Origin of the sequence: Haloferax sp. Atlit-4N, assembly GCF_003383025.1 — an archaeon.
GTDB lineage: Archaea > Halobacteriota > Halobacteria > Halobacteriales > Haloferacaceae > Haloferax > Haloferax gibbonsii.
The window spans coordinates 170,351-276,349 of record NZ_PSYY01000001.1 but is presented as its reverse complement, the minus strand read 5'-3'; the positions used below and the strand labels follow the sequence as shown (position 1 = coordinate 276,349).

The 105,999-nt window shown below is 68.0% G+C and carries 126 protein-coding genes and 1 tRNA gene (2 of these 127 only partly in view); 54 read left to right on the top strand and 73 right to left on the bottom strand.

The window, feature by feature from the left end:
- Window positions 1–1,638, top strand: the 3' portion of a protein-coding gene (locus C5C07_RS01420) for a (Fe-S)-binding protein (RefSeq protein ID WP_115804414.1). 480 nt of this gene lie to the left of the window's left edge; the window shows 1,638 of its 2,118 coding nt (coding positions 481–2,118); its start codon lies beyond the left edge, outside the window; its stop codon occupies window positions 1,636–1,638.
- A gap of 58 nt (window positions 1,639–1,696) precedes the next feature.
- On the opposite strand, the gene C5C07_RS01415 is transcribed toward C5C07_RS01420, so the two are convergent.
- The 10 genes from C5C07_RS01415 to alaS all read right to left on the bottom strand — a co-directional run bounded on the left by C5C07_RS01415 (window position 1,697) and on the right by alaS (window position 11,408).
- On the bottom strand, window positions 1,697–2,659 hold the full coding sequence (locus tag C5C07_RS01415) for an L-lactate dehydrogenase (RefSeq protein WP_004973803.1): 963 nt from the start codon (window positions 2,657–2,659) through the stop codon (window positions 1,697–1,699).
- Window positions 2,660–2,855: 196 nt separating this feature from the next.
- Window positions 2,856–3,308, bottom strand: a complete 453-nt coding sequence (locus C5C07_RS01410; protein ID WP_004973804.1) for a ferritin-like domain-containing protein — start codon at window positions 3,306–3,308, stop codon at window positions 2,856–2,858.
- A 122-nt stretch (window positions 3,309–3,430) separates the two neighbouring features.
- Entirely contained in the window at window positions 3,431–3,805 is a 375-nt protein-coding gene (locus tag C5C07_RS01405) for a VOC family protein (RefSeq protein ID WP_115804413.1), read from the bottom strand.
- 44 nt (window positions 3,806–3,849) lie between these two features.
- Window positions 3,850–4,173, bottom strand: coding sequence for a ferredoxin family protein (locus C5C07_RS01400; protein ID WP_004973806.1), 324 nt, complete (start codon window positions 4,171–4,173; stop codon window positions 3,850–3,852).
- A 117-nt stretch (window positions 4,174–4,290) separates the two neighbouring features.
- On the bottom strand, window positions 4,291–4,986 hold the full coding sequence (locus C5C07_RS01395) for a PGF-CTERM sorting domain-containing protein (protein ID WP_115804412.1): 696 nt from the start codon (window positions 4,984–4,986) through the stop codon (window positions 4,291–4,293).
- 169 nt (window positions 4,987–5,155) lie between these two features.
- On the bottom strand, window positions 5,156–5,446 hold the full coding sequence (locus tag C5C07_RS01390) for a hypothetical protein (RefSeq protein ID WP_004973808.1): 291 nt from the start codon (window positions 5,444–5,446) through the stop codon (window positions 5,156–5,158).
- A gap of 108 nt (window positions 5,447–5,554) precedes the next feature.
- Window positions 5,555–6,718, bottom strand: a complete 1,164-nt coding sequence (locus tag C5C07_RS01385; protein WP_115804411.1) for an acyl-CoA dehydrogenase family protein — start codon at window positions 6,716–6,718, stop codon at window positions 5,555–5,557.
- Window positions 6,719–6,932: 214 nt separating this feature from the next.
- The gene (locus C5C07_RS01380; RefSeq protein ID WP_115804410.1) at window positions 6,933–7,646 is read right to left on the bottom strand and encodes a type 1 glutamine amidotransferase; all 714 of its coding nucleotides are present in this window, start codon (window positions 7,644–7,646) and stop codon (window positions 6,933–6,935) included.
- 114 nt (window positions 7,647–7,760) lie between these two features.
- Entirely contained in the window at window positions 7,761–8,537 is a 777-nt protein-coding gene (locus C5C07_RS01375) for an alpha/beta fold hydrolase (protein WP_004973817.1), read from the bottom strand.
- Window positions 8,538–8,639: 102 nt separating this feature from the next.
- The gene (gene alaS, locus C5C07_RS01370) at window positions 8,640–11,408 is read right to left on the bottom strand and encodes an alanine--tRNA ligase (RefSeq protein WP_115804409.1); all 2,769 of its coding nucleotides are present in this window, start codon (window positions 11,406–11,408) and stop codon (window positions 8,640–8,642) included.
- Between the two features lie 122 nt (window positions 11,409–11,530).
- On the opposite strand from alaS, the gene C5C07_RS01365 reads away from it, so the two are divergent.
- Entirely contained in the window at window positions 11,531–12,016 is a 486-nt protein-coding gene (locus C5C07_RS01365; RefSeq protein WP_004973820.1) for a TspO/MBR family protein, read from the top strand.
- 147 nt (window positions 12,017–12,163) lie between these two features.
- The gene (locus C5C07_RS01360; RefSeq protein ID WP_193363452.1) at window positions 12,164–14,413 is read left to right on the top strand and encodes a GAF domain-containing protein; all 2,250 of its coding nucleotides are present in this window, start codon (window positions 12,164–12,166) and stop codon (window positions 14,411–14,413) included.
- Window positions 14,414–14,476: 63 nt separating this feature from the next.
- Here the strand turns inward: C5C07_RS01360 and C5C07_RS01355 are convergent, their stop codons facing one another.
- A complete protein-coding gene (locus tag C5C07_RS01355; RefSeq protein WP_004973825.1) occupies window positions 14,477–15,460 on the bottom strand; it encodes a replication factor C small subunit in 984 nt (327 codons plus the stop codon).
- A gap of 105 nt (window positions 15,461–15,565) precedes the next feature.
- On the opposite strand from C5C07_RS01355, the gene samp2 reads away from it, so the two are divergent.
- The 3 genes from samp2 to C5C07_RS01340 all read left to right on the top strand — a co-directional run bounded on the left by samp2 (window position 15,566) and on the right by C5C07_RS01340 (window position 16,720).
- The gene (gene samp2 / locus C5C07_RS01350; RefSeq protein WP_004973827.1) at window positions 15,566–15,766 is read left to right on the top strand and encodes a ubiquitin-like modifier protein SAMP2; all 201 of its coding nucleotides are present in this window, start codon (window positions 15,566–15,568) and stop codon (window positions 15,764–15,766) included.
- Window positions 15,767–15,774: 8 nt separating this feature from the next.
- Window positions 15,775–16,263: a GNAT family N-acetyltransferase gene (locus tag C5C07_RS01345; protein WP_115804408.1), complete on the top strand. Its 489-nt coding sequence runs from the start codon at window positions 15,775–15,777 to the stop codon at window positions 16,261–16,263.
- A 76-nt stretch (window positions 16,264–16,339) separates the two neighbouring features.
- A complete protein-coding gene (locus C5C07_RS01340; RefSeq protein ID WP_004973832.1) occupies window positions 16,340–16,720 on the top strand; it encodes a helix-turn-helix transcriptional regulator in 381 nt (126 codons plus the stop codon).
- Window positions 16,721–16,730: 10 nt separating this feature from the next.
- Here C5C07_RS01340 and C5C07_RS01335 read toward each other — a convergent pair whose 3' ends face one another.
- From C5C07_RS01335 to larB, 3 genes are all read right to left on the bottom strand, one after another.
- Window positions 16,731–18,104, bottom strand: coding sequence for a phosphoglucomutase/phosphomannomutase family protein (locus tag C5C07_RS01335; RefSeq protein WP_004973834.1), 1,374 nt, complete (start codon window positions 18,102–18,104; stop codon window positions 16,731–16,733).
- Between the two features lie 113 nt (window positions 18,105–18,217).
- Window positions 18,218–18,457, bottom strand: coding sequence for a GIY-YIG nuclease family protein (locus tag C5C07_RS01330; protein ID WP_004973837.1), 240 nt, complete (start codon window positions 18,455–18,457; stop codon window positions 18,218–18,220).
- A 368-nt stretch (window positions 18,458–18,825) separates the two neighbouring features.
- A complete protein-coding gene (larB, locus tag C5C07_RS01320) occupies window positions 18,826–19,587 on the bottom strand; it encodes a nickel pincer cofactor biosynthesis protein LarB (protein ID WP_004973839.1) in 762 nt (253 codons plus the stop codon).
- 186 nt (window positions 19,588–19,773) lie between these two features.
- On the opposite strand from larB, the gene C5C07_RS01315 reads away from it, so the two are divergent.
- Window positions 19,774–19,941: a DUF1931 family protein gene (locus C5C07_RS01315; RefSeq protein ID WP_004045310.1), complete on the top strand. Its 168-nt coding sequence runs from the start codon at window positions 19,774–19,776 to the stop codon at window positions 19,939–19,941.
- Between the two features lie 166 nt (window positions 19,942–20,107).
- Here C5C07_RS01315 and rpiA read toward each other — a convergent pair whose 3' ends face one another.
- The 4 genes from rpiA to C5C07_RS01295 form a co-directional block, all read right to left on the bottom strand.
- Window positions 20,108–20,800 (bottom strand): ribose-5-phosphate isomerase RpiA, encoded by a 693-nt coding sequence (rpiA, locus tag C5C07_RS01310; RefSeq protein WP_004973840.1) that lies wholly within the window; start codon window positions 20,798–20,800, stop codon window positions 20,108–20,110.
- Window positions 20,801–20,850: 50 nt separating this feature from the next.
- Window positions 20,851–21,975: an ORC1-type DNA replication protein gene (locus tag C5C07_RS01305; protein ID WP_004973842.1), complete on the bottom strand. Its 1,125-nt coding sequence runs from the start codon at window positions 21,973–21,975 to the stop codon at window positions 20,851–20,853.
- 113 nt (window positions 21,976–22,088) lie between these two features.
- Window positions 22,089–22,358 carry a hypothetical protein gene (locus C5C07_RS01300; RefSeq protein ID WP_115804406.1) on the bottom strand — a complete coding sequence of 90 codons (270 nt, stop codon included), beginning with the start codon at window positions 22,356–22,358 and terminating at the stop codon, window positions 22,089–22,091.
- Between the two features lie 54 nt (window positions 22,359–22,412).
- A complete protein-coding gene (locus C5C07_RS01295) occupies window positions 22,413–24,407 on the bottom strand; it encodes an endonuclease MutS2 (protein ID WP_115804405.1) in 1,995 nt (664 codons plus the stop codon).
- A 177-nt stretch (window positions 24,408–24,584) separates the two neighbouring features.
- Between C5C07_RS01295 and larE the strand changes: the two genes are divergently transcribed.
- The gene (gene larE / locus C5C07_RS01290) at window positions 24,585–25,472 is read left to right on the top strand and encodes an ATP-dependent sacrificial sulfur transferase LarE (RefSeq protein ID WP_004973846.1); all 888 of its coding nucleotides are present in this window, start codon (window positions 24,585–24,587) and stop codon (window positions 25,470–25,472) included.
- A 45-nt stretch (window positions 25,473–25,517) separates the two neighbouring features.
- On the opposite strand, the gene C5C07_RS01285 is transcribed toward larE, so the two are convergent.
- A complete protein-coding gene (locus C5C07_RS01285; protein WP_004973847.1) occupies window positions 25,518–26,156 on the bottom strand; it encodes a histidine phosphatase family protein in 639 nt (212 codons plus the stop codon).
- 74 nt (window positions 26,157–26,230) lie between these two features.
- On the opposite strand from C5C07_RS01285, the gene C5C07_RS01280 reads away from it, so the two are divergent.
- A complete protein-coding gene (locus C5C07_RS01280; protein WP_050458471.1) occupies window positions 26,231–26,713 on the top strand; it encodes an SRPBCC domain-containing protein in 483 nt (160 codons plus the stop codon).
- A 30-nt stretch (window positions 26,714–26,743) separates the two neighbouring features.
- Here C5C07_RS01280 and C5C07_RS01275 read toward each other — a convergent pair whose 3' ends face one another.
- Both C5C07_RS01275 and C5C07_RS01270 read right to left on the bottom strand, forming a co-directional pair.
- Window positions 26,744–27,067 carry a hypothetical protein gene (locus C5C07_RS01275; protein ID WP_115804404.1) on the bottom strand — a complete coding sequence of 108 codons (324 nt, stop codon included), beginning with the start codon at window positions 27,065–27,067 and terminating at the stop codon, window positions 26,744–26,746.
- A 104-nt stretch (window positions 27,068–27,171) separates the two neighbouring features.
- Complete coding sequence (locus tag C5C07_RS01270) at window positions 27,172–28,587, bottom strand: twin-arginine translocase subunit TatC (RefSeq protein WP_115804403.1); 1,416 nt, start codon at window positions 28,585–28,587, stop codon at window positions 27,172–27,174.
- A gap of 130 nt (window positions 28,588–28,717) precedes the next feature.
- Between C5C07_RS01270 and tatCt the strand changes: the two genes are divergently transcribed.
- From tatCt to C5C07_RS21525, 4 genes are all read left to right on the top strand, one after another.
- Window positions 28,718–30,874 (top strand): Sec-independent protein translocase protein TatCt, encoded by a 2,157-nt coding sequence (tatCt, locus tag C5C07_RS01265; protein ID WP_004973855.1) that lies wholly within the window; start codon window positions 28,718–28,720, stop codon window positions 30,872–30,874.
- 112 nt (window positions 30,875–30,986) lie between these two features.
- Entirely contained in the window at window positions 30,987–31,163 is a 177-nt protein-coding gene (locus C5C07_RS01260) for a ribbon-helix-helix domain-containing protein (RefSeq protein ID WP_004045298.1), read from the top strand.
- Window positions 31,156–31,875, top strand: coding sequence for a queuosine precursor transporter (locus C5C07_RS01255; RefSeq protein ID WP_004973857.1), 720 nt, complete (start codon window positions 31,156–31,158; stop codon window positions 31,873–31,875). Before C5C07_RS01260 ends, C5C07_RS01255 begins: the two co-directional genes overlap by 8 nt.
- Window positions 31,876–31,930: 55 nt before the next feature.
- The gene (locus C5C07_RS21525; protein WP_004968931.1) at window positions 31,931–32,107 is read left to right on the top strand and encodes a hypothetical protein; all 177 of its coding nucleotides are present in this window, start codon (window positions 31,931–31,933) and stop codon (window positions 32,105–32,107) included.
- A 60-nt stretch (window positions 32,108–32,167) separates the two neighbouring features.
- Here the strand turns inward: C5C07_RS21525 and C5C07_RS01250 are convergent, their stop codons facing one another.
- The 3 genes from C5C07_RS01250 to C5C07_RS01240 form a co-directional block, all read right to left on the bottom strand.
- Complete coding sequence (locus C5C07_RS01250) at window positions 32,168–32,569, bottom strand: hypothetical protein (protein WP_004973859.1); 402 nt, start codon at window positions 32,567–32,569, stop codon at window positions 32,168–32,170.
- Window positions 32,570–32,696: 127 nt separating this feature from the next.
- Window positions 32,697–33,470, bottom strand: coding sequence for a 23S rRNA (uridine(2552)-2'-O)-methyltransferase (locus tag C5C07_RS01245; RefSeq protein WP_004973864.1), 774 nt, complete (start codon window positions 33,468–33,470; stop codon window positions 32,697–32,699).
- Window positions 33,471–33,577: 107 nt separating this feature from the next.
- Window positions 33,578–34,027 carry a low molecular weight phosphatase family protein gene (locus C5C07_RS01240; RefSeq protein ID WP_004973866.1) on the bottom strand — a complete coding sequence of 150 codons (450 nt, stop codon included), beginning with the start codon at window positions 34,025–34,027 and terminating at the stop codon, window positions 33,578–33,580.
- Window positions 34,028–34,300: 273 nt separating this feature from the next.
- Here C5C07_RS01240 and C5C07_RS01235 point away from each other — a divergent pair, with 273 nt between their 5' ends.
- Window positions 34,301–35,044 (top strand): DNA polymerase sliding clamp, encoded by a 744-nt coding sequence (locus C5C07_RS01235; RefSeq protein ID WP_004065599.1) that lies wholly within the window; start codon window positions 34,301–34,303, stop codon window positions 35,042–35,044.
- 64 nt (window positions 35,045–35,108) lie between these two features.
- Here C5C07_RS01235 and C5C07_RS01230 read toward each other — a convergent pair whose 3' ends face one another.
- From C5C07_RS01230 to C5C07_RS01220, 3 genes are all read right to left on the bottom strand, one after another.
- Window positions 35,109–36,875 (bottom strand): histidine kinase N-terminal 7TM domain-containing protein, encoded by a 1,767-nt coding sequence (locus C5C07_RS01230; protein WP_115804402.1) that lies wholly within the window; start codon window positions 36,873–36,875, stop codon window positions 35,109–35,111.
- Between the two features lie 114 nt (window positions 36,876–36,989).
- A complete protein-coding gene (locus C5C07_RS01225; protein ID WP_050458467.1) occupies window positions 36,990–38,348 on the bottom strand; it encodes an MFS transporter in 1,359 nt (452 codons plus the stop codon).
- Between the two features lie 95 nt (window positions 38,349–38,443).
- The gene (locus tag C5C07_RS01220; protein WP_004973869.1) at window positions 38,444–39,037 is read right to left on the bottom strand and encodes a hypothetical protein; all 594 of its coding nucleotides are present in this window, start codon (window positions 39,035–39,037) and stop codon (window positions 38,444–38,446) included.
- A 150-nt stretch (window positions 39,038–39,187) separates the two neighbouring features.
- Between C5C07_RS01220 and C5C07_RS01215 the strand changes: the two genes are divergently transcribed.
- Complete coding sequence (locus tag C5C07_RS01215; RefSeq protein WP_115804924.1) at window positions 39,188–40,288, top strand: DNA primase; 1,101 nt, start codon at window positions 39,188–39,190, stop codon at window positions 40,286–40,288.
- A 99-nt stretch (window positions 40,289–40,387) separates the two neighbouring features.
- Here the strand turns inward: C5C07_RS01215 and C5C07_RS01210 are convergent, their stop codons facing one another.
- Window positions 40,388–40,591, bottom strand: a complete 204-nt coding sequence (locus C5C07_RS01210) for a hypothetical protein (protein ID WP_004973872.1) — start codon at window positions 40,589–40,591, stop codon at window positions 40,388–40,390.
- 219 nt (window positions 40,592–40,810) lie between these two features.
- On the opposite strand from C5C07_RS01210, the gene C5C07_RS01205 reads away from it, so the two are divergent.
- Window positions 40,811–41,458, top strand: a complete 648-nt coding sequence (locus C5C07_RS01205) for an SWIM zinc finger family protein (RefSeq protein WP_115804923.1) — start codon at window positions 40,811–40,813, stop codon at window positions 41,456–41,458.
- 34 nt (window positions 41,459–41,492) lie between these two features.
- Here the strand turns inward: C5C07_RS01205 and hjc are convergent, their stop codons facing one another.
- Both hjc and C5C07_RS01195 read right to left on the bottom strand, forming a co-directional pair.
- Complete coding sequence (hjc, locus tag C5C07_RS01200; RefSeq protein WP_004973874.1) at window positions 41,493–41,915, bottom strand: Holliday junction resolvase Hjc; 423 nt, start codon at window positions 41,913–41,915, stop codon at window positions 41,493–41,495.
- 71 nt (window positions 41,916–41,986) lie between these two features.
- Entirely contained in the window at window positions 41,987–42,775 is a 789-nt protein-coding gene (locus C5C07_RS01195; protein ID WP_004973875.1) for a TrmB family transcriptional regulator, read from the bottom strand.
- Between the two features lie 121 nt (window positions 42,776–42,896).
- Here C5C07_RS01195 and C5C07_RS01190 point away from each other — a divergent pair, with 121 nt between their 5' ends.
- Window positions 42,897–43,229, top strand: a complete 333-nt coding sequence (locus C5C07_RS01190) for a multidrug efflux SMR transporter (RefSeq protein WP_004973876.1) — start codon at window positions 42,897–42,899, stop codon at window positions 43,227–43,229.
- A 61-nt stretch (window positions 43,230–43,290) separates the two neighbouring features.
- Window positions 43,291–43,980: a hypothetical protein gene (locus C5C07_RS01185; protein ID WP_115804401.1), complete on the top strand. Its 690-nt coding sequence runs from the start codon at window positions 43,291–43,293 to the stop codon at window positions 43,978–43,980.
- A 40-nt stretch (window positions 43,981–44,020) separates the two neighbouring features.
- Here C5C07_RS01185 and C5C07_RS01180 read toward each other — a convergent pair whose 3' ends face one another.
- Window positions 44,021–45,307 carry an adenosylhomocysteinase gene (locus C5C07_RS01180; protein WP_004973881.1) on the bottom strand — a complete coding sequence of 429 codons (1,287 nt, stop codon included), beginning with the start codon at window positions 45,305–45,307 and terminating at the stop codon, window positions 44,021–44,023.
- Window positions 45,308–45,405: 98 nt separating this feature from the next.
- Between C5C07_RS01180 and C5C07_RS01175 the strand changes: the two genes are divergently transcribed.
- A complete protein-coding gene (locus C5C07_RS01175) occupies window positions 45,406–45,717 on the top strand; it encodes a helix-turn-helix transcriptional regulator (RefSeq protein ID WP_004973886.1) in 312 nt (103 codons plus the stop codon).
- Window positions 45,718–45,769: 52 nt separating this feature from the next.
- Here the strand turns inward: C5C07_RS01175 and C5C07_RS01170 are convergent, their stop codons facing one another.
- Window positions 45,770–47,062, bottom strand: a complete 1,293-nt coding sequence (locus C5C07_RS01170; protein ID WP_004973887.1) for an amidohydrolase — start codon at window positions 47,060–47,062, stop codon at window positions 45,770–45,772.
- A 163-nt stretch (window positions 47,063–47,225) separates the two neighbouring features.
- Between C5C07_RS01170 and C5C07_RS01165 the strand changes: the two genes are divergently transcribed.
- The 3 genes from C5C07_RS01165 to hisG all read left to right on the top strand — a co-directional run bounded on the left by C5C07_RS01165 (window position 47,226) and on the right by hisG (window position 49,105).
- A complete protein-coding gene (locus C5C07_RS01165) occupies window positions 47,226–47,570 on the top strand; it encodes a hypothetical protein (RefSeq protein WP_004973888.1) in 345 nt (114 codons plus the stop codon).
- Window positions 47,567–48,079 (top strand): winged helix-turn-helix transcriptional regulator, encoded by a 513-nt coding sequence (locus tag C5C07_RS01160; protein WP_004045277.1) that lies wholly within the window; start codon window positions 47,567–47,569, stop codon window positions 48,077–48,079. Before C5C07_RS01165 ends, C5C07_RS01160 begins: the two co-directional genes overlap by 4 nt.
- A 180-nt stretch (window positions 48,080–48,259) precedes the next feature.
- The gene (gene hisG, locus C5C07_RS01155; protein WP_058826871.1) at window positions 48,260–49,105 is read left to right on the top strand and encodes an ATP phosphoribosyltransferase; all 846 of its coding nucleotides are present in this window, start codon (window positions 48,260–48,262) and stop codon (window positions 49,103–49,105) included.
- A 29-nt stretch (window positions 49,106–49,134) separates the two neighbouring features.
- Here the strand turns inward: hisG and C5C07_RS01150 are convergent, their stop codons facing one another.
- From C5C07_RS01150 to C5C07_RS01135, 4 genes are all read right to left on the bottom strand, one after another.
- Complete coding sequence (locus C5C07_RS01150) at window positions 49,135–50,103, bottom strand: CPBP family intramembrane glutamic endopeptidase (RefSeq protein WP_115804400.1); 969 nt, start codon at window positions 50,101–50,103, stop codon at window positions 49,135–49,137.
- 33 nt (window positions 50,104–50,136) lie between these two features.
- A complete protein-coding gene (locus C5C07_RS01145; protein ID WP_004973890.1) occupies window positions 50,137–50,514 on the bottom strand; it encodes a hypothetical protein in 378 nt (125 codons plus the stop codon).
- An 81-nt stretch (window positions 50,515–50,595) separates the two neighbouring features.
- On the bottom strand, window positions 50,596–51,165 hold the full coding sequence (locus tag C5C07_RS01140; protein WP_004973891.1) for a TATA-box-binding protein: 570 nt from the start codon (window positions 51,163–51,165) through the stop codon (window positions 50,596–50,598).
- A gap of 58 nt (window positions 51,166–51,223) precedes the next feature.
- Window positions 51,224–51,535 carry a DUF5658 family protein gene (locus C5C07_RS01135; RefSeq protein ID WP_004973892.1) on the bottom strand — a complete coding sequence of 104 codons (312 nt, stop codon included), beginning with the start codon at window positions 51,533–51,535 and terminating at the stop codon, window positions 51,224–51,226.
- Window positions 51,536–51,693: 158 nt separating this feature from the next.
- Between C5C07_RS01135 and C5C07_RS01130 the strand changes: the two genes are divergently transcribed.
- Complete coding sequence (locus C5C07_RS01130; protein WP_115804399.1) at window positions 51,694–52,650, top strand: methyltransferase domain-containing protein; 957 nt, start codon at window positions 51,694–51,696, stop codon at window positions 52,648–52,650.
- A gap of 94 nt (window positions 52,651–52,744) precedes the next feature.
- Entirely contained in the window at window positions 52,745–52,954 is a 210-nt protein-coding gene (locus tag C5C07_RS01125; protein ID WP_115804398.1) for a hypothetical protein, read from the top strand.
- An 18-nt stretch (window positions 52,955–52,972) separates the two neighbouring features.
- Here the strand turns inward: C5C07_RS01125 and C5C07_RS01120 are convergent, their stop codons facing one another.
- From C5C07_RS01120 to C5C07_RS01110, 4 genes are all read right to left on the bottom strand, one after another.
- Window positions 52,973–53,425 carry a hypothetical protein gene (locus C5C07_RS01120; RefSeq protein ID WP_115804397.1) on the bottom strand — a complete coding sequence of 151 codons (453 nt, stop codon included), beginning with the start codon at window positions 53,423–53,425 and terminating at the stop codon, window positions 52,973–52,975.
- Window positions 53,426–53,686: 261 nt separating this feature from the next.
- Complete coding sequence (locus C5C07_RS20970) at window positions 53,687–54,208, bottom strand: hypothetical protein (protein ID WP_147299482.1); 522 nt, start codon at window positions 54,206–54,208, stop codon at window positions 53,687–53,689.
- A 123-nt stretch (window positions 54,209–54,331) separates the two neighbouring features.
- Window positions 54,332–54,934, bottom strand: a complete 603-nt coding sequence (locus C5C07_RS01115) for a protein sorting system archaetidylserine decarboxylase (protein WP_115804396.1) — start codon at window positions 54,932–54,934, stop codon at window positions 54,332–54,334.
- Window positions 54,934–55,959, bottom strand: a complete 1,026-nt coding sequence (locus C5C07_RS01110; protein ID WP_004973898.1) for an AAA family ATPase — start codon at window positions 55,957–55,959, stop codon at window positions 54,934–54,936. Before C5C07_RS01110 ends, C5C07_RS01115 begins: the two co-directional genes overlap by 1 nt.
- 141 nt (window positions 55,960–56,100) lie before the next feature.
- On the opposite strand from C5C07_RS01110, the gene rnz reads away from it, so the two are divergent.
- The gene (gene rnz, locus C5C07_RS01105) at window positions 56,101–57,048 is read left to right on the top strand and encodes a ribonuclease Z (RefSeq protein ID WP_193363454.1); all 948 of its coding nucleotides are present in this window, start codon (window positions 56,101–56,103) and stop codon (window positions 57,046–57,048) included.
- Window positions 57,049–57,096: 48 nt separating this feature from the next.
- The gene (locus tag C5C07_RS01100) at window positions 57,097–57,975 is read left to right on the top strand and encodes a PhzF family phenazine biosynthesis protein (RefSeq protein WP_004973900.1); all 879 of its coding nucleotides are present in this window, start codon (window positions 57,097–57,099) and stop codon (window positions 57,973–57,975) included.
- Between the two features lie 41 nt (window positions 57,976–58,016).
- Here the strand turns inward: C5C07_RS01100 and C5C07_RS01095 are convergent, their stop codons facing one another.
- Both C5C07_RS01095 and C5C07_RS01090 read right to left on the bottom strand, forming a co-directional pair.
- Window positions 58,017–58,361 (bottom strand): hypothetical protein, encoded by a 345-nt coding sequence (locus C5C07_RS01095; protein WP_004973901.1) that lies wholly within the window; start codon window positions 58,359–58,361, stop codon window positions 58,017–58,019.
- 8 nt (window positions 58,362–58,369) lie between these two features.
- Window positions 58,370–59,359, bottom strand: a complete 990-nt coding sequence (locus tag C5C07_RS01090; protein ID WP_004973902.1) for a prohibitin family protein — start codon at window positions 59,357–59,359, stop codon at window positions 58,370–58,372.
- A gap of 193 nt (window positions 59,360–59,552) precedes the next feature.
- Between C5C07_RS01090 and C5C07_RS01085 the strand changes: the two genes are divergently transcribed.
- Window positions 59,553–61,553 carry a DUF460 domain-containing protein gene (locus C5C07_RS01085; protein ID WP_115804922.1) on the top strand — a complete coding sequence of 667 codons (2,001 nt, stop codon included), beginning with the start codon at window positions 59,553–59,555 and terminating at the stop codon, window positions 61,551–61,553.
- Window positions 61,554–61,612: 59 nt separating this feature from the next.
- Here the strand turns inward: C5C07_RS01085 and C5C07_RS01080 are convergent, their stop codons facing one another.
- Window positions 61,613–61,801 carry a hypothetical protein gene (locus C5C07_RS01080; protein ID WP_115804395.1) on the bottom strand — a complete coding sequence of 63 codons (189 nt, stop codon included), beginning with the start codon at window positions 61,799–61,801 and terminating at the stop codon, window positions 61,613–61,615.
- Between the two features lie 81 nt (window positions 61,802–61,882).
- Window positions 61,883–62,194 carry a hypothetical protein gene (locus C5C07_RS01075; RefSeq protein ID WP_004973905.1) on the bottom strand — a complete coding sequence of 104 codons (312 nt, stop codon included), beginning with the start codon at window positions 62,192–62,194 and terminating at the stop codon, window positions 61,883–61,885.
- A gap of 162 nt (window positions 62,195–62,356) precedes the next feature.
- On the opposite strand from C5C07_RS01075, the gene C5C07_RS01070 reads away from it, so the two are divergent.
- Window positions 62,357–63,343, top strand: coding sequence for a tyrosine--tRNA ligase (locus C5C07_RS01070; RefSeq protein ID WP_115804394.1), 987 nt, complete (start codon window positions 62,357–62,359; stop codon window positions 63,341–63,343).
- A gap of 91 nt (window positions 63,344–63,434) precedes the next feature.
- Complete coding sequence (locus C5C07_RS01065) at window positions 63,435–64,262, top strand: alpha/beta hydrolase (protein ID WP_115804393.1); 828 nt, start codon at window positions 63,435–63,437, stop codon at window positions 64,260–64,262.
- 22 nt (window positions 64,263–64,284) lie between these two features.
- On the opposite strand, the gene C5C07_RS01060 is transcribed toward C5C07_RS01065, so the two are convergent.
- Entirely contained in the window at window positions 64,285–64,464 is a 180-nt protein-coding gene (locus C5C07_RS01060) for a hypothetical protein (RefSeq protein WP_004973908.1), read from the bottom strand.
- Between the two features lie 105 nt (window positions 64,465–64,569).
- On the opposite strand from C5C07_RS01060, the gene eif1A reads away from it, so the two are divergent.
- From eif1A to C5C07_RS01035, 5 genes are all read left to right on the top strand, one after another.
- Window positions 64,570–64,860 carry a translation initiation factor eIF-1A gene (gene eif1A, locus C5C07_RS01055; protein ID WP_115804392.1) on the top strand — a complete coding sequence of 97 codons (291 nt, stop codon included), beginning with the start codon at window positions 64,570–64,572 and terminating at the stop codon, window positions 64,858–64,860.
- A gap of 89 nt (window positions 64,861–64,949) precedes the next feature.
- Window positions 64,950–65,810: a serine/threonine-protein kinase Rio1 gene (gene rio1 / locus C5C07_RS01050; protein WP_004973909.1), complete on the top strand. Its 861-nt coding sequence runs from the start codon at window positions 64,950–64,952 to the stop codon at window positions 65,808–65,810.
- A 93-nt stretch (window positions 65,811–65,903) separates the two neighbouring features.
- Entirely contained in the window at window positions 65,904–66,446 is a 543-nt protein-coding gene (locus tag C5C07_RS01045; protein WP_004973911.1) for a KH domain-containing protein, read from the top strand.
- 263 nt (window positions 66,447–66,709) lie between these two features.
- On the top strand, window positions 66,710–68,362 hold the full coding sequence (gene thsA / locus C5C07_RS01040) for a thermosome subunit alpha (protein WP_004973912.1): 1,653 nt from the start codon (window positions 66,710–66,712) through the stop codon (window positions 68,360–68,362).
- A 306-nt stretch (window positions 68,363–68,668) separates the two neighbouring features.
- Window positions 68,669–69,082, top strand: a complete 414-nt coding sequence (locus tag C5C07_RS01035; RefSeq protein ID WP_004973914.1) for an ABC transporter ATP-binding protein/permease — start codon at window positions 68,669–68,671, stop codon at window positions 69,080–69,082.
- 192 nt (window positions 69,083–69,274) lie between these two features.
- Here the strand turns inward: C5C07_RS01035 and C5C07_RS01030 are convergent, their stop codons facing one another.
- From C5C07_RS01030 to C5C07_RS01015, 4 genes are all read right to left on the bottom strand, one after another.
- Window positions 69,275–69,478 (bottom strand): hypothetical protein, encoded by a 204-nt coding sequence (locus tag C5C07_RS01030; RefSeq protein WP_004973915.1) that lies wholly within the window; start codon window positions 69,476–69,478, stop codon window positions 69,275–69,277.
- Between the two features lie 51 nt (window positions 69,479–69,529).
- Window positions 69,530–69,805, bottom strand: coding sequence for a hypothetical protein (locus C5C07_RS01025; RefSeq protein WP_004973916.1), 276 nt, complete (start codon window positions 69,803–69,805; stop codon window positions 69,530–69,532).
- 286 nt (window positions 69,806–70,091) lie between these two features.
- Window positions 70,092–70,165: transfer RNA gene (locus tag C5C07_RS01020), tRNA-Arg, on the bottom strand.
- A gap of 57 nt (window positions 70,166–70,222) precedes the next feature.
- On the bottom strand, window positions 70,223–70,600 hold the full coding sequence (locus C5C07_RS01015; RefSeq protein WP_004973917.1) for a YccF domain-containing protein: 378 nt from the start codon (window positions 70,598–70,600) through the stop codon (window positions 70,223–70,225).
- Window positions 70,601–70,737: 137 nt separating this feature from the next.
- Here C5C07_RS01015 and C5C07_RS01010 point away from each other — a divergent pair, with 137 nt between their 5' ends.
- Both C5C07_RS01010 and C5C07_RS01005 read left to right on the top strand, forming a co-directional pair.
- Window positions 70,738–71,307, top strand: coding sequence for an AAA family ATPase (locus C5C07_RS01010; protein ID WP_115804391.1), 570 nt, complete (start codon window positions 70,738–70,740; stop codon window positions 71,305–71,307).
- Between the two features lie 2 nt (window positions 71,308–71,309).
- Complete coding sequence (locus C5C07_RS01005; RefSeq protein WP_004973919.1) at window positions 71,310–71,726, top strand: RNA-binding domain-containing protein; 417 nt, start codon at window positions 71,310–71,312, stop codon at window positions 71,724–71,726.
- A 26-nt stretch (window positions 71,727–71,752) separates the two neighbouring features.
- On the opposite strand, the gene C5C07_RS01000 is transcribed toward C5C07_RS01005, so the two are convergent.
- The 4 genes from C5C07_RS01000 to C5C07_RS00985 all read right to left on the bottom strand — a co-directional run bounded on the left by C5C07_RS01000 (window position 71,753) and on the right by C5C07_RS00985 (window position 75,524).
- On the bottom strand, window positions 71,753–72,799 hold the full coding sequence (locus C5C07_RS01000; protein ID WP_115804390.1) for a nucleoside recognition protein: 1,047 nt from the start codon (window positions 72,797–72,799) through the stop codon (window positions 71,753–71,755).
- Window positions 72,800–72,865: 66 nt separating this feature from the next.
- Window positions 72,866–73,426 (bottom strand): magnesium transporter, encoded by a 561-nt coding sequence (locus C5C07_RS00995; protein WP_004973921.1) that lies wholly within the window; start codon window positions 73,424–73,426, stop codon window positions 72,866–72,868.
- Window positions 73,427–74,008: a magnesium transporter gene (locus tag C5C07_RS00990; RefSeq protein ID WP_004973922.1), complete on the bottom strand. Its 582-nt coding sequence runs from the start codon at window positions 74,006–74,008 to the stop codon at window positions 73,427–73,429.
- Between the two features lie 124 nt (window positions 74,009–74,132).
- On the bottom strand, window positions 74,133–75,524 hold the full coding sequence (locus C5C07_RS00985) for a signal recognition particle protein Srp54 (RefSeq protein WP_004973923.1): 1,392 nt from the start codon (window positions 75,522–75,524) through the stop codon (window positions 74,133–74,135).
- Window positions 75,525–75,623: 99 nt separating this feature from the next.
- On the opposite strand from C5C07_RS00985, the gene C5C07_RS00980 reads away from it, so the two are divergent.
- Window positions 75,624–76,640 (top strand): D-2-hydroxyacid dehydrogenase, encoded by a 1,017-nt coding sequence (locus tag C5C07_RS00980; RefSeq protein ID WP_115804389.1) that lies wholly within the window; start codon window positions 75,624–75,626, stop codon window positions 76,638–76,640.
- Between the two features lie 33 nt (window positions 76,641–76,673).
- Window positions 76,674–77,291: a LysE family translocator gene (locus tag C5C07_RS00975; RefSeq protein WP_115804388.1), complete on the top strand. Its 618-nt coding sequence runs from the start codon at window positions 76,674–76,676 to the stop codon at window positions 77,289–77,291.
- Between the two features lie 21 nt (window positions 77,292–77,312).
- Here the strand turns inward: C5C07_RS00975 and ftsY are convergent, their stop codons facing one another.
- The 6 genes from ftsY to C5C07_RS00945 form a co-directional block, all read right to left on the bottom strand.
- Entirely contained in the window at window positions 77,313–78,668 is a 1,356-nt protein-coding gene (ftsY, locus tag C5C07_RS00970; protein WP_004973926.1) for a signal recognition particle-docking protein FtsY, read from the bottom strand.
- 26 nt (window positions 78,669–78,694) lie between these two features.
- The gene (gene pfdA / locus C5C07_RS00965; protein WP_008091152.1) at window positions 78,695–79,165 is read right to left on the bottom strand and encodes a prefoldin subunit alpha; all 471 of its coding nucleotides are present in this window, start codon (window positions 79,163–79,165) and stop codon (window positions 78,695–78,697) included.
- Window positions 79,165–79,341 (bottom strand): 50S ribosomal protein L18Ae, encoded by a 177-nt coding sequence (gene rpl18a, locus C5C07_RS00960; RefSeq protein ID WP_004973929.1) that lies wholly within the window; start codon window positions 79,339–79,341, stop codon window positions 79,165–79,167. The genes pfdA and rpl18a overlap by 1 nt, the downstream gene beginning before the upstream one ends.
- Before the next feature lie 81 nt (window positions 79,342–79,422).
- On the bottom strand, window positions 79,423–80,088 hold the full coding sequence (locus C5C07_RS00955; protein ID WP_004973930.1) for a translation initiation factor IF-6: 666 nt from the start codon (window positions 80,086–80,088) through the stop codon (window positions 79,423–79,425).
- 3 nt (window positions 80,089–80,091) lie between these two features.
- Window positions 80,092–80,370 carry a 50S ribosomal protein L31e gene (locus tag C5C07_RS00950; protein ID WP_004973931.1) on the bottom strand — a complete coding sequence of 93 codons (279 nt, stop codon included), beginning with the start codon at window positions 80,368–80,370 and terminating at the stop codon, window positions 80,092–80,094.
- A 3-nt stretch (window positions 80,371–80,373) separates the two neighbouring features.
- Window positions 80,374–80,526, bottom strand: a complete 153-nt coding sequence (locus tag C5C07_RS00945; RefSeq protein WP_004045214.1) for a 50S ribosomal protein L39e — start codon at window positions 80,524–80,526, stop codon at window positions 80,374–80,376.
- A 172-nt stretch (window positions 80,527–80,698) separates the two neighbouring features.
- On the opposite strand from C5C07_RS00945, the gene C5C07_RS00940 reads away from it, so the two are divergent.
- Entirely contained in the window at window positions 80,699–81,640 is a 942-nt protein-coding gene (locus C5C07_RS00940; protein WP_004973932.1) for a DMT family transporter, read from the top strand.
- Window positions 81,641–81,646: 6 nt separating this feature from the next.
- On the opposite strand, the gene thpR is transcribed toward C5C07_RS00940, so the two are convergent.
- Window positions 81,647–82,201 (bottom strand): RNA 2',3'-cyclic phosphodiesterase, encoded by a 555-nt coding sequence (thpR, locus tag C5C07_RS00935; RefSeq protein ID WP_115804387.1) that lies wholly within the window; start codon window positions 82,199–82,201, stop codon window positions 81,647–81,649.
- Window positions 82,202–82,227: 26 nt separating this feature from the next.
- Window positions 82,228–82,845, bottom strand: coding sequence for a histidine phosphatase family protein (locus C5C07_RS00930; RefSeq protein WP_004973934.1), 618 nt, complete (start codon window positions 82,843–82,845; stop codon window positions 82,228–82,230).
- Between the two features lie 91 nt (window positions 82,846–82,936).
- On the opposite strand from C5C07_RS00930, the gene C5C07_RS00925 reads away from it, so the two are divergent.
- Window positions 82,937–83,677, top strand: a complete 741-nt coding sequence (locus C5C07_RS00925; protein WP_004973935.1) for a tetratricopeptide repeat protein — start codon at window positions 82,937–82,939, stop codon at window positions 83,675–83,677.
- Window position 83,678: 1 nt separating this feature from the next.
- Window positions 83,679–83,981, top strand: coding sequence for a DUF424 domain-containing protein (locus tag C5C07_RS00920; protein ID WP_004968868.1), 303 nt, complete (start codon window positions 83,679–83,681; stop codon window positions 83,979–83,981).
- 44 nt (window positions 83,982–84,025) lie between these two features.
- Here the strand turns inward: C5C07_RS00920 and C5C07_RS00915 are convergent, their stop codons facing one another.
- Entirely contained in the window at window positions 84,026–85,075 is a 1,050-nt protein-coding gene (locus tag C5C07_RS00915) for a PAS domain-containing sensor histidine kinase (protein WP_004973936.1), read from the bottom strand.
- A gap of 185 nt (window positions 85,076–85,260) precedes the next feature.
- On the opposite strand from C5C07_RS00915, the gene sufS reads away from it, so the two are divergent.
- The 3 genes from sufS to sufU all read left to right on the top strand — a co-directional run bounded on the left by sufS (window position 85,261) and on the right by sufU (window position 87,900).
- Window positions 85,261–86,535 carry a bifunctional cysteine desulfurase/selenocysteine lyase SufS gene (sufS, locus tag C5C07_RS00910; protein WP_233510307.1) on the top strand — a complete coding sequence of 425 codons (1,275 nt, stop codon included), beginning with the start codon at window positions 85,261–85,263 and terminating at the stop codon, window positions 86,533–86,535.
- A 276-nt stretch (window positions 86,536–86,811) separates the two neighbouring features.
- The gene (locus tag C5C07_RS00905; protein WP_050458444.1) at window positions 86,812–87,399 is read left to right on the top strand and encodes a mechanosensitive ion channel domain-containing protein; all 588 of its coding nucleotides are present in this window, start codon (window positions 86,812–86,814) and stop codon (window positions 87,397–87,399) included.
- Between the two features lie 72 nt (window positions 87,400–87,471).
- Window positions 87,472–87,900 (top strand): Fe-S cluster assembly sulfur transfer protein SufU, encoded by a 429-nt coding sequence (gene sufU / locus C5C07_RS00900; protein ID WP_115804385.1) that lies wholly within the window; start codon window positions 87,472–87,474, stop codon window positions 87,898–87,900.
- 49 nt (window positions 87,901–87,949) lie between these two features.
- Here sufU and C5C07_RS00895 read toward each other — a convergent pair whose 3' ends face one another.
- The 5 genes from C5C07_RS00895 to htpX all read right to left on the bottom strand — a co-directional run bounded on the left by C5C07_RS00895 (window position 87,950) and on the right by htpX (window position 92,493).
- Window positions 87,950–88,363: a DUF1641 domain-containing protein gene (locus tag C5C07_RS00895; RefSeq protein WP_004973940.1), complete on the bottom strand. Its 414-nt coding sequence runs from the start codon at window positions 88,361–88,363 to the stop codon at window positions 87,950–87,952.
- A 10-nt stretch (window positions 88,364–88,373) separates the two neighbouring features.
- Entirely contained in the window at window positions 88,374–89,519 is a 1,146-nt protein-coding gene (locus tag C5C07_RS00890; RefSeq protein WP_004973941.1) for an NAD(P)/FAD-dependent oxidoreductase, read from the bottom strand.
- Between the two features lie 201 nt (window positions 89,520–89,720).
- Window positions 89,721–90,752 (bottom strand): DNA repair and recombination protein RadA, encoded by a 1,032-nt coding sequence (gene radA, locus C5C07_RS00885; RefSeq protein WP_004973942.1) that lies wholly within the window; start codon window positions 90,750–90,752, stop codon window positions 89,721–89,723.
- A gap of 247 nt (window positions 90,753–90,999) precedes the next feature.
- Entirely contained in the window at window positions 91,000–91,605 is a 606-nt protein-coding gene (locus C5C07_RS00880) for a hypothetical protein (RefSeq protein WP_004973943.1), read from the bottom strand.
- A gap of 6 nt (window positions 91,606–91,611) precedes the next feature.
- Entirely contained in the window at window positions 91,612–92,493 is an 882-nt protein-coding gene (htpX, locus tag C5C07_RS00875) for a zinc metalloprotease HtpX (protein ID WP_004973944.1), read from the bottom strand.
- Window positions 92,494–92,617: 124 nt separating this feature from the next.
- On the opposite strand from htpX, the gene C5C07_RS00870 reads away from it, so the two are divergent.
- Window positions 92,618–93,256, top strand: a complete 639-nt coding sequence (locus C5C07_RS00870; protein WP_004973945.1) for a phosphoribosyltransferase — start codon at window positions 92,618–92,620, stop codon at window positions 93,254–93,256.
- 99 nt (window positions 93,257–93,355) lie between these two features.
- Window positions 93,356–94,486, top strand: coding sequence for a 60S ribosomal export protein NMD3 (locus tag C5C07_RS00865; protein ID WP_050458443.1), 1,131 nt, complete (start codon window positions 93,356–93,358; stop codon window positions 94,484–94,486).
- Between the two features lie 129 nt (window positions 94,487–94,615).
- Here the strand turns inward: C5C07_RS00865 and C5C07_RS00860 are convergent, their stop codons facing one another.
- From C5C07_RS00860 to C5C07_RS00850, 3 genes are all read right to left on the bottom strand, one after another.
- Window positions 94,616–94,810 carry a UPF0175 family protein gene (locus tag C5C07_RS00860; protein WP_008091125.1) on the bottom strand — a complete coding sequence of 65 codons (195 nt, stop codon included), beginning with the start codon at window positions 94,808–94,810 and terminating at the stop codon, window positions 94,616–94,618.
- Window positions 94,811–95,214: 404 nt separating this feature from the next.
- Window positions 95,215–97,125 (bottom strand): helicase C-terminal domain-containing protein, encoded by a 1,911-nt coding sequence (locus tag C5C07_RS00855; RefSeq protein ID WP_004973948.1) that lies wholly within the window; start codon window positions 97,123–97,125, stop codon window positions 95,215–95,217.
- 81 nt (window positions 97,126–97,206) lie between these two features.
- Window positions 97,207–97,410 carry a hypothetical protein gene (locus C5C07_RS00850; RefSeq protein ID WP_004045177.1) on the bottom strand — a complete coding sequence of 68 codons (204 nt, stop codon included), beginning with the start codon at window positions 97,408–97,410 and terminating at the stop codon, window positions 97,207–97,209.
- Window positions 97,411–97,527: 117 nt separating this feature from the next.
- On the opposite strand from C5C07_RS00850, the gene C5C07_RS00845 reads away from it, so the two are divergent.
- The 3 genes from C5C07_RS00845 to C5C07_RS00835 all read left to right on the top strand — a co-directional run bounded on the left by C5C07_RS00845 (window position 97,528) and on the right by C5C07_RS00835 (window position 100,205).
- Window positions 97,528–98,412, top strand: a complete 885-nt coding sequence (locus tag C5C07_RS00845) for a YkgJ family cysteine cluster protein (protein ID WP_115804384.1) — start codon at window positions 97,528–97,530, stop codon at window positions 98,410–98,412.
- An 88-nt stretch (window positions 98,413–98,500) separates the two neighbouring features.
- Window positions 98,501–99,433, top strand: coding sequence for an NAD(P)H-binding protein (locus C5C07_RS00840; RefSeq protein ID WP_115804383.1), 933 nt, complete (start codon window positions 98,501–98,503; stop codon window positions 99,431–99,433).
- A 76-nt stretch (window positions 99,434–99,509) separates the two neighbouring features.
- Window positions 99,510–100,205 carry a hypothetical protein gene (locus C5C07_RS00835; RefSeq protein WP_004973951.1) on the top strand — a complete coding sequence of 232 codons (696 nt, stop codon included), beginning with the start codon at window positions 99,510–99,512 and terminating at the stop codon, window positions 100,203–100,205.
- 28 nt (window positions 100,206–100,233) lie between these two features.
- Here the strand turns inward: C5C07_RS00835 and C5C07_RS21520 are convergent, their stop codons facing one another.
- Window positions 100,234–100,410 (bottom strand): DUF5786 family protein, encoded by a 177-nt coding sequence (locus C5C07_RS21520; RefSeq protein ID WP_004968847.1) that lies wholly within the window; start codon window positions 100,408–100,410, stop codon window positions 100,234–100,236.
- A 156-nt stretch (window positions 100,411–100,566) separates the two neighbouring features.
- Here C5C07_RS21520 and C5C07_RS00830 point away from each other — a divergent pair, with 156 nt between their 5' ends.
- A complete protein-coding gene (locus tag C5C07_RS00830) occupies window positions 100,567–101,574 on the top strand; it encodes a DUF5784 family protein (protein ID WP_050458441.1) in 1,008 nt (335 codons plus the stop codon).
- A gap of 137 nt (window positions 101,575–101,711) precedes the next feature.
- Here the strand turns inward: C5C07_RS00830 and C5C07_RS00825 are convergent, their stop codons facing one another.
- On the bottom strand, window positions 101,712–101,996 hold the full coding sequence (locus tag C5C07_RS00825) for a hypothetical protein (RefSeq protein WP_004973953.1): 285 nt from the start codon (window positions 101,994–101,996) through the stop codon (window positions 101,712–101,714).
- Between the two features lie 132 nt (window positions 101,997–102,128).
- Here C5C07_RS00825 and C5C07_RS00820 point away from each other — a divergent pair, with 132 nt between their 5' ends.
- Both C5C07_RS00820 and C5C07_RS21515 read left to right on the top strand, forming a co-directional pair.
- The gene (locus tag C5C07_RS00820) at window positions 102,129–102,923 is read left to right on the top strand and encodes a PHP domain-containing protein (protein ID WP_050458440.1); all 795 of its coding nucleotides are present in this window, start codon (window positions 102,129–102,131) and stop codon (window positions 102,921–102,923) included.
- A gap of 75 nt (window positions 102,924–102,998) precedes the next feature.
- Window positions 102,999–103,163, top strand: a complete 165-nt coding sequence (locus C5C07_RS21515) for a DUF6757 family protein (RefSeq protein ID WP_004045157.1) — start codon at window positions 102,999–103,001, stop codon at window positions 103,161–103,163.
- A gap of 77 nt (window positions 103,164–103,240) precedes the next feature.
- On the opposite strand, the gene C5C07_RS00815 is transcribed toward C5C07_RS21515, so the two are convergent.
- Window positions 103,241–103,753 (bottom strand): DedA family protein, encoded by a 513-nt coding sequence (locus C5C07_RS00815; RefSeq protein ID WP_115804382.1) that lies wholly within the window; start codon window positions 103,751–103,753, stop codon window positions 103,241–103,243.
- A 105-nt stretch (window positions 103,754–103,858) separates the two neighbouring features.
- On the opposite strand from C5C07_RS00815, the gene hemB reads away from it, so the two are divergent.
- Window positions 103,859–104,842, top strand: coding sequence for a porphobilinogen synthase (gene hemB, locus C5C07_RS00810; RefSeq protein ID WP_004973956.1), 984 nt, complete (start codon window positions 103,859–103,861; stop codon window positions 104,840–104,842).
- A gap of 343 nt (window positions 104,843–105,185) precedes the next feature.
- Window positions 105,186–105,999: the 5' portion of an ammonium transporter gene (locus tag C5C07_RS00805; RefSeq protein ID WP_004973957.1), read on the top strand. It continues 605 nt past the right edge of the window; only the first 814 of its 1,419 coding nucleotides appear in the window; it begins with the start codon at window positions 105,186–105,188; its stop codon lies beyond the right edge, outside the window.

The window sequence follows — 105,999 nt, the reverse complement described above, 5'->3', positions numbered from 1 at the left end:
TGGGGCAAACACACCGGCTTCGAGGACGCCGCGTTCGTCTGGACGCTGTTTCTCCTCGGCGTCGGCGGCTACGTCCTCGAAGGCATCCGCATCGTCGGCACGGAGTTCCCCGAGTTCGAGACGGTGAGCTTCGTCGGCTACTTCGTCGCCCTCGTGTTCGACGCCGGGGGCATGAGCCAGGGCCTCGCACAGACGCTCTACTGGTTCGGCTGGTGGTCCCACGCGCTCCTCGCCTTGGCGTTCGTCGCCGCCGTCCCCTACGCCAAGCCCCTGCACATGCTCACCTCCTTCGCCAACATCGTCACCGCCGACGAGAAGGCGGGCACGCGCCTCCCGAAAGTGCCGGCCGACACGCCGCCGGACGAAATCGGCTACGTCTCCGAGGACGACTTCTCGTGGAAGGCGATGCTCGACATGGACGCCTGCACGAAGTGCGGCCGCTGTACCGACGCCTGCCCGGCGAAGGCCTCCGGCCGCAACCTCGACCCGCGGGACGTGATTCTCGACCTGAAGACCTACCGCGAGTCGGTCGACGCCGGCGGCGACTCCATCGACATCGTCGCGGACGGCGGCACTTCCGTCGTCGACGCCGAATCGATGGAGTCCTGCATGGCCTGTATGGCCTGCATGGACGCCTGTCCGGTCGATATCGAGCACCTGACGCACTTCACCGAGATGAACCGCCGACTCACCGAGACGGGCCAACAGCAAGAGCCGGTGCAGGAGGCGATGATGAACATCTTCCAGAACGGCAACGCCTTCGGCGACCCCCAGCGCAAGCGGCCCGACTGGACCGAAGACCTCGACTTCGAGGTGCCCGACGCCCGCGACGAATCGGTCGAGTTCCTCTGGTACGTCGGCGACTACCCCTCCTACGACGAGCGCAACCGCGCCGTCGCCCGCTCGATGGCCCGCATCTTCGAGGAGGCGGGCGTCTCCTACGGCATCCTCTACGAGGACGAACAGCACGACGGCAACGACGTGCGCCGCGTCGGCGAGGAGGGCCTCTACGAGATGCTCGTCGAGGACAACGTCGCCGCGATGGCCGACTGCGACTTCGACAAAATCGTCTGCACCGACCCGCACTCGTACAACACGTTCAAAAACGAGTACCCGGAGATGGACGACTCGTTCGACTACCCGGTGTACCACTACACCCAACTGGTCGAGCGCCTCGTCGGCGACGACCGCCTCGGCCTCGCGGGCGACGAACTCGCCGCCCAGACGGTGACGTACCACGACCCGTGTCACCTCGGACGCTACAACGGCGAGTACGAAGCGCCCCGCGAGGTCATCCGCGCGACCGGCGTCGAACTCGCCGAGATGCCGCGCAAGCGCGACCAGTCGTTCTGCTGCGGCGGCGGCGGCGGCGGTCTCTGGATGGACCACGAAGAGGAGTCGAAGCCGTCCGAAGAGCGCCTGCGCGAGGCGCTCGACGACACGACCGGCGGCGTCGAACGCTTCGTCGTCGCCTGCCCGATGTGCGCGACGATGTACGAAGACGGCCGCAAGACCGGGAGCTACGAGGACGATATCGACATCGTTGATATCTCCGAACTCGTCGTGGAGGCGCTCGACGCGAAGGCCGCCGCGACGGCGGACGCGGGCGCGGATACGACCCCCGCGTCGGCCGACTGAGTCGGCGGCGCGGCTGTTCTGTCCTGTCCTGTCCTGTCCTGTCCTGTTTTCCGCTCTTCTATGCTACGTCCAAGCGGTCGATGGACTCGCGGATGACATCGGCCGACTCGCGGAGCGCCGCCGTCTCGTCCGCCGAGAGGTCGAACTCGTGAACGTCGCGGACGCCGGTTTCGTTGACGGTGCACGGGAGGCTCATGTAGACGCCGTCGATGTCGTGTTCGCCCGAGACGAGCGTCGAGACGGTGAGAATGGAGTTGTCGCCGCCGAGGATGCGCTCGGTGGTCGCGGCCACCGAGCGCGCGACGCCGTAGTTCGTCCGCTCCTTGCGGTCGATAATCTCGTAGGCGGCCTCGCGGACCTCCGTCTCGACGCCGGCTTTGAGTGCGTCGACGTCGTCGACGCCGTGGCTGGTGGCGTACGACTCGAACGGGATGCCGCCGAGGTTCGCCGAACTCCAGACGAGAACCTCGCTGTCGCCATGCTCGCCGACGACGTAGGCGTGGACGTTCGCCGGGTCGAGGTCGAACTCGCGGCTGAGCGAGTGGCGGAACCGCGACGTGTCGAGGACGGTTCCCGAGCCGATGACGCGCTCGGCCGGCAGGTCCGACACCTTCCACGTGACGTACGAGAGCACGTCCACGGGGTTGGTGACGATGAGCATCACGGCGTCGTCGTTCAGCCCCTCGGTAATCTGCGGAATCATGTCGGCGAAGATGTCGGCGTTCCGCTCCATCAGGTCGAGGCGGGTCTCGTCCGGTTTCTGGCTGGCACCGGCGGTGACGATGACCACGTCGGCGTCCCAGCAGTCCTCGTAGTCGCCCGTCCGGACGCGGACCGGCGACGTGAAGTACGAGCCGTGGTTGAGGTCCATCGCCTCGCCCTCGACGCGCTCTTTGGCGACGTCGACGAGGACGATTTCGCCGACGAGACTGCTCTCCATCAGCGCGAACGCCGTGCTCGACCCGACTGCGCCGGCACCCCCGACGATTGCGACCGTACCCTTGCCGCGTTCAGTGCTCATACCCGTCGTTCGAGCGACCGGTGGATAAAAACAAAGCCCCGTTTCGAAGAACTGGGAGTACTACTTTTGTAACAGACGATTGTTTGTTAGATATCTCTCCGTTCCGGCGCGTTTTTTGAAATGAAGAATTTCGGAGTCGTAGGTTCCGCAGGCACTACACGAACGTCGCGAGCGCGGCCGGCCGCCGCGTGCGGGGTTACTCGCGGTCGTACTCTTTCTTGAAGCCGCGGAACTCGGTCCGGTGGGCCTCCTCGTCGGCGAGGATGGTCACGGCGAGGTCCTCGGTGACGGGGTCGTTGGCCTCCTCAGCGGCGTCGATGAGCGCGCGGTAGGTCTCGATGGCGTCCTCCTCGGCGGTGAGGACGCCGTTGATGACCGCGAGCACGTCCGTGCTGTCCTCCGGCGGCTGGAGGTCGTGCTGGCGCGCCTCGAAGGTCGCCGAGCCCGGCGGCTGCTCGTCGAGCTGCTTCAGCCGGTTCCCGAGCTGCTCCGCGTGGGTGAGTTCCTCCTGAATGTCGGTCTGGAGGGACTCCTTTATCTCCTCCGCCCGGACGCCGTCGAGGACGATGGAGTTCGTCATGTAGTTCATCACGGTCTCGATCTCGTCCTGATAGGCGCGCTTCAACAGCGCGGTTACGTCCTCAGACATAGCGACTTCGTATTGACGCTCTGGCAACAAATACCTGTTCGCCGCGGCGAGCCCGTCGGGTGGGTGAAGCGTCGGCGTCGGCGAAAATCAGCGGTCGAGGCGAGTCGGTACCGCGGGTGAGTTCAGTCTTCGATGGAGACGATTTCGACGACGTAGCCGTCGGGGTCCTTCACGAACGCCGCGCGGGCGTTCACCGGGTCGATGTCCACCGGCGGCTTCACGATATCGGGCGACTGCGCCTCGACGATGTCCTCGAAGGCGCGGTCGGCGTCCGCGACCTCGACGGCGACGTGGTCGATGCCGGCGGGTTCGACGCGCGCCGACGAGGTCGGGTCGTACTTGAACTGCAGTTCCATGTCGGTGTCGTCGCTGCCGACGTAGACGTTCCGGACGCCGTCGAGTTCGAACTCGTTGGTCTGTTCGAGACCGAGGTCGGCGTAGAAGGCGAGCGTGGCGTCGATGTCCGAGACGACGAGGGCGGTGTGGATGAGTCCCATGGCGGACGCGACGCGGCGGGGAGAGATAACGTCTGGTCTTCGTGTCAGGCCTGCCGCGAGGCGTCCACGTCGATGGCGTCGACGGGACAGATGTCGACGCAGAGCATGCAGTCGATGCACTGGTCTTCGTTCGTCGGTTCGACCTTCTGCTCGCTCACCGGGTGGTCGGGCGTGTCGACCCACGTGAACACGTCCACGGGGCAGTTTTCGAGGCACGCGCCGTCCGCGAGACAGATGTCGTAGTCGACGGCGACGTGGGTGCCGTGGATGCCGAGTTTCTCCGGCGGGTCGACGGGGCCCCAGACGGCGACGCCGTTTTCCTCGCCCGCTCGCTCCCGGTTCTGGTCGAAGTTCGAGTCGATAGCCATTGCCGGGCGTTGGCCGTACCCGGTACTAAAACGTCCGCATCGGCGACGAGAAAAATCGGGGACGGAGTCGTGATTGCGGGTGGTTTCGGAGTCGGTTCCGACCGACGACCGGGGGCGCTATCGGCGGACCGCGAGGAACGCGGCCGCGAGGAGCGCCACCACGGCGAGCACGGCGCTGAAGCCGGGAACGACGGTGTCGCTGGTGCCGGTCGCGGTGGTCGCCGACGTGTTTGCCGTCGTCGTCTCGGTCGTCTCGCCCGCCGTCGTGGTCGTCTCGGTGTCGGTCGATTCAGTCGTCGTCTCGGTCGTCTCGGTCGTCTCCACCGCTTGGAGCGAGAGCGTCGCCGTGTCGGTCGAGTTGTTCGCCGGGCCGAGCGCGAGCGAGTAGTCGCCCGCGTCGAGCGTCGCCGGGAGCGTCTCGGTCGTCTGCGTCGCGTTCACCGAGTCCTCGCCGGCGGCGGTGAGGTACGACGAGGCGTTCGCCTGTCCCGCCGTCGAGGTGTTCAGTTCGAGGGTGACGTTGCCGTCGCGGTCCTCGTCGACCACCGTCGCGTTGACGGCGAAGTTCACGTCCTCGCCGCCGATGCGGAGCGGGACGGTGTTGTTCTCGCCGGCCAGCGCCGCGGACGTGTTGTTCGCGTCCGCCGCGCCGGAGAGCGTGATGGAAACCACCTCGCCCTGTTCGGCCGTGTACGCGTCGTCTGTGAACTCGTAATGGCCCGAGGCGGCCGCCGCGGGCATCACCGCCGCCGCGAGCACGGCGGCGACGAGGAGGGTCGTCGTCAGTAGCGCGGATCGGTTGGAGGGTCGCATCGACCACCTCTTTTCAGAGGGAAGGTAAGTTACTTTCTATGTCTTAATGTCAAACGATAATCGGTATCGGGCGGGCGGGCGGGCGGGAGGACGGCGAGACGCGAGCGCGGCCGCTCGGGGCCTCGGTGGAATCGAAAGGAAGTCAGCGGGCCGGACGTCCGTCGGGCGACTACGCCCGCGCGGCCTCGATGTGCTCGAGAACGCGCGAGATGTGGTGGTCGTCCCGAGCGGGCGCCTGTTTCCGATAGGTTCGGAGGGCGTCTACGAGATAGTCGAGTTCGGCGCTGTCGAAATCTTCGTCGCCGGCCTCGACCCGCGCGAGCAGGCCTGGGGCCGGCGTCGGCTCTTCGTCTGCATCGACCGCCCGCTCGATGGCGTCGAGCAAGGCGGCGTGGACGACCCACGTCTCTTCGCGAGAGAGGTCGAGCGCCGTCGGACGGTCCTGGGCCGATGTGGTCATTGTGGGGCCTCTATCGTAACCTATGGGCGGGGAGATATAAATGTATGTGTACTGTTGTCATGCGTCACGCACAACAGCGAAAGCCACGGGGGCGTCCGCTCCCGAGCCCTAGTGGAATGCTTCGATTCCCGTCAGGTCCGCGCCGAGGACGAGCGTGTGGATGTCGTCGGTCCCCTCGTAGGTGTAGACGGTCTCGATGTTCTCCATGTGTCGCATCGGCGAGTAGTCGGTCGTGATGCCGTTGCCGCCGAGCATCTCGCGGGCGGTTCGGGTCACCTCGCGGGCGACGCGGACGTTGTGGCGCTTCGCCATCGACACCTGCTGGTGTCGCAGGTCGCCGCGCTCTTTGAGGTCGGCGAGGCGGTGGGCCATCAACTGCGCGTTCGTTATCTGGGTCGCCATCTCGGCGAGTTTGCCCTGCTGGAGTTGGAACCGCGCGATCGGCCCGCCGAACTGGTCGCGGTCCTTCGCGTACTGGCGGGCGTCCTCGAAGGCGTCGCGGGCCGCGCCGACGACGCCCCACGCGATGCCGAACCGCGCCTGCGTGAGACACGAAAGCGGCCCCTTCATCCCCTCGACGCCGGGGAGTACGTCCTCCTCGGGAACGCGCACGTCGTCGAGGCCGATTTCGCCCGTGACCGACGCGCGCATCGAGAGTTTCCCCTCGATTTTGTTCGTCGTCACGCCGTTGCGGTCGGTCTCGACGAGGAACCCGCGGACCGGCGACCCCTCGGCCGACACGTCGCGCGCCCAGACGACCGCCACGTCCGCGATGGGCGAGTTCGTAATCCACGTCTTCGAGCCGTTGAGGACGTAGCCGTCGGCGTCGCGCTCGGCGCGGGTCTCCATCCCCGACGGGTCCGAGCCGTGTTGCGGTTCGGTCAGGCCGAAACAGCCGACCGCCTCGCCCGACCCGAGTTTCGGAAGCCACCGCTGTTTCTGCTCGTCGGAGCCGTAGGCGTGGATGGGGAAGATGACGAGCGACCCCTGCACGCTCGCCATCGACCGGAGGCCGGAGTCGCCGGCTTCGAGTTCCTGCATCAGGAGGCCGTAGGCGCGCTCGCCGAGGCCGGGGAGGCCGTATCCGTCGAGGTTGGGCGCGTAGAAGCCGAGTTCGCCCATCTGCGGGATGAGTTCGGTCGGGAACGTCCCGGCCTCGTAGTGCTCGCCGATGTCGGGTTTGACCTGCTCGTCGACGAAGCGGCGGGCCTCGTCGCGGACGAGTTTCTCTTCGCCGGTCAGGTCGCCCTCCAATCCCAGATAATCGAGCATGATAGACCCTGCGACCGGCGCGGTGAAAAGCGATTCGCTCGGTCGATATTCGGGGGAGACGGACGACCGAAAAGTCGGTGACGAAAGCGGGTCGGGCGCGGCTCGGCGGCGGGACGGGCGCGGCTCGGTGGCGGCTCGGATGCGACTCGGCGGCGGCTCAGATGCGGCTCGGGTACGACTCGAAAACAGCTCGCGACCGCGACTGTCGGAACGTTCAGGCCGCCGATTCGACCGACTCCGCGTTCGTCCGGTTGACGTAGGTGACGAAGTTGTCGAACAGGCGCTTGGCCTCGCAGGCGGCGGCGTAGTTCTCCGGCGTGATGCCGTCGATGACCGACCGAAGCCGCTCGTCGGGGAGGAAGTCCTTCTGCCTCGCGATAGCCTCGGCGGTGTCGGTGTCGTACTCGGGGTGGAACTGGACGCCGAAGGCGTGGCTCCGGCGGAACGCGTGGACGCCGAACTCGTTTTGGGCGAGGAGTTCCGCGCCCGGCGGGAGTTCGCTCACCCGGTCGCCGTGGGAGGTGAAGACGGTGAAGCGCTCGCCGATACCGGCGAGGATGTCGTCCTCGTCGTCGGCGCGGGTACGCTCGATTTCGTTGTAGCCGAGTTCGAACTCGCCCATGTCCTCGACGGTGCCGCCGAGGGCCGCCGCGACGACCTGGTGACCGAAACAGACGCCCAAGAGGGGGAGGCCGCGCTCGTCGGCGTCGGCGACCCACGACACGAGGTTCCGAATCCACGCCTCGTCCCAGTAGACCGACGACGACGAGCCGGTGATGACGACGCCGTCGTAGTCGAAGTGGTCGGGGAGGCGGCCGTCGGTCACGTCGAACTCGACGAGGTCGGCGTCGAGTTCGCGCCTGAAGTTTCGGAACGTGCTCGAATCGCCGTGGGAGGCGTCCAAGAACGCGAGTCGCGGGCGGGTCATCGTGGAGAGACAGTCGGTGCGGCTCTAAAGAAGTTGCGCCCGGAACGCTCTCTGCCGGCACCTGGGACGGGGGGCGTCGGCGACGAACCCGGAGCGAACGCGACGGAGCGCCGCTCAGTCGTCGTCGAGCGATTCGAGAAAGGAGACGAGCGCGTCGTTGACGAGCCGCGACCGCTCGACGGTGACGAGGTGTCGCGCGCCCGCGAACGACTCGAACTCGCCGCGCGGGAGTCCCTCGGCCAGCGCGCGTCCCCCCTCGACCGGCCAGACCGGGTCGTCGCCGCCGTGGAGAACGAGCGTCGGAACCGTCACCTCGTAGAGCGGACCGGCGTCGTAGTCGGCGACGGCGGCGGCCTGCGCCGCCCACGCCTCGGGGTCGGCGTCTTCCCGTTCGCGCCACGAGACGAGTTGCTCGACCACGTCCGGCTGTTCCGCCCGAAACTCCTCGGAGAGCGCCGGCGCGAGCGACTCGCGGAGCGCGGCCGGGTCGTCGGGCGCGGCGGAGAGCGGTTCGGGGTCGATTTCCGCGCCCGAGGCGGCGGTGCCGACGAGAACGAGGCTCCGAACGCGGTTCGTCGTCCGCGCGGCCTCCAGCGCGACCAGCCCGCCGAGGCCGAACCCGACGAGGTGGGCCTTCCTGACGTTCGCGTCCGCGAGGACGGCAACGAGGTCGGAGACGAGCGTCTCGACCGAGTACGGCCCCGCGGGGGCGTCGGAGCGGCCGGCCCCGCGGAGGTCGGTCACGAGGCTCTCGTAGGGGCCGGCGACGGCGGCGTGCTGCCAGCCCCACTGCCACGCGCCGTAGCCCGCGTCGCCGACGAAGGCGACCGTCTCGCCGTCGCCCTCGCTGTCGTAGTACAGTTCGACCCCGTCCGCGACTGCCGTGGGCATACCGGGGGCTCGGCGGGCGAGCGACTTAGGGCGTCCGTCTCGCGGACGCGGGGAACGCGGAAGCGAAATCGAAAGCGAACTCGGGGAGGTCGCGTGACCGACTCAGGCGTTCAGGACCGCGCGAAGCACGTCGGGCGCCTCGTCGAGCGCGTCGTCGAGCGCGTCGACGTCGGGGCCGCCGCCCTGCGCGAAGTCCGCGGGGCCGCCGCCGCCGCCGCCGACCTTCCCGGCGAGTTGGCCGACGACCTGCCCGGCGTTGACGCCGACGCCGTCGGGAACGCCGACGACGAACTGGGCGCTCCCGCCCGCGGCGGAGCCGAGGACGGCGACTTTGCCCTCCTCGACCAGCGCGTTGGCGGTCGCGCGGAGTTCGTCCGCGTCGCCGTCGAGGCGCTGGACGACGGCGGGCGTCCCGTCGATGTCGATTTCGTCGGCCCCCGCCGCGGCGCGCGCCTCGGCGAGTTCCGTCTTCAGGCGGTCGATGGTCTTGCCGCGCTCTTTCCACTCAGTGAAGAAGCGCTCCGCCGTCTCGGGCACGTCCGCGGGGTTCACGTCGAGCACGTCGGCCGCGCCGTACAACGCGTCCTCGGTGCGCTGGGTGGCCTCGATGGCCGCGTCGCCCGCCGCGAAGACGACGCGCTCGACGCCGTCCTGAACGGGCTCCGTCGTCAGCACCTTGATGACCCCGATGTCGCCGGTGCGCTTGACGTGGGTGCCGCCGCAGGCCTGCACGTCGGTGCCGACGTGGATGAGGCGAATCTTCTCGCCCGGCGGGATACCGCCCTGATAGAGGTCGAAACCGTACTTCTTCTCGGCGTCGCGGCGGTCCGGCCACTCCTGTTTGACCGGGATGTTCCGCATCACGAGTTCGTTGGCGACGCGCTCTATCTGCTTGACCTCCTCGCGGGTGATGCGCTCGTAGTGGGTCACGTCGAGCCGCGAGCGGTCGACGCCCTTCGACGCGCCGGCCTGCCGGATGTGGTCGCCGAGGACCGTCCGGATGGCGTGGCCGATGACGTGGGTCGCCGTGTGGTGGCGCATGAGCCGACGGCGGCGTTCGGCGTCGAGCTGACCGCGGACGAACTCGCCCTTGCCGGGGTCGTCGTCGGTGCGGTGGAGCACCACGTCGCCCGCTATCTGCACGTCCGTCACCTCGACCGTCGCGTCGTCGGTGGCGAGCGAGCCGTGGTCGGCGGGCTGGCCGCCGCCTTCGGGGTAGAACATCGTCTGGTCGAGGACCACGTCGTAGCCCTCCTCGCGCTCGAACACGTCGAGGACGACGGCCTCGAACTCGGTGCGCTCCTGGTCGTCGTAGTAGAGCTTGTCCGTCGCCGGCAGGTCGCCGAGGCGGTCGTCGCGCTCCGCGGCCTCGTCCTCGCCGTCGACCTGCTCGTGGCGGTCGGCGACGAGCGAGTAGAAGTCGTCGGGGATGTCGACGGTCGCGCCGCGCTCCTCGGCGATTTCCTGCACCATGTCGGGCTGGATGCCGTGGGAGTCGTACAGCTCGATGAGCTCGTCGAGCGGTATCGGCTCGTCCTTGTCGGCGTACTCGTCGGCGAGCTGCTGGACCTTCCGGGAGCCGCGTTCGAGCGTCTTTCTGTACTTGCGCTCCTCGCTGCGGACGATGTCGCGGATGGTGTCGCGGTTCTGGTAGTCGAGGCGCTCGGCCTGCATGTCCACGAGCTCGTCGAGCGGGGCGTCCACGCCGAGGTTGTCCACGAGGCGCTTGGTGCGCCGGAGGACCATGCGGGCGAGGTAGCCCGTCCCGACGTTCGAGGGGACGATGCCGTCGCCGAACATGTACGCGAGGGTGCGGCAGTGGTCCGCGATGGCGTAGATGTCTTCGAGCGGGCGGAGCAGGGCCGTGAGTTCGGCCTCGTCGACGCCGAGTTCGCCCGCGACCCCGGCGCGCGCGGTTGCGAGGTCGTCGATTTCGTCGATGTCGAGGTGGCCCGAGAGTTTCGCCGCGCGGTGGATGAGTTCCTCCTCCTCGTCGGTGTGTTCGATGCCGACGTTGTCCTTCAGGAACTCTATCATGTCGGGGTAGACGGCCTCGTACACCGTCGGCGTCCCCTGGGACACCCACGTCCACCGTTCGAGCCCGTAGCCGGTGTCGACGATGTAGGTGTCCATCGGCGAGTAGGTGTTGCCGTCCTTGAGTTCGTACTCGCCGTCCGGGTCCTGCTTCATCGACATGAAGACGAGGGTGGCGAGTTCGGCGCCGCGGTAGAGGACTTCGAAGGCCGGTCCGGCGTTGCCGCCGCCGACCCACGGGTCCTCGATGTAGGTGATTTCGGAGATGTCCGCGCCGAGCGACTCGAAGAACTCGTCGCAGAGGCGGACCGTCTCGTCCTTCCAGTAGACCTCGCCCTCGTAGGCGTACTTGTCGCCGGCCTCCTCGCGGGCGTTGAACGCGTGGTGGGCCATCATCTCGAACGCCATCGTGTGGCGGCCGGTCTTACCCACGTTGTCGATGTCCTGCATCCGGATGCAGGGCTGGGAGACGGTCAGCGGGTTGGCCGGCGGCGGCGTCTCGCCGGACGTGACGAGCGGCTGGAAGTCGTAGATAGATGCCTGCGTCAAGAGCACGTCGTCGCGCCAGCGGTTCGCGGCGACCGGGTAGGGGTCGATGCGCTCGTGGTCGTGTTCCTCGAAGAAAGAGAGGAACTTCTCGCGCATCTCTTCGAGAGTGTACTCCTCGTCGAAGCCGGGGTTGTCGATGAAGGTGTAGTCGTCGGCGGGCGGTTCACCGCAGGTCTCGCGGTCGGGGTCTCGTGTCCAGAAGTGGACGCCCGTCACGGGGCACTGCTTCCGGTAGAAGCCCTCCTCCTCGAAGTAGTCGAGGCGGTACTCCGCTTCGAGTTCGCTCATTGCCAAACTCTGGTCTACCGTCGGGTAAAACAGTTCCGGGAAATGGGCGCAGACGCCCGATTCCCCTCAATTTCGCCCGCACGGGCCGTGTCGTTCTTTTCCCTCCCGAGCCAACGAGGAGTATGGAACTCGCCTCGCTCCGTCGGCGACCGGCGGTCGAACTGCTCGCGTGGGTCGTCCTCGCGCAACTCGCGGGCGCCGTGGGGAGCGTCTTCACCGTGACCGCCATCGGGTCGTGGTACGCGACGCTCGCCCGCCCGTGGTTCGCCCCGCCGAACTGGGTGTTCGGCCCGGTCTGGGTGACGCTGTTCGCCCTGATGGGCGTCGCCGCGTGGCTCGTCTCCCGGAGCGACCACCCCCGCCGCGAGCGGGCGCTCGCCGTCTTCGTCGGTCACCTCGTCGTCAACGTCGCGTGGTCGGCGGCGTTCTTCGGACTGCAGTCGCCCGCGCTCGGCCTCGCGGTCATCGCGGTCCTCATCCTCGCGATTCTGGCGACGATGCGCGAGTTCGACGCCGTCGACCGACGCGCCGCCGCGCTCTTGGTCCCCTACCTCCTGTGGACGTGTTTCGCCACCGCGCTCAACTACGGCTTCTGGTCGCTAAACTGAGTAATCCGGGACGGCGTTCCGGCCACGGCCCCGACGCGAACGACGCACGGCGCGTTCTTGGTGATTGGAAACATGCCGCAACGATTATAGTTCTCGTTATCGTTCGATAGGGAGACTGCCGTGCACGCGACGGAACCAACGGTTTTCGTGGACGACGACTTCGACGATATCGACCTCGGCGACGGGGTCACGGTGGCGTCAACGAGTGACGAGAACGACCCGTCCGACGCCGCCTGCGTCGTCGTCACGGACCCCGACGCGCCGGTCCCCGACGACGTGCCGACCATTCTGTACACCGACGTCCCGCCAGCGACTGTCGAGCGGCCCGAGCGGTTCGACGCCTACGTCAGCCGCGGCGACCGCTCCGGGCTCGAATCGCAGGTTCGATGGGTGCTCGCGTCGACCGCCGACAGAGACGCCGAAGCGGTGGCGACGGCCCGAAACGACGCCGAGTGGGACCGGCTCAAGCGGCTCTACGAGGGGACGACGGACCTCATCACGGCCGAGACGGTCGACGAACTCTACGAGCGCGCCATCGGCCTCACGGAGCACATCCTCGAGTTCGACAACACCTCGTTTTTCGTCCACGACGGGGACGACTTCTACGTCGCCGCCAACAACGACGACATGGCCGGGACGGGGCCGATTCCCTCGGACACGGGCCTGCTCGGGGAGACGCACCGGACCAAACGCTCGTTTCTCGTGGACGACGTGCGCGACCACCCCGAGGCCGACCCCGACGACCCCGCCTACCGCTCGGCGGTGAGCGTCCCGCTGGGCGACGACGGCGTGTTTCAGGCCATCTCCAACGAGGTCGGCGCGTACGACGAGACCGACCTCACGCTGGCCGAACTCCTCGTGTCCTACGTCTCCGAGACGCGGAGCCGAATCGAGTCCGAGGCCGCGCTTCGACAGAGCCGCGAGCAGATAGAGCGGCTCCACCGGGGAGCCACCGAACTGGCCGCGGCGACGAGCCTCGACGAACTGTTCGAGCGGACCGTCGAAATCACGGACGACATCCTCGAGTTCGACATCAGCTACGTGGGCGTCGTCGAGGGCGACTACATCGTTCCGGCGGCCATCTCGTCCGACGCGCCGGCCGACGGCGCGGAGCGCGTCCCCCTCGACGACGGGGGCATCGCGGCCGAGGTGTACCTGTCGGGGGAGACGGACATCACCGACGACGTGCGCGACCACCCCGAGGCGCGGCCGGTCAAGCGGATGTACCGCGCGGTCCTGAGCGTCCCCATCGGGGACCTCGGCGTCTTTCAGGCGACGACGTTCACGCCCGGCGCGTTCGACGAGCGAGACGCGGAACTGACGGAACTCCTCATGGCGCACGTCGCGGTCACTGCCGAGCGCATCCGCGCGGAATCGCGGCTCAGGGAGGAACGCGACCGCTCGACCGCGCTGTTCGAACACGTCTCCGACGCCGCCGTCGCCTACGACGTCGAGGGCGGCGCGCTCACCGTCCGCGACGTGAATCGGGCGTTCCAGTCGATTTTCGGCTACGACGCCGACGACGTGGTCGGAAGCGACCTGCTCGGGCGAATCGTCCCGCCGGAGCCCGACCCGGACCCGGTTCCCGAACCGGGCGCGGACGAAACCATCCCCGAACTTCTCGTCGCCGCCGGCGAAAGCTACCGCGGCGAGGTCCGCCGTCGGACCGACGGCGGCGTCCGCGAGTTCATCCTGAACGTCGTCCCGCTGTCTCCCGGCGAAGAGCGCGGGTCGGGGTACGCCATCTACACCGACATCACGGAGCGGAAGACCCGCGAAAGCGAGCTAGAGCGACAGAACGAGCGATTGGAGGAGTTCGCGAACATCGTGAGCCACGACCTGCGGAACCCGCTTTCGGTCGCCCGCGGGAACCTCGACCTCGCCCGCGAGACCGGCGAGGAGTCGCGGTTCGATACGGCCAAGCGGGCGCTCGAACAGATGGAAGAGCTCATCGACGACCTCCTGTCGCTCGCGCGCCGCGGCCAACTGGTCGACGAGACCGAACGCGTGGACCTCGCGAGCGTCGCCCGGCAGGCGTGGGCGACGACCGAGACCGCGGACGCCGAGTTAGTCACCTGCCAGTCGGTCGTCGTCGACGCCGACGAGGACCGCCTCGCCGAACTGCTCGCCAACCTCTTTCGGAACGCGGTCGAACACGCCGGAAGCGACGTTCGCGTCGACGTCGGCGGCGTCGACGGCGGCTTCTACGTCGAAGACGACGGCCCCGGCATCGACCCCGAGCGCCGCGACGAGGTGTTCGAGCCCGGCGAGACGACCGGCGACGACGGCATCGGCTACGGGCTCGCAATCGTCGAGTCCATCGCCGAGGCCCACGGCTGGTCGGCTATCGTGACCTCGGGGACGGCGGGCGGCGCGCGCTTCGAGTTCCGGGCGTGAGGCGAAAACGAGGAGAGACCGGGGAGCGCGGCGGCCGGCGCGGCCGGTTCGGTCCAGTTCGGGTCAGTTCTGCGAGAGCGCGAGCGACGCGAGGAGCGCTTCGAGTTGGACCTGCTCGTTCGCGCCCTCGGAGATGCGGTAGTCGGCCTCGCCGATGCGCTCCATGAGGCGGACGGCCTCGCGCTCGTCGAGGTCGAACTCCCAGACGGAGCGGTGAAGCTGGTCGATGATGTCGCCGCCGGCCATCCCGGTGTCGACGATGAGCGTCTCTAACTGCTTGCGCGCGGTCGTGAACTCGCCGTCGATGGCGGCCCGGACCATCTCCTCGATGTCCTCCGGGCGGGCCGTCGAGGTGATCATGTAGACGGCCTCCTCGTCGACGACCTCGCCGGTCGTCGCGGCGGCCTGCAGGGAGTTGATGGCGCGGCGCATGTCGCCGCCGGCGGCGTAGACGAGCGCGTCGAGGCCGTCCTCGGTGACCTCGATGTCCTCGGCCGCGGCGATGTCGCGGACCTGCTCCGCGACGGCGTCGTCACCGAGGGGGGAAAAGCGGAACACCGCACAGCGCGACTGGATGGGGTCGATAATCTTCGAGGAGTAGTTACACGAGAGGATGAAGCGCGTGTTGTCGGAGAACTGCTCCATCGTCCGGCGGAGCGCCGACTGGGCGTCGTTCGTCAGCGAGTCCGCCTCGTCGAGGAAGATGACGCGGTAGTCGTGGCCGCCGAACGACGAGCGCGCGAAGTTCTTGATGCGGTCGCGGACCACGTCGATGCCGCGCTCGTCGGAGGCGTTGAGTTCGAGGAAGTTGCCGCGCCAGTCGTCGCCGTAGATGGCGCGGGCGATGGCGGTCGCGGAGGTGGTCTTGCCGACGCCCGCCGGTCCCGCGAACAGGAGGTGCGGCAGGTCGTCGCGCTCGATGTAGCTCCGCAGGCGCTCGACGATGTCGTCCTGTCCGTAGACGTCGTCGAAGGTCTGCGGTCGGTACTTCTCGATCCAGATCTCACGACCCGCCGGGGCGTCGCCCGACTCCGCGGCCTCGCTCATATCCGTTCTACCGACCGCCCCGCACATAAACCGTGCGAGACGGAGAGCGCCCCCGGGCGACGCCGAGCCGACGGACTGAAACCCGCGCCCGACCCACGAGCGACCATGAACGTGACCGTCGAGGTCGTCGGCGAGGAGACCAGCGAGGTCGCCGTCGGCGACGGCGGGACCTACGCGGACCTTGTGCGGGCGGTGGACCTCAGCCCCCACGAGGTGACCGTCCTCGTCGACGGCCGCCCCGTCCCCGAAGACCAGCCCGTCGAAGTCGACCGCGTGAAGGTGCTCCGCCTCATCAAGGGCGGGTAGTCGGCGGCATGGACGACACCGCTAGGGCTGACGACGACACCGCTGGGGCCGACGACGACACCACCCGGAGCGACGACGGAGTCCGCGTCCGCGAGGGCGACCCCGAGGAACTGGTGGCCGTGATGCGCGTCCTCGACGCCGGACTGCTCGAAGCCGACGCGGGCGACGTCCGCGACCGACTGGCGGCGGGCGACTGTCTCGTCGCCGAGGCGTCCGGCCGCGTCGTCGGCGCGCTGGCGCTCGACGGCGACTACATCGAGGCCGTGGCAACCTCCCCGAGTCGACGCGGGCGGGGCGTCGGGACCGCGCTCGTCCGGGCGGCGTTCGGCCGTCGGGGGCGACTCGTCGCCGACTTCGACGGGGGCGTCCGACCGTTCTACGAGTCGCTCGGGTTCGACATCGAGGCGCGGGATGGGGATGGAGGTGAGGACGCGGAAGCGGCCGCAGACACCGGCGCGGGCGACGACCGGTTTCGCGGCGTCCTGCGGGACGAGTAGCAGCCCCATGATTGTTGAGTGTTACCAACCGACACAGATTTAGCCGCCGGTCGTCAAGGGTTAGGGAGTCAAGCCCATGGCAAAGCGTGACCGGAGCGACCGTATCCTGACCGACTGGGACCGCGTGTTCGACGCGCTCTCCGACCCGTCGCGCCGCTACGTGTTGGAGTACCTCCACGACCGGGCGGAGCCGACGTCGGTCTGGGACCTCGCGGTCGCCCTCGCGGTTCGGACGACCGACCTGCCGCCCGACGAGGTGGACGTGCAGGTCGTCCAGCAGGCCGAGGTCGGAATCGTCCACGTCCACCTGCCGAAGCTTCAGGCCGCGGACCTCGTCGAGGCCGCGGGAGACGGCGTCTCTCTGACCGAACACGCGGAGACGCTCCCGCTTTTCACGCCGGCGTACCGCGGGGTCGTCAGACCCGTCGGCGACGAAGAAGAGACGAGAGAGCCCTGAAAACGGCCGCTCAGACGAGCGGTTCGACGAGTTCGCGGCCGGCTTCGAGGAGCGACGAGACCGCGTCTTCGCTCCCGGCCTCGGCGTAGACGCGCATCTTCGGCTCCGTGCCCGAGGGGCGGACGAGGAGCCACGAGCCGTCTTCTAAGAGCAGTTTGAAGCCGTCGAGCGTGACGACCTTGGCGATGTCGCGGCCGGCGACCGTCTCGGGGAGCACGTCCTCGAGGTCGTCGATGACGCGCGCCTTCTCGGAATCGGGGCAGGCGACGCTTATCTTGTCGGCGACGATTTCGCCGTGTTCGGCCTCGATGCGGTCGAGGCGGGCGTCGAAGTCCTCCTCGGCGGTCGCGGCCGCCGCGAGCAGGCCCATGAGGACGCCGTCCTTCTCGCGGACGTGCCCGCGGACGGAGAAGCCGCCGGACTCCTCGCCGCCCATGAGCGCGTCGTGCTCGCGCATGCCGTCGGCGACCCACTTGAAGCCGACCGCGGTCTCGAACACCTCCTCGCCGTGGGCCTCGGCGATGCGGTCGATGAGGAACGTGGTCGAGACGGTCCGGATGGCCGGCCCGGAGTCGGATTCGAGCAGGTAGTCGTAGACGGCGGCGAAAAAGAGGTTCTCGTCGAGGACGCCGCGGTCGGGCGTGGCGATGCCGATGCGGTCGGCGTCGCCGTCGTTGGCGACCCCGAGGTCCGCGTCGTGTTCGGCCATCGCCTCGGCGAGGCCTTCGAGGTTCTCCGCGGAGGGCTCCGGCGAGATGCCGCCGAAGTCGGCGTCGCGCTCGCAGCGCAGGCGGACGACCTCCGCGCCGGCGGCTTCGAGCAGCGCGTCGGTGACGCCGCGGCCGCTGCCGTGCATGGCGTCGTAGACGACCGTGAGGTCCGAGAGGTCGTCGCCGACGAGGTCCATCGCGTGGTCGGCGTGCGGGGAGACCACGTCCACGCGCTCGATGGTCCCGCGTTCGGACTCCGGCAGGAGGTCCGGTTCGGCGAGTCGCTCGGCGACCGCGTCGGTCACGTCGGGGAGCGCCGGCGCGCCGTCCGAGGGGATGAACTTCACGCCGTTGTACTCCGGCGGGTTGTGCGAGGCCGTGACCATGAGCGCCCCCGAGAGGCCGCGCTCGGCGATGGCGTAGGCGACGAGCGGGGTCGGGCAGTCCCGCTCGGGCAGGAGTACGTCGAAACCGTTGCCGGCGACGACCTCGGCGAGCGACTCCGCGAAGCCGGGCGAGGTCTCGCGGGCGTCGTAGCCGACGAGCACCGGGGCGGTGAAGCCCTCGTCGGCGAGGTAGTCGGCGACGGCCTGTCCGACGACGCGGACGCGGTCGTCGGTGAAGGTGTCCAGCGTGGCGCGCCACCCGTCGGTCCCGAATGAGATTTCGTCCATACGCGCACCACTCCGCGGCGGGGCAAAAAACTACGTTACGAGCCGACGGGTGCGAGGGCGTGCCGTGGCGGTCCGGCGAGGGCACAGCCGACCGCGACGCGGCCCCGGTTCGCTCACGACTCGACGAGCCGCTGTTTCTCCCGGCGGCGGAGCTGTTTTATCTCGTACTCCCGGGACATGGCCGCCGACTTCGAGTCGAACTCCTCGACGTGGACGAGTTCGACCGGCGTCCGGCCGCGGGTGTACTTCGCGCCCTCGCCAGCGTCGTGTTCCGCGACGCGCCGCTCCACGTCGGTCGTGTACCCGGTGTACAGCGAGCCGTCGCTGCACTCGATGACGTAGACGAAGTGCACGAGAGAATGGTTCAGGGGCGCGGGTATGAACCCACCGCCCGACCTCGTGCACGAGGTGTTGGCTTCGCGTGGTGGTCTTTTCTCGCTTCAGTGGTCATGCGGTGCGGGCACGCTGCCGAGCGACCTCCGCGATACCCGCGTTCGCCGAGCAGTTGGGACAGGCGAGAACCTGACCGTCCTTGTCGGCGAACACGCGTGCGAAGCGCTCGGAGACGTGTGACCCGCAGTGGTCACAGACTGGCATTGTTGCGGTCCGGCAGCCACCAAGCCGGTGTATGACACACAGTACCCCACCCATATGAGGGCTTCGCGCGTGTGCGTACGCACGCGAAATCGCGCACGACCACGAGGTGGAGAATAACGTCCAGTCAGGCGTCGTCGTCGCGGGCGTCCGAGACCGCGCGGGCGATGAGTCCGGCCTGCGCGCCGGCGATGTAGCCGGCGTCGACGTTCACCGCGGAGAGCACGGTACAGGACTGGAGCATCCCGAGGACGGCCGCCTCGCCGTCGCCGCCGTGGCCGTAGCCCGTCGAGACGGGCAGTCCGATGACGGGCGTGTCGACGAGGCCGGCGACGACGGTCGGCAGCGCGCCCTCACGGCCGGCGGCGACGACGACCACGTCGGCCTCGCGGAGCGTGTCGAGGTTGTCGAGCACGCGACCGAGGTGGGCGACCCCCACGTCCTCGATGCGTTCGACGTCCACGCCCATCTCGCGGAGGACCGCGGCCGCCTCGCCCGCGGCCTCGGCGTCGGAGGTGCCGCCGGTGGCGATGGCGACGGTCGCGTCGAGGTCGGGGCGCTCGAAGTCCGGCGCGGCCGCGACGACGGTCTTCGCCCGGGCGTCGCGGTCGATATCGGCGTCCGGGAGGGCGTCGGCGACGGCCTCCGCGTGAGCGGTGTCGGCCCGGGTGACGAGCGCCCGACCGCTCGTTTCGACCGCCGCGACGGCCAGCGTCGCCGTCTCGTCGGGCGTCTTCCCCTCCGCGAGAATCGCTTCGGGGACGCCGCGCCGCGTCTCTCGGGCGGCGTCGAACCGTCCCGCGTCGGTCGTCGCGTAGCCGGAGAGTCGTACCTCCGCCTCGGCGGGCGAGAGCGAACCGTCCGCGACCGCCTCCAAGATGTCGCGCATATGGCCGCACGTTGGCCCGAGGCGTACTCATACCCGTCGTTCCGCCCTCGCGGGGATAAAGCATATATAAGTGGAGATTGTTCCTCGGAAATCCGTCCTCATAGAAGCGCCATAACCCCCAAATCCGGCGGTATTAACGTCCAATATAGGAAAGTTTATTAAAGGAGAATTGGTAGGACATTCTGTATGGCAGACCTCATTGTCAAGGCAGCCGTCAAGGAAGCGCTCAAGGACAAGAACGTGGCCTCGGACTTCTACGACGCTCTCGACGAGGAAGTCAAGGAGCTTCTCGAAGACGCTGCTCGCCGCGCTGAGCAGAACGACCGTAAGACGGTCCAGCCCCGCGACCTGTAAACTCGGTCTTTAGACCTCTCGTTCTTTTATCGCCGGCCGGTGAGCCCCGGTTGTGTCCCGCGAAGCGAGTCGACTCGTCCCGTGAGCCGCGCCGGTCGAAGGCGTCCGTTCGAGCGCCGGACCACTCGGTCCACCGCAGAGCGGTTCGAGCGCCGGACCAACCGAGTCAGAACTCGTCGACTTCGACGCCGTCGTCGGTGCCGACGTAGACCGCGTCCGCGAGGCCGACGAAGATGCCGTGTTCGACCGCGCCGGGGAGCGACGCGAGGTCGGCCGCGAGCGACTCGGGGTCGGCGATGGCACCGAACTCGCAGTCGAGGACGAGGTTCCCGTTGTCGGTGACGACGGGGCCGTCCTTGCGCTCGGCGCGGCGGAGCGTCGCCTCGCCGCCGAGGTCGGAGACGCTCGCGGCGACGGTCGTCCGCGCCGACGGGAGCACCTCGATGGGGACGGGTCGCGAGAGCGTTTCCGCGGTCTTCGACGGGTCGGCGACGACGAGGAATCGGTCGGCGAAGGCGTCGACCATCTTCTCGCGGGCGTGGGCCGCGCCGCCGCCCTTGACGAGCGCGCCGTCGGTCGTCGCCACCTGGTCGGCCCCGTCGATGGCGAGGTCGACGGCGTCGACTTCGTCGAGGTCGACGACGGGGATGTCGCACTCGCGGGCGAGTTCGCGGGACGCGAAGGAGGTCGGGACGCCCCGAACGTCGAGGCCGTCGGCGACGAGGTCGCCGATGGCGCGGATGGCGAAGGCGGTGGTGCTGCCGGTGCCGAGGCCGACGACGGTTCCGTCTTCGACCGCTTCGACCGCCGCCTCCGCGGCGCGGCGCTTCTGCGCGTCGGTTCCGCCGGTAGTCTTCATGGCTCAGCCGACTCGGCCGGCGAGTAAAAATGGTCCCGAAAGCGGCGGCGTCAGAGGCGGTCCAAGACCGCGTCCGCGTCGTAGGCCAGCGAGATGGCGCGGGTGCGGCCGCGCCCCTCGATTTCGGTGTATCGCGCCTCGATGACGCCCAGTTGGTCCAGTTTGTTCACGAGTTCGGAGTAGCGCGTGTAGCCGAGGCCGGTCTCCTCGTTGAAGGCGTCGTACACCGCGCCGGCGCGCTCGCCGTCGTACTCGGCGACGACCCGGACGAGTTCGCGCTCGGGGTCCGAAAGCCCCTGCAGACACCGCGAGAGGTGGACGTACTTCGACTTGTCGTAGGCCGCTTCCACGTCCTCCATGTCGACCGTACGGGAGGCGCGCATCTCGGCGTGGAGGCCGGCGCGCCGAAGCAGGTCGATGCCGACCCGGAGGTCGCCGCTGTCGGCGGTGAACTCCGCGACCTGGTCGAGTTCGGGCGCGCCGATGACGTCCTCGTGGAAGCCGCGTTTCGACCGCCCGCGGAGGATATCGACGATTTCGTCCACGTCGTAGCGGGGGAAGAACACCTCCTCGGGCCGGAAGACGCTCTGGACGCGCCCGTCGAGTTCGTCGATGACGTCGAGCGAGAGGTCCGACGAGATGATGATGACGCCGATGCGCGCGCCGGAGTGCGCCTCGTGGGCGCGGAGCAGCGAGTAGAGCGTGTCGGACGCCTCGTTCTCGTAGAACAGGTAGTTCACGTCGTCGAGCGCGACGACGAGCACCTCGTCGTCCTCGACGAGGCGGTCGGTTATCTGGCCGAACAGCTTCTTGAACGAGATGCCCGACGACGGGGGTTCGTACTCGAAGATGTGCTCGAAGACGCGCGAGAACACCGCGTAGCGCGTCGAGTCGACCTGGCAGTTCACCCGGACGGTCCGGACGCCCGACTGCGTGCCCAACTCGCCGAACAGTTTCTGGACCGCGGTGGTCTTGCCCGTCCCCGGCGGCCCGCGCACCATCGTGTTCAGGGGGCGAGAGCCGCGGACCGCGGGCCGGAGCGCGTACTTCAGGCTCCGCAGTTGGCTCTCGCGGTGGTTGAACGTCTCCGGAACGTGGTCGATTTCGAAGACGTGTTCGTCGCGGAACACGGTCTCGTCCCACGACAGCATCCCCTCTTCGGGGTCCTCCCTCATCGAGTGAAGTACCACGCGCGGGGGACTTAATCGTTTACCGCGGCGGCGTCCGACGGGGGACCGATGGTAGTCGTCGCCGCGGTCCGGTGGGAGGTCGCGAGCCGGTACGTCACTTACTCAAGGAGCCGGACGATTCGGTAACCGATGGCGACGAGCAGAATCAGTCCGACCGCGCCGACGCCGAGGACGACCGGCGTCCCGCCGGTCCGCGAGAGCGCACCCAGCGCCGGAAGCACGAAGCCGAACAGCACGAGGAACCCGCCGAACACCAGAAATAACAGGTAGACTGCGGTCCCGAGCACGTCCCAGACGGCGTTCTTCGTGGCGTGGTAGACGAGGTCGTACTGCTGTCGTTCTTCAGGGGAGAGCGAATCGGAGGGCACGGGCGAAGTTGTCGGAGAGGCTAAATAAATCGTGTGTCGCCGCGGGTGACCGCCTCAGTCGAACTTCTCCAGCAGTCGCCCGTAGAAACTCGTCTCGTTCTCGCCGGCCAGTTTCTCCACGATGAGCTCCGGGGTCGACCGCGCGAGGTGGTCCTTCACGGGCGAGCGGTTGACGACGAGTTCGCCGTCTTCCAGCCCGACCGCCTCGATGCCGTCGACCGCGACCGACACGTCGGCGGCCTCGCGGATGCCGCCGGCGAGGTGCGAGACGAACACGGCCGCCGCGCCCTGTTCCGCGAGTTCTTCGAGGATGCCGGCGATGATTTTGGCGGACGCGCCGGGTTCGGTGATGCTCTCCAGTTCGTCCACGAGGACGAGTCGGTCGGCCGCGCCGTCGGTGAGCGCGGCGAAGTCGCGGAGCGTGCTCTCGAAGGCCCCGGCGTCGAGGGTTCCCTGCGACTTGGCGTAGTAGTGGAGTTCGGAAAAACGCGAGAGTCGGACCGACTCGGCGGGCACGGGAAGCCCCATGTGCGCGAGGACGACGACGAGCCCCACGAGGTCGAGCGTCGAGGTCTTACCCCCGCTGTTGACGCCCGAGAGGAGCGTGACGCCCGAGACCTCGTAGTCCACGGGGTCGACGTCGGCGAAGTCCACGTCGAGGAGGGGCGAGCGGCCGGCCTCGATGGCGAACGAGCCGGCGCCGTCGTTTCCGGCCGCGCCGGTGAACTCGGGGAAGACGCAGTCGAAGTCGCGGGCGAGCCGGGAGACGGCGAGGCGCACGTCGAGTTCGAGCGCGTCGCGGACCAGCGTCTCGACGGGGTCGCGCAGGTCGCCGAGGTCGGCGGCGAGGTCGGCTTTCAGCTTCGCGGCGCGGCGGTCGCGGGCGGCCTTCAGTTCGGTCCGGAGCCGGCCGACCGCCTCCTCGTCGTGGCCGAGCGGGAACGACGGGTCCTCGGGGAAGACGCGCTCCGTCAGGTCGGCCTCGCCGGGGCGGAGCGACAGCGACTCCACGAGGTGGTCGCGGGCGGCCGAAAGCGCCTCGTCGAACTCGTCTTCGAGTTCGCGCGACAGCAGGGAGTCGACGCGCGCGCCCTGCTCGACGAGAGACAGGAAATCGGTCCCCTCGATGGTCACGTCGCGCTCGCGAATCACGTCGCGGAGGCGGTCGTTAGCGACCGATTCGGCGGTCGAGACGGCCGTGTCGAGGTCGTCGACCGCGTTCGAGAGCCGTTCGAGTTCGTCGTCGCCGAGGACGGTCCCGTCGTCGGCCAGTCGGGACAGGGCGTCGCGGAGAGCGGCGAGGTCGCAGGGCGGGGAGAGTCCGGCGGCCTCGTGGACCGCAGCGGCGGCCGAAAGCGCCTCGCGGTTCGCGGCGAAGAAGGCGAGCAGTCGCTCGGGGACGACCTCGTCGGTCCGCTCGGCGGCGTCGGGGAGGACGCGCACGTCGCCGTCGACGTCGATGCCGGCGAACGACTCGTCGAGGACGACCACCGTCGAGTACGACCGCGCGAGTTCGGCGATGTCGCGGCCGTCCTCGACGACCTCGATTGAGAGTTCGGGGAACGCCTCCTTGGCGGCGGCGTAGCGCTCCGCGTCGGCGGTGGCGATACAGCGCTCGCGGACGCGACGCGGCTTCGGGTCCGCGAGGGGTTCGACGCCCGACAGCGCGGCGAGCACGTCCGGGTCGGGGTCGAGGTCGGTCGCGTCGGCCGCGAACGCCCGGACCTCCTCGATGCGCGAGGCCGACCCGGTGGGAAACAGCGTCTCCAGTCGCTTCTCGGCGTACGTCGTGACCGTCCGCGCCTGCAGGAGACCGAGCGCGTCGCGGTAGATTTCCGAGGCGCGGTCGGTGGCGAGGAAGCCGCCGGGGTCGTCGTGGTCGCGGCGAATCGCTCCGCGGGCGATGGCCGCCGCCCTGCCCTCCGTGAGCCCCGGTGCCCGCGCGAGCGCCGCCACGTCGCCGTCGGTGAGCGCTCGCTCGGCGTCGTCGAGTTCCGCGAGCGCGGCGGCGGTCTTCTCGCCGACGCCCGGGATGGTCTCGAAGTCCATTCGGCCGGACCTATCGCGGCATAGGACAAAAAGTCGCGGGGTGGTGACTCGGGGACGACGCGCGGGTCGCGCCGCCGCCGGAGCGCTCGTTTCGTCCGATTCGGGGGCGCGTGCGCCCTTCGCGGTCGTTCGCGCCGGGGACGAGGGGCTTTTGACCGTCGGCCGGGAAGGGAGGCCATGAGCGAGCGAGATACCGCGGCGAAGGCCGACGCAGTACGCGAGGCGCTCGCGGAGCGCGAGAGCGTCCTCATCGCCTTTTCGGGCGGCGTGGACTCCAGCGTGGTCGCCGCACTCGCCCACGACGCGCTCGGCGAGAACGCGGTGGCCTGCACCGCGAAAAGCGAGACCCTCCCGGACGCCGAGTTGGACGACGCGAAGCGCGTCGCCGAGGAAATCGGCATCGAACACCTGACCGTCGAGTTCTCCGAGTTGGACAACCCCGACTTCGTCGCCAACGACGACGACCGGTGTTACCACTGCCGGACGATGCGTCTCGGCCGGATGTACGAGGCCGCCCGCGACCGCGGCATCGAGGCCGTCTGCGACGGGACGAACGCCTCGGACCCCGGCGAGGGCCACCGCCCCGGCCTCCGCGCCGTCGAGGAGTTAGAGGTGCTGTCGCCGCTTCTCGCCCACGACATCACCAAGGAGGAAGTCCGCGCCATCGCCGACGAGTACGACCTGTCGGTCGCCGACAAGCCCTCCATGGCCTGTCTCTCCTCGCGGATTCCGACCGGCCTCGAAGTCACCGAAGAGCGGCTCTCGCGGGTCGAACGCGCCGAGACGATTCTGCGCACGTGGGGCTTCGAGCAGTTCCGCGTCCGCGACCACGACGGCCTCGCCCGCATCGAGGTCGCGCCGGAGGAACTCGACCGCGCCCTCGACGCCGACTTCGTCCGCGCCGCCCGCGACCACCTGAAGGACGCCGGCTTCGACCACGTCACGCTCGACCTCCACGGCTATCGGACGGGGAGCGTCAGCCCCGCGGCCGAGGCGGACGCCGACTCGGGCGACGACCTCCTCGTGGACGACGTGTTCGCGCAGGACTACCCGATGCGAAAGTAGCTGAGAGACGACAGTCAGAAACTCGGACCGGACCGCCGAACCGACCTACGTCGTCAGAAACCGCGTCTCGTTCTCGGCGACGACGCCGATGGACGGTTCGTCACCGTCGTCGCTCAGTTCGACTTCGAACTCGCACAGCCCGCCGTTGTCGAGCGGTTGCGACAGCATCGCCTCGACGATGTCGAGTCCCTTCACCTCGCCGAGCGACAGCCGAATCGGCGCGCCGTGGCTGACGACGAGTACCGTCTCGTCGGAGTCGAGCGAATCGGCCAGCCCCTCGTGGGCGTTGAGGACGCGCCGGCGGACCTCGACGAGGCTCTCGCCGCTCGGCGGGCGCTCGCGGGCGGCGGGCGTGCCGACCGCCGAGAGGGCGTACTGCGGGTAGCGGTCGGTGAGTTCGTCGAACTCCAGTCCCTGCAGCGAGCCCACGTCGCGCTCGCGCCATGCGGAGTCGAGGACGGGTTCGAGACCGAGTTCGCGGGCGATGGGGCGGGCGGTCTCTTGAGCGCGTTCGATGTCGGAGGAGACGAGGCGGTCGACCTCGTAGGAGTCCACGACGTGGTGCGCGAGGGCGTCGGCCTGCGCGCGGCCGCGCTCGGTGAGCGACACAGGGGCCCACCCCTGTACGCGCCCGGCGCGGTTCCACGTCGTCTCGCCGTGTCTGGCGAGAAGGAGGGTTGCCATACGTCCGTCTCTTTCCCCACCGGCAATGAGTGTTCCGCGCGAGATTCACGGTCTCGGCGCGCCAACTGTTGGGTATGGCACACGAAATCGAGACGAGCATCGAGATAGACGCCCCGCCCGAACGGGTGTGGGAGACCCTCGTCGACTTCGACCGCTACCCCGAGTGGAACCCGTTCATGCGAATCGCCGGGCGGCCGAACGAGGGCGCGACGCTCACCGTCCACCTGCGGCCGCCGGGCGGCCGCGAGTCGGAGTTCGAACCCGACGTCGTCCACTGCGAGAAACACCGCGAACTGCGCTGGCTCGGCCACCTCGTCTTCCCGGGGCTGTTCGACGGCGAACACCGGTTCCGCCTCGAACCCCTCGACGGCGGCGAGCGCACGCGCTTCGAGCACGCGGAGACGTTCTCCGGCGTCCTCGCCGGACTCCTGTTGCGGTTCGTCGGCGAGCAGACGAAGGCTGGGTTCGTCGCTATGAACGAGGGACTGAAGACGCGCGTCGAGGGGACGGTCGCCGCCGAGAAGCGGGAGGCGGCGGAGTCGTCGGACGCGGCGTGATTCCCCGCGGTCTCCGGGAGGTTCGACGCGTTACAGCGACTCGCCGCAGAAACGGCAGGTGTCCCGGTCGGCTTCCTCCAGCGAGTGGCAGTTCGGACAGGTAACGGTCTCGGTGCGGACAGAAGGGGCGCCGTTCGGCGACCCCGAATGACCGGACACGCGGCGGCCCACCCCGGGTTCGTCGCGCCCGAGGTTGAGGTACAGCGCCAAGCCCAGAATCCCGCCGACGAACACCGAGAGGCCCCAGAGGAAGGCGTTGTGCGAACTGTGTCTGGTCGCGTCGATGCCGGCCCAGACGCTCACGACGAACCAGAGCGGGAGGGCGACCACCGACAGGGCGACGAGGTCGACCATCGTATTATTATTTTAACCATTCTGCAATAGCTCTTCTGAACGGTCGGCGGTCGGTGAAAAACGGGAGCGGCTGGACAGAAAACGGGAAAGAAACGAGACGCCGGTCAGTTCCCGGTCCAGCGTAAGACCGCGAGCGTCCCCTCGAACAGGACGATCATCGTCGCGCCGATGATGATGGGGGCCATCCCCGTCGGGTCGGGGCTGACGAGGAACGCGAGGCCGAGGAACGCGCCCCAGAACAGCAGGCGGCGGTCTTCGAGCCACTGCCGGGTGACGAGGTTCATCATGATGGCTAACTCCACGAACAGCGGAATCTGGAAGACGACCGCCATGTAGCCCATCAGGATGAGGATGAGGTTGAACGTCTCTTTGAGGCCGAACGCGACGACCGCCGTCCCCTCGGTGTAGGAGGTGAAGTACGCGAAGATGGCCGGGAGCACCACGAAGTGCGCGAACAGGACGCCGACGAGCGCGAGGATGAGGCTCGTCGGCACGGCCGCGAGGTAGTACTTGCGCTCTTTCGGGTAGAGCCCGGGGCGCATGAACAGGTACGTCTCGTAGACGAACACGGGGAGGCCGATGACGGTGCCGGCGAGACCGGCGACCTTCAGTTTGGTGAGGATGAGTTCGAGCGGACCGTAGAGCCGCGGCCGGCGGTCCACGATGGTGTCCGCGCCGGGGATGTGGGAGTTCCAGAGGAAGTTGATAACGTCGGTCGCGCTCGGGATGTGGATGCCGAAGGCGGCCTGCGTGTCCACGAGCGCGTTGAGGATGTCCGCGCCGGGGAAGAGCACGAGCGTAATCGCGCCGGCGACGCCGAGGACGACCGCCAGCCGGCGAATCATCTCCTCGATGTGCGCGGTCAGCGGCATCTCCTGGTCGCTCTCGGGTGCCTCGCCGACGAGGCCACCAACGTCCTCGTCGTCGAAGTCGTCGCCCTCGAACTCAGGGTCGTCGAAGTCGGCGTCCTCGACGGAGACGGACGACGGAGCCACGCCGCCCACCTCGTCCTCGCCGGTCAGCGCCGGGCTCGCGCCGTCGGCCGACTCGTCGCTCGAATCGTCGTACGTCCCCTCGGGCACGTGCGAGGTGTGTTCGTCGTCGGCGAGGAGGCGCGGCTCGTCGTCGGAGTCGTCGCTATCGTCGGAGTTGTCGCTATCACCGGTACTTCCGGAAGAATCGGCATCAGCGTCGGAGTCCTCGACGCCGTCGTCCGAGTCGGAATCCTCCGCGACCTCTTCGGAATCGGAATCCTCCGCGTCCTCTTCGGGGGCCGCATCAGTGTCGGCGTCGCCGGCGTCGTCTTCCGTCTCGTCGGCATCGGCGTCGTCGGAAGCGTCGTCGGCAGACCCGTCGGTAACGGTCTCGTCTCGCGGGGTGACTCGACCGTAAACCGGACCGTCGGACGACGAAGCCCCGTCGTCGTCAGACTCGTCGGACGAGCGCTGGTCGGCGTCGTCCGAGGCGTCCGTCTCGTCGTCGGCCGCAGAGAGCCCTGTGTCGCGCTCCTCGTCCGCCATTCAGGTGTCCTACGCTTCCGGCCAGTTATAGGTCTTTTCGCATCGCGCCGAGGAGGTGCGTCGAGGGAGCCGAAATCACGCCCGCGGTGAAAAAGATTGATAACCGCCAGACTGCTTTCGCCACGTACGTATGTCCAGCGCCCTCGACGAGGACACCCAACAGACCATCGCGGCGGGCCGCGAGACCGCCGGTGCGATGCTCCGAGCGGCGCAAAAAGACCTCCAGAAGGTCTTCATCGTCTTCCTCGTCGGGTTCCTCGGAACGTTCTACGCGCTCCGACTCTACGTCTGGGAGTTCTTCCGGGGCGTGACCAAGGCACAGATGGACGCCAGCGTCTCCGGCAACGTCAGCATCATCGCCCAGACGCCGTTCGACGTGATTCTCCTGCAGGCGAAAATCGGTCTCGTCGTGGGTGTTCTCTTCGCGCTCCCGCCGTTCATCTACGTCTCGCGGGACGCGCTGAAAGCCCGGGGCGCGTGGCCGAAATCGCCCGTCGCGCCGTGGAAACTCGCGCTCATCGCGCTGACGATGGTCGTGCTGTTCGCCGCGGGCGTCGCCTACGGCTACTTCGTCTTCTTCCCGTTCACGTTCGCGTTCCTCGCGCAGAACGCGCTGTCGGCCGGCTTCACGCCGAGTTACTCCATCGTGAAGTGGGCGCAGTTCATCTTCCTGCTCACGCTCTCGTTCGGTCTCGCGAGCCAGCTTCCGCTCGCGATGACCGCGCTCTCCTACGCCGAAATCGTCCCCTACGAACTGTTCCGCGACAAGTGGCGGCACGCCGTCGTCGGCATCTTCGCGTTCGGCGCGCTGTTCACCCCGCCGGACCCGTTCACCCAAATCATGTGGGCGGTGCCCGTCATCACGCTGTACGCCTTCAGCCTCTATCTCGCCCGCGTGGTCGTCACGGCCAAACGCGGCAGCGAGAAGATGGACGTCAAGGCGACGGCGACCCACCACTGGAACCTCCTCGCGGGCGTCGGCGTCGTCGGCGGCCTCCTCGTCTACGCCTTCTACGAGTACGGCGGCGTCGGTCTCGTCAACGACGGACTCGCCGCGGTCGGAAGCGACTACGTGTTCCTCGACCCCGGCTCGGGGCTCGTGCTGGGCGCGTTCGTCGTCGCCGGCGGTGTCGTCGGCCTCGCGTTCGGCCTCGCGTACCTCGTCTACCGCGACATCGAGCGGCTCGAACGGACCGAGGTCGGCGTCGGCGACCCCTCGAAGCTCGACCTCTCCGCGCTCGACGTGGCGGGCGTCCGCGCCGCGCCGCCCGAGGTCTTCGCCGACCGCGACGAAGACGAGATTATGAGCCTCGCGTCCGCCGCCATCGACGACGGCGACAAGGCCAAAGCGCAGGCCCTCATCGACCGGTTCGACGAGGCCGAAGCGGACCGCGAGGCCGAGGCGGCCGACGCCGAAGACGAGCCGGGCGAACTCGAAGACCGGACGACCCGCGCGGGCGGCGCGTTCTTCTCCGAACTGACCGGGGGCGAGACCGACGAGGACGACATCGGCGGCTACTACACCGACATCGCGTTCATCGTCGACTCCGTCACCTCGCGGGCGTTCTGGGTCGTCGGCTGGTTCATGCTCGTCCTCGCGTCGACGTTCGGCTGGCTCTACACGGGCGGCATCAGGGACGTCTACGAGGACTTCCTCGGCCGACTACCCGCCGCGGTGACGCCGGAAGAAGTGCTCAACGTCGTCGCGCTCCACCCGATGGAGGCGCTCATCTTCGAGGTGAAGTTCTCGACGATTCTGGCCGTGTTGGCGACGCTCCCGCTCGTCGCGTACTTCGCGTGGCCCGCGCTCCGCGAGCGCAACATCATCCGCAAGCGCCGCCGGACCGTCTTCCTGTGGACCGGCGCGCTCGTCGGCGGCCTCCTCGGCGGCTTCGCGCTCGGCTACAGCTACGTCGCGCCGACGGTCATCACGTTCCTCGTCGAGGACGCCATCGCGGCGAACATGATAATCTCCTACCGCATCACCAACTTCTTCTGGCTCATCTTCTTCACCACCGCGGGCATCGGCCTCCTCGCCGACATCCCCATCCTGATGGTGCTTCTCAACACCGCCGGCATCAGCTACCGCATGATGCGGAAGCGCTGGCGCGAGGTCACGGTGTTCATCCTCGCCATCTCGGCGGTGTTCACCCCCGCGAGCATCACGACGATGTTCATGGTGACGCTCCCGCTGATGGCCGCCTACGGCGTCGGTCTCGGCGTCCTGTTCGTGCTGACGGTCGGCGGCCGACGCGACCTCTCGCCCGCCCGCGGCGCGGCGGAGTGAGGGCGGTCCTCGGAGCGACCGCCGCGCCGACTCGCCGACCCGAAAAACGCGCCAAATATCGCCGCTGAGACCGTTGAAAAGGCGTTAAGTATTCTCGTGAGAATCGCAGAGTATGGCCAAGATAAGCGTCGAGATTCCCGACGAACTGCTCGCGGACTTGGACGAGCACGTCGGCGACGACAAGAAGTTCGTGAACCGGAGCGATGCGGTTCGGGCGTCCATCCGGAAGACGCTCGACATCCTCGACGAGATAGACGACCGACACAATCGCCTCGTCGAAGATGAGTGAGGGGCGGTCGGCCGTCGGGCAGGTCGCGCTCGTCGGCCTGTTCGTCACCGCGCTGACGACGGCGCAGTTGACGGCGTCGAAACTGCTCGCGATTCCCCTGCCGGCCGCGATAGGCGAACTCCCGTACGTCGGCGCGGCCATCCTGATGCCGGGGGCGGCGCTGGCGTACGCGCTCACCTTCTTCGCGTCCGACTGCTACTCCGAACTGTACGGTCGCCGGGCGGCGCAGGTCATGGTGAACGTCGGCTTCGTCATGAACTTCGTCCTCCTCGGACTCGTCTGGAGCACCATCGCCGCGCCCGCCGCGAACCCCGAGTTCGCCGGGCAGTTCGCCACGGTGCTGTCGTCGGGGACGAACGTCGTCGCCGGGAGCCTGCTGGCGTACCTCGTGAGCCAGAACTGGGATGTCGTCGTCTTCCACGGCATCCGCGACATGACCGACGGCGCGTTCCTCTGGCTCCGCAACATCGTCTCGACGGCGACGAGTCAGGCCATCGACACGGTCATCTTCGTCGGCGTCGCGTTCTACGTCGCGCCGACGGTCCTCGGCATCGGCGACGCGCTACCGTGGAACGTCCTCGTCGGCCTCGCTATCGGCCAGTACCTCCTGAAGCTCCTCATCGCAGTCGTGGACACGCCGTTCGTCTACGGGACCGTCGCACTCCTGCGCGACGACGACGAGTCCTCGACCGACGGCTGGGTCGCGGACTGAGGCGTTCCCAGGACGACGGACGGCTTATCTCTTTTGGTAGCATACCACACGACGTATGGCCGACGAGCACCGCCACAGGCTCACCGAGCGAGACGGGATGGAGATGGGGGTTCGCTGTCCGAACTGCGGGACGTACACGTCGTTCGGCGACATCCTCGCCACCGGAGCCTGCCGCGGCGGCTGGAAGGGGTGCCGGACGGGGCTTCGACTCGACCTCGTGGTGTACGACTGAGAAAGACGGCGGGGCGACGGGACGCTGGGACGCGGGGCCGGCGAGAGCGACAGCGCGCGCTCAGGCCGCCGCGGACGCGTCCGGCGAGTCGTTCAGGTAGAGGTACGCCGCCGCGACGGCGAAGACGGCCTCGCCGCCCTTCGAGAGAATCGCCATGTCGCTGACTCGCCCGCTCATGACGACCCAGGCGACGATTTGGGCGAGCGCGAACGCGATGGCGACGAGGTAGAACTCGCGCCGCCAGAACTTGCTCAGGTAGACGGCGATGCCCGCGAGGAAGCCGACGCCCGCGAGGACGAACAGCACCGCCTGCGTCTGGTCGAACTGGAGCAACATCGGAGCCATCGACAGGTGGACGTACGTCGAGGTCAGCGCCCCGACGATGGCGACGTACGGGACGATGCCCGACGGGAGGCCGGTGAACAGTGGTCGCGATTCAGCGGTCGTGGTGTCTGTTGACATGGGGACTCACGAACAGAGTCGTGTCAATGGATAATAATTTTTGCCCGGAGTGAGGCACAAATCGAAGGGAACACGCGGAGCCGTCGATGCGGGGGCGCGCAGGCGCGGGAGCGTGAAATCAGCGCGTTCAGTCGTCTATCGGCTCGGCAAAGGCGAACCGGGGCTTCACGTCGGTGACGCGGACCGTCGGGGTGTCGCCCGCCTCCGTCCCGGAGACGAAGAGCGTGAAGTCCTCGACCTTGGCGATGCCGTCGCCCTCGCTGCCCACGTCGACGATTTCGACCTCGAGCTCGTCGCCCTTGCGGACCGGGGCGGTGAGGAAGTGCTTGCCGACGAGGTACTGCTCGGAGGAGCTGTCGCGGGAGGCGTCGGGGCGCATCGACCGGACGTACTGGAACTCCCGTTCCATGTCGGCGCGGAGGTCCGCGACGTCCGGCCCGTCGAACACCTTCACGGCGAAGTCGCCGCCGGTCGCCAGCAGTTCCTGTGCGACCTCGAACGCCTGCCGGGCGAGGTAGACCGAGCGAGCGTGGTCCAGCGAGTACTCGCCGGTCATGTTCGGCGCCATGTCGGAGACGACGGCGTCGGCCCCGCGCTCGCCGATGACGGCCGTCAGCTCCTCTTTCGTCTCGTCTTCGGTCATGTCGCCGCGAATCGTCTGAACGTTGTCGCGGTCGATGCCGCGGATTCGCTGGAGGTCGACGCCGACGACCTTGCCGTGGTCGCCGACCGCCTCGGAGGCGACCTGCAGCCACCCACCCGGGGCGGCACCGAGGTCGACGACGGTGTTGCCGGGGCCGAACAGCCCCGCGTCCCCGTCGAGTTGTTTCAGCTTGTAGGCCGAGCGGGCGCGGTAGCCCTCCTGTTTGGCCTTGTTGTAGTAGTGGTCCTTGCGCGCCATGGTCTTGACAGCAGTAGCGTATCAGGCCGTATACCGGCTTCGGCTTGCGCCGTGAAGCGTGCGGAACAGTCCCACATCCGACGGCGTCGGCGTCGAGGCGGTCTGGCTCAGTCGTCGCCGACGAGTTCGTCGAACAGCGCCGCGACGCGCCCCTCGATGTCGTCGCGAATCGCCCGGACCGCGTCGAGGTCCCGCCCGTCGGGGTCGTCGAGGGCCCAGTCGCGGGCGTCACCGCGCCACGTCATCGGACAGATACCCTCGGCCGAACAGCCCATCGTGACGACGATGTCGACGCCCATAATCTCGTCCTGCTCGATTGCGCGCGGCGTCTCGTCTGCGAGGTCGAACCCCCGCTCGCCCATGACCTCGACGACCTCGTCGTGGACGTGGTCGGCGGGGTCGGTGCCGCCGGTGACGACCTCGATTCGGTCGCCGACGCCGCGCTCGTCGCGCTCCCGGCGGGCGAAGGCCGTCGCCATCTGGCTCCGGCCGGCGTTCTGGACGCAGACGAAGGCGACGCGGGTGGAAGTCGCGTCGGCGTCGGCGGCGTCGCTCATCTCTCGGCACCTCGTCGGCGGGCGGCTGTCTTCGTGTCGTCGTTCGCCATAGCCGGGAGTTGCACAATCAGCTATTTGAGTGCTTTGAAGCCCGAGACCCCAGAAATCGGCAGGTTAGCTGCATAGCCGAACAGTGACAACAACACCCATGGGGAGCCGACGGGAGCGATGGGGTGCTCGCGGGAGCGCGCACGCGGGAGAGCGTGCGAACATCATATTGCGGTGAGTCCAAATCAGGAGTATTTTTAAGACCGCTGTCGTACGACGGCACATATGTTCAAGGCCATCGTGAGCGCCGCGACGCTCCGGGACGCGCTCGACTCCGTGAGCGTCCTCGTCGACGAGTGTAAGATTCGACTCAACGAGGAGAGTCTCTCCATCCGCGCCGTCGACCCCGCGAACGTCGGCATGGTGGACCTCACGCTCGACGCGGCGGCGTTCGAATCCTACGAAGCCGACGGCGGCGTCATCGGCGTCAACCTCTCCCGCCTCGAAGAGGTCGCCGGGATGGCGGGCTCGGGCGACCTCATCCACCTCACGCTCGACGAGGAGACGCGCAAGCTCAACATCCGCATCGACGGGCTGTCGTACACGCTCGCGCTCATCGACCCGGACTCGATTCGCCAGGAACCCGACATTCCGGACCTCGACCTCGCCGCGAACATCGTCCTCGAAGGGACGCACCTCGACCGCGGTATCAAGGCGGCCGACATGGTCTCCGACCACATCCGCCTCCGCGTCGACGGCGCGGAAGAGACGTTCCACATCGAGGCCGAAGGCGACACCGACGACGTTGACCTGTCGCTTCCCCCCGCGGACCTCATCAGCATCGAAGCCGGCGCGGCCGACTCGCTGTTCTCGCTGGACTACCTGAAGGACATGAACAAGGCGATTCCGACCGACGCCGAGGTCACCGTCGAACTCGGCGAGGAGTTCCCGGTCAAGCTTCACTACCAGATCGCGGAAGGGATGGGCACCATCACGTACATGCTCGCCCCGCGCATCCAGAGCGACTGAGCGGACGTTTCGGCCACCGCGTCGTTCACCGACCACCGAGCCGTCCCATCGTTTCTCCCGACTCCTACCGGTCAGCGACGGCGTCGGCCGTCTCGTCCCGACACCAGTACGGCAGTCGAATCGTCGCCGTCGTGCCGGTGTCGCCGCGGCCCGCTGACTCGTCGGCCGCGTCTCCGGCCCCGTCGGCCGCCCCGTCTCGCCCGCCCCGAACGTCGAACGTGAGGTCGCCGCCGAGCGCGTCGACCGTCCACCGGACCGCCCAGAGACCGAGGCCGCTGCCGTGTTGGAGCGGCGACTCGCCGCCGGTCTCGACCACGGAGCGCTCGTAGTCCGGGACGCCCGGGCCGTCGTCTTCGACGACGAGGACGAGGTCGGCGTCGGCGGCCCGGACCGACACGGAGACGGTCGGGTCGTCGCCGCCGTGTTCGAGCGCGTTCTCGACGAGTTCGCTGACGAGGAGCTTCGCCGCCGATTCGCTCCCGGAGACCGGCAGCGACTCGGGGGCGTCCACGTCGACCGAGCCGGCGTCGAACTCCGCGCGGACCTCGGCGACGCAGGTTCGCACCGTCGCGGCGACGTCGAAGCGGCTGCCGCCGTCGATGCCGGCCATGACCCGCTCGACGGTCCGGGCCTTCTCGCCGAGCGAGAGGAGCTTGTTCGACCGCGCTCGTATCGTGTCGGTGGGGTCGCGCTGGTCCGCCGGGAGCCGCTCTGCGAGCATGTCGGCGTAGCCGATGACGACCGTCATGTCGTTTCTGAGGTTGTGCCGGAGGACGCGGTTGAGGACTTCGAGGCGCTGGCGGCGGCGGACCCGCCCCGTCACGTCGGAGACGGTGACGGTCCGGCCGAGGCGGCGGCCGTGCTGGTCCGTCACCGGCGAGAGCGTCACCTCGTAGGTCCGGCGGCGGCGGTCGACCGTCACGTCCACGAGCTGTCGGTCCTCGTCGAGGTCGACGCCCGGAAGCACCGACGACAGCGGGTCGAACGCCGAGGCCGGATCGAGGTCGAGGAGCGACGAGGCGGTCTCGTTGGCGTCGACCACGCGGTGCTCGCGGTCGAGGACGAGAATGCCGACGGCCACGTCGTCGATGGCGGCGCGGCGGCCGAGCCGACCGGTCGCCGGCGAGAGCCCGAACAGCTGGAACCGGTAGAGCGCGTGGCCGAACGTCGCGCCCGTCACCGCGAGGGCGATGGGCGTGAAGTTCACCATCTGAAGCGGGCCGATGCCGAAGGTGTGGGCGACGTGGGCGACCGTCGGCGCGGTCGAGCCGATGGCGAGGGTGACCGCCTGCTCGCGGTAGTGCGAGAGCCGTTCGACCAGCATCTCGATGATGAGGACGAGCCCGGAGCCGATGATGACGTAGCCGTACACCGCGTGGAGGTAGTACCAGAGGTTCGGGTCGAACCGCACCGTGGCCGCGCCGAACACCGGGTCGATGTGGTAGTTCGTCCACAGCAAGCCGTGGCTCGGGTTCGTGGCGAGCGCGACGACGGTGACGGCCGGAAACACGAGGAGCCCGGCGATGAGCCGCCGCGAGAGGAGTTCGCCGCGGCCGGTGTAGGAAAGCGCGAACGCGAACCACGCGGGCGCGATGACGGCCTGCGCGACGTCGATGGGGATTTGGAACCAGAATCGGAGCGAGGGGTCGAACACCGTGAGCGCGACGCCGTAGGAGCCGGCCCAGAGCGCCGCCGAAAACAGGAGGACCGACAGCGATTTCGAACCGGGTTCGGTGCCCTCGCGCCAGGCGACGACCGCGATGGAGACGGAGACGAGCGCCGCGACGAGGCAGAGGACGACCAGCGGCGAGACGGCGGCGACCGAAGGCACGCATAAACCTCAGACTCGGCGCTCGTAACACTTGCGGGCCGCGGCGAAATTCGAGCGACGGGTCAGCCGCGTCTCGGCCGCGGGTGTCGTGTCTCGGCCGCGACACTCAGGCACTCAAGGCGCTTCCGCCCGCGGCCGGCGCGCCACGGACGCGAGGACGTAGACCACGGGCACGATGAGCGCGGCCCCGACGACGAACGGCGACCAGTACGCGAGGACGTACAGCGCCGCCATCGACGGCGGACCGAGCGTTCGGCCGAGGCTTCCCGCGCCCTGCGTGACCCCGAAGGCGTTGCCCTGCTGGTCGGCCGACGCCGACGTGGAGACGAGCGTCGACAGCGAGACGTTCAACATCCCGTTTCCGAACGACAGGAGCGCCCCGACGAGGAGGAGCGCCACGAGTTCGCGGGTGAGCCACGGCGGGCCGCCGACCGCGGGGAGCACCGCCCCGATGTCGGGCGAAAAGGGGAGCAACGCGAGCGAGAGCAGGAGCCCGACCGCGCCGACGACCGCCAGTTTCGCCTCCGAGTACCGCCGGGCGAGTCGGCCGACGACGACCCCCTGATTCAGCGTGCCGAGCAGGCCGATGTAGGTCAGAAACAGCGCCGTCTCGGTCTCGCCGTAGCCGTACACGTCGGCCGCGAAGGGGATGAACATGACCTGAATCCCCGAGAAGGCGACCGAGACGACGAAAAAGGAGACGACGAGTCCCCGGAGGTCGTCGTCGGCGAGGGCGGTGCGGAACTGCGAGACGAGCGTCGTCGCGGGCGTGCCGGCCGGCGCGCGGGTGCGCTCGGGTTCGCGCAGGAAGACGAACGCGAAGCCGAGGCTGACGAGGCTCAACGCCGCCGCGGTGAAACTCGGCAGCGAGAACCGCGTCGCGGGCACGAACGACGGGAGCAGGTCGCGGGCGATGGTGACGACCGGCTCGGAGGCCATCAGACCGCCCAGAGCCGGCCCGAAGATGAACCCGAGACTGAACGACGCGCCGACGAGGCCGAGCGCGCCGGCCCGCCGCGCCGGGGGCGTGATGTCGGCGATATACGCCTGCGCGGTGGCGATGTTGCCGCCCATCGCGCCCGCGAGCATCCGCGAGGCGAACAGCGTCGCCACCGCGAGCGTCGTGCCGAACAGCAGGTCGATTTCGCCGGCGACGCCGAAGACCGTCCACGCGAGGACGCTCCCGACGAGCGACAGCATGATGACCGGCCGGCGGCCCCGCTGGTCGGAGATGCGGCCGAGGACGGGCGCGAAGAGGAACTGCATGAGCGAGTACGACGCCGCCAAGAACCCGATGTACACGTCGCTGACGCCGAAGCTTCGGACGTAGAACGGGAGGATGGGGATGACGACGCCGAACCCGAGGAGGTCGATGAAGACGACGGCGATGACGACCGCGAGGGCGCGTCGCGTTCCGCGCGACTCCTCGGGGAACTCGGCGTCGGAAGAGACGGCGGACTCGGGGGCACTCACGACACCACAAACGCGCGAGAAACGCCTAACGGTTGCGCCGAGTTCGCGGGAGAATCGAAGGGAACGTTGGGTCGAAGGGCGAACCGGGTCGGCGCTCAGGAACGGTATCTGTCGATGACGCGCTTGGCCGAGACGGCCTTTTCCTTCCAGCCGTAGCCCGCGTCGTAGACGTGGCGCTTCTTCTCGACGAGTTCGGCGGGCGTCGCCTCCTCGAAGCCGCCGCGGTCCCACGCGCCGGTGTCGCGGAGCCAGTTGACGACGTTCTCGCGCGTCTCGGGCCACGACAGGCCGACCATCTCGTACCACGCGATCATGGCGAAGACGGCGTTGTCGTGACAGCCGGGGACGCTCCCGTACTGGTGGAGCGTCCGCATCGGCTCCCGGGTCGGCTCGGAGACCTCCTCTCTGAACTCCTCGGCGGTGAGAAGGCGGAGGACGCCCGAGTTCGCCTCCGACACCCGCTCGTCGCGCTTGAGTCGCCGGAGCGCGGCCTGCTGGAGCGGCCCCCACTCGCCCGGCGCTTCGCGGCGAAGCGTCTCCTCGTCGCACGGCCCGCCAGCGAGGACCGAGACGATGTCGACGTAGGCGCGCTCGACTTCGACCCACGGGGTCCCCTCGAAGCGACAGTCGGCGTCGTGGAGACTGGTGGTGGCGCGGCAGTCCGGACACGGGTAGTCGAAGTGCGGCACGTGAGAGCCTGAGGAAGTGGTCGGTAATAGGTTGTGTGATGCGCCGTCGCCGGCGACACCCCGCCGCGAGACTCGGCCGCACGGCCCATGCCCGCCACCGCCGAATCCGTCGCGTTTATCGGTGGGCACCCGGAACGTGGCGGTATGCGGATGCGCCCGCTCCACGCCCGATACCCGTTCTTCGCCGCGGCCAGAGAGGCGGTCGAATCGGCCGACGTCGCCATCGCGACGCTCGTCGCCGAGGACGCCCCGGCCGTCGAGCGTGGCGTCGAGCGCGTCGAACGCGCCCTCATGGAGGGCACCGTCGAACCCGACCCCGACGAGACCTACGGGTGGGACACCCAGACGGAACTGCTTTCGTACCCCATCTCGCGCATCATCGTCTCGCTCGTCGAGACGCCCGCGGCGGTGGACAAGTACGCCCGCGCCGAGGCCGACACGGCCTACGAGCGCATGCTCGCCGACTTCGACGCCGGCGACGACGACGTCCACGGCGAGGCCCGCGCGAGCCTCGACGACTTCCTCCGCGAGTTCGACCTCGACGGCGCGGTGCGGGCCGAGTCGAACCGGAACCGGAACAGCCGCCGCGCGCCCGACCACTACTGGGTCGACGTGGGACCGTACCTCACCTACTCCGACACCGACTGGGGCGCGGACTGGCGACTCGTCAACCGCTCGCTGGCCGACGGCGCGGTCCGCGTCACCCACGAGGAGCTCTCGGAACTGCTCCGCGAGGCGGTCCGCCGCCGGGTGGCAGAGGGGCTTCCCTTCGCCGTCCGCGGGAGCGACGCGGGCGACCGACTCGCCGACGCGCTCAAACCCCATGTCGAGCGCCTGCGGAACCTGCTTTCGGACCGCGGCGCGGTCAACGTCGTCTACGTCGACTCGGTCGACCCGGACCACTTCCCGCCCTGCGTCGAGGCGCTGTTGGCGCGGGCGCAGGACGACGAGGACCTCCCGAACGAGGCGGCGTTCGCGCTCGCGGCGTTCCTCGTCGGCGTCGGCCTCGAACCCGAGGAGGTCGGCGGCGTCGTCGGCGACGCGAACGCCGAGGAACTCGAAACGCGGGCGACGGTTCTCGCGGACTCCAGCGGGTCGCAGTACGCGCCTCCGACCTGCGAGACGATGCAGGCGTACGACCTCTGTGTGAACCGCGACGACCGCTGTGACACCATCAAGCACCCGATGAAGTACTTCGAGACGGCGACAAACGACGCGGACGCGGTCGCCGCGGACGAGACCGCCGACTGACGGAGTCCGTGCTGACGACGTATCCAACCCACGAGCGCCGCCGCTACGCGTCGGGCGCTGGCGCGACGGCGACGGGGTCGCCGAAACCGACCGAGAGGATTAGGAAGAACGCGACAGCCAAACGCCGATACCAGCCATCACGAGCACGAACGCCGTGATAGCGCCGACGAGTGCGAACCCGCCGGTGGAGATGAGTCCACTCTGGTTGTAGGTCGCACCGATGCCGACGATGAGGGCGATAAACACCCCGACCGCGACGATGGAGACGGCAATCTTCCGCCGCATCTCCGCTTCGATAGCCATGCGACGACGTATCCGCGGCCGTTCTAAAAGGTCTTCGATGGGCGGATGCCCGACGAGAGCCACTCACGCGCCCGATTTTCCACGTGAAACGAGGGTTTAGGTCGTTCGAGAACCTATACGCAGGTGACGGAAACTGACCCCGAACAGCCGCTGGTAGGGTCGGAATCCCGCACCACCATGACGCACATCGCACACACACCCGCGTCGACTCGCCGCCCGGTGCGCCGCAAGACCACGCTCCCGTCCGACGGACTGGCCGGTCGCGCCCGCCGCGCCCGCGTCGAGCCGATGGCCGTCCGGCCGCTCCGCGACGGGCGCTACGTCGTCGAGACCGACGGCGGCACCTACGTCGTCGACGTGGAGGCTCGCACCTGCACCTGCCCCGACAACGCCATCCGACACGCCCGCTGCAAGCACCTCCGCCGGGTCGCCATCGAAATCACCCGCGGCGAGGTCCCGCCGCCGGGCCGCCGGAGCGCCACCTGCGCCGTCTGCGGCGACGAGACGTTCGTCCCGATGGACGCGACGGGGCCCCAGCTCTGCCGCGACCACGAACACCGCGCCGGCGACCTCGTCCGCGACCGCGAGAGCGGCGGCCTCCTCGTCGTCACGCGGGCGCTCGGCACCCGAGCCGACGAGACGCCGACCGAGACGGGGAAACTCGTCGCCGCGTTCGAGAGCAAGCGCGACTACGGCGACCACGAACCGGTGTTCGAGGCGGTCTATCTGGACTCGCTGCCGGTGAACGCCGGCCTCTCGGACCTCGGCGGACTGCACGCCTATCGGTTCCCCGCCTCGCGGCTCAGCCGCGTCGAGCGCGGCTTCGTCGGCGCTCGCACGCTCGGCGAGCGACTCGCTCGGGCGTGAGCGAACGCGGAGAACGAGACGCCGCGCCGCGACCTCAGTCGTCGCCGAGTTTGGTCTGCGTCGGTCCGCCGGTAAAGGACTCGAAGTCCTCGCCCTCCGCCAGCGCCGTCTCCTTTTTGACGCGGTAGTTCCCGCCGTCGGTCACGTAGAGGTCGCCGGGGTGGAAGAAGTACCAGTCCTCGCGGTCGAATCGGACGGCGATGCGGGCCTTCGCGCCGAAGTTCTGCGAGAAGTAGATGAGCGCTTCGACCTCCTCGCCGTCGAGGTAGATGGGGCGACCGCTGGAGGCCTTCGCCTCGATGGCGTAGAACACCTCGCCGTTGCCCGCGAGCACGTCGGGGAGTTCGCGCGTCGTCGCGCTCCCGGAGGCGGGCGCGCGCATGACCGCGAAGCCGGCCTCGTCGAGGCGGTTGACGAGTTCGCGCTCGCGTCGGTCTCCCTTTCTGTTCGAAGACATGGTCGGGAGTCGGCCGCGGGCGGTGATAAATGGGGCGAACGTCGTTCGAGAGCGCCGCCGGACCGCCGGCGTCACTCGAAAAGCGGGACGGCGTCGGGCCACAGCGCTCGGAACTGGCGAGCGAACTCGTCGACGACCCCCGCGTCCGTCACCACGACGACGCCGAGGCGGTCGGCGGCGGACTGTGGGTGCGGAATGTCGACCGACGCGACCGTCCCGTCGACGACGTCGAACGAGACCGGCAGGCTCGGCAAGCACCGGACTCGGACCGTCTGCGGCTTCGACGCCACGAGTTCCCGAAACTCGTCGGGGAGCGAGTCGAGCACGGGGTCGCTGAGGAGCAGCGACACGTCGAGGTCGTCGCGAGCGCCCTCGAAGAACGCGTCGAACTCCGTGCGGAGCGTCTCCCACGAGGCCCGCTCGTACGGCGGGCCGACCGCGGCCGAGACGGACTCGGTCGCCGCCCGCACGTGCTCGTGCATCGCCGTCCGCATCTCGTCGCCGCCGAGACGGCCGAGCCAGACGCTCCCGTCGGCCGGTGGCGTCGGCAGGAGGTTCGACCGGACCGCGTCGGCCACGTCGCGGTACCGCGTCCACTCCTCGCGCAGTTCCGCGGCGCGCTCGGCCAGCAGTCGCTCGACCGCCGCGGCCGGGTCGACGGCGGCGTACCGCGTCGGCTGGGTCGACTGCGCTCGGACCAACCGGCGCGCCCGAAGCCCGTTGAGCACGTCGTAAACACGGCCGTTCGGGACGCCGCTCGCGTCCGAGACGGTCGCGGCCGTCGCGGCACCCGTGACGAGGAGCGTCCGGTACGCCTTCTCCTCGTAGTTCGACAGGCCGAGTTCCCCGAGTTCGGTCATGGTCGGGACTCTCTCGCCCACGAGTTAGTAGTTTGATATTTCTTGTTCGGCGGCGAGCAACGGACCGCAAGTGGCGGGCGATTGCGGAACGCTCATCGGGGTCGTGGCGGGACCGACGGGCATGAACCCGTACGCGTTACTCGCCGGCGCAATCGCGTCGGAGCTGGTCGGAACGACCGCGCTCAAACTGTCCGCGGGCTTTTCCAAGCCCCTCCCGAGCCTCGGCGTGGTGGTCGGCTACGGGCTCGCGTTCTACCTCGTCTCGCTGACGCTTGAAGAGCTCCCCATCGGCGTGGTGTACGGGACGTGGGCCGCGCTGGGCATCGTCGGCGTCGCGGCCATCGGCGTCGTCGTGTTCGACGAACCGGTCGACCTGACTGGCGTCGTCGGTCTGCTTCTCATCCTCGCGGGCGTCTACTGCGTCAACGTCCTCTCGGAGATGGCCGCGCACTGACGCCGGCGTCGATGCGGACGCGCCACCAGAGCTTTGAGTCGGCTGACGGACAGTTCCCCGTATGAACCGCGAGAACCGGCGTGCCGTCGTCCTCCTCGTCCTCGGGGTCGCCCTCCTCGCGAACCCGCTGTACCTCTATCCCGACGGCGTCTCCTACGAGAAGACGTACACCTACGAGGCGTCGGCGGTGGACTACCCCCCGCACACCACGGACGCGTTCTATCGGGTCAAATCGTGCGGGTGGAACCCCCTCCAGTCGGCGGAGTGCGCCGGCATCATCGACATGGCCCGCGGCGACCCGGTCGAACTCGAGTTGAACCCGGACCGCGACGTCTACTCGGAGTTCTGGTCGTTCGACTACGTCCGGACCGACGGCCGCTACTTCGAACCCAACGCGACGCTCGACGGGCGCACCCTCACGCTCTCGCTCCACCCGGTTTCGACCGAGACGGTGAAACGCGACCTCTCGGAGGACCTCGACGAGGTTCCACACCACGTCCGCGAGGCCGTCCGGAACGGCAGTAGCACCGTGACCGAAGAGCACGCGTACGAGGCGCGGTCTCACTACGTCAGACACGACGGCCAGTACTACGTCGTCGAGCCGGTCGAAAGCGAGCGCGTCCCGACCGGCTGGGGGTGGAAAGCGCCGTCCGACGCGGCTATCGACGCGATGCGGCTCGCGGCGTGGATAGGCGGCGTCGCGTGCGTCTGGCGGGCCGGCGAGTGGACCGAGCGCGGTCGAGAAGAGTAAAAAGCGGTCAGTGTGCGGGGTGGTGGGCGAGCGAGCCGGCTTACGTTCCGTGGGCCCAGCTACCCATGTACTCGCGCTGTTCGTCGGTCATCGAGTCGAACTCGATGCCCTCGGCTTCGAGCTTGATTTCGGCGACCTCGCGGTCCAGTTCGTCGGGCACGTCGTGGACGCCGGCGTCGTAGGCGTCGCCGTTCTCGACGAGTTCGCGGACGACGACGGCCTGCACGCCGAACGACTGGTCCATGACCTCGACCGGGTGGCCGAGCGCGATGGGCGACGCGAGGTTGACGAGGCGGCCCTCGGCGAGGACGTTCAGCCGGCGGCCGTCTTCGAGTTCGTAGGCGTCGACGCCGTCACGGGCCTCGTACTCGTCGACGGCGAGGTCCGACAGCGCGTCGAGGTCGATTTCGATGTCGAAGTGCCCGGCGTTCGCCAGCAAGACGCCGTCTTTCATGTTCTCGAAGTCCTCGCGGGTGATGACGTCGCGGTTGCCGGTGGTCGTGATGAACACGTCGCCGACCGTCGCGGCCTCCTCCATCGGCATCACGTCGTAGCCCTCCATGTGGGCTTCGAGCGCGCGGCGGGGGTCGACCTCGGTGACGATGACGTTCGCGTTCTGGCCGGACGCCTTCTTGGCGACGCCCTTGCCGCAGTAGCCGTAGCCGCCGACGACGACGTTCTTGCCGGCGTACGAGAGGTTCGTCGTCATGGCGATGGTCGCCAGCGACGACTCGCCCGTGCCGTGGACGTTGTCGAACAGGCGCTTCATCGGCGTGTCGTTGACGGCGAAGACGGGGTAGTTCAGTTCGCCGTCCTCGTCCATCGCGCGGAGGCGGTGGACGCCGGTCGTGGTCTCTTCGGCCCCGCCGACGATGGTCTCGATGAGTTCGGGGTACTCCTCGTGGATGGTGAAGACCATGTCCATGCCGTCGTCGACCGTGACGGTCGGCTCGTGGGCGATGACGGCGTCGATGGCCGCGTAGTAGTCCTCCTCGTCGACGCCGCGGACGGCGTAGGAGGTGATGTCGTCGTTGGCGTCGAGCGCCGCCGAGACGTCGTCGTGGGTCGAAAGCGGGTTGCAGCCGGTGATGGCGACTTCTGCGCCGCCGAGCGCCAGCAGTTCGACGAGGTTCGCCGTCTTCGCCTCGACGTGCATCGCCATGCCGACGACCTCGCCGTCGAGCGGCTGTTCCGACTCGAACTGCTCGCGGAGTTCCTGCAGGATGGGCATGTGCTGGAGCGCCCAGTCCATCTTGCGTCGTCCCTCGGTCCGGGCGGCCTCGACGTCGTCGAGGTGCTCGGAGACGGGAGCGTAGTGTTCGCTCATACCCGTGGGTTCGGAGAGGGGTCCGAAAACCCTACCGAAGGCGGTCGCCGCCCCCGAATCTACAAGTGTCAACGGGGAGATTGTATCGCCGAGGGCCGATGCTCGTCATAGACAACGGCAAGACGGTCGCCGAACAGGAGCTGTTCGCCCTGATGAGCGCCCCCGCGGTTCCCGACCTCTTGCGCGTCGCCGACGAGCCGCTGACGGTCAAGGAGCTGAGCTGTCGGGCCGACGTGCCGCTGTCGACCGCCTATCGGGAGGTCAAGCGGCTCCACGAGGCGTCGCTGTTCGAGAAATCCATCATGGTCGACCACAGCGACGGACGACACGTCGCGCAGTACCACCGGACGTTCGAGCGCATGGAGGTCAGCGTGACCGACGACGGACTGCGCATCGAGTTGGCCGGGTAGCGGGGTCGGAGGTCAGTGCGGCGGCGGAGGCGGCGAACCGGACGGCGGCGATTCAGACGCGCTCGCGGAGCGACGCGACCGCCTCGCCGGCGCGGGCCATCACGGCGTCCTCGTCGAGCGTCAGCACCTCGCGGTCCCGCATCAGCACCCGGCCGTCGCAGACCGTGTGGCGAACGTCGGAGCCGCGGGCGGCGTACGCGAGGTGACTCACGAGGTCGTTGGCGGGCGTGAGGTGCGGGGCGTCGAGGTCGACGACGGCGAGGTCGGCCGCGCCGCCGACTTCGAGCGCGCCGCCGGGGAGGTCGATGGCGTCGGCCGAGCCGGCGGTCGCCATCCGCACCACGTCGCCGGCCGCGACGGCGCTCGCGTCGTCGGCGGCGAGTTTCCCGAGCATCGCGGCGTCGCGCATCTCGTCGAACATGTCGAGGTCGTTGTTCGAGGCCGCGCCGTCGGTTCCGAGACCGACCGTGACGCCCGCGTCGAGCAGTTTCTGGACGGGAGCCATGCCGGAGGCGAGTTTCATGTTCGACGCCGGGCAGTGGACGACGCCGGTGCCCGCGTCGGCGAGGAGGTCGATTTCCGCGTCGTCGACGTGGACGCCGTGGGCGAGGAAGTCGTCGGCGGTGAGCATGCCGAGTTCCTTCGCGTACGACAGCGGGCGCTCGCCGCGCTCGTCGACGATGGGGTCGACCTCGTCCGTCGTCTCGTTGGCGTGGTAGTGGACCGGGATGTCCTCGGCGTGCGCGTCGGCGACGAACTCGCGGAGGAAGTCCTCCGCGACCGTCGTCAGCGAGTGCGGCATCGCGGCGGTCCGAATCCGGCCGTCGGCCGCGCCGTCGAACTCGCGGGCCACGTCGAGGCTCTCGTCGATGTCGGCCCGCGCGTCCTCGTCGTCTTTCCCGAGCGTGACGACGCCGTGGCCGAGGCGGGCGCGGAGGCCGGCCTCGTCGACCGCGGCGGCGACCTCGGGGACGTGGAAGTACATGTCCGCGAACGCGGTGGTCCCCGACTTAATCATCTCCACGAGGCCGAGTTCCGCGCCGACGCGCACGTCCTCGGGCGTGAGCGCGGCCTCGGCGGGCCAGATGTCCTCGCGGAGCCACGCGTCGAGCGGCTTGTCGTCGGCGTAGCCGCGCAGGAGCGTCATCGCCACGTGGCAGTGGGCGTTCACCAGACCGGGCGTGACGAGACAGCCCTCGGCGTCGAGCGTCTCGTCGGCGTCGGCGTCGAGGTCCGCGCCGATGTCGAGGATGGTCCCCTCGTCTCGGTCCACGAGTACGTCCGCGTCCTCGACCGTCGCGTCGGGGCGGAGCACCTGTCCGCCCGCGATTCGGAGCGTGTTCATGTCGCTCGTTCGGGTCGGCGGGGTGGTGAATCCACCGTCTCGCGGCCGCGAGAGCCGACCGTCGGTTTCGCCGGTGAGCGGGCCGAATACCGGCGGTAGTCCGATTCCCGAAAATCGAGAACGAGCACGCCCCCTTAGGTTCGGACCCCCAGTATGGGGGGATATGGAGCCCCCGTGGAACCTCGCGCTCGTTCCGGGGCACGTCCAAGGCAGTCCGTGGATGACCGCGGTCGTCGTCCTGGCGGGAGTCTCGTCGGTGACGCTGGCCGCGCTCGGCGTCGCCGTCTTCCTCCGGCGGCGGACGCGGTCGCACCTGCTCGTCGCGCTGGCGCTCTTGGCGTTCGCGTCGCGGGCGGCCGTCGCCGCGTTGACGCTCGGCGGCGTCCTCTCGGACTTCGACCACCACGTGGTCGAACACCTCTTGGACCTCGTGATGGCCGGGCTCGTCCTCGCGGCCATCTACTACGCCCGGAGCATCGAGCGCGAGGCGGGGGTCAACGACCCATGAGTGAGACACGAACCCGCGTCGCCGACCACATCAAGCACAACCCGGGAGTCCACTTCAACGAGCTCGTTCGCGCGCTCGACCTCGCTCCCGGCCAGGTACAACACCACGTCCGCAGACTGCTCTCCGACGAGACGGTCCGCCGCTCCGAGTTCTACGGTCGGACGCACTACTTCCCCCCGGAGTTCGACGCGTGGGAGCGCGGCGCGCTCGCGCTCGTCCGCCGGGAGACCGCCCGCGACATCCTCGGCCACCTCCTCGAACACGGCGACGCCCGCCCCGACGACGTGGCCGACGACATCGGCGTCGCCCGCAGCACGCTGGAGTGGCACCTCGACCACCTCGTCGAACGCGACGTGGTCCGGAAGGAACGCGACCTGCACAACCGCGTGACGCTCGTCCTCACCCACCCCGAGCGGACGACCCGACTGTTAGACGACGTGTCCCCGTCGCTCCCCGAGCGGTTCGTCGACCGGTTCGACCGCCTGCTCGACCACCTCGTCGAAGGATAGCCGCGGGTCGTCTGCCGACACTCTTCGTCGGTTAGTTTTATCCCCAGTCACCAGACCGACGGTTCTACACCTCGTCCGCGCCGGCGAACGTGACGGGAGCCATGGCTGACAGTTCGTCGACGTGTCAAAAACCGTTCCGGCTTGCGAAAGTCAATTACCTCCGGGACGAGACGGAGAGGTATGCGAATCGCCGTGCCCAACAAGGGCCGCCTGCACGAACCGACGATTGAACTCCTGGAGCGTGCGGGGCTGCACCTCGACAACGGTGCCGAGCGCAAACTCTACGCCGGGACCGTCGACCCCGACGTGACCGTGCTGTTCGCCCGCGCCGCCGACATCCCCGAGTACGTCCGCGACGGGGCCGCCGAGGTCGGCATCACGGGCCTCGACCAGGTCCGCGAGTCGGGCCACGAACTCGAAGACCTGCTCGATTTGGAGTACGGCAAGTGTCGGCTCGTCCTCGCCGCGCCCGAGGACGGCGACATCGAGACCGTCGAAGACGTGTCGGGCAAAGTCGTCGCCACCGAGTTCCCGCACATCGCGCGGACCTACTTCGAGGAAGAGGGCATCGACGCCGAGGTCGTGGAGGTCACGGGCGCGACCGAACTGACGCCGCACGTCGAGATGGCCGACGCAATCATCGACATCACCTCGACCGGGACGACCCTGCGGGTGAACCGCCTCGCGGTCATCGACGAGGTGCTGTCGTCGTCGGTCCGGCTGTTCGCCCGCCCCGACGTGGTCGACGACCCGAAGGTCCAGCAGTTGCTCATGGCGCTCGAATCGGTCCGCTCCGCGGAGGGCAAGCGCTACCTGATGATGAACGCGCCGCGCGAGAAACTCGACGAGGTGAAGGAGGTCATCCCCGGCCTCGGCGGTCCGACCGTGATGGACGTCGCCGGCGACTCGACGGTCGCCGTCCACGCCGTCGTGAACGAACGCGACGTGTTCGAGGTCGTCAGCGACCTGAAGAACGTCGGCGCGAGCGGCATCCTCGTCACCGAAATCGAGCGGTTAGTCGAGTAAGCGACGCGGCCGCGTACCCGTCGTGCGTGTTATTTCTTCCAGCGCAGGTCCGGCACCGTGACCGACGGCTCGAACCCGAGTTCGCCGCGGCGCGCCCGGACGTAGGCCGCGATACAGACCGCGCCGAGCAGTATCGCGCCGACGCCGAGCAGGCCGGCCTCCGGGCCGAACGCGCCGCCGGTAATCACGTCGGGGCCCCGTTCCGTCGTCTCGACGAGCGACGTGCCGAAGTCGAGGCCGCTGACCGCGAAGCCGAAGACGCCGCCCTGCACGAAGTTCCACGAGATGTGGATTCCCGTCGGGATGGCGAGGTCACCGGTGAGCGCGTAGCCGAGGCCGAGCATGACGCCCGCGAGGGTGATGCTGGTCGTGCTGGCGAACCCCGCGTTCGGGTTCGTGTAGTGAGCGACGCCGAACACCGCCGACGAGACCACGAGGCCGCCGGCGACCGCCGCGTCCGGGCCGAATCGCCAGCGGAGGCCCTCGGCGACGTCGGTGAGGACGACGCCCCGGAGCAGGAGTTCCTCGGCGATGCCGACGACGACGAAGAACGCGAGGAGCGAGCCGACGCCGAGTAGTCGGTCGACGCCGAGCGGGACGGAGGAGACCGCAATCCAGTCGGCCGCGACGCCGACGACGAAGACGGCGGTCATCAACCCAGTTCCGAGCGCGAGGCCGAACGCGAGGTCGACCGCCCACTCGCGGTCGAACCGGAGACCGAGGTCCGCGACGGTCCGCCGGTCGACGTACCGCGCGACGACGAGGGCGGCGAGACCGCTCGCCCCAACAGAGACGAGCGAGACGACGAGCGCGACGAGTCGACTTGATTCGGCGAGACCGCCGAGGGCGGCCGAGAGCGAGACGGCGACCACGAGCGAGACGAGGACGAAGACGACGGGCGTCGCGAGCAGTCGAAACGGGGCTCGCGGCCGGCGTTCCATGTCGTTCCAGAGGAGGCGACGGGGAGACACGACGGGTGATTCAGCGGCCGCGGGCAAGAAAGTACGGCGAGAAGGGACGCGAGCGCAGCCTCAGATGGGCGCGCTCGTCAGGATGACGGTGAGACCGAACAGGACGAGGCCGAGGAGTACCGAGACGACGAAGTGGATGGTCACCACGTACGCCGACAGGCGGTTCGACCGGCCGTAGAGGTACTTGACGAAGCCGAAGTCGAGCCCGATTGCGAGCGCGAGCGCGACGAAGGAGTTCCAGCCGAAGGTGGTGAAGACGACGGCGATGGCCGCGGGAACCGGCCCGACGGCGAACGCCTTCTTGAGTTCCACGTCGCCGAGGACGTTCCGCGCGGCGATGTGGGCGGTGAGAGAAAGGAACAGCGCGAACAGCGCGAACGTTCCGGCGACGGCCGTAACCGGCGCACCGGCGGCCGTCTGCAAGGTGAGCGCGTCCATACCGGTCCGAGGGACGCGACTGACTTAGGTTCGGTCGATTCGGGTCCCGGTTACGCGGCGCGGTCGCGGGACTCGGAGAGGTTAGAACGACCCGTTCAGGAGACCGAGTTCGGAGAGGCGCGAGATGATGACGTCGACCGCCGCTTCGGCGTCTTCCGGCTTCTTCCCGCCCGTGATGACGAGCTTGCCCGACCCGAAGAGAAGCGCGACGACGCTCGGTTCGTCGAGACGATAGACGAGTCCAGGGAACTGTTCGGGCTCGTACTCGATGTTCTCGAGACCGAGGCCGATGGCGATGGCGTTGAGGTTCAGGTTCTCGCCGAGGTCCGCGCTCGTGACGATGTTCTGGACGGTGATTTCGGGGTCGTCGTCGACCGGTATCTGAAGCTCGCGGAGCTTGTCGAAGACGATTTCGAGGCTCTCGTGCACGTCATCCGTCGACTTCGCGCCGGTACAGACGATTTTTCCGGACCGGAAGATGAGCGCCGCGGACTTCGGCTCTTGGGTGCGGTAGACGAGTCCCGGGAACTGCTCGGGGTCGTAGTCGGCGCCCTCGAGGTCCATCGCCACGCTCTGGAGGTCGAGCTCTTGGCCGATTCCCGTGGAGGCGACGACGTTTTCGATGTTGATTGTGTCCTTGGGGTCGGTCATGCAACGATTTAAGGCACGTATTTAAGGTTTAAAAAGATTGGTGCAAGGAATTGACAGCTTACGCGCGGCGACGAATAATCCGGACGTTCCGAACGGTGACGACCGCACCGAGAAGTGTCAAGGAAATGGGAACCGCGAGTCGTGCGACCGCCGGTCTGAGCACCCAGTAGGTGGCGAAGAACAGGGCGACCGAGACGAGTTTTAACACCGCGAACGAGCCGGGTCCGGGGTCGCCACCCGAGATGAGTCGCACGACTGGATTCCCTTCCTGCACGCCGGCCATCCTGACACCGAGGACGGTCGTGACGTAGTCGCCGAGGCCGTAGGCGAGCGCCGCCGCGCCCCAGAGGATGGCGTCGAGAGAGGCCATGCGGGTGGATTCGGAGCGGCCACTATAAGTCTCGCCGTCGCCGGATTGTCACGTTCGGCGGCGTCGCCATCGGTCGGGGTGCGCGTCACCGCGCTCGCGGGAGCGACGACGACCGATACCCTCATTTCCGCGGCCCGTCAGGTCCGAGCGTGTACGGATTGGAACTCGCCGGCGAGGAAGACGACTTCGCCGCCCGCGAGGCCGAGTCGGCCGCGACGGGCGTGACGGTCGTCGCCCCCGGCCTCGCCACCGCCCGCGGCGTCGAACCGGAGCGCGCGAGGCGACTCGCCTACACCCGGCGCGTCGTCGAACTGGTCGGTCGCTGCGAACCCGATATCGACGCCGCGCGCGCCGTCGTCGCGGCCGCGAACGTCGACCGCGAGGGGACCGTCGCCGTCCGCGCCCGAGACGTGCGGGGTCTCACGGATATCAGCACGACCGACGCCGAGCGCGAACTCGGCTCGGCGCTCGTCGACCGCGGCTTCGGCGTCGATTTGGACGACCCCGACCACGAGCTTCGGGCCTACTTCTCCGAGGACGCCTGTCTCGTCGGCTGGACCGCGGTCAAGGCCGTCCGCGACTTCGCCGACCGAAAGCCGACCGACCGACCGTTCTTCCAGCCGGGGAGCATGGCGCCCGTGGACGCCCGCGCCTTCGTCAACATGGCCGGCGCGGAGCCCGGCGCCCGGATTCTGGACCCGATGTGCGGCACCGGCGGCGTCCTCCTCGAAGCGGGCCTCGTCGGCGCCGACGTGGTCGGCGTCGACGCCCAAGCGAAGATGGTCGGCGGCGCGCGCGAGAACCTGCGTCACTACGTCGGCGACGGCGACGTAATCCGTGGCGACGCCACCGCGCTCCCCCTCCGCGACGACTCGATGGACGGCGCGGTGTTCGACGCTCCCTACGGCCGGCAGTCGAAAATTGCCCGCCACTCGCTTTCGGACCTCGTCGGCGGGGCGCTGGCGGAGGTCCGCCGAGTCGCCCCCGAGTGCGTGATGGTCGCCGACCGGTCGTGGACCGAGGAAGCGGAAGACGCCGGCTGGGAGGTCGAACGCGTGTTCGAGCGCCGAGTCCACCGGTCGCTGGTGCGGTACGTGCATCTGCTGCACCGGTAGTCGGAATCGGCGGCGTCGATGGGTTCGGTCGCGGCCGGGGGTTCTCCGGTCAATCGCTCGACAGGACTATCAGCGAGTACGTCGAAGCGAACGCATGTTGAGGACAGTTCGAGAAATCCTCGTCGAGGCGTACGACCCCGACCCGCGAGCGATGGTCGTCGTCGCCATGGGGTCGTCGTTTCTGCTGTTTTCGCTCCTGACGTATCCGGACGGGTCGAGTCCGTACTACTTGTTCGCGCTCGTGGTTGCGGTCCTCTCGCTCCTCGGCTCGCTGGCGATGCTCGCCGTCGAGGGGCTCCGGTAGTTGTGGTGGACGAGGCCGCTACAGCTCTTCCTTCTGAAGCGTGAGTTCCCCGTCCGAGCCGACGCGCAACATCACGTACTCGTAGTCCTGAATCCGTTCGTCGTACGCCACCTCGCCGTCGACGAGGAGCGTCACGTCGCAGGTCTCGGCGTCGACCTCCCGGGTGAGCGTCTTCGTCTCGCCCGGCGAGAGTCCGATATCGTCCTCGCGGCACGCGGGCTTCAGCACGACTTCGCCGGAGAAGTCGCCGCTGACCCGCACTCGAACGAGTTCCGAACCCTCGCAGAACTGCGGCCAGCCACACTCGTCCGTGGTGGTCGCGGTCTGTCCGGATTCGGTCGTCTCTGGGTCGGGGGCGGTTGTGGTCGTCGTTTCGGTCGTCGTCTCAGACGAGGATATGGATGGACTACCGAGACACCCGGAGAGGAGAGCGAGCGAACCGAGCGACGCGAGGATCCGTCTGCGCTGCATGAGACATAATTCAGACATCATGTTAAGTGCCTTGTGCGCTCGTTTGTCACCAACTTCGTGACAGCAAGATGAGCGGGTTCGCCCCTAAATACGAGGTGACTGCTGGTTGGCTGTGGCTCGATGAAGCAGACGATGTTAGCTGGGAAGTTGAACAGCTGTCCCAGTAGTGGTCTATCAGTCATTAGCTCGGGACAGACAGCTACGGCACCAATAGCGTGTTTTCCGTCGCGAACAACCCCGTGTCAGGTCGAGGTTCGGCCATCAACTTTCTGACGACCGTAAGAATTCGAGTGCGGCATCGAGTCCACCCTCCCTATACTTCAGTATCGCAGCGGCAGTCACTACAACCCCGACTAACAGGAGACCGACTCCGACAATGAACGTCGTAGACCGGGGTTGGAACCCGCTCTGGTTGACTACAATAGAGCCGCTGAGAAAACCGACGAAAGCGATTCCCGCAGGAGGTAGTCGTTGTGGCTCCCAATCTGGTGTTCCCCCCGACGAAGAGGACCAAACACTAGAATCAGCATCCGGCTGTGCGAATGAGGACGAACTGCTCCCGCTCTCGGTACTCGCGACAGTTTCGAACAGCGCTTCAGCCTCAGAGAAAGACTCTACCTCTCGGACCGGAACCGAGAAGTCATTTCGTTCGTCGGAGAAGTCGCTGGGAACGTAATCCGACGTGACAACTTTCATCTTAAGACGCTTGTTGTCAGTAACTTCGTACACCCCGTCTTGCTTCTTTTCGAGCCGCCAACTGCCCTCTCTCCTCACGACACCCATACGTCACATAATAATGCAATCTATAATATTATTTTCTTATGAGTAGTTGAGCCGCAGAGGGCGACAGGCCGTGATGAGTCTCAGGCTGTGGGGCCAGATGACAAAAATAACCGAATTACCGAATCAACGCCGCGCCAACACCGTCTCGCCCGCCCGCACCGACTCGCCCTTCTCGACGACCACGTCGTCGGAGCCGTACTCCGGCGGCAACAGCACGTCGGCCCGCGAGCCGAAGTCGATGTGGCCGAGTCTCTGCCCGCGGACGAGTTCGTCGCCGGGTGCGACGTACGAGTGAATCCGGCGGGCGAACGCCCCGGCGATGAGCGACACTTCGTGGTCGCCCTCGTCGGTGTCGAGTTCGATGTCGACGCGCTCGTTGCGGTCGGAGTCCTTCGAGAACGCCGGTTTGTGCGCGCCGGGGCGGTGGGTGACGGTTCGGACCGCGCCGGAGACGGGCGCGCGGTTGACGTGCACGTCGGTGACGTTCATGAACACGCCCACGCGGACGCGGCCGTCCTCGACGCGAATCACGGAGACGCGCCCGTCGGCGGGGGCGACGACGCCCGAGTCGTCGGGCGGCGAGCGCTCGGGGTCGCGGAAGAACCAGAGGACGAGCGCGCCCACAGCGAGGAGAACGGCCCCGAGCGGCGGGAAGACGAACGCCGCGAGCGCCGCGCCGACGAAGGCGGGGAGCGCGAACCGTCGGTAGCCTGGTGCGAACTTCATTATGCCTCGCCGCGGACGTCCGCGCCCCAACTCGTGAGGAGGTGGGTGATGTGCAGGCGGTCGTCGATACCCGTCGAGATGTCGAGGTCGACCTGCCCGGCGAGGACGTGCAGGCGGGCGAGTTCGCCGTCTGCGAAGCGCTCGGGGGTCGAGTCGGCGACGCGGAGGATGTCGCGGAGGAGCTCCTGTCCCTCGTAGCCCTCGTCGTCGAGGAGCGTCGTGAGGGTCTTGCGGGCGTCCTTGATGTCGCCCTCGCGGGCGTTGATGAGGAGCGTCTTCAGTTCGTCGTCGAAGCCCACGTCGCCGAGGGCGGCGTGGACCGTGGACATCGTGACCTCGTCGGCTTCGGTGGCCGTCCGCTGGGCCGAGAGGATGGCCTTGCGGACGTTCCCGTTAGAGGCGTCGGTGAGGAACTGGAGGCCGCCGTCGTCGTAGTCGACGCCCTCGGCGTCGAGGATGTCGGCGAGGAGGGTTTCGAGGGTGTCGTCGTCCGGCGCGGGCATGGGAACCGGGAAACACCGCGAGCGAATCGGCGGGATGAGCTTCGAGGGCTGGCGGGTGGTGATGACGAACTGCGTGGTCCGGTGGTGCTGTTCCATCACGCGGCGGAGCGCCTGCTGGAAGTCCTCGCGGATGGATTCGGCGTTGTCGAGGACGATGGTCTTGTACTCGCCGGACATCGGGGCGTAGCTGGCAGACTCCTTCAGCACGCGGTTTATCATGTCGCGTTTCGCCATGCGACTGCGGCCGTCGAGGAACTGCTCGAACCGCGGGTCGGCGCGAATCTGCTTTTTCGTCCGGTTGAAGAAGTCCGCGACGTTGAGTTCGATGAGGTCGTTTTCGGGGTCCGAATGCGCCTCGCGAGCCAGCGCGCGAACGGCGGCGGTCTTGCCGACGCCCGGCGGGCCCTGCACGACGAGGTTCATCGGTTCGTCCACGGCGCGTCGGAGGCGTTCGCGGACCTCCGGCTGTGGGAGGTCTTCGAGCCCCGGCGCGTGCGTCTCGGTCCACAGCGGCGCGTCCATTGGACTCCGGTAGCAGACGGTCGGGTAAGAATCGGTCGGTCCGGACCGTCGGACGGACTCGGGCTTCCTGCGGGCGAGCCCCGAAGCCGCGACCGATTCGACGCACGTTTAGTCCCGCCGCTATCATTGTGGTGCATGTCCATGCGCGCGACCTTCCTCGGGACCGGCGGGGCCGTCCCCACCACGGCGCGTGCGCCGAGCGCGTTCCTCGTGAACCGCGACGGCGAGCGCCTGTTGTTCGATTGCGGGGAGGGCACCCAACGCCAGATGATGCGCTACGGGACCGGGTTCGGCGTCAGCCACCTGTTCGTCACCCACCTCCACGGCGACCACATCCTCGGCATCCCCGGCCTGATTCAGACGCTCGACTTCAACGACCGCGACGCCTCGCTGGCCATCCACGGCCCGCCGGGGAGCAAGCGCCACCTCGAAAAGCTCGTCCACGCGGGCGGCTATCAACCCGGCTTCCACGTCTCCGTCCACGAGGTCCGCCCCGGCAACGTCGCCTACCGCGCCGACGACTACGAGGTCCGCGCGTTCGACACCGAACACCGGACCGCCTCGGTCGGCTACGCACTCGTCGAAGACGACCGCCCCGGGCGATTCGACCGCGAGAAGGCCGAGGAACTCGGCGTTCCCGTCGGCCCGGCGTTCGGTCGCCTCCACGCCGGCGAGGACGTGGAACTCGAAGACGGCACGGTCGTGCGCTCCGAGCAGGTCGTCGGCGACCCCCGACCCGGGCGAACCGTCGTCTACACCGGCGACACCCGCCCGCTCGATTCGACCGTCGAAGTCGCCCGCGACGCCGACCTGCTCGTCCACGACGCGACGTTCACCGACGAGGAGGCGGAGCGGGCGAAACAGACCGCGCACTCGACCGCCCGCGAGGCCGCCCGAATCGCCCGCGACGCCGACGTTCGCCGGTTCGCGCTGACGCACATCTCCGCCCGGTACGCCGCCGACCCGAGCCCGCTTCTCGAACAGGCCCGCGAGGTCTACGACGGCGAGGCGTTCGTCGCCGAAGACGGCCAGAAACTGGAGGTTCCGTACGCCGACAGCGACGGCGGCGGAGCCGAGACCGGCGAGTAGCCCGCGGGCCGCGGTACGCTTTTCTCCCGGCCGGGCGCATCCGTCGGTGTGCCGCAGAACGCCTTCCACACCGTCGACGTGTTCGCCACGGCGAGGTACGCCGGGAACCAGCTCGCCGTCTTCGAGGGAGCGGACGCGCTCAGTTCCGAGCAGATGGCCGCGCTCGCCAACGAGATGAACTACTCGGAGACGACGTTCATCGAGGGAGGGTCGCCCGACGACGGCTACGACGTTCGCATCTTCACGCCGGACGGCGAGATTCCGTTCGCCGGACACCCGACGCTCGGGACGGCCGCCGTCCTCCGCGAGCACTTCGGGGCGGGCGACGAGGTGACGCTGAACCTCGGCGTCGGTCCCATCTCGGTCGAAGTTCGGTCCGACGGCAGCGACGACGAGCAGTACTGGATGACGCAAAACGCCCCGGAGTTCGGCGCGGAACTCGACCGCGAGACGCTCGCGGAGGTGCTGTCGCTCGATGCGGCCGACTTCGACGCGGACTGGCCGATACAGGTCGTCTCGACCGGCCTGCCAGCGGTGATGATTCCGCTCTGCGACCGCGACGCCCTCGCCCGGAGCGAGGTGTTCGTTCCGGCGTACCGCTCGTTCTTCGACGACGTGGGCGTCGAGAACCTCTTTCTGTTCTGTCCGGACCCCCGCGACGACGCGAACGACTTCGCGGCGCGGATGTACGCCCCCGGCCACGGCGTCGCCGAGGACCCCGCGACTGGTAGCGCGAACGGCTGTTTGGCGGGCTATCTCGCCCGTCATCGCTACTTCGACGACGACGAAATCGAGGTCACGGTCGAGCAGGGCTACGAGATGGGCCGTCCGTCGCAGCTCTACCTCGAAGCCGAGGACCGAGGCGGCGAGGTGGCGGTCCGCGTCGGCGGGCGCGTCGAGTTCGTCTCGAAGGGGAGACTCGTCTGAGCGGCCGCTGAGCGGGGAACAGAGTCGAAAAAGGGACCGATTCAGTCCCGGTGGGCGTCGCAGACCGGGTTCTCGCCGTCGTCGAGGAGGACGACGGGGACCCCGAGGACGACCCACTCGCGGACGTAGCGCCGGCGCGTCGTCGCGGGTGACCCGCACTCGACGCAGGCGACGTCCGCGGACTCGGCGGCCGACTCGATGATTCTCGTCCGCGGGCCGACGGCCGTCCGTGGATACGCCGGGCGCTTGGACAGGAGCGCGACGAGCGCCGCGGCGACCGCGAGAGCGACGACCGGCAGGACGAACCGGCCGGCACCGGAGCGCGCGAGCACGCCGACGATGACGAGCAACATGACCGCGACGGCCAGTTCACGGAGGAGACGCATCGACGGCGTCAGTTGCTCGTCTCGTTTTCGGAGCCGGACGAGGTCGACGACCTCGACGACGCCGAGGTATCACCCGACGACGAACCGGCGGACGAACCCGACGAGGACGACCCGTCGCTATCGAGCGACCGGACGAACTGCGGGTAGCCGCCGTCGCCGACCGGGATGTAGACGGTGTCCGTCTCGTCGAGTTTCTCGATGTACTTCTGGGCCAGCACCTCGTCGGACAGCGACTCCGCGAGGATGCGGTTGGCGTCGGCCTGTCCCTGCGCCTCGATGCGCTTGCGCTCGGCCTCCAACTCCTCGACGGCGAGTTCGTCCTGCTTCTGCTGGCGGCGCTGTTCGGTGATTTCCTTCTGTTCGACCGCCTGCGCGTACTCGGCGGGGAGTTCGACGTTGCGGACCTGCACCGCTTCGAGGATGAGGCCGTCGTCGGCGAACTCCTCTGCGAGTTCCCGCTCGGCGGCGGCCTTCAACTGGGTCTGGCCCTCGCCGGTGTAGATGACGGTGACGGGCAGTCGACCCGCTTCGGTCCGGAGCACCGACCGAATCGACGGGCGAATCAGGCGCTCTTCGGCGGTGGCGAGCGTCCGGTAGTTGCGGTAGAACTCGACCGCCTGGCCGGCGTCGATGCGGTAGCGGACGGTCACGTCGATGTCCGTCCGGAGGCCGTCCTCGGTCAGGACGGTGATGGCGTCGTCGCCGCGCCTGTCGCCTTCGCTCGTCGACGACGACATCGTGTACGACTGCGGTCGCACCGACAGCGACGAGGTCGACTGCGAGACGGGGTTGATGAAGTGCGCACCGGGTTCGAAGACGGTGCCGGTGGTCGCGCCCCACTTCTTGACGACCTTGACGTTCCCCTCCTCGACGGGTTCCCACGCGAGGAGCCCGGCAATGGGGGCGGCGATAAGGAGGAGGGCGACGACACCGATGAGGGCGATGCGCGTCAGCGACCGGGAGGTCACCGACGGCGGGTCGGGGATATCAGAACTCATCACTCTACTTTCAAATAGCCGAGACTTGTTTGTTTCGTGTCAATCGCGGGTCGCGGCGGCGATATCCGCGGCGTCACCGGCGTTGTCGGTGCCAGCGGCCTCGTCGGCCGAGTCGCGCAACCGCGACACCCGAGGCGAGTCGACGCTCGAAACCGGCGTGGAGTATATATCCGGCGCGACCCTAGTCGCCGTCGTGAACGACCGGACGAGTGCGCTCGACTCGGTCGTCTTCGGCGTCGACATCCAGAGCGGCGATATCCGCGGCGACTCGCCGTCGTACGCGCTGGTCGTGTTGGACACCCGAGACACCGAGTCAGACGAGGTCCGAATCGAACGAGACGTGGTCTCTTTCCGCAAGTTACGCCGCCTCATCGAGTGCGACGAACCGCGCGTCGTCGCCACGGACAACATGTACGAGTTGGCGACCGACAAGGACGATTTGGTCCGCTTCCTGCGGTGGCTCCCCCACGGGACGCAGTTGGTGCAAGTGACCGGCGCGGAGCGACCGGAACCGCTCTCGCGGGTCGCCTCGCGTCACGGCGTCCCCTACGGCAAAGACCCGATGAAGGAGGCCGAGGCCGCGGCCCGACTCGCCCTCGCCAACGTCGGCTACGAGGTCGCCGCCTTCGAGAACACGACGACCGTGAAGGTCTCTCGCGGCCGCTCGACCGGCAAGGGCGGGTGGAGTCAGGACCGCTACACGCGCCGCATCCACGGGTCGGTCAAACAGCAGTCCCGCGAGGTCGAGTCCTCGCTGAAGGAGGCCAATCTCGACTACGAGCGGGACGTGACCGAGAAGTACGGCGGCTACTCGCAGGCGCTTTTCACCGTCGAAGCGCGCCCCGAGGACATCCCCGTATCGACCCACCGCTCGGGCGACACCCGCGTCGAAATCGAGCGCGAGCGCCGCGACGGCATCGAGTTCGAACCGCTCGTGAAGCGCCGCGACCGCGTCATCGTCGGCATCGACCCCGGCACGACCACGGCCGTCGCCGTCGTCGGCCTCGACGGGCGCGTCCTCGACGTGCACTCGACGCGGACCGCAGACACCGCCGCCGTCATCGAGTGGCTCATCGAGCGCGGGCGACCCAGTCTCGTCGCCGCCGACGTGCAGCCGATGCCCGAGACGGTCGAGAAGTTCCGGCGGAGCTTCGACGCCGCCGGCTGGGCCCCCGCGAGCGACATCCCCGTCGACGAAAAGCTCCACCGGACCCGCGACATCGACTACGACAACGACCACGAGCGCGACGCCCTCGCGGCGGCGCTGTTCGCCTTCGACGCCCACGAAGACCAGTTCGAGCGCATCTCCCGGAAGGTGCCCGCCGACGTGGACCGCGAGGAGGTCATCGCCCGCGTCCTCGCCAGCGAGGAGTCGGTCGAGGCCGTTCTCCGCGAGATGGCCGACGACGGCGACGGGGGCGACCCCGACGACGCCGACGAGGAGGCTCACGAGGAGCCCGAACTCACGCCCGAAGAACGCGAGATTCGGGAGTTGCGGTCGCGGGTCGAGCGCCTCGAATCGCACGTCGAGGACCTGAAGTCGACCATCGAGGAGAAAGACGAGACCATCGAGGAGTACAAGCAGGAACTCTCCGACGCTCGCCGCGAGGAGCGCCGCGAGGCCCGCGAGCGCCGCGAAGTCACCCGACTGGAACGCGAGAACGGCCGGTTAGAGCGGAACGTCGAATCGCTCGAATCCGACAAGGCGGAACTCGCAGACAAGCTCGACCAACTGAAGTCGCTGTGGAAGCTCGACCACTCGAACTTCGCGGACGTGAACACCGACGGAAGCCTCGTGCCCGTCAAAATCGTCGAACAGTTCACCAACGGCGCGCTCGACCACACCGTCGAGGAGTACGGCATCGCCGCGGGCGACGTGGTCTACCTCCGCGACGCCAGCGGGGCCGGGCGGACGACCGCCGAGCGACTCGCCGAGTTCGACCCCAAGGTCGTCCTCCGGTCGGGCAATCTCTCGGAGGTCGCGGACGAGGTGCTGTTCGAGGCCGATATTCCGGTCGCGCCCGCCGACGGCGTGACGATTCAGGAGATAGACGAACTCGCCGTGGCGAAGGAGTCCGAGGTGGCCGCCGCCATCGAGGACTGGGAGGAACGCGCCGAGGAGCGACAGAAGGAACAGCGCGAGGAGATGGTGGACCAGATTATCTCCGAGCATCGCGCCGAGAACCGGCGGTGACCGACCGAAGGTTCGGCACTCGGACAGGTCGAGACTCGCTCACGGTTGCGCCCCTGCGGTCACGTTCTAACGACTGAGGCGGCTAACAAGAGACCGATAGCCAACGCAGCACCGCCCGAGACGAGGTGGATGACATTGTCGAGGTAGACGCCGGTCCCACTCGACGAGACGAGGTAGGTGAGGAGAGCGAGAAACAGCGAGATGACCATGAGCCATCGACGGATTGGGTTCGCGTCGGCGGAGGGCATACTGACGGGGTGCGTGGCTGTTCATAAATCGGTTCTGGCACCACTGAAGACGATGACGAGAGTCGCGGCCGCCGAGGGTCGTCACTCCACAGTCGCGTCGTGGCCGACGACGACGGCGACCACGAAGTACAGCGCCGCGCCGACGAGCGGCACGAAGAAGGCCAAGGCGGCCCAGAACGTCGCGTTTCGCCCCTTGAACGTCGCGTCCTTGTGGACCCGATAGGGGAGGTAGATGTGGAACGCGAGGAAGTAGACCGCGAAGCCGAGGATGTACGGGAGGAGGTCGCCGCCGCGGACCGACGCCCACATGGCCGCGAGCAGACCGAAGACGACGAGGATGAGCGCGGCGAAGATGATGACGGGCGCACGCGTCGTGTTTCCTGAGTCGGACATCACCCGGAGTTGGGACCGGTGCGTGTTGTCCGTTTCGCCCGCGCGCGGTGGGACACAAGCGTCTACAGATAGGCAAGGCGAGTGTCTCGGGGCATGACCCCGAGGCGGTTCACGATAATCCCTATCAGAAGTCATATGCCACGTCCCCGACACCGAACAGGTATGGACGCATACGACCTGATCACTCGGAACGCCTCCGAAGTGGTCACGGAGGACGAAGTGCGCGCGCTGGCCGACGACCCCGAGGGCAAGCGAGCGTACGTGGGCTACGAGCCCTCCGGCGTCCTCCACATCGGTCACATGCTCACCGCCAACAAGCTCATCGACCTCCAAGAGGCGGGCTTCGAGGTAGTCGTGCTTCTGGCCGACGTACACGCCTACCTCAACGGCAAGGGCACCTTCGAGGAGATTCGCGAGACGGCCGAGCGGATGAAAGCGCAGTTCATCGCCTACGGCCTCGACGAGAGTCAGACGGAGTTCGTCCTCGGCTCGGAGTACCAGCTCGACGAGAGCTACGTCCTCGACCTGCACGCGCTCGAACTGGAGACGACCCTCTCGCGCGCCGAGCGCGCCATGGCCGAAATCAAGAGCGGCGAGGGCGTCACCGTCGCGCAGGCGGTCTACCCCATCATGCAGGCGCTCGACATCGTCTACCTCGACGTGGACCTCGCCATCGGCGGGATGGAACAGCGCAAGGTCCACATGCTCGCCCGCGACACGCTCCCGAGCATCGGCGAGGAATCGCCGACCTGCATGCACACGCCGCTCATCGCGGACCTCGGGACGGGCATCGGCAAGATGTCCTCCTCCGAGGGCGTCACCATCTCGATGGAGGACACCACCGAGGACATCGAAGACAAGGTCAACGGCGCGTTCTGCCCGCCGACGGCCGACCCCGACCCGACCGACGAGGGCGACGAGCGCGAGAACCCCGTCCTCCAAATCTTCGAGTACCACGTCTTCCCGCGCTTCCAGCGGGTCGTCGTCGAGCGCCCCGAGCAGTACGGCGGGGACCTCGAATACGACGACTACGAGACGCTGGAGGCCGACCTCGAATCCGGCGAACTCCACCCCGCCGACGCGAAGGGCGCGCTCGCGAACTACCTCGACGAACTCATCGAACCGGGTCGCGCGAAGATAGCCGAGTAATCGCCGCGCCTCGCCGGAACTATACCCTTTTCGACGGTTCGTGACTCGCCGTCTCCCAAACCGATAGAAGCCGCCGACCCGACGGGTCGGTATGCCCCGCTCTTCCGACGTTCTCGTTCATCGAAACCGAACCGTCGCAGACCGCGAGGAGCGCACGCTGACCGCGGACGTGTACCGCCCCGGCGCGCCGGCGACCACGGAAACCGAAACAGCCGACTCACCCCGGCCGCTCGTCGTCTTCGTCTACGGCGGCGCGTGGGAGACCGGCTCGACCGGCCAGTTCGCCCGCTGGGCGCTCGACGCCGCCGACGAGGGGTTCGTCGCGGCCGAGGTGTCGTACCGACTGGGTCACGAAGCGCCGTTCCCCGCGCAAATCGAGGACGTGTGCGAGGGTATCGACTGGGTCGTCGACCGCGCCGACGAGTTCGGCATCGACTCCGAGGCCGTCGCCGTCGTCGGCCACTCCGCGGGGGCGCACCTCGCGTTGTTGGCGGCGCTTTCGGACGACGAGTTCGGGCGGCGGACCGGAATCGACGCCGCGGTCGGCGTCTCCGGCGTCTACGACCTGCGAGCCGACGACCACGAGCGCGCCGGGGAGTCGCTGCCGCTGTTCGATAGCCGGCCGTCGGCCGCCGAGTTGCGTCGGTGTTCGCCGATTACCCGCGTCGGCGGCGACGCTGACGCCAACTCGGAAAACGGCCCCGACGCCGACGCGCCGCCGACGCTGTTGCTCCACGGGAGCGATGACTCGGTCGTCGCGCCGGGCCAGAGCGCCCGGTTGGCGGACGCCCTCGACGCGGCCGGAAACGAAGTCGAGTACGACGCCGTCGGCGCGGCCGACCACGTCTTCTTGCACTCGTCGTACCACTATCCTGCGGTCCGAAATCGGGTGTTCTCGTTCCTCCGCGAGCGCCTGTAAGACGGCGCGGTACCGGCGGTTCTCAGGCCATACCGAACATCTTCATGACGCCCTCGGCGAGGCCGCTGGCGACGAGGCCGAGGCCGGCGACGACGAACGCGAGCCCCGCCGCGACGACGGGAGCCTGATAGGCGACGATACCGATACCCAAGAGCAAGGAGACGACGCCGGCGATACCCTTCGTGCCGAGTTTGTCGAGCATACCACGACGGCGTTTCGGGACCGCCCTAAACGCGTCGTTCCGTCCGACGCTTCCTACCGGCCGAACGTCGGCGGATTTAACCATGACCACGTCGAACGCTCGCGCATGAGCGACGACGAGAACGAGAGCCGCCGAGACCTTCGAATGCCGAACGACGACGAAGTGTTCGCCGTCGTGACGAACATGCTCGGGGCCAATCGTATTCGCGTCCGCTGTGCCGACGGCGTCGAGCGGACCGCTCGCATTCCCGGACGGATGCAGAAGCGAATCTGGATTCGAGAGGACGACGTGGTGCTCATCGAACCGTGGGACTGGCAGGACGAGAAGGCCGACGTGAGCTGGCGCTACGAGAAGTCCGAAGCCGACCAACTCCGCCGCGAAGGCCACATCCAGTAACGCGTTCGAGACAGCGCCGACTGTTCGCCGAGCGACACCGAAGCCGGAGCCTGTGCCCTTTTCATCTCGCCTCTCGTAGCCCTAGTCCAATGACTGACGAGTTCGGCATGGTCGAACCCCAGGAGGGCGAGGCGTTCGGCGACGAGTGGGAGGAGATAGACGTCTCCGACGACGAGGCGGACCGCATCGCGCGCCGCAAGGACCGCGACTTCGACGAGTTCCGGATGCGGTTGAAGGACGCCGACCAGTTCAAAGTCGAGCAGTCGGTGTTCGACGACGCGACCTTCGCCGCCATCTACAAACTCGTCCAAGACGGGTACATCGACGCGTTCGGCGGGCCGATTTCGACCGGGAAGGAGGCCAACGTCTTCGAGGCGCTCGGCGGCGACGACTCGGACGTGGCGGTCAAGATATACCGCATCAACGCCTCCGACTTCCGGCACATGCGCGACTACCTCGAAGGCGACCCGCGCTTCGAGAACATCGGCCACGACAAGGGGCAGGTCGTCCGCGCGTGGGTCAGAAAGGAGTTCGCCAACCTCGAACGCGCCCAGCGCGCCGGCGTCCGGGTGCCGAAGCCCATCGCGGTCCAGCGGAACGTCCTCGTCATGGAACTCGTCGGCGTCGTCGACGACCGGGCGCGGCGGCTCTCGGAGGTTCGCGTCGAGAACCCCCAGACCGCCTACGAGGTCGTCCGCGAGTACATGCGCCGACTCCACCGCGCCGGCCTCGTCCACGGCGACCTCTCGGAGTACAACCTCATCATCCACGAGGGCGAACTCGTCGTCATCGACCTCGGGCAGGCCGTCACGGTCCACCACCCCAACGCCGAGGAGTTCCTCCGGCGGGACTGCCGCAACGTGGCCAACTTCTTCCGCCGACAGGGTGCCGACGCCGACGGCGACTCGCTGTTCGAGTTCGTCACGGCCGACGAGAGCGAAGACGAGTAGAAACGTAGACCCGCCACGAGGCGGGTGTGAGACCCACACACGCGGCGACCCGCCGAGCGAACGCTTAAACCACTCCGACGGGTATCGGGAGATATGCAGCACGTCAAGGTGCCGCAGGACCGTATCGGTGTTCTCATCGGCGAAGGTGGCTCGACGCTCCGAGAGATAGAGAGTCGCGCGGAAGTCCGACTCGACGTTGACTCGGAGAACGGCAGCGTCGCCATCGACAGCGTCGGCGACCCCGTACTCGGCATGGTCGCCCCCGACGTGGTTCGAGCGGTCGGCCGCGGCTTCGCCCCGGAGGACGCGATGGCGCTCCTCGACGACGACATGATGATGTTCGAACTCATCGAGATAGACCGGCACACCCGAAACAAAAACGACATGCGGCGGCAGAAGGGCCGCCTCATCGGCGAGAACGGCCGCACCCGCGAACTCATGGAAGAGCTGACCGGCGCGGACGTGGTCATCTACGGCTCGACGCTCGGCATCATCGGCCAACCCGAGGAGGTCGAAGTCGTCCGCCGGGCCGTCGAGATGATTCTCGACGGCGCGCCCCACGGCGCGGTGTACTCCTTCCTCGAACGGAAGCACAACGACCTGACCCAGGGCTTCAACGTCCGGCAGAACAACTGAGACGCCACCGCCGACGAGTCCACCGCCGACGAGTCCACCGCCGACACGGCACTCGCCCGCATCGTCTTTTCACCGCACTCGCTCCGAGAGTGGCGAGACCGCCCGCCGAGAACCACGGATAAACCCGCGTAATCGACCGCCGTCACCGGGTCTCGACCACCCCACCGTGTTGCGTTTTGGCATACCAATAAACGAAGCTTTTTTATAGAATCACAAACAATCAGGCGATGACTATGAGCCAGCGAATGCAGCAGGGTCAGCCCATGATCATTCTGGGCGAAGACTCGCAGCGCACATCCGGTCAGGATGCGCAGTCGATGAACATCACGGCCGGGAAGGCCGTCGCAGAGGCCGTACGCACCACGCTCGGCCCCAAAGGGATGGACAAGATGCTCGTCGACTCCGGCGGGCAGGTCGTCGTCACGAACGACGGCGTCACCATCCTCAAGGAGATGGACATCGACCACCCCGCGGCCAACATGATCGTCGAAGTCTCCGAGACCCAGGAGGACGAGGTCGGAGACGGCACGACGACGGCCGTCATCATCGCCGGCGAACTCCTCGACCAGGCCGAGGAACTCCTCGAATCGGACGTCCACGCGACGACCATCGCACAGGGTTACCGCCAGGCCGCCGAGAAGGCCAAGGAAGTCCTCGAGGACAACGCCATCGAGGTCACCGAGGACGACCGCGAGACCCTCACGAAGATCGCCGCGACGGCGATGACCGGTAAGGGCGCGGAGTCCGCGAAGGACCTGCTCTCCGAACTCGTCGTCGACGCCGTGCTGGCCGTCAAGGACGACGACGGCATCGACACGAACAACGTCTCCATCGAGAAGGTCGTCGGCGGCACCATCGACAACTCCGAACTCGTCGAGGGCGTCATCGTCGACAAGGAGCGCGTCGACGAGAACATGCCCTACGCCGTCGAGGACGCGAACATCGCCATCCTCGACGACGCGCTGGAAGTCCGCGAGACCGAAATCGACGCGGAAGTCAACGTCACTGACCCCGACCAGCTTCAGCAGTTCCTCGACCAGGAAGAAAAGCAGCTGAAAGAGATGGTCGACCAGCTCGTCGAGGTCGGCGCCGACGCCGTCTTCGTCGGTGACGGCATCGACGACATGGCGCAGCACTACCTCGCGAAGGAGGGCATCCTCGCGGTCCGCCGCACGAAGTCCTCCGACCTCAAGCGTCTCGCCCGCGCGACGGGCGGCCGCGTCGTCAGCAGCCTCGACGACATCGAGGCCGACGACCTCGGCTTCGCCGGCTCCGTCGGACAGAAGGACGTCGGCGGCGACGAGCGCATCTTCGTCGAGGACGTCGAGGACGCGAAGTCCGTCACGCTCATCCTCCGCGGCGGCACGGAACACGTCGTCGACGAGCTCGAGCGCGCCATCGAGGACTCCCTCGGCGTCGTCCGCACGACGCTCGAAGACGGCAAGGTCCTCCCCGGCGGCGGCGCTCCCGAGACGGAGCTCTCCCTGCAGCTCCGCGAGTTCGCCGACTCCGTCGGCGGCCGCGAGCAGCTCGCCGTCGAGGCGTTCGCTGAAGCGCTGGACATCATCCCGCGCACCCTCGCCGAGAACGCCGGTCTCGACCCCATCGACTCCCTCGTCGACCTGCGCTCGCGCCACGACGGCGGCGAGTTCGCAGCCGGCCTCGACGCCTACACGGGCGAGGTCATCGACATGGAAGAAGAGGGCGTCGTGGAGCCCCTCCGCGTCAAGACCCAGGCTATCGAGTCCGCGACCGAAGCCGCCGTCATGATTCTCCGCATCGACGACGTCATCGCCGCTGGCGACCTCTCCGGTGGCCAGACGGGCGGCGACGACGACGAGGGCGGCGCGCCCGGCGGTATGGGCGGCGGTATGGGTGGCATGGGCGGTATGGGCGGCATGGGCGGCGCAATGTGAGCGCCCCAGTAGGCCACCACACACCCACCCCCTGACCTCGCATCGACTCGAATCGTCGGCCGAATTCATCCCGTTTTTTGCGGATTCACGCCCGTTAGCGTCTGCTTTGTCCGCTCGCGCGTCGGTTGGGACGCCGTTAATCGAGCGCCCGCATCGCATCGTCATCCGACACCACGAAACGGACGGTGTATCGGCAACTGATTCGTTGCGGAAGTTGACAAATCTCTATAAAACGTCCGGTGCGGTTCGTGAACCGTCGGTGTTCGTCTCTATACTTATCTCCCGTGGCAGCATCTGTCAGGATGTATGTCCCCTCCCGAGCCCTCGGCGGACGCCGCCGCCTCGGACGCGACCACGCCCGCGAGTCGACCGCCGTTTCTGGCCGTCGTCGCGCCCCGCATCTCCGAGGCGACGGCGCTCGCGACGACGCTCCTGCCCGGTGTCGGCCTCGTAGTCCGCGCGCCCCGTAGTGCCTCCCCGTCGAACCTCCGCGCTACCCTCGCCGCGATGCGGCGGGCCGACGCCCCGCTCGTCGTGGCGACAGACAGCGCGGCCGCCGTCCGCGACGCCGACCGCGTCCACGTCGCCGACGGCGGCGTCGTCGTGGAGTCTGGCGCGCCGGACGACCTCCTCGCGGTCCCCGGCGTCTACGCCCGGCGCTACGGTACCGAACTCGGCGCGAACTTCGCCGGGCCGGGAAAAGACGTCGACGACGAGTGACCGTCGGGCCGACGCTCGTTCCTCCGGTTCGCCCCAACGTTCACCACCGTTCCCGTGGTAGCGGTACGTATGGGAGACAGGGCGTGTTACCGCGAGTTCTGTCCGGACTGCGACGCGCCGGTGACTATCGTCGACGACGAGTGTCCCGAGTGCGGGCGGGAACTGGCGCTCGTCTGAGAGACGGCGGCGGCGTCACTCGGACACTCGCGCGTCGATGTGGTGGACCGCGTGCGGAGAGAGATACCGGCCGCCCGGGACCTCGACCCAGCCGTTGACGAGCACGCGAACCGGCCCCTCGTGCAGCACGGACTCCATCTCGGCGTCGCCGTAGACGACCGCGTCGTCTATCGTCTGTTCGAACCGACCTCCGAACGGGGAGTCGGACGCGAAAACCATACAAGAGACAACTCGCCGTCACGTATTGAGAATAACGGCGAATCCCGGCGTTCACGACGATTCGGAAGCGTCTGCACCCGCGCGACGAGCGAGGAAATCGACTAGCGCCGACACCACGAGCAGGGCCGCGACGAGTTGGAGGCCGCGGGAGACGTCCAGTCCGAGCGACGCCGCGATGCCGAATCTGTCGATGACGTAGAGCGTCGCGGCGACGAGTCCCAGACTACCGAACAGGGGTCTCGCGAATCGGCCGCCGAGGCTCGTCGCGAAATTGTAGGCGGCGACGCCGAAGACGACCGCCGCGGCGACGATGCCGAGAACGTCCATGGGAAGTGTATCGTACCTCCCGACCAAGAAAGTGTTGTCTTTCTAACTCGACTGGCTAACGACTACCCGGGAGCAGGCTCCGATAGTCGTCGAGAACAGAGACAGTTTAGGGCTGGAGAAGGCGAGACCGCCGACGCTGTCGCTCGGCGGTCTGTCACAACAAAAAGAGCGCGACGGAGCAGACAGCAAAAGAGCGCGACGACCAACCAAAAGAGCGCGACGGGATTGAGCAAACGCGAAGCGTTTGCGATGTCCGTCGCGCGAGCGAGGAGCCGAAGGCGACGAGCGAGCGCGACGGGATTCGAACCCGCGACCATCGGATTAGAAGTCCGACGCTCTGTCCGACTGAGCTACGCGCCCTCGATGCCCACAAACCGGCCCTGCAAGAAAAACGAATCGGGTTCTACCCGTCCCGACCTACCCGTCGAACCGGTACAGCGACGTGACCGCAGGGAGCCGGTTGAGCATCCAGATGCCGACCGGGAGGCCGATGATGGTGAGCGTGAACAGCACCGCCACGTTCGCCCAGACCCAACTCAGCCACCAGCCGACGAAGACGAAGTAGACGGCTCGAACGACGACCGACCGCTGGCCGCGGCCCGAGTCGGGGTCGAGTCGTGTTTTCGGCTCTTTCAACGACAGCACCGTCGGCACGAGGTTGATGAGCGCGACGCCGAGCGGGATACCGATGACGGTCGCGTTCAGGAACCACGCGACGTTGACGACGGCGGGCGTCGCCCACCAGCCGACGAAGACGAACCAGATGGCGCGGACGACGAACGAGCGCTGAGACATACGCGTAGTACGCGGGCCGAGGCGAAAAGCGACGGGGTGGCGGAGTCCGCCGGGCCGGCGACGAGAGAGCGGCGAAACCCGCCACCCGGAGCGACGTGAAGGGAGGCTTTAACAGCGCCAACGCGGTAACACCGGCTATGAGAGTCATCGGGACGGTCGGCCTGCCGGGAAGCGGCAAGGGCGAACTCGCCGAGGTGGCCCACGAAGCGGGCGTGCCCGTGGTGACGATGGGCGACGTCATCCGCGAGGAGTGTCGCCGCCGCGGGCTCGACCCCGCGACGGACCACGGGAAGATAGCGACCGCGCTCCGCGAGGAAGAGGGCGACGACGCCATCGCCGCGCGGTCCCTGCCGATGGTCGAAGAGCACCTCGAATCGAACGACGCGGTGCTCGTCGACGGGCTCCGGTCGGGCGTCGAACTCGACCGCTTCCGGGAGGCGTTCGGCGACGAGTTCGTCCTCGTGAGCGTCGAAGCGCCGTTCGAGACGCGCGCCGCGCGCCTGCTCGACCGCGACCGCGACGACAGCGACACCGACGTGGAGGCGCTGAAACAGCGCGAGCGCCGCGAACTCGACTTCGGCATGGGCGACGCGATGGACCGCGCCGACGTGGTCATTCAGAACACCGGCACGCTGGCGGAATACCGCGAGACCATCGCGAAACTGTTCGAAGAGGGGCCCGAGGCGGTCGCGGAGGCCGACGCGTGAGCATGATTTACAGCGTCGACGTTCGCATCGAGGTGCCCGTCCGCGACACCGAGGTCACCGACCGCGTCGGCGACGCCGTCGAGAACATCTTCCCCGGCGTCGAACTCGAACACGAACCCGGAACGCTCGTCGGAGAGACCCACGAACTGGAGCGCTTCTCGGAGCGCCTCCACGAGCAGGCCATCCTCGACACCGCCCGCCGCGAGTTCGCGAAGCGCCGCGACGACGATGGCTTTTCGTTCGCGCTGAAAAAGCAGGCCGCGTTCAAGGGCGTCGTCAACTTCTCCGTCGGCAACCCCGACGAACTCGGCGACATCGAGGTCCACGTGACCGTCCGCGACCCCTCCGTCGACGAGGTCATCGACTACATCGCGCCGCCGACCGAAGACGGGCGACCGGTCGACCCGAACGACCGCTGAGTCGCAGACGACGTCTTCTCGGCCGCTCAGGCGACCAGCAGCGCCACCGCGACGGCGATGAAGACGATTTTCAGCCCCGTGTTGACGGCGATGACCTTCGACCCGAACTCGGGGCCCCAGATGCCGTACTGGAAGGGAATCGACCGCTTGAACGTCGAGACGGCGAAGGAGATGATGCCGCCGATGAGCATCGTCGCCACGGCCTGCTTCGGCGTGAACGTCTCGCCGATGGCCGGCGCGATGGTCGCCGCGCCTGTCGTCGTGTCGAACGCGAAGGCGACGACGACGGGAACCGCCGCGCCCGGCAGGCCGACGAGGTTCGTCAGCGGGCTGGCGAGCGCCGCGAACGATTCGAGGTCGGTCGTCCGCAGGAGGAGCGTGACGGCCACGTAGACGACCGCGAGTCGCGGGACGATGCGCCGCAGTTTCTTCCACGTGCTCCGAGCGGCGTCTTCGAGCATCTCTCGGAGGGAGTCGTCGGTGTCGTCCGCGTCTGCGGCGTCCGCGTCGACTGAGTCGGTCGTCTCGCCGTCCGAAGTGGCCGCCGCGTCAACCGCGTCGACCGCGCCGCCCGAGCCATCGGTCTCGGCGACGGCGACCGGAGTCGTGTTGCGGTCAGAAAGGAGCACCGCGCCGGCGACGACGCCGGTCGCGGTGATGGCGAGCGCGATGGCCGCCCGCGCGCCGACGTACATGAAGCCGACCTCGCGGCCGAGGATGGGGATGAGCACCGGCCAGTAGAAGGTGAAGATGTGCTGGACGAACCCGAAGAACGTGTTGATGGTGACGGCGACGAGGGTCGCCCGGTCGTCGAGGACGCCCGACTCGCGGAACTCCGCGAGCATGCCGTAGCCCGCCGTCGTCGAGGCGGCGGTGGTGACGATGGCCGTCCCGACCTCGTCCGGGAGGTTCGCGGGGCTCGTCAGATACCGCGAGAGCCCGGCGATGCGCTCGACGAGGCCGAAGGCGACGACGAGGTTCGCGGCGAAGACGCCCACGGCGATGTAGGCGGCGATGCGCGCGACTCGCGGGAGCACCTCAAACAGCACCGGGAGGACGGCCGACGACTGCACGAGCGAGGGTCGGTTCCGAGCGAACTAATCGGCGTCGGTCGGCGGGAGGCGGTTCGAGCGTCGGGGTCAGACGAGCACCTGCGCCACCCCGAACAGGACGACGACGCCCAGCACGTCGCAGACGTTGGTGACGACGGGGATGACCACGTCGTCGGGGTCGAGGCCGAACCGGTAGGCGACGTAGGTCGCCGAGAACGTCACCAGAACCGCGAGGACCGCGAGCGAAATCCCGCTCGACAGGGCGACGATGACGACCGTCCGCAGGGCCAGCGACGTGTCGCCGGAGACGAGGAACGTGGCGACCCACGCGCCCGCGCCGATGACGGGGAAGACCGTCACCGCGAGGGCGAGCGTGGCGACGGCGTTCCCCGCGAGTTCGTCGTCGCGGGGCGAAAACGAGAGCGTCCCGAGGTGGAACGACGTGGAGAGTCGCGCCGCGAGAACGCTCCCGAGGTTGCCCGCGGTCCCGATGGTGACGGGGACGAGCACGAGAAGCGACGGGTATCGGAGTAGCTGCGCCTCGAAGCTCCCGAGGACGAGACCGCTGCCGAGTTCGACGAGCGTGAGCACGAGGAGCACCGGGAGCATCGCCCGCGTGATGGCGCGAACGGTCCACTCCGTCGGCACTCAGAACACCCCCGCGACGGCGAGGACGGTTCTGACGGCGATGAGCAAAAAGAGGATGCCGAACACGTCGCCGGTGGTCGTCACGACCGGGCCGACGATGGTGTCGGGGTTGCGCCCGCGGCGATAACCCGCGAAGACGACGCTGACGACGACGACGGTCAGGACGATGCCGGAGAGCAACCCGGCGACGATGGCGACGCCGACGAGAATCGGGAGGGGCGCGACCCGACTGCCGAGAAACGTGAGGAGGAAGTACGCCACGACGGCGGCGAACGTGCTCGTGAGCACGCCGTTGGCGAGCGCGGCCGTCGCGGCCGCCCGGAGGCGCTCGTCGCCGCCGGTGACGCGGGGTTCGATGAGCCCCTGGTGGAGCGCGGTGGCGATGCGAGCGCCGAGCGAGCCGTAGACGTTCCCGCGGGTCGCCAAGAGCGCGGGGACGAGCACGAGAAGCCCCGGCACGGCCCGGAGTTCGGCCCGCATCCCGCCGAGGACGACACCGGCGATGAGGCCGCCGACGAGGCTGGCCGCGAGCGCGGGCAAGGCTTCCTTGTAGGCCTCGACCGCCACGTCTCGCACGGTCATTGTGGGGTGCGACGGCCCCGAGCGTTAAAAGTCGGCGGTATCCCGGCGAGCCGCGAGAACTGCGGGCTGTGGCGTCGTGGAAGTAGAAGCGCAGAAAACGAGAAACAGAACGGGAACTGCGAAGTTAGAACGGACCCATGCCGCCGAGGCCGCCCATGCCGCCGCCGCCGTCCTGATTCTGGAGCTTCTTCATCATGCGCTGCATGTCGCCGTCGCCCATGTTCTGGAACTGCTTGATGGTCTGTTCCATCATGCGGTGCTGTTCGAGGAGCTCCTGAATCGTCTCCTCGTCCTGTCCCGACCCCTGCGCGATGCGCTTGACGCGGGAGGCACCGACCTTACGCGGGTTCTCCAGTTCCTCTTCGGTCATCGAGTCCATGACGACCTCGAACGCGCGCATCCGGTCTTTCGTCACGTCCATCGCGTCGTCCGGTAGCTGGTCTTTGATGCCGCCGCCGAAGCCCGGAATCATGTCGAGCACCTGGTCGAGCGGCCCCATCTTGTTCATCGCCTCCATCTGCTTTTGCATGTCCTTGAGGGTGAAGTTCCCCTTCATCATCTCCTCGGGGTCCCAGTCCTCGTCTTCGGCCTGGGTCTCGGACATGGCGCGTTCGACGCGCTCGGAGAGCTGTTTCAGGTCGCCCATGCCGAGCAGGCGGGAGATGAAGCCGTTCGGCTCGAAGCGCTCGATGTCCTGAACCGTCTCGCCCATGCCGAGGAAGGCGATAGACGAGTCGGTCTCGTTGACGGCGGTCAGCGCGCCGCCGCCCTTCGCCGTCCCGTCGAGCTTGGTGATGACGACGCCGCCGATGCCGATGGACTCGTCGAACTGCTGGGCCTGTTCTTTCGCGCCCTGCCCGATTGCCGCGTCGAGGACGAGCAGGTTCAGGTCGGGCTGGACGACGCCCTCTATCTCCTCGATTTCGGCGATGAGGTCGTCTTCGAGCGCGTGGCGACCGGCCGTGTCGACGATGTGCACGTCGGCGTCCTCGGTCGCTTCGAGACCGTCGCGGGCGATTTGGACCGGGTCGTCGCAGTCGGGGTCGCCGTAGAAGTCGACCTCGGCGCGCTCGCACATCTGCTTGGCCTGGTCGTACGCGCCGGGGCGGAAGGTGTCGGTCTGGATGACCGCGGGGCGAAGCCCCTTCTTCGAGAACCACCACGCCATCTTGGCTGAGGTGGTCGTCTTCCCCGACCCCTGGAGACCGGCGAGCATGATGGTCTGCGATTCGAGCGGAATCTCCGTCGATTCGCCGATGAGGCCGACGAGCTCCTCGTAGACGATTTTCAGGACGTGGTCGCGCGCGCTCGTGCCGCCCGGCGGCTCTTCTTCCAGCGCGCGGGTCTTGATAGAGTCCGAGAGGTCCATGACGAGGCTGACGTCGACGTCGGCGGAGAGCAAGGAGCGCTGTATCTCCTTGACGATCTCCTGAACGTCGTCCTCGTCGAGGCGGGACTTCCCTCGCAGTTTATCGAGACTGCCGCGGAGGGAACTCCCGAGATTGTCGAGTACCATTGTCCCTTCCTACGCCGTCGCGTCGGTAAAGGCTTTATCCGTCGCGTTGAGCGCGAGCGGGCCGAAGACCTTTCGCGCGAGGCACCGACAACGCACTCGATGACCACGATTCTCGTCCTCGACCGCCCCACGCACGGAATCCCGGCGTCGGAGTACGCCGCGGCCCTCCGCGAGCGCCTGCCCGACGCGACCGTCCGCCATCCGAAGACGACCGCGGAGACGCTCGACGCCGCGCGCGACGCGACCGTTATCACCAGCACGTCGCTCCCCGACGACGTGCTCGCCGCCGCCGACGAACTCCGACTGTTCGCCGGCGCGGCCGCCGGCTACGACCACCTCCCGCTGGAGACACTCCGCGAGCGCGGCGTCCTCGTCACCAACGCCTCCGGCGTCCACGGCCCCAACATCGCCGAACACGTCCTCGGCTCCCTGCTCATGATTACCCGCCGACTCGACGAGGGGCTCCGCCGCCAGCGACGCCGCGAGTGGCGACACTTCCAGTCGTATGGCGAGTTGCACGGCTCGACGGCCACCGTGGTCGGCCTCGGTGCCATCGGACAGGCGGTCGTCGAGCGACTCGACGCGTTCGGCGTCGAGACCGTCGGCGTCCGCTACACGCCGGAGAAGGGCGGCCCGGCCGACGAGGTACTCGGGTTCGACGACCTCGAATCGGCGCTCGTCCGCACCGACTTCCTCGTGGTCGCGTGCCCGCTGACCGACGAGACGCGCGACCTCATCGACCGACGGGCGCTGAGCGCGCTCCCCGAACACGCCGTCCTCGTCAACGTCGCGCGCGGCGGTATCGTCGACACCGACGCCCTCGTCTCGCACCTCCGAAGCAACCGGCTCCGCGCCGCCGCCCTCGACGTGACCGACCCGGAGCCGTTGCCCGAAGACCACCCGCTTTGGAGCTTCGAGAACGTCTACATCACCCCGCACGTCTCCGGCCACACGCCGCACTACTGGACGCGGGTCGCCGACATCCTCGCCGAGAACGTCGAGCGACTGGCGTCGGCGTCGGAAGGCGAAACGCCAACGCTCCGCAATCAGGTGCTTCCGAGTCCGGAATCGGGCCCCGGACCGGACTCGCCGTCGAACCCCGACGCGAACCCCTGAGCTACTTCCCGCGACGAATCGTAGGCCCGGGCGATGACGACGCTCGCGTTCGGCCTCGACGCCGCGACCTATCTCGCCTTCTGCGGCGCGGCGGTCGCGCTCATCCTCGCGCCCGGGCCCGACACGATGTACGTCCTCGCTCGCGGCCTCGACGGGCGCGGGCCGGGCGTCCGGTCGGCGTTCGGCATCGCCACGGGCGTCCTCTTTCACACGCTCCTCGCGACGGTCGGCGCGGCGGCGCTCTTTCGAACCGTCCCCGAGGCCGCCGCGGCGCTCAAGTACGTCGGCGCGGCGTACCTCGTGTACCTCGGCGTCACCGCCCTGCGGAACGGCGAGTTCGACCCCTCGGTCGAGACCGACGCCGGGGCGAGCTTTCGGCGGGGCGTCCTCGTCAACGCGCTCAATCCGAAAGTCGCGCTGTTCTTCCTCGCGTTCCTCCCCGGCTTCGCCGGACGCGGCGCGGGAACCGGGATACGGATGGCGAGTCTGGGCGCGACCTACGCCGTCCTCACGGCGCTGTACCTCTCGGTCGTCGCGCTCGGCGCGAACCGACTCGGGTCGAGGCTCGCGGAGACGCGGGTCGCGAGCGCGCTGAACTACGTCGGCGCGGGGACGATGCTGCTGCTCGGGGTCGTCCTCGTACTGGAGTGACGGAAAAGAACGACGGACCGATTACTCGTCTTCGCCGAGCAGGCGCTCGACCATCCGTTCGGGGTCGAACTTCTCGATGTGGTCGTAGCCCTGTCCCACACCGAGGAACAGGATGGGCTTGCCCGTCACGTACGCGATGGAGATGGCCGCGCCGCCGTTGGAGTCGGCGTCGGCCTTCGTCAGAATCGCGCCGTCGATGGCGGCCGCGTCGTTGAACTGCCGGGCGCGTTCGACCGCGTCCTGCCCGGCGACGGCCTCGTCCACGAAGAGGGTGAGGTCGGGGCCGACGACGCGGTCTATCTTCTCCAACTGCGCCATCAGGTCGTTCGAGGTGTGGAGCCGACCCGCCGTGTCGCCGAGGACGATGTCGATGTCGTGAGCCTCGGCGTACTCGACGCCGTCGTAGATGACCGCCGCCGGGTCGCCGCCCTGCTCGTGGGCGATGAGCTTCTTGCCGAGCGCCTCCGCGTGCTCGCGGATTTGCTCGTTCGCGCCGGCGCGGTAGGTGTCGCCGTTGGCGAGCACCGTCGAGTAGCCCTGCTTTTCGAAGTAGCGGGCGAGTTTGGCGATGGTCGTCGTCTTCCCGACGCCGTTGATGCCGGTGAAGATGAGCGTGACCGGCTTGTCCGCCTCGGCGATGCGCTGGTCGAAGTCGAACTGCCCGACGCTGATGACCTCGTAGAGCGCGTCGTGGAGCGCCTCGGAGACGAGTTGCCCCGTGCTCTGGACCTGCTTTCGCGTCTCGCCGATGAGCTTCTCGCGGATAGTTTCGAGAATCTCCTCTGCGACCTGCATCTCGACGTCGCTCTGGAGGAGCGCCATCTCGAGTTCCCAGAGGGGGTCTTCGAGGTCTTCTTCCTCGATGACGACCTTCCCCGTGGCGAACGCGGCGGCGCGTCGGAGCCGACCCGGACCGGACGACCCGTCTTCGTCTTCCTCCGCCAGCGCGGCTTTCGCGGCGTCGGAGGCGAGCGACTCGCGCGGCTCGGCCTCGTCGGGCGCGGGTTCGTCCACGTCGGCCGCAGGTTCGTCGACCATCTGCTCGTCGGCCGCCGCCGTCGCCGGTTCGGGCTCGGGTTCTCCCTCCGCGGTCGCCGCGGCCTGTTCGGGCGCGGAGTCCGCGTCGGTCACCGACTCGGCGTCCGCGGGAGCGTCGTCGACCGCGTCGGCTTCGGAATCGACGTCCGCGTCGCCGACGGAGTCGGTGTCAGCGGGTTCGGACGCCTCGGGTTCGACCGCCGCGTCTGCTGGTGCTGATTCCGCTTCCGCGTCGGCCTCGGTCTCGGCCTCGTCGGCCGCCGCTTCGGCCTTCTCTTCGGCGGTCTCTTCAACGTCGTTACGGAAGCGGTTGAGTTTCTTCTTCAGTCCGTCGAACATCTGAATAGTAGGAGGTGGGGGTTACCTTACTCGTCGTCGCCGTCGCCGCCCTCGCCCTGCATCTGCTGCATCTGCTGCATCTGCTGTTGCTGCATCTGCTGTTGGGCCTGCATCGCCTGCTCTTCGATCTCGTCGCTCTCCTCTTCGAGCTCTTCGATCTGGCCGCGGATGCTCGCGATTTCCTCGTCGAGCGCGTCCTGCTTGCGTCGCAGGGTCTCGATGGCCGTGCCCTGTTCCTGTTCGGCGGCGTAGCTCGCGCCGAGGGAGACGACGATTTCGTCGATGTCCTGGACTTCGGCGCGGAGATACGCGTCGCCGCCGAGGGGGACCTGCACCGTCGAACCCGTCTCGAGCGTCTCGATGGCCTCGACGGCCTCGTCGATCTCGTCCTTCTCGTCGTTCAGGTCCGAGACCTCGCCTTCGAGGGATTCGATTTCCTCGTCGAGGGCCTGCAGTTCCTGGGAGAGCTGCTGAAGTTGCTGCTGACCGCCACCCATCATGCCGCGGACACCTCGTTGAGTTCGACCTTCGTACGCTTGATTCCGTGCTCGCTCCCGATGAGCGAAAAGGCGCGTTCCTGTGCGACGTTCTCGTTCGGTGCTTCCACAGTCTTCGTGAACTCGTGGACGACGCCACGGCTCGTGAAGCTGCCCGCGATAATGAACTGGCTCATGCACGTCGGTCGGGTGGCGAGCGGGAAAGGTCTTCCTACTCGGAGCGAAACTGAAGCGAGAAACGGGGGGACGCGAGGCCCTCAGTCGATGTAGTCGAGGGCGTCTTCGATGCGACCCAGTTCGGGGCCGGTCGTGTCCTCGCCGACGATGTAGCCTTCCTCGTTGGCGACGAGACCGGAGCCGACGAGCGGTCCACCGTAGTTTATCGTCCCGATGTCGGCGCGAACGTCGAGGAGCGCTTCGAGCGCTTCGAGTTCGGGTTCGCGCGACTTCGGGTGGCAGAGGACGCCGCGGTTGTTGGCGACGGCCGCCATGCCGACGGTTCGAACGTCCGCGAGGTCGCCGCGTTCGACGGGGACCTCCAGGGCCTCCTCGACGGCCGAGACGGCCTCGTCGGAGAGGTCCGCGTGGACGTACGCGCCGTAGTCGTTCGCGAGAACGACGTTGCCGGCGGCGTTGATACGACCGGGAAGCTCGTAGACCGGGAGGTCCACGGCGTCGGTGAGGGCCTCCTTCTCGCGGGACGTCGCGCGGCTCGACACGAGAAGTCCGTTCTCGTTACCCGTCGCTAACGCACCGACCGTGCCCGACCCGCCGACGGTCGTCTTGACCAGCGGCACGTCGAGTTCTTCGGCCATCTGCTCGGCGAGCGAGTCGTCGGCGTCCGGGCGGACCAACAGCGCGTCGTCGGTCGCGCGAGCGAAGACGCCGATGTAGGACGAACCGGCGAAGGAGGCGCGAAGCACCGTTTACTCGGCCGGTTCGGCTTCGACGACTGACTCGCCGTCCTCGTCGAAACGCGCGGCGCGGACGCGGAACTTGCTCGGCGGGCTCTGCCGACCGTGCGCCCAGATGTCCTCGTTGATCTGCGTGTCGAGACGCACGTTCTCGGCGTCGACCTTGAAGTGCTTCGCGAGGTGCTCGCGGATGAGCGTCATCGAGCGGCCCGCGCGTTCGTGTGCCGGGACCGCCTTCACGTCTCGGAGCGGGACGGTGACGACGCGCTCCTCGAAGTCGTTTGCGCTCATTGCTTACTCGTCCGTGTTGCTTCGCCGCCAGTTGCGACGCTTGGGGTTTCGCGTGACTTCCATGTCCGTCTTGAGCATGACCCACGCGGGGACGCGACTGTTCTGGCGTTCGAGCTTCGCCAGACGCTTCTTCTTAGACTTCGACTTCTTACCCATAGTGGGCTACACTTTCCATCCTCCGCATAAAATCTTGTTCCTTCGCGTTTCAGGCGTGTGAGGGGCGTCCGCACGCCCGAATCGGCGATAACCCGGCGTTCTCCCGGGGCGACGACGCGGGCGGGCGACCGAACCGACTCATTCAGTACCGGCGGCGCGAAATCCGAATCGAATGAGTCGGGCCAGAACCGCCGTCGCCTTCCTCGCGCTCTCCGCCGTCTGGGGGAGCGCCTTCCTCGCCACCGACATCGCCCTCCGGACGGTCCCGCCGGCGTTCCTCGGCGCGGTCCGCTTCGACGTGGCCGCGCTCCTGTTGTTCGCCGTCGCCATCGCCCGCGGCGACCGGGTCCTCCCCGCCGCCCGCGACGAGTGGCGGCCGATTCTCGCCGGCGGCGCGTTCAGCATCGGCGCGCACCACGCCCTCCTGTTTTCGGGGCAGGTGTACGTCCCCGGGTCGGTCGCGTCGGTCCTCCTCGGCATCATCCCGCTCGCGACGCCGACGCTCACCCGCCTGACGGCCGCCCGCGAGCGGCTCTCGGCGCACCGAATCGTCGGGCTCGTCCTCGGCTTTCTGGGACTCGTCGTCATCGCCAACCCGGACCCGGAGAACCTGCTGTCGTCGAATCTCGTCGGCGCGGCGCTCGTGTTCGGGTCGGCCGTCGCCTTCGCCCTCGGCGCGGTGCTGACCCACGACAGCGAGACGGAGATGTCGCTGCTCTCCGTGCAGGCGTGGATGATGCTCGTCGGCGCGGTCACGCTGCACGTCACGAGCGTCGCCCTCCCGTGGGAGTCCGCCGCCGACGCGGCGTGGACCCAGACGACGCTCGTCGCCACCGGCTACCTCGCGGTCGTCGCCGGCGCGGGCGGCTTCCTGCTGTACTTCTGGCTCCTCGACCGGGTCGGCCCAATCGAGGTGAGCCTCCTCGAATACGTCATCCCGATTTTCGCCGCCCTCGCCGACTGGACCGTCCTCGGGCGCGTGCCGACGCGCGCCACCGTCGCCGGCTTCGCGCTCATCTTCGCCGGCTTCCTGCTGTTCAAACGCGAGGTGATTCGGGGCGAACTCCGGCGTATCGTGGACCGCCGTCGCGGGCGGCGGTCGACCGACGACTGACGCGCCTCACAGCGAGAACCGCGTCACCGTCTCGTACTCGGGACCGTCGGGGCCGCGTTCGCTCTTCTTCAGTCGCACCTCGCGCACCCGAAACGTTCCGACCGTCGGCGACTCGTCCTCGACGACGCGCCGGACGAGGTCCTTCCCGCGGGCGTCGTCCATGCGGGCGAGCGTGACGTGCGGCGTGAAGTCGTGGCCTTCGGGGTCGAAGCCGATTGCCGTCGTCTCGCGCTCGATAGCCTCGTGCAGTCGCGTCAGCTCGGCCGCGCCGTCGTCGACGCCGACCCAGACGACCCGAATGTAGTCCAGCGAGGGAAAGACGCCGAGTCCGCCGAGCGAGGCGTCGAAGGGGGCGACCCCGGCGGCGTCGACGGCCGATTCGACCGCGTCTCCCACCTCGTCGACGCGGTCCGGCGGCAGCTCTCCGAGGAACTTCAGGGTGACGTGCGCCCCCGCGGGGTCGGTGAACCGAAGCCCGTCCGCGTCCGAAAGCCGGTCCTGCACCGCGGCGACGCCCGCCGCGAGCGAGTCCGGGAGGTCGACCGCGAGAAAACAACGCATGGCAGATAGTTGACCCGAGTCGGACGTTAACGTTCCGCCGGGTCGCGGTCGGCGTCGCCCGCGCGGTCGTCCTCCTCGGGCGTCCACGTCCGGGCGATGCTGAACGCCTCGCCGTCGACGAACGTCACCTCGTACACGTCGGGCATCGTCAGGCCCGACCAGAACTCGCGCCCGTAGCGCGGGTCGTAGGCGTTGAACACGAGCGCCATGAGCGTCCCGTGGGTGCCGACGACGACGTGGCGGTCGGGGTAGGCCTCGACGAGTCGGTCCACGGCGGCGACGCCCCGCGCCTGCGCCTCGGCGTGGGACTCGCCGCCGGGGTGCGACGCGTTCGGGTTCGCCCAGAGGTGTTCGACCGCCTGTTCGAAGTCGTCGACGTGCGACCCCGCGAGTTCGCGCTCTCTGAGGTCCTCGTCGACGATGAGCGGGGCGTCCGCCGCGTCGGCGACGCCCTCGACCGTGGCGCGGGCGCGCTCGTACGGGCTGGTCGCGACCACGTCCGCGAGGTCGGCGAGGCGGGCCGTGACGCGGGCGGCGTCGCGGCGGCCGCGACGCGAGAGGCCGCGGGTGCGCTCGGCGTCGGGGACGTACGGTGCGTGGGCGTGCCGGACGAACGACACGACCGTCGTCGGGGGCGCGGACATTCGGAGACGCTCGCCCGCGGGAGGCTAAAAAGCGGTCGGTGTCGTCCCGCTGACGCAGCGTTTAACCGCCGTGACGCCCAAGCGCGGCTATATGACCGACGACGGCAAGCGACCCCACCGCTTCTCGGAAGGGCAGGGGTTCGACGAGGACTACTCCGACTTCTCGCTCGACCCGCCCGAACTCTCGGTGGACCCGACGAAGGTCGACCCGGTCGACTCGCGCGTCCTGACCGACATCCTCGACCAGCGGAACATCGACCCCGAGGACGTCGACATCGAGAAACTGCTCGACGTGGCGCTCTCGTACATGCAGATAAACCGCTTCGAGGAGGCCACGGAGGCGTTCGAGCGCGTCGCCCGGTTCGCCGGCGACGACGACAACATCGCCCAGGAGGCGTGGGTCAACAAGGGCGCGGCGCACGGCCAACTCGAAGAGTGGGACGAGGCAATCGGCTCCTACCGAGAGGCGCTCAAACTCGACGACGACAGCGAGCACGCCGCGACGGCTCACACCAACCTCGCGTACGCGCTCTGGGAGGCCGGCCAGACGGCCGACGCGCTCGACCACGCGGAGCGCGCCGTCGAACTCGACCCGCGCTTCCCGCAGGCGTGGTACAACCGCGGCTTCTTCCTCCACGAGCGCGGCCTCAACGAGGACGCCGTCAACGCCTTCGACAACGCCATCCGCCTCGGGATGCGCACTCCGGGCGTCCACGAGGAGAAGGCGCGCGCGCTCGAAGAGCTCGGCCGCGACGAGGAAGCAGAACAGGCTCAGCAGCAGGCCGACGACCTCCGCGAGCAGGCCGAAGCGGAGCTCGTCGAGGAGTACTAGGATGCTCCTCCGCGAGCGGGAGACCCCCGAGGGGCTCCTCGTCTCGGTCTGCGACCCCGACTGCATCGGCGAGACCTACACCGACGACGGCGTCTCGCTCGACGTGACGGAGGACTTCTACGGCGGCGACGAGGCCGAGACCGCCGACGAAGACGCCGTCGTGGACAGCCTCACCCGCGCGACCGTCGCCAACATCGTCGGCGAGGAGTCCGTCTCGGTCGCCATCGACGCCGGCCTCGTGGACGAGGAGACCGTCCTCGAAGTCGGCGGCACGCTCCACGCGCAACTGCTCTGGCTCCGCTGAGCCGCCGTCGAAAACTAGTTTTCCGGCCTCCGGCCGCTACAACGCTACGCCGGCCGCTCGACACCCGTAATCTCGAAACGAGCGCCGCCGCGGTCGGCCTCGGTGACGCCGATGTCCCAGCCGTGCGCGTGAGCCGCCTGCGCGACGATGGACAGGCCGAGGCCGGTCCCCTCCTCGCCCGTGGAGTAACCCGCCTCGAACACCTCGTCGCGCGTCTCCGCGGGGATGCCGACGCCGTCGTCCTCGACGTAGAAGCCCGTAGCGTCGCCGTCGCTATCGCCATCGAGGACGCCGACCGTCACGGTCAGATGGTCGGTCCCGCCGTGCTCGACCCCGTTCCGAAACAGGTTCTCGAACACGTGTCCCAGCAGGTTCGGGTCCGCCCGGAACTCGAACGAGTCGGCGACGACGAGTTCGGCCGAGCCGGTCTCGACGTGCTCCCACGCGGCCGACGCGCGCGTTTCGAGGTCGACGGTCGACAGTTCCTCGACCGCGTCGTGGCGGGCCAACACCAGCGCGTCGGTGATGATGTCGTCCATCCGGTCGAGCGCGCCCGCGACCGGTTCGAGTCGGTCGGCGGCGACCGCTTCGTCGAGGAGCGATTCGACGTAGCCCGCCGCGACCGAAAGCGGGTTTCTGAGGTCGTGCGAGAGCATCCGGGCGAGGTTCTGGAGGCGTTCGGCCTTCTCTTCGGCCTCCAGTTCCGCGCGCTTTCGGTCGGTGATGTCGAGGTGCGCAATCTGGACGTAGGTGTCGCCGTCGTCGACGAATCGGGTCGCTCGCATCGTGAACCAGAGGCGCTCGTCGGGCGTTTCGCAGGGATATTCGAAGGAGAACTCGTCTCTCTCGCCGTCGATGACGGCGCGGATGCCCTGGCTGGCCGTCGTCGCGTCGTCGGTGGTGCTGAGGTCGCAGACCCCGAGGTAGTTCGTGCCGACCGAACTGCTGTCGCCCTGATAGTCGTGTTCGGTTCCGAACTCCCGCCACGCGCGGTTGGTGTAGAGGATGACGCCGTCCTCGTCCAGAATCGCGAGCTGCGTCGGGAGCGCGTCGAGGCTCGAAAACGCGAGCGAGGACGAGGTGACGTTTGACATTGGTGAATGGACGGGCGTGAGCTACTTGATTCGTTTGGGTGAGTGAGCGACACGTCGCCACCGCATCGCGATTGCGTCACCGCCACCGGCCACAGTTGCCGGCTGACGAAACCGAAATCGGTTGCAGAGCCGCGTGCGGACCGAAGACGTGTTGTGCCTACGGGGGCAACTCACACTCAATGAGAGTGCAGGAGTCGTACCCCGTCGACGTCGACGCCATCCGAGCGGATTTCCCCATCCTCCAGCGGAAGGTCGGCGGCGACATCTCGACGCCGGGTGAGCACGACGACGACGACACGCCGCTCGTCTACCTCGACAACGCCGCGACGAGCCACACGCCGGAGCAGGTCGTCGACGCCATCGTCGACTACTACCACGGCTACAACTCGAACGTCCACCGCGGCATCCACCACCTGAGCCAGGAGGCCTCCGTCGCCTACGAGAACGCCCACGACCGCGTCGCGGAGTTCATCGGCGCGTCCGGCGGCCGCGAGGAGGTCGTCTTCACGAAGAACACCACCGAGTCGATGAACCTCGTCGCCTACGCGTGGGGCCTCGACGAACTCGGACCGGGCGACTCGGTCGTCATGACCGAGATGGAACACCACGCCTCGCTGGTCACGTGGCAACAGATTGCCAAGAAGACCGGTGCCGAAGTTCGCTACATCCGCGTCGACGACGACGGCCGCCTCGACATGGAGCACGCGAAGGAACTCATCGACGACTCCACGAAGATGGTCTCGGTCGTCCACGTCTCGAACACCCTCGGGACCGTCAACCCGGTCTCCGAACTCGCCGACATGGCCCACGAAGTCGGGGCGTACGCCTTCGTCGACGGCGCGCAGTCGGTCCCGACCCGCCCGGTCGACGTGGAGGACATCGACGCCGACTTCTTCGCCTTCTCGGGTCACAAGATGTGCGGGCCGACCGGCATCGGCGCGCTCTACGGCAAGCGCGACATCCTCGACGAGATGCAGCCGTATCTCTACGGCGGCGAGATGATTCGGAGCGTCACCTACGAGGACTCCACGTGGGAGGACCTCCCGTGGAAGTTCGAGGCCGGCACGCCGCCCATCGCGCAGGGCGTCGGCTTCGCCGCGGCCGTCGACTACCTCGACGACATCGGCATGGAGAACGTCCAGGCCCACGAGGAACTGCTCGCGGAGTACGCCTACGACCGCCTCGGAGAGTTCGACGACATCGAGATGTACGGCCCGCCGGGCGACGACCGCGGCGGCCTCGTCGCGTTCAACCTCGACAGCGTCCACGCCCACGACCTCTCGAGCATCCTCAACGAGCAGGGCGTCGCCATCCGCGCCGGCGACCACTGTACCCAGCCGCTGCACGACAAGCTCGGGGTGGCGGCCTCGACGCGGGCGTCGTTCTACATCTACAACACGCGCGAGGAAGTCGACAAACTTGTCGACGCCATCGACGCCGCTCGCGAACTGTTCGCCTAACGCAGACCCGTTCCGCGAACGTAGTGAGCGGACCGACGAGCGAGGGGAGGCACGGGGTGCCGAACCGAGTGAGGAGCGTTTTTGGTCCAGCTTTTGCCGAGCGAGTGAAACGAGCGCAGCGCAAAAGGTGGTCTCACGACACGCGCGAGGAAGTCGACAAACTGGTCGACGCCATCGACGCCGCTCGCGAACTGTTCGCCTGAGTACCCGATTTTTCGTGGTGTCGGGGCGCGACCGCCCCAATACATTTGTCCCGCTGACACGTCGTCGGAGCGTATGCTCCAATCGCTGACCGGCTTCCTCGTCGAGACGCTCCGCGAAACCGTCGCGGAGTTCGGGACCGCGGTGCAGGACGCCGCGCCGAAGGTGCTCACCGCGGTCGTCTTCCTCGCGCTCGCCTACGTCGGCATCAAGGCGATACTGTTCGTCGTCCGGGGCGTGCTCGACGGGCTGTACCCCGAAGAGCAGGACCTCGTGGTCGAACTCGGGGTCGCCGTCGCGGGCGTGTTCCTCTGGTTCGGCGCGGCGCTCGCGCTGTTGAACATCGTCGGGATGACGGAAATCGCGGCGAGCCTCGGCACCGCGACCGGCTTCATCGCGCTGGGCGTCTCCTACGCGCTGTCGAACATGATAGCCGACACGGTGGCGGGCGTCTACCTGCTTCGAGACCCCGATTTCAACCCCGGCGACCGGGTGAAGTCGGACCCGGTGACGGGGACGGTCAGCTCCATCGAACTCCGCAAGACGCGCTTCGAGAACGACGAGGGCGACACCGTCGTCGTGGCGAACCGCGACGTCGAAAAGAAGTGGACGAAGTACGACGCGGAGGCGGCCGCGGACGCGTCGGCGTCGGGTCCGACGTAAGCGACGAATTCGGCCGAATCGCCGGCCCCGGAATCCTTTTACGGCGCTCGGGCGTAGCCCCGACGAACACCAATGGGCATTGGCTCAGACATGTATCGTCAGCAGATAATGGACCACTACAAGAACCCCCGGAACCACGGCCGGCTGGAGTCGCCGACGTTCACCCACGCCGGGGAGAACCCCTCCTGCGGCGATACGATTACGATGGACGTGCAGCTCGCCGACGACGGCGAGACCATAGAGCGCGTCGCGTTCTCCGGCGATGGCTGCGCCATCAGTCAGGCGTCCGCGAGTATGCTCACCCAGCGACTGCCGGGCACGACGCTCTCGGAGCTGGCGGAGATGGACACCGACGACATCACCGAGATGCTCGGCGTCGACATCTCGCCGATGCGCATCAAGTGCGCCGTCCTCGCGCGACAGGTCGCACAGGACGGCGCGAAGATTCACGACGGCGAGATAGAAATCGAGCAGACGAAGACCGAAGGCGACGACGACTGAGCCGCCTCCCCTCGGCGGCGAATCGGCGACTCCCCGAACCGAGCGCGAGTTATTCTTCTTCCGTCCCCGCGCCGAGCGCCGCCGCCAGCGCGACGAGGTAGCCGAGCCCCGCTTTGACCTCGGGGTCGCGGGTGGCCCGCAGGAGGCCGACCGCTCCCACGGGCGTCGCCTCCGCCTCCTCCGCGTCGCCGACGGCGCGAAGCAGGCGCTTCATCCCCGCGACGGTGTCGGGGTCGGAGGCGTCGTCGGCGACCTCGGCGAGTGAGGTCCCGGTCCGCGCGAGCGAGCGCACCATCTCGTCGTCGAGCGCGCCGACGCCGAGTTCGAGCACGTCGATGAGGTCGTTGACGAGGCCGAGTCGCTCGACGAGGAGGGCGACCTCCTCGGGGTTGTTCTCGATGGCCCGCACGAGTTCGTCGGGCACCGTCTGTTCGGTCGCTGTGGTTGATTCGTGGTCCTGCATTGGTCTCACCTCAGAGCATCCCCCTGGCGGTCAGCCAGTACGATTCGTTGTACGCGTGTTTCGCCCAGTGGATGGGCTTCGACGGCTGGCGCATCGTCGCGGGCGTCTCGTAGTCGAACGAGACGAACGACGCCTCGTCGAGGCCGGTCTCGACGAAGCAGACGGTCTTGCCGTCGTACCGCTTCGTCGGGGTGCGCCCCCGGACTTCCGCGGCGATTCGCTCCGCGACCGTGAACGCCTGGAAGTGCGCCGCACTCCCGGCTTTCGGGATGGGGAGCGCCGCCGTGTCGCCGATGGCGTACACGTCCTCGGCGGCGGTCGCGCGGAGAGTCCGCTGGTCGACGTCGACCCAGCCGGCGTCGCCGAGGCCGGAGTCGATGATTAGCTCATCGCCGCGGTGCGGCGGGATACCGACGAGCAGGTCGTAGTCCACCTCCGCGCCGTTCTTCGCCGAGACGACCCGTTCGTCCGGGTCGACGGCGTCGACGACGAAGTCGGTCTCGACGCGGACGCCCCGCTCGGCCAGAATGGGGTCGGCCCACTCGGCGACCTCGGGCTTCCCGTGGCTCCGCGCCATCGGGTACGTGTAGACGAGGTCGGTGTCCTCGCGCAGTCCCCGGCTTCGGAGCCAGTCGTCTACGATGAACGTGAATTCGAGCGGCGCGGCCGGACACATGTGGGGCGTCCCGACGACGCTCAACACGAGGCGGCCGCCGTCGAACTCGGCGAGGGCGTCGCGGAGCCGTTCGGCCCCCTCGGCGCTGTAGAAGTGGTGCGCGCCCTCCCGGAAGCCGGGCACTGCGTCGGGGTCGAGCTTCGCGCCGGTCGCGAGGACGAGCGTGTCGTAGTCGAGCACCTCGTCGCCGTCTTGACAGTAGAGGCGCTTTTCGTCGGTGTCGACCCGGCGGACGCGGTTGGTGACGATGTTCACCCGCTCGTCGACGAGGTCCCGCAGGTCGCGGACACCGTCCTCCGGTTCCGCGACTCCGAACGGGACGTACAAGAACACCGGCTTGTAGACGTGTTTCGTGTCGTCGGAGACCAGCGACACCTCCACGTCGCCGTCGTCTATCTCCGACGCGAGTTCCTCGGCGAGACGGTTCGAAACCACCGTCCCACCCGTGCCACCGCCAACGACTACGATTCGGTTCGTCATGGAGTTCACCTACCTAAACGGTGGGCCGCCGACGGGATAGTATTGCGAGCTGTTTCCAACATTGTGGGAACCGAGGGACGGCGCGGCCGCTCGGGGCGGTGAGGAGGAAGGGAGAATGTGGTGAAAACCGAGGGCGTGTGGGGAACGGGGTTCGGGGAGTCGCGTAACGTCGCCCGGCTGACTTCGCGGGCTAACGTCGGCTTACTCGGGCTTGAGACCCGCGTCCTGCACGCGCATGATGGCCTCGCCGTCGGCGAGGTTCGGCGCGTCCACGAGGCGGACGATACGCTTGTCGCCCTTGGACTTGCGGAGGTAGATACGGAACGTCGAGGTGTGGCCGAGGATGTTGCCACCGATGGGCTGGGTCGGGTCGCCGAAGTAGGAGTCGGGGTTCGACGCGACCTGGTTGGTGACGAGGATGCCCGTGTTGAACAGGTCGCCGATGCGCATCAGGTCGTGGAGGTGCTTGTTGAGCTTCTGCTGGCGCTCCGCGAGTTCGCCGCGGCCGACGTACTCGGCGCGGAAGTGGGCGGTAAGCGAGTCGACACAGAGGAGGCGGACCGGCCACTCGGTGTCCTCGTGCTCGCCGGCGAGTTCCTTGGCCTTCTCGGCGAGGAGAATCTGGTGGTTGGAGTTGAACGCCTTCGCGACGTGAATCTTGTCGAGGACGTCGTCGACGAGTGCCTGCATCGTCTCTTCGTCGTCGACGGAGCCTTCGATTTCGCGGTCGGCGAGCGTGGCTTCGAGCACGTCGTCTTCGAGGCCGCGAACCATGTCGTCGATACGCTCCGGGCGGAACGTGTCTTCGGAGTCGATGAAGATACACCCGCCGCCGAGGCCGCCCTGTTCGGGCGGAAGCTGGACGTTGACGGCCAGTTGGTGCGTGATCTGGGACTTACCGGCACCGAACTCACCGTAGACTTCGGTGATGGACTGTGTTTCGAGACCGCCGCCGAGAAGTTCGTCCACTTCGTCTATCTGCCAGCTCAGCTTGCCGATCTGCTGGCGTCGTTCGAGGACCATGGAACCGGTCTCGAAGCCGCCCACGTCGGCCGCGTCGCGGGCCGCGTTGATGATGTCGGAGGCCGTGCTGGAGCCAATGTCAGCCTTGTTCGACAGTTCGCCGGGGCTGGCGACCGCGATGGACTGATAGCTGTCGTAACCGCTCTCGACGAGTTTGTCGGCCGTCGCCGGGCCGACGCCGGGGAGACTTTCGAGGTCGTCTTCTGCCATACCCAGTCGTTCCGCCTATACCCTCATAAACCCTCGTTAACAGCAAGGTGAAAGTGAAATCGGAAGACGCGCCGGGGTCGGCTGTCGGGTCACCACGGAGGTTCAAGGGCGATGTCGCGGAGTTAGGACGTACAGGTGGGAGAACTGGGACGGAGTCCGAAGCGGCCGGGAGCGTTAGCTAGCGCGAAAGTGAAATCGGGGGGGAGGTGGCGGCCGCGAGCGAGTCAGGAACGTCGAAAGCGCGCGGTCAGTCCCACGGGTGGCCGTTCGGCGTCGACGGCCACAGCGGGTACCAGTAGCTCTCGTCGTCCTCTATCGACAGTTCGCCGTCGAGGACCGATTCGAGCTTGAACTCCAGACTCTGGTTCCGCGTCGAGGAGCCCTGCGGGGCGAAGGGGTAGTACGCCCCGCGGCGGAACGAGTAAATCCAGTAGGCGCGGTCGCCGTCGCGCTCGAAGCCGAACAGGGCGGCGAGCAGGCGCGAGCCGTAGCCGCGCTCGATGAACTCGTCGGCGGCGAAGTGGACGCTCGTCACGAGGTCCTCGGGGTCGTCGTCGGCGAGGACGACCCAGTTGTAGCCGTGGCCGTCGGTGTGCCGGCGGAACTCGGTGCCGGTCTCCTCGCTCCCGGCGGTGAGGATGTCCTCCACGGCGTCGACGGTGTCCGCGAAGTCGGTGCTGTCGACGGAGGAGAAACACAGCGCCGCCTCGTCGGCCGAGTCGAACCGGAGGTCGGCCTCCATCGTCAGGTAGGCGGTGCTCATCCCGAAGAGGTCCTCGGGGTCCGCCTTGGTGGTCGCGTCGGACTCGGCGCTGATGCCGAGCATGGCGCGGAATGAATCGAACAGTCCCATCGGAACTCAGGCGGTCTCCATCTCGCGCTCCAGGTCGCGGAGGCGCTCGACGCGGTTCTCGGTGGAGGGGTGGGTGCTGAACAGGCGACCGATGAAGTCCGACTTGATGGGGATGATGAAGAACGCGTTCATCTCCGAGGTGTCGCGCATGTCGCGCTTCGGGACGTTGTCCATCCGGCCCGAAATCTTGAGCAGCGCGGACGCCAGCGCCGAGGGGCGGCCGGTGATGACGGCGGCCCCGCGGTCGGCGGCGTACTCGCGGTACCGCGAGAGCGCCCGAATCAGGAGGTACGAGATTATCCAGACGGCGAGCGACGCGAGGATGGCGACGATGACCGGGGCGTTCTGTCGGTTGTCGTCGCCGCCGAAGAACCAGCCCCAGCGGACGATGAGGAAGGCGATGCTGGAGAGGAACGACGCGATGGTCATGACCATCACGTCGCGGTTCTTCACGTGCGCGAGCTCGTGGGCGATGACGCCCTCTAACTCGTCGTCGTCGAGGGTGTCCATCAGGCCGGTCGTCACGCAGACGGCCGAGCTCTTCTGGGAGCGCCCCGTCGCGAAGGCGTTCGGGACGCGCGTGTCTGCGATGGCGACCTTCGGCTTCGGGAGGTCAGCCTGCTGAGAGAGGCGACCGACCATCGCGTGGAGCTTCCGCGCCTGCGGGCCGTCGTCCTCGTCGACGACGCTCGCGCCCATGCTGTACAGCGCGATTTTGTCGCTGAAGAAGAACTGCGCGAAGAGGAAGACGCCCATGAACCCGGCCATGACGGCGAGGCTCTGGAAGTAGGCGAACAACACCCCCGCGAAGACGATGTAGAGGGCGAACAGGAGGAACATCGTGAGCGCCATCCGCCCGCGAAGTCCCCAGTCCGGTTTCCAGTTCATACCACGTGATTAGTAATCCGGCTAATAAACGCTGTTGGAGTGCGAAGGTGTCGCACGGGAGCGCCCGAGCCGTGAAGAATCGGGACATATCGTTTTGCCGCGGGAGCGCGTAGTTCCGGGTGACATGTTCGCCGATAGGGAAGACGCGGGCCGCCGACTGGCGGACCTGCTCGACGAGCGAGAAGAGGCGGCCGACCTCGTGTTGGCCATCCCGCGGGGCGGGCTCCCGGTCGGCAGGGAGGTCGCAGACCGCCTCAGAGCGCCGCTCGACGTGGTGGTCGCGTCCAAGGTCGGCGCACCCGACAACCCCGAACTCGCCGTGGGGGCGGTCGCGGGCGACGGGAGCGCGTGGTGGAACGACGACCTGCTCTCGTACCTCGACGTGGGCGACGACTACCTCGACCGCGAGCGCGAGCGCGAGGCCGGAGCGGCCAGAGAGAAGGTGTCGCTGTACCGCGGCGGCGACCCGCTTCCCGACGTGGACGGAAAGCGCGTCGTCGTCGTCGACGACGGCGTCGCAACCGGCGCGACCGCCCGGGCGTGCCTGCGGCAGGTCGTCGCGGGCGGCGCGGAGCGCGTCGTCCTCGCGGTCCCGGTCGGGCCGCCGCACACCCTCTCGGACCTCGAAGCCGAGTGCGACGCCGTCGTCGCGGTCGAGTCGCCGGAGGCGTTCGGAGCCGTCGGCGTGTTCTACCGTGATTTCGCGCAGGTCTCCGACGAGGAGGCCGCGTCGTACCTGCGCGACGAGGCGGGCGAGTACTGAGCCGACGCACGGCTACTGAGGCACGCATCGACGACAGTCGGGACTCACCGGCGCGGCCGTGACGCCGAACTTAAGCGGTCGAGCGGACTAGAGCCGTCAATGAGCGAATCCCGCGACTTCTGCCCTCGGTGCGGCGACCCGGTTCCGGAGCGACCGGAACCGCTCCCCGGGATGCCGCGCGAGCGCGACGACGTGCTCTGCGACTCGTGTTACTTCGAGGACTTCGACCTCGTGGATGCACCCGACAAGGTGCAGGTCCGCGTCTGCGCGCAGTGCGGCGCGATTCACCGGGGCAACCGGTGGGTCGACGTCGGCGCGCGCGACTACACCGACATCGCCATCGAGGAGGTGTCGAACTCCCTCGGCGTCCACCTCAACGCCGAGGAGGTCCGCTGGGGCGTCGAACCCGAGCAGATCGACGAGAACAACATCCGGATGCACTGCCACTTCTCGGGCGTCGTCCGCGGCACGCCGCTGGAGGAGTCCGTCGTCGTCCCGGTGAGCATCGCCCGCGAGACCTGCCAGCGCTGCGGCCGCATCGCAGGCGGCTACTTCGCCAGCCTCGTGCAGGTCCGCGCCGACGACCGGACGCCGACGACGGACGAGGCCGAGACGGCCATCGAAATCGCCGAGTCCTACATCGCCGAACGCGAGGAGAAGGGCGACCGAGACGCGTTCATCTCGAGTATCAAGCGGACGCCAAACGGCCCGAACATCAAGATTTCGACCAACAAGATGGGAAGCGGCGTCGCGAAGCAGATTCGCGAGCGCTTCGGCGGCACCATCGAGGAGCACCCGACGCTCGTCACGGAAGACGGCGACGGCAACGAGGTCTACCGCGTCACGTTCGTCGCCCGCCTGCCGCGGTTCACCGCCGGCGACGTCATCGACCCCGAAGACGGCGACGGGCCGGTTCTCGTGCGGAGCAACCGCGGCCGGCTCAAGGGGACGCGTCTCACCTCGGGCGACCCCTACGAGTCGGAGTTCGAGGAGGGCGAGCGGCCCGAGGCCGAGGACCTCGGCTCCGTCGAGGACGCGGCGGAGACCACCGTCGTCACCGTCGAGGACGAACACGCCGTGCAGGTGCTCGACCCCGAGACGTACGAGGCGAAGACCATCCCCCGGCCGGACTACTTCGACGCCGACGCCGCGATGGTGCCGGTCCTCAAGAGCCAGTCGGGACTGCACATCCTCCCGGACGAGGTCGTCGAAGACGAGGACGAAGAGTAAGCAGACCGCAGCGAAGAGAGACGGAACGCGGCGACGACGTTTGTGCTTTTACGAATCGTGGGTCGACCGACAACTGAACAGGAAAAGCGGTCGCTCAGGAACGGGAGATAATCGAACGACGGAGCAGAATCAGTCGGCGCTGGCCGGCCGGTCCGTCGAGAGGGACGCGGCCGGAGCGTCGTCTTCGTGCACGGGCACACCGTGGCGCTGGAGGGCGAGGAGCAGGTCGTCCTCGGAGTAGCCGGAGCGGGCGGCCGCCTGCGAGAGTGTGAGTGTCCCACTACGATACAGTGTCATCGCCGTGGCGAGTGCGTTGGTGTGCATGGCCGATACTCCATCATTCAGTGGCATTGGTGTTAACTATTTCGTGAGAAAGCGTGTCAAAGACAAAGTTAGGAGAACTATAGCTTTACAAACCTTACCCTATTTCCGCATCTCGTTCGCCAAACGGCCAAACACATTAACAATCATTGAGGAAATGTGTCGGAGGCGGCGACTCTCTTGGACACTATGGCGATTTTTGCCGCTCGAACGGGACGAGATGACATGACACCGCCGGGACGGCGCGGTCTCGGGGACGATGTTATCACTCGTGCGAACCGGTGCAGAAGCGTTAATTACCGGCCGTCCAACCCACAGCCATGGACCGACAGCAGGTTATCGCGCTGACGCTCGTCGCGCTCATGATTGGGTCGGCGCTGTTCTCTGGGGCCAGCCTCCTCCTGTAATCACTCGCCCCACACGTCCGAAAGCGGGTGATTGCTCCGGCCGCCGTCGTCCGAACCGCCGGACGAGCCGCCGCTCTTGCGACCGCCGGAACCGCCGGCCGACGCGCCACCGGAGCCGCCCGCGCGACTTCCCGAAGAACCCGAACCGCGAGTCGAACCGCCCCGCGAGCCAGAGCTACCACCCGACGCTCCGGACGACCGACTCGTCGAGCCGCCGAGGTTCGCGGTCCCCCCAAGCGCGTTGTCCGCGTTTCCCCCGCGACCGCCCGCCGCGACGGGGTCGAACTCGGGGAGGTCGGGTTTCGTCATGCGGTCGACCTGCGCCGCGAACCAGTCGGGCATGTCGGTTCGCGTCTTGTCGAACAGTTGGAGCAGACTGCTGTCGGCGACGTAGGTGTCGCCGTAGTCGTCTGGCGCGCGCACGACCCGGCCGCACGCCTGAATCACGGTCCGGAGGGCTGCGCGGCGGTACCACGCCCACTGGCCGTCTTCGAGGCGACGGGCGACCCTGGAGTCGTTCGTGTTGAGGTAGGGCGCTTTGCAGAGCACCTGCCAGCGACAGAGGTCGCCTTTCAGGTCCAGCGCCTCCTCCATCTTCACGGAGAGGAACACCTCCGGTCGGTCGGTCGCCTTCCACGTCTCCAGTTCCACGTTTCGGTCGTCGCGGTCGTGGCCGCGGACGCGGTTGCCGAGGCCCATCTCGGCGAGGCGGCGGCGAAGCTCCGCCTGAATCGCGTAGGAGTGACAGTGAATCAGGCCCTTCTCGTCGGGGTGTTTCGCCATCAGGCGGACGGCGAGGCGAGCGATTTTCGGCAGCGTCTCGTCGCGGTGCTCGTAGGTCATCTTCCCCTGCGTCACGTCGTACAGCGGCCGGTTCTCGACGGGGAAGGTGTGTTCGACGTCCACGAGCGCGACCTTCGAGGGGTCGAGGCCGACCGACCGGCAGAACGCCGCCTTGTTGAGGATGGTCGCCGACAGGAGCGCGAACTTGTTCCCGCGGTCCCAGACGGTGTGTTGGAGGTACTTCGCGGGGTCGAGCGGCTTGATGGCGATGGGCGAACCCTCGCCGTCGTGCTGGTCGACCACCCACGTCGTCGGGCTCTGGGGGTCGCGGTAGTCCTCGACGAACCACTTCAGCTCGCCGATGAGTTCCTGCAGACGGTCGCGGCGGGCGGCCTCCTCGGGCGTCAGTTCGGACTGCGTGAGCAGTTCGTCTTTCTCGCGCTTGCAGACGCCGACGAGCGTCTCCGCGAAGCGCGAGGCACGTTCGACGGGGTCGCCCGCGGCCGCGACGTCCGGCACGCCGATGTCGTCCCACACCGGCACGGTCCGGGGCTTCAGGTCGATGGTCGCGTACATCTCGGCCCACTCGGCCAGCCCGTGGGCCTCGTCGACGACGACCACGTCGCGCTTTCTGAACACGTCGGAGCCGGCGGTCTGCATGAAGTACGCGAGCGTCATCGCCGCGATTTGGCGGTTCGAGGCGATGGCGCGGTCGGAGAAGTACGGACAGCGGTGCCGGACCGAGCAGTCGAAGCCGCGCTTGCGGGCGCAGGGAGCGCGGTCGACCGGGGTGTCTTCCTCGCCGCGGATGATGCAGTTGTAGTTGGACTTGCCGCGGATTATCTTGAGGTCCGAAAGCAGGTCGTCCTCGGCCACGTCGTCAAGTTGCGACACCTGCGGGGTCGTGTAGTAGGCGTCGGTCGCCTGCGCGGGCGACGTCTCGTCCACGGTCGCCGCCGACCCCGCGATGGCGCGAGCGAGCAGCGACTTGCCGCTCCCGGTCGGCGCGCGGACCAAGACCACGTCGTTGCCGTCGGCGAAGGCGTCGCGGATATCGCGCAGGGCCTGTTCCTGCGCGCCGCGGAAACTGGGGGCCGGAAACGAGTCGATGATGCGCGACGGGTCCACGGTCGATGGAGTCCTCGGACGGGCCTAAATCCACCGCTCCGGGGTGCGGTCGCGGCGGTGGCGGCTCGACGAAACGCGGGTCTAAAGCGCCGCCACGTCCTCAGCGGTCGGTTCGCGGTCGCCCGGCAGTCGCTCCATGCAGTCGAAACAGAGGAAGTGCTCGGAGCCGTCGACGAGTTCCAGCGTCATTCCACCGGACGAGGAGGTGGGGAAGTTCCAGAGGTCGCCGATGCCGCCGGCGATGCGGACGCCCTTCCCGCAGGCGTCGCACGGTTCGGAGGTCATGGGAGAACCGAGGGCCCGAGGCGGCAAAAGCGACGCGCCGCGACGCCGGGCGCGTAATCGGCCGACACGACCGACCCGCCGGGAGCTTCTTGTCGGCTGGCGTATAACTTTCGTGGCATGCGCGTCGACTGCGAAGGCTGTGCGGGCTGCTGTATCGACTGGCGACCGGTCGCGCCGGTCGCGCTCGACCACGAGCGCCGCGGGCCGCGCGCGCCGCTCGACGACACCTACAACCTCGTCCCGCTGACCCGCGACGAGATTCGGGACTTCGTCGAGGCCGGACTGGGTGACGTCCTCACCCCGCGGCTGTGGGAGGCGTCGCCGGGCGAGGGCGTCGAAATCGACGGCGTCGAAGTCGCCGCAATCGCCGGGAAGCCGGCGTTCTTCGTCGGCATGCGCAAGCCGCCGAAGCCCGTCGCGCCGTTCGGACTGGAGCGGACGTGGCTCCGCGCCTGCGCGTTTCTCGACCCCGAAACCCTCCAGTGCCGCATCCACGACACCGAGTTCTATCCCGACGAGTGCTCCGAGTATCCGGGCCACAACCTCGTCCTCGGACAGGAGACCGAGTGCGAGCGCGTCGAGCGACACCACGGCGGCGAGCGTCTGCTCGACGACGCGCCCCCGGACGACCTCCACGGCCTGCTCCTCGGCCCACACGCCCTCGGCGCGAAGGTGTTCGTCCACCCGGAGCCCGAGCGGTTGGCGGGGACCATCGAGCACCTCAAAACCCGCGACCTGACCCCGGAGGACCGCGCGGAGTTCGTCGGCGTCGCGGTCGGGTCGCACCCCGGGTCGACCGAGGTCGACGACGACCGCGCCTCGCGAGCGCGTGCGAAGACGCTCGAAAGCGAGTCGTGGGCGGGCGAAGCCGTCGCGGCGTGGGACGCGGTCGCCGGTCGTCTCGGGAGCGCGGCCGACGAGGCACCCGACCCCGACGAGGTCGAAGTCGCTCGCGGCGCGCCGGAAACCCCCGGCTGGGACGCGGTTCGCCGCGACGACTGAACCGCGGGTGGCGAGCGACGGGGGCGGACGGACCGCGGTCGGGTCGACGGGCGATACGTTAACATCGTGCGCGGCGTTATCGAACAGCATGAAAGTGCTCGTGACCGGTGCGACCGGGTTCGTCGGCCGGCACCTCGTTCCCCTCCTCCTCGACGCCGGCCACGACGTGGTCGTCTTCGTCCGCGACGCGGCGCGCTACGACGGTCCGCCGGGCGTGGACGTGGTCGAAGGCGACATCTTCGAACCGGCGACGGTCGCCCCCGCGATGGCGGGCGTCGACGCGGCGTACTACCTCATCCACTCGATGCACTCCGGCGGCGACTTCGAGGCGCGCGACCGCCTCGCCGCCCGCAACTTCGTCGACGCCGCCGAGTCCGCCGGAGTCGGACGAATCGTCTACCTCGGCGGTCTCGGCGAGGACCGCGACCAGCTCTCGCCGCACCTTCGGTCGCGCCGCGAGGTCGAACACATCCTCGCGTCGGGGTCGCCCGAACTGACGACCCTCCGGGCGGCCATCATCGTCGGCGCGGGGAGCGCGAGCTTCGAGATGGTGCGCCAACTCGCCAAGCGCCTCCCGGTCATGGTGACGCCGCAGTGGGTCGAAACGCGGTGTCAACCCATCGCCATCACCGACGTTGTCGCCTACCTCGCGGGCGTCCTCGACCACCCCGAGACGACGGGCGAGACCTACGAAATCGGCGGCCCGGACGTGCTCACCTACCGGGAGATGCTCCAGCGCGTCGGCGCGCAGTTGGGCCACGCGCCCCGAATCGTCGCCGTGCCCGTGTTGACGCCGCGGCTCTCGTCGTACTGGATCGGCCTCGTGACCGACGTGGACACGGGCGTCGCCCGACCGCTCATCGAGGGGCTGAAAAACCCCGTCGTCGTCGGCGACGACCGCATCCGCGACATCGTCGAGGTGGACGAGACGCCGTTCGACGCCGCGGTCGAGCGGGCGCTCCGCGAGGAGCGCGAGATTCGGGAGCGAGCCGTCGAACCGACGTCGACAAGCCCGACGTGAGCGGGACTCGAACCGCCCACCCGCGCGCCCTGAGCGCGGCGGCGATTGATATACCGCGGGGCCGTAGGGCCGGGATATGAACGACGCCCCGGAGTACGGCGAGACGTGGGTGTACGAGAGCATCGTCGGCGCGCTCCCGGGCGTGAGAATCGGCGAGGCGGGCGCTATCGCCCTCCAAATCGCCGTCTTCGAGGTCGCCGTGCTCGTCTTCGCGTGGGTGTACGACCTGTGGGCCGCGGCGGTCGCGGGCACCGCGGCCATCGTCGTCGCGGCCGCGGGGAGCGTCGTGATGCTCCGCATGGGCGAGTGGACCCGCGCCGCGAGGGTGCCCGCGCCCTATCGACGCCTGCTTTTCGGGTCGAGCATCGAGGTCGTCCTCGGCGTGCTCGCGTTCGTCGCGCTCGTGACGCACCTGTTCGTCTTCGACCCGCAACAGCCGGGGACGCCGCTCATGACGACGCTGTTCGGCCCCGAACCGCCGGTCGTGGTCGTCTACCTGACGCTGCTCGTCCTCTGGGACCTCTGTTACCGAATCGGCACGTCGTGGTGGGCGGCCGTCGTGGGTCTCTGGGGTGCGGTCCGCTACCGGTTCGACGGCCCGACCGCCGGGACGGTCAGGCGGGTGAACCTCCTGAACGTCGGCTTCGCGGTCGCGCAGATGCTGTTGCTCCCGTTCATCGCCGACCAGCCGGTGCTCCTCTTCGCGGTCGGCGGGCACGTCGTCGCCGTGACCGTCGTGTCGGTGACGGCCGCGGCGCTGACGAGGACGTGAGGTACGCAGGAACAGGAGAGGTTACGGGTCAGTCGTCGGACTTCATCCGCTTGAACTGTTCGAGTAGCGCATCGGTCGAGTCGCCGGAGTCGTACTCGACACTCCCGCGGTAGGTCTTCCGGTCGTCGTCGGTCCCGGGTTCGACCTGGCTCGTCATCCGCTCGCGGCGTTCGTGTTCGGCTTCGTCGTATGCCCCCATTGACATGGTTCGACTTACCATGTGGGTGTGTGCCACATATAGCTATCGGAGAGATTCACAATCGTGATACTCGGCGGAACCGGGGACAGAAGGGGGAGGGCACCGGTGAAAACGGGCCCCGCGGCAGGAAAGGGTAAAAACAATCGCCGAACTACACCGTGTGTGGCACGCCCGCTTCGCTTTCGTTACGCCCCCGGACGCTGGGACGACTCGCGCATCACCCGCGACATCTTCCAGCCGCTCGACGCCAACCTCGGCGCAGAGATGGGTGCACCGTGGTACGCACCGCCCGAGGGGTACGAGGCCCGTCGGTTCGACATGGACAACGGCGACACCGCCCTCTTCGCGTGGACCGACGACCACGCCTACTGGATAGGCAACACCGAGACGCCGAGTTCGCTGTGGCGGACCGACAAGGAGGGCTTCGACGAGGCTCCCTTCGAGGTCTCTCGGTGGGCCCAGCGCGAACTCATCGCCGAGCTGTTCGACCAGTCGCCGTGGCTGAAGCCCTATCCGCACCTCTCGTGGTTCTTCCTCCCGGTGTTCCTCTCGAAGGACGGCCGCGAGACGACCCGCGAGTTCTTCTACGACCACGCGGCGGGCTTCCCGGACGCGACCCGCGAGGAGGCCCTGGAGTTCTACGAGTCGTTCTTCGCCACGGGCGTCCTCGACGAGTACCGCGAGGTCATGGCCGGAAAGCTCGGCACCTCGGAGTACTTCGACCCGATACGGATGGCCGCGGCGATGGGCGAGTTCGACGTGGCGTACCTCCTCGACGAGGCGGGGTACGACATCACGCCCGAAATCGCCGTGACGACCGGCCACTCCATCGACTTCCGCGCGGAGAACACCCCCGCGGGCGGCGCGCTCATCGAGGTGACGCGGCCGCTCCCGCCGAACCGGCGCTCCGTGAGCAACCCAATCGCCGCGATTCGCGACACGGCACAGACCAAGACCAACGGCGAGGGCCAACTCGCCGAACACGGCGGCGGCGTGACGCTGTTCGTCGACTGCTCGTCGTTCCCCGACGACGACTGGTCCGCCATCATGGGCGAGAAGCCCGACGTGCGGCACCGACCCGCGGTGGTCTTCCGGCTCCGCCCGTCGGGACAGGTCGAAGGCTACTCGAAGGGGTCGGTCCCGGTGGACCTGCCGTGGCTCGCTGACTGACGTTCGTTCTGACCGGTCGTGGACCGAGCCCATCGCGGGCGCGCGGTCGAGTACGCCGAATCCGAATCCGACCCCGAGCCGACGGCTCGCGGGTCGCAGTCAGAAAGGAAAAAATCGAGACGGGACGAGAGCCGGCCTCAGAACGAGACCATCTCGGGCCCGTTCTCACCGAGCGGGGACGGGTCGCGGTCGCTGTAGTATCGACGACCGATTGCCTCGTGGCCGACGCCGGTGAAGAGGGCGTCCCGCACGTCCTGCGGGCACGTGTACGTCTCGTCGCCGAGACGGGCCAGGATCTGTGCGACGGTCTCCTGACCGTTCTGGAGCTCGATTACTTCGTCGCCGTGGCGTTGGGCGAAGTCGGTCGAGCTAATCGGGTATTCGTGGCGATCGATGGCGTCGCCGAGTCCGTTCAGGCGCATTACACCCACAGCTGTGTCGTCATCATTCTTAATGATTTTCCATGTATTTGATTAGTGCCCTTGCAGTCCTTAATCGTCCTTAATGATATACTGGGCGCAACGTTTGTCTCTCCCTCGCCCCGACCACGTGGCATGGACGACAGCCCGCCGGTCGCGGACCTCCATCTCCACACGACCGCCTCGGACGGCCGGCTCACTATCGACGCGCTTCCCGACGCGGCCCGCGCGGGCGGGGTCGAGGTGGTGGCCGTGACGGACCACGACCGCTACCACCCGGACCTCGACGCCCCGGTTACCGAACGCGACGGCGTGACTATCGTTCGGGGCATCGAGCTGCGCGTCGACGCGGGTGACCGTCGGGTCGACCTCCTCGGCTACGGGCTCAGGGAGCGACCCGCCCTCGTCGAGACGGTCGAGCGCCTCCAGCGAAACCGCGTGGAGCGCGCCCGCGAAATCGTCGCGGCGGTCGAAGCCGAGACCGGAGTCCGCCTCGACATCGACATCCACGACGGAGTCGGTCGGCCGCACGTCGCCCGCGCTATCGACGCCAGCGACGCTCCCTACGACTACCAAGGTGCGTTCGACGAACTCATCGGCGCGGACGGTCCCTGTTACGTCCCGCGCGAACTCCCGACGTTCGACGACGGCGTGGCGGCCCTCCGAGACGCCTGCGACGTGGTCGGCCTCGCGCACCCGTTCCGCTACCGCGACCCGGCGGGCGCGCTCGAACTCTGTGCCGACCTCGACGCCGTCGAACGCTACTACCCCTACGGCTTCGCGGTCGACCGCGCCCTCGTTGACGAGGCCATCGAACGCTACGACCTGCTCGCCACGGGCGGGAGCGACGCCCACGACGAAACCCTCGGCCGCGCCGGGCCGCCGGAGGCGGACTTCGCCCGATTCGCCGCCGCGGTAGACGGCCTCTAACCGTGTTAGTCCGTGAATAACGCCGAACGTGCCGTGGGGCGTAGAGTTAAATCCTATCGGAACTGAAGGGGGGATATGCAGTGTCACTACTGCGACCGTGAGGCCGCATACGCCGCGGAGAAGGACCACATTAAGGTCGGTCTCTGCGAGCGACACTTCCGCAAGCGGGTCGAGGAACTCGCCGAATCCGAGGAACTCGCCGCCCTAAAGGAAAAACTCGACATTAATCGAACAAAGTAGCGGCCGGTCAGCAGGTGTCCCTCCACTAACGCCTTCCTACCCCGCGACGCCGGGCGTTGCCCGCGCCGGAGAGACCGTCACGCGAGGACCTGTCCGCCGAACACGTACAGCGCCGCGAGCGCGCTCTCGAACGCGACGGTTCCGGTTGCCGAGAGGACGACGAACCGCTTCGTCGACATACCCGAGAGACCGGCCGGAACGGTGAGCATCCCGCGCGTGAACAGCATCGCGTTGCTCAGCGGGACGACGACCGACCCCCAGCGGTCGAACCAGCCGTCGAACCGGTCGAGCGAGTCCTCGCCGACGCGGAACCACGACCGCGAGAGGAGGTACTCGCGGCCGCCCCGCTTGGCGACCGAGAACAGCGCGACCTGACCGACCGTCGCGCCGAGAACGGCGACGGCGAGAATCGGGACCAACAGCCGTTCCCCGACCAGCACCAGCGCCCCGGGCACGAGGAGTTCGCTCGGCGCGACGTAGAGGAGCATCGCACCCTCCAGCACGAACACGAAAAAGAGGGCGACGAGAGCGAGGTCGGAAGCGAGGAGCTCCCGAAGGACGTCCGGGAGTTGGGCGGTGAAGGCGCTCATGTCGTGTGCGCGGTTCGAGCGATACCGTGTTCATTATGGGTTGGATAACCCGGCGCGAAGCGACGGGAGCGACGGCATTTTGCCGCCGCCAGCCGAACTCGGCGTATGGAGTTCACCGACCGTCCCCGCAGGCTTCGAACCGACGGGATTCGCCCGCTCGTCTCGGAGACGACCCTCGACGCGACGGACCTCGTCGCGCCAGTCTTCGTGGACGCGACGACCGACGAGCGCGTCCCCATCGAGTCCATGCCGGGACACGAGCGCGTACCGGTCGACGAGGCCGCCGACCGCGTCGCCGAGGTCCGCGAGGCGGGCGTCGAGGCCGTCATCGTCTTCGGCATCCCCGAGTCGAAAGACGCCGACGGGTCGCGCGCGTACGCGAGAGACGGAGTCGTACAGGAGGCAGTCCGAGCCATCACCGCCGAGACCGACGCCTACGTCATCACCGACGTGTGTCTCTGCGAGTACACCGACCACGGCCACTGCGGAGTGCTGGAGGACCACGCCGAGGACGACCCGACGCTGACGGTCGAAAACGGGCCGACACTCGACCTGCTCGCGGAGACGGCCGTCTCCCACGCCGAAGCGGGCGCTGACATGGTCGCCCCCTCGGCCTCGATGGACGGGATGGTCGGCGCGATTCGCGCCGCCCTCGACGACGCCGGCCGCGACGAGGTGCCCATCATGTCCTACGCCGCCAAGTACGAGAGCGCCTTCTACGGACCCTTCCGCGACGCGGCCGACGGCGCGCCGGCCTTCGGCGACCGCCGGCACTACCAGATGGACCCCGCGAACGCCCGCGAGGCGCTGCGCGAGGTCGCGCTCGACGTGGAACAGGGCGCTGACGTGCTGATGGTCAAACCGGGCCTGCCGTATCTCGACATCGTCCGCGCCATCCGCGAGGGCTACGACCACCCGGTCGCCGCCTACAACGTCTCCGGCGAGTACGCGATGCTCCACGCCGCCGCCGAGAAGGGCTGGTTGGACCTCGACGGGGTCGCTCACGAGTCGCTCCTGTCGATGAAGCGGGCGGGCGCGGACCTCATCATCACGTACTTCGCAGAGCGCGTGGCGCGGCAGCTCGACTGAGGCGTCGGCGACCGAGTCGAGCGCCCCGAACCCGCCAATTCGAACTCCGAACTACGTGACACGATACCGCGGTGCGCACGGCCAAAACACACTTGTCAGGCAACATTTTCCTGAACGTTCGTCCACAGAAGTTCCGAGAATCTCAAAATCCTTGGACGATATACAACCTTATATGCGTAATATTCTAGCCTATTTTGTGCAGTTGTGGTATTACACCCCACTAAATTTGACAAAATCAACCCCACACTTTATGTACTAACTCACCATGAAGCCGAACCGTGATGAAGCACCAGAATCCACACGGATACGGAGCAAAAGTAGCTGAACGGTCACTCGTGGCCGCATGGGGTGGGCAGTCGTGATTCCACTGCAGGTCGACCCGAGCGTTATCGCACAGGGGGTCAACTACGTCTGGATCCTCGTCGTCTCGTTCCTCATCTTCTTCATGCAGCCGGGCTTCGCGCTCTTAGAGGCAGGGCAGGTACGCGCGAAGAACGTGGGCAACGTACTGATGAAGAACATGACCGACTGGGCGCTCGGCGTGCTCGTCTACTTCCTCGTCGGCGCGGGGGTCGCGACAATCGTCGGCGGCCTCACGTCGCCCGGCGGCTTCGACGTCGCCGCCGCGTTCTCGTACATCGGCGACTCCGGCGCGTGGATTGACTGGCTCTTCGGGGCCGTCTTCGCCATGACCGCCGCCACCATCGTCTCCGGCGCGGTCGCAGAACGCATGGACTTCCGCGCGTACATCGTCTTCGCGGCCACCATCACCGGGTTCATCTACCCCGTCGTGCAGGGCATGACGTGGTCCGGTGGCCTCCTCTCGGGGAGCGGTTACATCGGTGCCGCCCTCGGCGTCGGCTACCTCGACTTCGCCGGTGCGACCGTCGTCCACATGTGCGGCGGCATCGCCGGCCTCGTCGGCGCGAAGATGGTCGGCCCGCGTAAGGGCCGCTTCGACGCCAACGGCGACAGCCAGCCCATCCCGGGCCACTCGATGCTGCTCGCCGTCCTCGGCACGCTCATCCTCGCGTTCGGCTGGTACGGCTTCAACGTCGGCACGCAGGCGACGGTCCTCGCGACCACCGAAAGCGGCGGTCTGGAGTTCATGGGTGCCGCGCTCGGTCGCGTCGCCCTCGTGACGACCCTCGGCATGG

Excerpts from the sequence above, each read along its gene's own strand:
- C5C07_RS01415 (WP_004973803.1), bottom strand. The coding sequence starts at position 2,659 with ATGAGCACTGAACGCGGCAAGGGTACGGTCGCAATCGTCGGGGGTGCC.
- C5C07_RS01410 (WP_004973804.1), bottom strand. The coding sequence starts at position 3,308 with ATGTCTGAGGACGTAACCGCGCTGTTGAAGCGCGCCTATCAGGACGAG.
- C5C07_RS01405 (WP_115804413.1), bottom strand. The coding sequence starts at position 3,805 with ATGGGACTCATCCACACCGCCCTCGTCGTCTCGGACATCGACGCCACG.
- C5C07_RS01400 (WP_004973806.1), bottom strand. The coding sequence starts at position 4,173 with ATGGCTATCGACTCGAACTTCGACCAGAACCGGGAGCGAGCGGGCGAG.
- C5C07_RS01395 (WP_115804412.1), bottom strand. The coding sequence starts at position 4,986 with ATGCGACCCTCCAACCGATCCGCGCTACTGACGACGACCCTCCTCGTC.
- C5C07_RS01390 (WP_004973808.1), bottom strand. The coding sequence starts at position 5,446 with ATGACCACATCGGCCCAGGACCGTCCGACGGCGCTCGACCTCTCTCGC.
- C5C07_RS01385 (WP_115804411.1), bottom strand. The coding sequence starts at position 6,718 with ATGCTCGATTATCTGGGATTGGAGGGCGACCTGACCGGCGAAGAGAAA.
- C5C07_RS01380 (WP_115804410.1), bottom strand. The coding sequence starts at position 7,646 with ATGACCCGCCCGCGACTCGCGTTCTTGGACGCCTCCCACGGCGATTCG.
- C5C07_RS01375 (WP_004973817.1), bottom strand. The coding sequence starts at position 8,537 with ATGCCCACGGCAGTCGCGGACGGGGTCGAACTGTACTACGACAGCGAG.
- alaS (WP_115804409.1), bottom strand. The coding sequence starts at position 11,408 with ATGAGCGAACTCGAAGCGGAGTACCGCCTCGACTACTTCGAGGAGGAG.
- C5C07_RS01365 (WP_004973820.1), top strand. The coding sequence starts at position 11,531 with ATGGAACTCGCCTCGCTCCGTCGGCGACCGGCGGTCGAACTGCTCGCG.
- C5C07_RS01355 (WP_004973825.1), bottom strand. The coding sequence starts at position 15,460 with ATGAGCGAGGCCGCGGAGTCGGGCGACGCCCCGGCGGGTCGTGAGATC.
- samp2 (WP_004973827.1), top strand. The coding sequence starts at position 15,566 with ATGAACGTGACCGTCGAGGTCGTCGGCGAGGAGACCAGCGAGGTCGCC.
- C5C07_RS01345 (WP_115804408.1), top strand. The coding sequence starts at position 15,775 with ATGGACGACACCGCTAGGGCTGACGACGACACCGCTGGGGCCGACGAC.
- C5C07_RS01340 (WP_004973832.1), top strand. The coding sequence starts at position 16,340 with ATGGCAAAGCGTGACCGGAGCGACCGTATCCTGACCGACTGGGACCGC.
- C5C07_RS01335 (WP_004973834.1), bottom strand. The coding sequence starts at position 18,104 with ATGGACGAAATCTCATTCGGGACCGACGGGTGGCGCGCCACGCTGGAC.
- larB (WP_004973839.1), bottom strand. The coding sequence starts at position 19,587 with ATGCGCGACATCTTGGAGGCGGTCGCGGACGGTTCGCTCTCGCCCGCC.
- C5C07_RS01315 (WP_004045310.1), top strand. The coding sequence starts at position 19,774 with ATGGCAGACCTCATTGTCAAGGCAGCCGTCAAGGAAGCGCTCAAGGAC.
- rpiA (WP_004973840.1), bottom strand. The coding sequence starts at position 20,800 with ATGAAGACTACCGGCGGAACCGACGCGCAGAAGCGCCGCGCCGCGGAG.
- C5C07_RS01305 (WP_004973842.1), bottom strand. The coding sequence starts at position 21,975 with ATGAGGGAGGACCCCGAAGAGGGGATGCTGTCGTGGGACGAGACCGTG.
- C5C07_RS01295 (WP_115804405.1), bottom strand. The coding sequence starts at position 24,407 with ATGGACTTCGAGACCATCCCGGGCGTCGGCGAGAAGACCGCCGCCGCG.
- larE (WP_004973846.1), top strand. The coding sequence starts at position 24,585 with ATGAGCGAGCGAGATACCGCGGCGAAGGCCGACGCAGTACGCGAGGCG.
- C5C07_RS01285 (WP_004973847.1), bottom strand. The coding sequence starts at position 26,156 with ATGGCAACCCTCCTTCTCGCCAGACACGGCGAGACGACGTGGAACCGC.
- C5C07_RS01280 (WP_050458471.1), top strand. The coding sequence starts at position 26,231 with ATGGCACACGAAATCGAGACGAGCATCGAGATAGACGCCCCGCCCGAA.
- C5C07_RS01275 (WP_115804404.1), bottom strand. The coding sequence starts at position 27,067 with ATGGTCGACCTCGTCGCCCTGTCGGTGGTCGCCCTCCCGCTCTGGTTC.
- C5C07_RS01270 (WP_115804403.1), bottom strand. The coding sequence starts at position 28,587 with ATGGCGGACGAGGAGCGCGACACAGGGCTCTCTGCGGCCGACGACGAG.
- tatCt (WP_004973855.1), top strand. The coding sequence starts at position 28,718 with ATGTCCAGCGCCCTCGACGAGGACACCCAACAGACCATCGCGGCGGGC.
- C5C07_RS01260 (WP_004045298.1), top strand. The coding sequence starts at position 30,987 with ATGGCCAAGATAAGCGTCGAGATTCCCGACGAACTGCTCGCGGACTTG.
- C5C07_RS01255 (WP_004973857.1), top strand. The coding sequence starts at position 31,156 with ATGAGTGAGGGGCGGTCGGCCGTCGGGCAGGTCGCGCTCGTCGGCCTG.
- C5C07_RS21525 (WP_004968931.1), top strand. The coding sequence starts at position 31,931 with ATGGCCGACGAGCACCGCCACAGGCTCACCGAGCGAGACGGGATGGAG.
- C5C07_RS01250 (WP_004973859.1), bottom strand. The coding sequence starts at position 32,569 with ATGTCAACAGACACCACGACCGCTGAATCGCGACCACTGTTCACCGGC.
- C5C07_RS01245 (WP_004973864.1), bottom strand. The coding sequence starts at position 33,470 with ATGGCGCGCAAGGACCACTACTACAACAAGGCCAAACAGGAGGGCTAC.
- C5C07_RS01240 (WP_004973866.1), bottom strand. The coding sequence starts at position 34,027 with ATGAGCGACGCCGCCGACGCCGACGCGACTTCCACCCGCGTCGCCTTC.
- C5C07_RS01235 (WP_004065599.1), top strand. The coding sequence starts at position 34,301 with ATGTTCAAGGCCATCGTGAGCGCCGCGACGCTCCGGGACGCGCTCGAC.
- C5C07_RS01215 (WP_115804924.1), top strand. The coding sequence starts at position 39,188 with ATGCGCCCGCTCCACGCCCGATACCCGTTCTTCGCCGCGGCCAGAGAG.
- C5C07_RS01210 (WP_004973872.1), bottom strand. The coding sequence starts at position 40,591 with ATGGCTATCGAAGCGGAGATGCGGCGGAAGATTGCCGTCTCCATCGTC.
- hjc (WP_004973874.1), bottom strand. The coding sequence starts at position 41,915 with ATGTCTTCGAACAGAAAGGGAGACCGACGCGAGCGCGAACTCGTCAAC.
- C5C07_RS01195 (WP_004973875.1), bottom strand. The coding sequence starts at position 42,775 with ATGACCGAACTCGGGGAACTCGGCCTGTCGAACTACGAGGAGAAGGCG.
- C5C07_RS01190 (WP_004973876.1), top strand. The coding sequence starts at position 42,897 with ATGAACCCGTACGCGTTACTCGCCGGCGCAATCGCGTCGGAGCTGGTC.
- C5C07_RS01185 (WP_115804401.1), top strand. The coding sequence starts at position 43,291 with ATGAACCGCGAGAACCGGCGTGCCGTCGTCCTCCTCGTCCTCGGGGTC.
- C5C07_RS01180 (WP_004973881.1), bottom strand. The coding sequence starts at position 45,307 with ATGAGCGAACACTACGCTCCCGTCTCCGAGCACCTCGACGACGTCGAG.
- C5C07_RS01175 (WP_004973886.1), top strand. The coding sequence starts at position 45,406 with ATGCTCGTCATAGACAACGGCAAGACGGTCGCCGAACAGGAGCTGTTC.
- C5C07_RS01170 (WP_004973887.1), bottom strand. The coding sequence starts at position 47,062 with ATGAACACGCTCCGAATCGCGGGCGGACAGGTGCTCCGCCCCGACGCG.
- C5C07_RS01165 (WP_004973888.1), top strand. The coding sequence starts at position 47,226 with ATGGAGCCCCCGTGGAACCTCGCGCTCGTTCCGGGGCACGTCCAAGGC.
- C5C07_RS01160 (WP_004045277.1), top strand. The coding sequence starts at position 47,567 with ATGAGTGAGACACGAACCCGCGTCGCCGACCACATCAAGCACAACCCG.
- hisG (WP_058826871.1), top strand. The coding sequence starts at position 48,260 with ATGCGAATCGCCGTGCCCAACAAGGGCCGCCTGCACGAACCGACGATT.
- C5C07_RS01145 (WP_004973890.1), bottom strand. The coding sequence starts at position 50,514 with ATGGACGCGCTCACCTTGCAGACGGCCGCCGGTGCGCCGGTTACGGCC.
- C5C07_RS01140 (WP_004973891.1), bottom strand. The coding sequence starts at position 51,165 with ATGACCGACCCCAAGGACACAATCAACATCGAAAACGTCGTCGCCTCC.
- C5C07_RS01135 (WP_004973892.1), bottom strand. The coding sequence starts at position 51,535 with ATGGCCTCTCTCGACGCCATCCTCTGGGGCGCGGCGGCGCTCGCCTAC.
- C5C07_RS01125 (WP_115804398.1), top strand. The coding sequence starts at position 52,745 with ATGTTGAGGACAGTTCGAGAAATCCTCGTCGAGGCGTACGACCCCGAC.
- C5C07_RS01120 (WP_115804397.1), bottom strand. The coding sequence starts at position 53,425 with ATGCAGCGCAGACGGATCCTCGCGTCGCTCGGTTCGCTCGCTCTCCTC.
- C5C07_RS20970 (WP_147299482.1), bottom strand. The coding sequence starts at position 54,208 with ATGGGTGTCGTGAGGAGAGAGGGCAGTTGGCGGCTCGAAAAGAAGCAA.
- C5C07_RS01115 (WP_115804396.1), bottom strand. The coding sequence starts at position 54,934 with ATGAAGTTCGCACCAGGCTACCGACGGTTCGCGCTCCCCGCCTTCGTC.
- C5C07_RS01110 (WP_004973898.1), bottom strand. The coding sequence starts at position 55,959 with ATGGACGCGCCGCTGTGGACCGAGACGCACGCGCCGGGGCTCGAAGAC.
- rnz (WP_193363454.1), top strand. The coding sequence starts at position 56,101 with ATGCGCGCGACCTTCCTCGGGACCGGCGGGGCCGTCCCCACCACGGCG.
- C5C07_RS01095 (WP_004973901.1), bottom strand. The coding sequence starts at position 58,361 with ATGCGTCTCCTCCGTGAACTGGCCGTCGCGGTCATGTTGCTCGTCATC.
- C5C07_RS01090 (WP_004973902.1), bottom strand. The coding sequence starts at position 59,359 with ATGAGTTCTGATATCCCCGACCCGCCGTCGGTGACCTCCCGGTCGCTG.
- C5C07_RS01080 (WP_115804395.1), bottom strand. The coding sequence starts at position 61,801 with ATGCCCTCCGCCGACGCGAACCCAATCCGTCGATGGCTCATGGTCATC.
- C5C07_RS01075 (WP_004973905.1), bottom strand. The coding sequence starts at position 62,194 with ATGTCCGACTCAGGAAACACGACGCGTGCGCCCGTCATCATCTTCGCC.
- C5C07_RS01070 (WP_115804394.1), top strand. The coding sequence starts at position 62,357 with ATGGACGCATACGACCTGATCACTCGGAACGCCTCCGAAGTGGTCACG.
- C5C07_RS01065 (WP_115804393.1), top strand. The coding sequence starts at position 63,435 with ATGCCCCGCTCTTCCGACGTTCTCGTTCATCGAAACCGAACCGTCGCA.
- C5C07_RS01060 (WP_004973908.1), bottom strand. The coding sequence starts at position 64,464 with ATGCTCGACAAACTCGGCACGAAGGGTATCGCCGGCGTCGTCTCCTTG.
- eif1A (WP_115804392.1), top strand. The coding sequence starts at position 64,570 with ATGAGCGACGACGAGAACGAGAGCCGCCGAGACCTTCGAATGCCGAAC.
- rio1 (WP_004973909.1), top strand. The coding sequence starts at position 64,950 with ATGACTGACGAGTTCGGCATGGTCGAACCCCAGGAGGGCGAGGCGTTC.
- C5C07_RS01045 (WP_004973911.1), top strand. The coding sequence starts at position 65,904 with ATGCAGCACGTCAAGGTGCCGCAGGACCGTATCGGTGTTCTCATCGGC.
- thsA (WP_004973912.1), top strand. The coding sequence starts at position 66,710 with ATGATCATTCTGGGCGAAGACTCGCAGCGCACATCCGGTCAGGATGCG.
- C5C07_RS01035 (WP_004973914.1), top strand. The coding sequence starts at position 68,669 with ATGTCCCCTCCCGAGCCCTCGGCGGACGCCGCCGCCTCGGACGCGACC.
- C5C07_RS01030 (WP_004973915.1), bottom strand. The coding sequence starts at position 69,478 with ATGGTTTTCGCGTCCGACTCCCCGTTCGGAGGTCGGTTCGAACAGACG.
- C5C07_RS01025 (WP_004973916.1), bottom strand. The coding sequence starts at position 69,805 with ATGGACGTTCTCGGCATCGTCGCCGCGGCGGTCGTCTTCGGCGTCGCC.
- C5C07_RS01015 (WP_004973917.1), bottom strand. The coding sequence starts at position 70,600 with ATGTCTCAGCGCTCGTTCGTCGTCCGCGCCATCTGGTTCGTCTTCGTC.
- C5C07_RS01010 (WP_115804391.1), top strand. The coding sequence starts at position 70,738 with ATGAGAGTCATCGGGACGGTCGGCCTGCCGGGAAGCGGCAAGGGCGAA.
- C5C07_RS01005 (WP_004973919.1), top strand. The coding sequence starts at position 71,310 with ATGATTTACAGCGTCGACGTTCGCATCGAGGTGCCCGTCCGCGACACC.
- C5C07_RS00990 (WP_004973922.1), bottom strand. The coding sequence starts at position 74,008 with ATGACCGTGCGAGACGTGGCGGTCGAGGCCTACAAGGAAGCCTTGCCC.
- C5C07_RS00985 (WP_004973923.1), bottom strand. The coding sequence starts at position 75,524 with ATGGTACTCGACAATCTCGGGAGTTCCCTCCGCGGCAGTCTCGATAAA.
- C5C07_RS00980 (WP_115804389.1), top strand. The coding sequence starts at position 75,624 with ATGACCACGATTCTCGTCCTCGACCGCCCCACGCACGGAATCCCGGCG.
- C5C07_RS00975 (WP_115804388.1), top strand. The coding sequence starts at position 76,674 with ATGACGACGCTCGCGTTCGGCCTCGACGCCGCGACCTATCTCGCCTTC.
- ftsY (WP_004973926.1), bottom strand. The coding sequence starts at position 78,668 with ATGTTCGACGGACTGAAGAAGAAACTCAACCGCTTCCGTAACGACGTT.
- pfdA (WP_008091152.1), bottom strand. The coding sequence starts at position 79,165 with ATGGGTGGCGGTCAGCAGCAACTTCAGCAGCTCTCCCAGGAACTGCAG.
- rpl18a (WP_004973929.1), bottom strand. The coding sequence starts at position 79,341 with ATGAGCCAGTTCATTATCGCGGGCAGCTTCACGAGCCGTGGCGTCGTC.
- C5C07_RS00950 (WP_004973931.1), bottom strand. The coding sequence starts at position 80,370 with ATGAGCGCAAACGACTTCGAGGAGCGCGTCGTCACCGTCCCGCTCCGA.
- C5C07_RS00945 (WP_004045214.1), bottom strand. The coding sequence starts at position 80,526 with ATGGGTAAGAAGTCGAAGTCTAAGAAGAAGCGTCTGGCGAAGCTCGAA.
- C5C07_RS00940 (WP_004973932.1), top strand. The coding sequence starts at position 80,699 with ATGAGTCGGGCCAGAACCGCCGTCGCCTTCCTCGCGCTCTCCGCCGTC.
- thpR (WP_115804387.1), bottom strand. The coding sequence starts at position 82,201 with ATGCGTTGTTTTCTCGCGGTCGACCTCCCGGACTCGCTCGCGGCGGGC.
- C5C07_RS00930 (WP_004973934.1), bottom strand. The coding sequence starts at position 82,845 with ATGTCCGCGCCCCCGACGACGGTCGTGTCGTTCGTCCGGCACGCCCAC.
- C5C07_RS00925 (WP_004973935.1), top strand. The coding sequence starts at position 82,937 with ATGACCGACGACGGCAAGCGACCCCACCGCTTCTCGGAAGGGCAGGGG.
- C5C07_RS00920 (WP_004968868.1), top strand. The coding sequence starts at position 83,679 with ATGCTCCTCCGCGAGCGGGAGACCCCCGAGGGGCTCCTCGTCTCGGTC.
- C5C07_RS00915 (WP_004973936.1), bottom strand. The coding sequence starts at position 85,075 with ATGTCAAACGTCACCTCGTCCTCGCTCGCGTTTTCGAGCCTCGACGCG.
- C5C07_RS00905 (WP_050458444.1), top strand. The coding sequence starts at position 86,812 with ATGCTCCAATCGCTGACCGGCTTCCTCGTCGAGACGCTCCGCGAAACC.
- sufU (WP_115804385.1), top strand. The coding sequence starts at position 87,472 with ATGGGCATTGGCTCAGACATGTATCGTCAGCAGATAATGGACCACTAC.
- C5C07_RS00895 (WP_004973940.1), bottom strand. The coding sequence starts at position 88,363 with ATGCAGGACCACGAATCAACCACAGCGACCGAACAGACGGTGCCCGAC.
- C5C07_RS00890 (WP_004973941.1), bottom strand. The coding sequence starts at position 89,519 with ATGACGAACCGAATCGTAGTCGTTGGCGGTGGCACGGGTGGGACGGTG.
- radA (WP_004973942.1), bottom strand. The coding sequence starts at position 90,752 with ATGGCAGAAGACGACCTCGAAAGTCTCCCCGGCGTCGGCCCGGCGACG.
- C5C07_RS00880 (WP_004973943.1), bottom strand. The coding sequence starts at position 91,605 with ATGGGACTGTTCGATTCATTCCGCGCCATGCTCGGCATCAGCGCCGAG.
- htpX (WP_004973944.1), bottom strand. The coding sequence starts at position 92,493 with ATGAACTGGAAACCGGACTGGGGACTTCGCGGGCGGATGGCGCTCACG.
- C5C07_RS00870 (WP_004973945.1), top strand. The coding sequence starts at position 92,618 with ATGTTCGCCGATAGGGAAGACGCGGGCCGCCGACTGGCGGACCTGCTC.
- C5C07_RS00865 (WP_050458443.1), top strand. The coding sequence starts at position 93,356 with ATGAGCGAATCCCGCGACTTCTGCCCTCGGTGCGGCGACCCGGTTCCG.
- C5C07_RS00860 (WP_008091125.1), bottom strand. The coding sequence starts at position 94,810 with ATGCACACCAACGCACTCGCCACGGCGATGACACTGTATCGTAGTGGG.
- C5C07_RS00850 (WP_004045177.1), bottom strand. The coding sequence starts at position 97,410 with ATGACCTCCGAACCGTGCGACGCCTGCGGGAAGGGCGTCCGCATCGCC.
- C5C07_RS00845 (WP_115804384.1), top strand. The coding sequence starts at position 97,528 with ATGCGCGTCGACTGCGAAGGCTGTGCGGGCTGCTGTATCGACTGGCGA.
- C5C07_RS00840 (WP_115804383.1), top strand. The coding sequence starts at position 98,501 with ATGAAAGTGCTCGTGACCGGTGCGACCGGGTTCGTCGGCCGGCACCTC.
- C5C07_RS00835 (WP_004973951.1), top strand. The coding sequence starts at position 99,510 with ATGAACGACGCCCCGGAGTACGGCGAGACGTGGGTGTACGAGAGCATC.
- C5C07_RS21520 (WP_004968847.1), bottom strand. The coding sequence starts at position 100,410 with ATGTCAATGGGGGCATACGACGAAGCCGAACACGAACGCCGCGAGCGG.
- C5C07_RS00825 (WP_004973953.1), bottom strand. The coding sequence starts at position 101,996 with ATGCGCCTGAACGGACTCGGCGACGCCATCGATCGCCACGAATACCCG.
- C5C07_RS00820 (WP_050458440.1), top strand. The coding sequence starts at position 102,129 with ATGGACGACAGCCCGCCGGTCGCGGACCTCCATCTCCACACGACCGCC.
- C5C07_RS21515 (WP_004045157.1), top strand. The coding sequence starts at position 102,999 with ATGCAGTGTCACTACTGCGACCGTGAGGCCGCATACGCCGCGGAGAAG.
- C5C07_RS00815 (WP_115804382.1), bottom strand. The coding sequence starts at position 103,753 with ATGAGCGCCTTCACCGCCCAACTCCCGGACGTCCTTCGGGAGCTCCTC.
- hemB (WP_004973956.1), top strand. The coding sequence starts at position 103,859 with ATGGAGTTCACCGACCGTCCCCGCAGGCTTCGAACCGACGGGATTCGC.